The organism is Amycolatopsis cynarae (assembly GCF_026802195.1).
GTDB lineage: Bacteria > Actinomycetota > Actinomycetes > Mycobacteriales > Pseudonocardiaceae > Amycolatopsis_E > Amycolatopsis_E rhizosphaerae.
On the sequence record NZ_CP113836.1, the window covers coordinates 6,555,317 to 6,667,893 of the forward strand.

The following is a 112,577-nucleotide window of genomic DNA, read 5'->3' on the forward strand; positions in this document are numbered from 1 at the left end:
TCCGGCGGCCCCATGCGCTTCGGCGAGTTGCGGCGCCGCCTGGACGGCATCACCCAGAAAATGCTCACGCAGACGCTACGCACCCTGGAGCGGGACGGCCTGGTCACCCGCACGGTGTACCCGACCATTCCGCCAAGGGTCGAATACGCGGCCACTGAGCTCGGCGAAAGCGTCACCACGCTGATGCACGGGATTCGCACCTGGTCCGAGGCGAACATCAATGCCGTCCTGGACGCCCGCGACACCTACGACGTGCGAGCGGCCCAGGAGGTACGGCCGGTCACAGCCTGACGACGGCCTGACCAGCTCAGGCCGTGACGACGATCTTCCCGGCGTGGAGCCCCTTTTCGAAGTGACGGTGTGCCTCGACGACGTCCTCCAGGGCGAACACCTTGTCGATGGCGGGCCGCAGTGCGCCGAGACGGACACCGGCGTTCAGGAAGGCCGCCATGCGCTTCACCACGACGGCGTCGAGGGTGTGCTCGAAGCTTCGGTAGCTGAAAAGCGTGAGCGGCGCACTTCGCGGGAAGGGCGTGGGCCGAGGGTCCAGGAACCCGGCGGCGACCAGTGTTCCACCGGGGCGGGCCGCCTTCACGAGATCCTGCTGACCGGGCCCCATGACAAGGTCGAGGACGATGTCGGCGCCGGTCCCGCCGGTGTGGTCGCGGACGGCTTCGACGACGTCCTCGTGGTCGGTGGCGATGACCGCGGCGGCGCCGGCGGCGATCAGGTCGTGCCTCTTCGCTGTGTGCCGGGTGATGGCGATGGGTACGGCGCCGATCTGGTTGGCGATCTGCACCGCCGCCCGGCCGACACCGCCGGACGCGGCAGTGACGAGGACGTGGTCGCCGGGACGCATCCCCGCCTTCTCGACGAGCGCACCGTAGGCGGTGGAGTAGGCGACCCAGATCGCCGCCGCCTCCGTGGTTTCGAGCCCGGCAGGCCGGGAAACGACCCGGCTCGCGGGGACCGTGGTGTATTCCGCGTAGCTACCCCTGACGCTCGCGTCCGGAACGGCCGTGAGGATGACCGGGGCGCCGATCTCCAGCCCGGTGACCTCGGGGCCCACCGCGTCGATGATGCCGGTTCCTTCGACGCCGAGGCGAGCGTGCGGCAGGGGGACGATCGCGGGCGAGGTGCCGGAACGCATCATCTGGTCGAGCGGGTTGACGGCGAACGCTTCGATCCTGATCCGCACCTCGCCGATTCCGGGCTCGACGACCGGCTCCTCGACGACCTGCATGACCTCCGGCCCGCCGAACTCGTCGAACACGACGACTCGTGACATGGTGTTTCCTCCGCATCTGGACTGGATTCGTTGTTCACGGAAGACGTTACGGAGCCGTGGGTTACCTGGTGGTACCTTCGATTTTCATGCGGAATACGGCTGGACCTGTCTTTCTCGCCGACTGCCCCACCCGACTGGCGGTCGAAATCATCTCTGACAAATGGACCGTGCTCGTACTCTTCGGGCTCAGCCAGCAGCCTCGTCGGCACGGCGAACTCGTCGACCTCATCGGCGGAATCTCGCGCAAGGTCCTCACCCAAACGCTGCGCCGACTCCAGCAGTACGGTCTGGTCGAACGCCATGCCGAAGCGCCTCGGCGGGTCGAGTACAGCCTCACCGACCTCGGCCGGACCCTCGTCGAGCCCATCGAGGTCCTGACGAACTGGGCGCGGGATCACGGCGGGGCCATCGCCGACTTCCAGGAGGCGGCGGAAGCCGCTCCTTGACCTGAGGTGAAGCCACCGTGGCATGCCACCGGAGGTAGGTTCGTTCCCATGGTCCGTTCGACACCGTCCACGCCAGAGGAAGCAAACGCCCAGCCTGGCTCCCAAAAAACGGGCTACCGGCGTTCGACGGGGTCTGCTCGTGGTACGGCCAGGCGCGAGGAACTGCTCGATCGCGTCACCGACGACCTGGCCGCCCACGGGCTGGTGGACTTTTCGCTGCGACGGGCGGCGCGGGCGGCCGGCACCACGCACAAGGTGCTGCTCTACCACTTCACCGGAGCCGACGACCTGCTCGCTCAGGCGATCGTGCGATTGCGGGCCAGACGGATCGATGCCGCCTTCGAGGCCGCCGTACCGCAGCACCCGACGCTGGCGGCGCGCGTGCGAACACTATGGCAGATACTCATCGACCCGGTGACCGGGTTGCGGGTGCTCGATCAGGCCGTCGGACTGGCGATATACGACCCGCAGCGGTATGCCGCATTGGGCCGGGAGGCGTCGGAACAGTATCTGCCGCTTTTGCTTTCGCTCTGCCCCGTGGATTGGCCGGAGCAACGGAAAGGAGAGGTGGCCGAGATGATCCTGGCGGCCCTGCGCGGTTTTCTGATCGAATCGCTCACCCGCGGGGAGACCATCGGCGCCGAGGCCGGACTCGAGGCACTGGTCCGCGCACTGGAGCGGGAAGAAGCGGTCGGCGAATAGCCCTGCGCCGCACGAGATTACCGGGCTGAGCTCGACCGTTGACACGATGTGAACCAAGTGGTTCACTTCATGGAGGGGTACCGAGGGCTCACCGAAAGGCCGGTGCGTGATGTCCGTTGTACGGAGGAAACTGCATTTCACCAGCGGTCGCGATGAATGTGTGGCCTGGCACTATCCAGGAACCAACGGCTGTTGCGTGATCATGGCCGGAGCGATCGCCGTGACCAAAGAGCCCGGCACCGACATATTCGCCAAGCGGTTCCACGCGGCCGGATTCTCCGTGCTCGCCTTCGACTATCGCCATCTTGGTGAAAGCGGCGGCATGCCGCGCCAGGTCGTACGCATCGCAGAGCAGCTCGACGACTGGCGGGCCGCGATCGAATTCGCCCCCGGCCTGCCGGAAGTCGACCCGAGCAAGCTCGCCCTTTGGGGTCACTCGCTGTCGGGAGGTCACGTCCTGCACAGTGCGGCGCATCTCCCCGGCGTGGCGGCCGCGATTGCCCAATCACCGCACGCCGACGGACTTGCGATCTCCCGCAACGCATTTCGTCATCAGAAACCGCTTTCCATGCTGCGTTTCACCGGCCGGGCTCTCCTCGATATCGCCGTCGGCCTGGTCGGCAAGCCGCCACTGCTGGTTCCGCTGGTCGGTGCACCGGGGTCCGTGGCGGCCCTCACGACACCGGACGCCGCAGACATGCCACAGGCGCTGGATCCCGACGGCCGGTATCGGGACTGGCAGCAGACCGTCGCCGCCCGCTCGGCCCTGCGCACCGGGTTCTACTCACCGGGCCGCCACGCCGCACGGGTGCGGTGCCCGCTACTGGTCATCGCCTGCGACGACGACCAGTCCGCCCTGGCCGAGCCCGCTGTCCGCGTGGCCAGGCGAGCCCCACAGGCAGAGTTGGTGCGCCTGCCCGGCGGACATTACGCACCGTACTCGAACGCGCACGCAGAGGCCGTCGAGGCGGAACTGTCCTTTCTCCGCAGGCATCTGCTCGATCTCGGAGCGGCCGAGACCATCACGGCGCACTGAGGAGGACCAAAACGACCGGCAAGCTCGCTGGCCAAGACTGCGGAAGCGGAGGGATTTGAACCCCCGGTGGGTTGCCCCACGCTCGCTTTCAAGGCGAGTGCATTCGGCCGCTCTGCCACGCTTCCCTGGTGTGCAGGGTATCCGGTCACTCGCCGAGTTGGTTCAAGTGCTCGAGCACTCGCGAAAACCCCTGGCCGATCACGGCCTGTTCCTCCGGGGTGAGCAGGTCGATCAGGTGCCGCCGGACGCCCTCGACGTGGGCCGGCGCCGCCCGGGCGAGCAGGTCCAGCCCGGCCGGGGTGAGTTCGGCGATCACGCCGCGTTTGTCCTCCGGGTCGGGCACGCGGCACACGATCCCCGCCTCCTCCATCCGCCCGACCTGGTGCGACAGCCTGCTCTTCGTGGAGCCCAGCATGGTCGCCAGCTCCGACATGCGCAGCCGCTTGTCCGGCTGCGAATCGAGCACCACCAGCACTTCGTAGTCGGTCAGCGACACGGCGTGCGCCTCGGAAAGTTCGCGGTGCAGGCGTTGGCGCAGGCGCATCGTGGCCACGATGTAGGACCGCCACGCGAGCATCTCCGCGTCGGTCAGCCAGCGCACCTCACCCATGCCGCGAACCCTAGCCGTGATGGCGGAATGCCCCCGGACGAGGGATGCCGGCGCGGTTGAGAGACCCGGCCCGAAGGCGCATCCTGGAGGTATCGGAGGACCGGCTCCGTGAAGAAGGCGCACTAGCCGGGGTGTGCCTGCCGGGGCCGCCCGCCGGGAGAGGGAAGGTGGTTCAGTGAAGGATCCCTCGCGGTTGGCTGTCGGCTGTGTGCCCACGACCGGATTGCGGTGAACCCGACCCGGTCGCGAATGTGAGCAGCACGGGTGTCAGACGTCATGCGCTCGATACACCTCTCGCGCATCCAGGCGACGTTCTAGCCTGCATCGGTGCGGCCTCCGTGCACGTACCGGCAGTGCGAGTCGCCGGCCCGAGAGGCAGTCAGCCGCCATTCGCACAATGACAACCTCGGTAAACCCCTGGGTGCGGTTCCCGCGGGAATCTCACCCAGGGCCTTTTTCTGTAGGCTCCTGCAACCATGAGGTTCGACGACGACGCGGGGCTGGACACGTCCGAGGTTTCCGATCTCCGCGGCTCTGGTGGTGGCGGCGGTATCGGTGGCCGGGTGGCACTCGGCGGGGGTGGGCTCGGGGTGGTCGGCCTGATCATCTACTTCGTGCTCAGCCAAGTCGGCGGGGTGAGCCCCAGCCACGTGACCGGGCTCAACCAACTGGGCAGCGGTCAGCAGGTGAACAACGGGGCACTGGCACAGCAGTGCCGTACCGGGGCCGACGCGAACCGCAACCACGACTGCGCGGTCGTCGCGATGATCAACTCGATCCAGGACTACTGGACCGACCAGTTCGCCCGCTCCGGCAAGACCTACCGCAAGGCGGTGACGAACTTCTTCAACGGCGGGGTGCGGACCGGCTGCGGCAGCGCCACCTCCGACACCGGCCCGTTCTACTGCCCCGCCGACTCGCAGGTCTACATCGATCTCTCCTTCTTCAAGGAGCTCCAGCAGCGGTTCGGCGCGGAGGGCGGCCCCTTCGCGGAGGCGTACGTGCTGGCCCACGAGTACGGCCACCACGTGCAGAACCTGCTGGGCACCTCGTCCCGCGTGGGCAACGACACCGGCCCGACCTCCGGTTCCGTGCGCCTGGAACTGCAGGCCGACTGCTACGCCGGGGTATGGGGCAAGCACGCCACCACGACGCCCTCGTCCAGCGGCAAACCGTTGATCAGCGACGTGACACAGGACGACATCAAGCGCGCACTGGACACCGCCTCACGCATCGGTGACGACTACATCCAACGCAACCTGGGCAGCGGGAAGGTGGACACCTCGCAGTTCACCCACGGCACCTCGGCCCAGCGCGAAAAGTGGTTCAACACCGGTTACACCACGGGCGATCCGGCCCGCTGTGACACGTTCGGTGCGCGCTCGCTCGGTTAGGGTCGACGCCATGCATGCGATCACCCTGCGCGAACCCGGCGGTCCGGAAAACCTCGTCTGGACCGAGGTGCCCGATCCCCGCCCCGGCCCCGGTGAAGTGCTCGTCGACGTGGCGGCGAGCGCGGTCAACCGGGCGGACGTGCTCCAGCGGCAGGGGCACTACGCGCCGCCGCCCGGGGCGAGCGAGATCCTCGGCCTCGAATGCTCCGGCACCATCGCCGAACTCGGGGAAGGCGTCGAAGGCTGGCAGGTCGGCGACGAGGTGTGCGCGCTGCTGGCAGGCGGCGGCTACGCGGAGAAGGTCGTTGTTCCCGCCGTCCAGTTGCTGCCGGTTCCCGGCGAGGTCAGCCTGGTCACCGCGGCCGGACTGCCCGAAGTCGCCTGCACCGTGTGGTCGAACGTGGTGCTCGACGCGGGGCTCACCGAGGGCGAGGTGCTGCTGGTGCACGGCGGCGCCGGCGGTATCGGCACGCACGCGATCCAGGTCGGCAAGGCGCTCGGCGCCACGGTCGCGGTCACCGCGGGGTCGGCCGAGCGGCTGGAGCGGTGCCGCCAGCTCGGCGCCGACATCACCATCAACTACCGGGAGCAGGATTTCGTCGCCGAACTGGCGAAGGCCGGCGGCGCGAACGTCATCCTCGACAACATGGGCGCCGCCTATCTCGGCCGCAACATCGACGCGCTCGCCGTCGGCGGCAGGCTGGCGATCATCGGGATGCAGGGCGGCACGAAGGGCGAGCTGAACATCGGGAAACTGATGGGCAAGCGCGGTCGTGTCTCCGCGACCACGTTGCGCGCCCGCCCCACCCAGGACAAGGGACGGATCGTCGCGGACGTCCGGCGGAGGCTGTGGCCGCTGGTCGCGGACGGCCGGGTGCGACCGGTGGTCGGCCAGGTCGTGCCGATGCCGGAGGCGTCGAAGGCGCACCAGGCCATCGAAGAAGGCGCCTTCGGCAAGGTGCTGCTCACGCTCTAGCGGAGCTCCTCCAGCACCCTGATCAACTGGTTGACCTCGAAAACGTTCGAGTAGTGGGCGAGGCCAATGCGGACCGCACCGCCGACCTCGCCCACCCCGAGCGCCGCGAACACGCCGCTGGTGCCGTCATCGGCGAACGCGCACAGCCCCTGGGACGCCAGGTACTCGGCGACCTCGGGCGCCTTCTTCCCCGCCACGGCGAAGCCGAGCGCGGGAATCCGCCGCATCGCGTCCCCGATCACCGTGACGTGCGGCAGCGCCCGCAACTCCGTGGTCAGCTGGGCGAGCAGGCCCGCGTGGTACGACTTCGCCGAGCCCAGCGAAGTGACCAGGCGTTCGCGGCGGGAGCCGCTGGCCGCGTCGTCCAGTCCCGCCAGGTAGTCGATCGACGCCACGAGGCCCGCGAGCAGCGGGTACGCGTGGGGGCCGAGTTCGAGCCGCGCCGGGCCACGCACCCCCGGTTCGAGGGCCGCCGAGGGCAGCCGTTCCAGCATCTCCGGGTCGCGGAACGCCAGCGCGCCCACCGCGGGCCCACCCCACGCCTGCGCGGAGACCACGATCACGTCGGCCCCCAGTTCCGGCTGGTCCAGCGGGACGAACGGCGCCGCGTAGCTGGCGTCCACCACGACGATCGCCCCGACCCGCTTCGCGAATTCGACCACGGTGGGCACGTCGGGACGCGTGCCGACCGAGCCGGAGGCCGCGGTGATCGCGACCGCCTTCGTCCGTGCGGTCACCAGCGACTCGTACTGCCAGGCGGGCAGCTCGCAGGTCTCTATGTCGATCTCGCCCCAGCGCACCACCGCACCGACCCGCTTGGCCGCATGCTGCCAGGGGATCAGGTTCGCCTGCTCGTCCAGCCGGGACACCACGATCTCGTCGCCGAGCTGCCAGCCTTCGGACATCGCGTCGACCAGACGACGCAGCAGCACGGAAGCACTCGGCCCCAGTACCACCCCGGCCGGATCGGTGCCGGTGAGGTCGGCCACCGCCCGCCGGGCAGCGGTCACTATGCTCTCCGCACGCTGGGATGCCGGAAATGCCCCACCTGGTCCGGAGACCGGTGCGCGCATAGCCGTGGACACGGCCGAGGCCACCTGTTCGGGTACCAGCATTCCGGCAGGGCCGTCGAAGTGGATCCAGCCGTCACCGAGTGCGGGAAACAATCCACGAATTCGAGCGACGTCGAACGCCATGCGCACACCGTACGTAGGAGTAATTTGGCAGCGCGTTCGGGGTTGGCCTCTCTCGCCCTGCTCGGCCCGGTGACCTCGGGCGACCGCTAGGCTCGGAAGTGTTGCGTTCAACGTCGCCCAGGCAGGCCAGGATGGAGCAATGACCGAGCCGAACAGGAATTCCGCAGCAGACGAAGCCCAGCACGTGGTCGTCGTCGGCCCCGACGGCTCCCCGGTGGGCACCGCCCGGATCGCCACCGGCGAGGACGACCAGCAGGAATCGGTCGGTGACCTCGTCGAAGAGCCGGCGAAGGTGATGCGCATCGGCACGATGATCAAGCAGTTGCTGGAGGAGGTCCGCGCGGCGCCGCTGGACGACGCGAGCCGCAACCGCCTGCGGGAGATCCACCAAACCTCCGTCAAGGAGCTCGAACAGGCCTTGGCCCCGGAGCTGCAGCACGAGCTGGACCGGCTGGTGCGCCCGTTCACCGAGGACTCCACGCCGTCCGACGCCGAACTGCGGATCGCACAGGCCCAGCTGGTCGGCTGGCTGGAGGGGCTCTTCCACGGCATCCAGACCGCGCTGTTCGCGCAGCAGATGGCGGCCAGGGTGCAGCTCGAGCAGATGCGCCGGGGACTGCCGCCCGGCACGTCGGCGGGCCGCGGCGATCACGCGGCTCCCGGCATCAGCGGCACCGGCCAGTACCTCTGAACAGTGTCGGGAACCGGTTTGCGTGGCGGAAACGCCGGGCCCGCTACCCCACCGCTACGCAAACCGGGCAAAAGTGCTGTTCGGTGGTGGTGACAGCCCTCGACGGGAGCGGATGCCCAGGGTCGCTACCCTGGGCACGTGCATGCCACCAGCACTGTCGAAACGGCCAGTGATGCCGTCGCCCACGGTTCGGCGCCGATTCCGCCGGCCTCCGACAGCCGGTCCTTCGCCCGCGCCATCGCAGACCTGAGGGACGGCTTCCGCCAGCAGGAACTGTGGAGCCACCTCGGCTGGCAGGACATCAAGCAGCGCTACCGGCGGTCGGTGATCGGTCCGTTCTGGATCACCATCAGCCAGGGTGTCATCTCGCTCGGCCTCGGGCTCTTGTACTCGCAGCTGTTCGGGATGCACATCTCGACCTTCCTGCCCTACATCAGCACCGGGTTCATCGTCTGGACCTTCATCAGCGGTTCGCTGACCGAGGGCATGGAGACGTTCATCTCCAACGAGGGCCTGATCAAGCAGATCCGGGCGCCGTTGACGGTGTACGCCCTCCGCACCGTGTGGCGGCAGACGCTGCTGTTCGCCCACAACCTGATCGTCGTGGTGATCATCGATGCGATCTTCTTCACCAGCCTCGACCACCCGTACGGCCTGACCAACGGGGTCTGCGACGCGAGCAGCACGATCTGCCACCCCGGCTTCGGCTGGTACTCGCTGAGCGCGATCCCCGCCTTCGTGCTGCTGGCCTTCAACGCGTGGTGGGTGACGCTGCTGCTGGGCATCATCTCCACCCGCTACCGGGACCTCCCGCAGGTGATCAACTCGCTGATCCAGCTGCTGTTCTACATGACCCCGATCGTGTGGCCGATCGACCAGCTCTACGGCCACGGCGCCCGGGCCGCCATGGCGGACTGGGTGGTACCGATCGTCCACCTCAACCCCTTCTACCACTTCGTCCAGATCCTTCGTGCGCCGTTGATCGGCCAGGCGGTGAACGTCGGCAGCTGGCTCGTCGTAGGCGGCATCACCGTGGCCGGCTGGCTGCTCGCGCTGGTCGCCATGCGCAACTACCGTGCCCGCGTCTCCTACTGGGTGTGAGAGAACAACATGGTCAGCATTGAGGTGCACAACGCCTTCGTCGACTTCCCGATCTTCGACGCGAAGACCCGTTCGCTGAAGAAGAAGGTGCTCGGCAAGGTCGGCGGCAAGATCGGCACCGAGAGCAAGGTGCCGGTGATCGAGGCGTTGCAGGACGTCTCGCTCTCCCTGAAGGACGGTGACCGGGTCGGCCTGGTCGGCCACAACGGGGCAGGCAAGTCCACGCTGCTGCGGCTGCTGTCCGGCATCTACGAACCGACCCGCGGCTCGGCCCGGGTCGAGGGCAAGGTCGCGCCGGTGTTCGACCTTGGCATCGGCATGGACCCGGAGATCTCCGGCTACGAGAACATCATGATCCGGGGCCTGTTCCTGGGGATGACCCGCAAGCAGATGGAGAAACGCGTCGACGACATCGCCGAGTTCACCGAGCTCGGCGACTACCTCGCGATGCCGCTGCGGACCTACTCCACGGGTATGCGGGTCCGCCTCGCACTGGGCGTGGTCACCACGATCGACCCGGAGATCCTGATCCTCGACGAGGGCATCGGGGCGGTGGACGCGGCCTTCCTGAACAAGGCCCGTGACCGCCTGGTCGACCTGGTCCGCCGGTCCGGTCTGCTGGTGTTCGCCTCGCACGCCGACGACCTGCTCCTGGAGCTGTGCACGACGGCCATCTGGATGGACGAGGGCCGGATGAAGATGCAGGGCTCGCTGCGGGACGTGCTGACCGCGTACAAGGGCAGGGACCCGTACGAGGGGATGAGCCCGGAGATGGCCGCGCGCATCGGGGTGGACGCCGCGGTCGCGGCCGGGGGCGGCGAGTGAGCATGGCCGATCCCGAGGCAGCCCCGCTGGGCAAGGGCGCCGTGGTGGCCGTCGTGGTCACCCGGCACCGGCGTGAACTGCTCGCCGACTCGCTCAAGATGATCGCCGCGCAGACCCACCCGGTCGACCACCTCATCGTGGTGGACAACGGCCCCGACCAGCCGGCCCGGGACGTCGTGGCCTCCTTTCCGCTGCCCTACACCTACCTGCCCTCCCACCGGAACCTGGGCGGCGCGGGCGGGTTCGCCCTGGGCATGCTGCACGCGCTCTCGCTGGGCGCGGACTGGGTGTGGCTGGCCGACGACGACGGCCGTCCCGCGGACGAGACGGTGCTCGCGGTGCTGCTTGAGGAGGCCGACAGCCGAGGGCTGGCCGAGATCTCACCCGTGGTGACCAATATCGACGCCCCTGCCAAGCTCGCCTTCCCGCTGCGCCGCGGCCTGACCTGGAAGCGGTCCTCGGCCGAGCTCGGGGTCGACTTCCTCCCCGGTATCGCCTCGCTGTTCAACGGCGCCCTGTTCCGTGCCTCGACGCTGGACGTGGTGGGTGTGCCCGACCTGCGCCTGTTCTTCCGGGGTGACGAGGTCGAGGTGCACCGCAGGCTGGTCCGCTCGGGGCTGCCGTTCGGCACCTCGCTGAAGGTGGCCTACCTGCACCCCGACGGCTCGGACGAGTTCAAACCGATGCTGGGCGGGCGGTTCCACGCGCAGGACCCGGAGAACCAGGTCAAGCGGTACTACACCTACCGCAACCGCGGGTACCTGCTGTCCCAGCCGGGGATGCGCAAGATCGGCGCCTTGGAGGTGCTCCGCTTCGGGCTGTACTTCCTCGGCGTGAAACGCGATCCGAAGGCTTTCGCGCAGTGGCTGAAGCTCGTGCGCCTCGGCCAGCGGGAGCGGTTCTTCCGCTACTGAGGAAGCAGGAGTTCCTGGAAGCGGGGGATCTTTGCTGCGAAACATTCGCAGCAAAGATCCCCCGCTCCATACTCTGGCCAGCCTCTATCCCCGGAGCTGCTCGTGTAGGTGGTGGGCAATGCGGGCGTTGTCCGCGGGGGCGTAGGTGAGCCAGTTCTGGCCGTCTTCGGCCTCGCGTGAGGTGACGAAGTAGCGGCCTTCCTCGGTGTCGAACCAGGCGGTGGGCGAGAGCCGCCGCCCCTTGCCGTCGCCACCGGTGACGAACGCGGTGAACTGGCCGATGCGCAACTTCGGTTTCTGGAAGATCCGCTCCACCATCCGGAGCTGAGCCGGGGCGGTGGAGGTGCGCGGCCTTGCCGCCGCGGCGAACGGGTCGTACGCGTCGTCGGCCCGGCGCTTCGGCTTAGGCGCGGGCTTCGCCACCGTCACCGACTGGCCGGGCGCGGCAGGCGTGGCGGGGAGCAGGTCGACGATGCCCGCCACGATCGCGGTGGGTCGGACCTCGGTGAAGACGACGAGATTGTCCTGCCGCCGCGCCACCATGCCGTAGTTCCCGTCCGCCACGGCCCGCGCGAACAGCTGCTCCCCGTCGTCGAGTTCGGCGACCGCGATGATCGAGACGGGTGCTTGCACGAAGGCCCGCAGGGCCAGCTCGACATCGGGGTCCAGGCGGCCGCGGCCGGCCAGTCGGCGGGATTCCAGGTCCCGGAACACCGCGTCACGGAGCTGGGCGCGCTCCTCGAAGGTGGCGCCGATGTGCGGTGTCTCGAAGGGCGTCGGTGCCCGGCCGAGCCCGGTGTGTTCCAGCACTACGTCCAGTGCCGCCAGTGACAGCGAAAACTGTGACATCGACGTTCCCCCTAGGAATCGATCGGCAAGACGAGGGAACCCTATCGAGCCGGGTGCGCGCCGCTTCCCTCTGCCGTGAGCGAACCGGCTTGCCGGGGCCGATCGGAAGCTGCTGTCCTTGGTTCATGCCTGAAACGAAGCCCGCGCTCGTCCTGCACCTGATCAGCGGCGGTGACCCGCTGGTGTTCACCGTGCCGCCCGAAGATTCCGCCGAGCTGGAGCGGAACCTGCACCTGCTCGTCGAACACGGTTCGGTCGAGACCATCCGGACCAAGGACGGCGAGAAGATGGTGGTCAACTTCGCGCACGTCGCCGTCGCCTACATCGAGGACCTCATGCAGAAGGGACAGCATTTCGGCCTGCGCTGAGCAGCCGTTCGCAGGGCGGGCGGGTGCGTAACGCCGTGAAGGGTCCCTTCACAGCCGATTCGACTGTGAAGGGACCCTTCACGGCTCAACTGCGGGGAAAGGCTCAGAGCTCGTAGAGCCGCTTCCAGTTTTCCCGGCTGGTCAGCTGGGGCAGCGCTCGCTGGTACTGGTCCTGCACAGCGCGACCGTTCTTACGCAGGCTGTTGATGACACGGAAGCCACTCTTGGCGAGCTCGAACATGCGGTCGCGGTCGTACTTGCGCACGCGCACGCCTTCCTGGGAGGCGTCGGTGACGACGGCGGTCTCGAACAGCGCCACGTGCCACCAGTGCGCTTCGTCGGCCGGGATGGCGCCGAGGTCGAAGCGGGTGCGGCCGCGGAGGCGGTCGACGACGCGCTTGATCAGGATCAGCCGCTGCAGAGAGGGGCGCGGCGCGGCGTTGATCAGGCCGATGTCGTTCGACGCGATGCCCGGGACCTCGGTCGGGTCGTACCGTTTGGTCTCCGGATAGCGCGAGCGGATCTCGCGGATCTCCTTCATCGCGGCGACCCCGCCGTCGTGCAGGATCTCCGGCCCCTTCAGGAAGTCTTCCACCGCCTTGATCAGCGTGTGCGCCAGGCCGTACTGCATGCCCAGCAGGTACCGGACGAGCTGCGCGGTGAGCACCCGGCACAGCACGGTCAGGTTGAACTCGCTGTGCAGCGCCGCGGTGATGATCGAGTTACGCAGGTTGAAGTACCGGTGCCACTCGTCCCAGTCCTTCCAGTGGAAGTCGGCGTGCCACACGCCGGCCCCGGGCAGGGTGACGGTCGGGAAACCGTGGGCACGGGCCCGGTAGCTGTACTCGGCGTCGTCCCACTGGAAGAAGAACGGCATCGGGTAGCCGATCTCCTTGACCACCTCGTACGGGATCAGGCACGACCACCAGCCGTTGTACCCGGCGTCGAGCCGCCGGTCCTGCCTGTTCGGCTTGCCGGTCTCCGGGTCCACGCCCAGCAGGTCCGCGGTGGCGAGGCTGTGCTCGACCGGCTGCCCGGGCTCCAGCGTGTTCAGCCGCGCGTACTCCGCCCCAACGTGCAGCTGGTCCGGGTGCAGCAGGTTGAGCATCTGGCCGCCGACGATGATCGGGTTCGCGGCGCGGTTGGAGAACGCCGTCATCCGGATCACCAGGTCCGGCTCGAGCAGCACGTCGTCGTCCATGAACAGGACGTTCGCGTGCGCCGTGTCGGTGTGCCCGGCCACCTCGTACAGCCCGCGGGTGAACCCGCCGGCGCCGCCGAGGTTCGGCTGGGTGATGTAGTGCAGTTTGTCGCCGAGGTCCTTGGCGACCTGCGGGAAACCCTCCCGCGAGTCGACGCGGTCGGTGCCCTGGTCGGCGACGTAGATGGCGTCGAGGGTGTCCAGCGACGAGATGTCGCCCGCCAGCGCCTGCAGGTTCTTCAGGCAGTCGTCGGCGCGATTCATCGTGCAGATGGTCACCGCGGTGGGCCGGATCTTCTCCGGCGGCTCCACCGTCCAGCGGACCTGTTCGACCGCCAGCCGCTGCCCGGCCTGGGTCTCCAGGTCCAGCCACAGCGCGCCGCCGTCGAGGAACTTGTCGAGCTTCACGTCGAAGGTGACGCGGGCGGCTTCGGCGCCCTCGATCTCCTGGACCGCGATCGTGCGGGGTTCGCCCTCGAAGTCCGACGCCCGGACCGCGAGCTGCCCGGCTCCGGTGGCCACCAGTTCGACCCGGACCTCACGCACCGTGGTCCACCGCTGCCAGTAGCTGGCGGGGAAGCGCCCGAAGTAGGTGTTCCCGCTCACCCGTGCGGACGGTTCGAGCGTCACGCCACCCCGCTTGCGGGTGACCACACCCTCCAGCACCTCGCCGTAGAGGTCCTTGGACACGATCGGTGACGGACCGGCGTAAAGACCGCGTTGCGCGGTCAGCCTTCCCTGGGGAACGTGTTCGGAAAACGTGGTCTGCTCCGTCGCCGCGACAGCGTCGTCCGTTTTCGTCTTGGCCGTCGCGGTAGTGGCTTTACCAGCCATGGGTTCGCTGTCCTCCAGGGGAATTGGTCACGCCCAACCAAGCTACACGGTGCGCCCCGTCAAGCCGCCGTGAGTCACCGTTCCGCGGGCTCGCGAAACACGACCCACTTCAGCATGACGAAGTTGATCGCGGTCGCGGTTCCCTGCGAGATCACCCACGCCACGGTGCTCCTCAACGCCATCTCCGGCAGCTCCGCTCGCATGAGCGCGTTCACGCCGAGGGCCACCGCGAAGGTCACGCCGTAGAGCAGCACGAAGCCACCCACCTGCGCGCCACCTTCCCGGCGCCCGGCGGAGAATGTGAATTTCCGGTTAAGGAAATACGCCGTTGTAGTTCCGACGATGAAACTGATCGCCCTGGCCACGACGGACCAGAGGGAAGAATCCATGCCCAATGCGAGCTCGAGGCTGTAGGTGCCCAGATCGAGCAGGGCGCAGAAGCCGCCGATGATCGCGAAACGAAGCAGCTGACCAAAAAGACCTGGCCCGGCCTGAGCCGTCGCCGTTGACTCCTGCGGTTCCGTAGACACCACTGCACTACCTCGCCGGCATCGGATTCGTGGACCGGGAAAGTGTAGAAGCGGTCAATCGCAAGCCATCGATCGGGGATCGTTACCCTGGGCCGGGTGAACGCAGCGACACCGCATATCGAGCGGCGGACACTCACCGGGTGGGGCCGCACGGCCCCGACCACGGCAGACGTACTGACCACGGCGGATGTCGAGGTCATCGCGAAGGCGGTGGCCCAGGCAGGCGAGCGCGGCGTGATCGCGCGCGGCCTGGGCCGCTCCTACGGTGACCCCGCGCAGAACGCCGGTGGCCTGGTGGTCGACATGACCGCGCTCAACCGGATCCACTCCATCGACCCCGACACGGGGTACGTGGTCGCGGACGCCGGCGTGAGCCTGGACCAGCTGATGAAGGCCGCGCTGCCCTACGGCCTGTGGGTGCCGGTGCTGCCGGGCACGCGCCAGGTCACCATCGGTGGCGCGATCGCCAACGACATCCACGGCAAGAACCACCACAGCGCGGGCAGCTTCGGCAACCACGTGGTGTCGATGGACCTGGTCACCGCGGACGGGCAGATCCGGACGATCACCCCGGACGGCCCGGAATCGGAGCTGTTCTGGGCCACCGTGGCGGGCATCGGCCTGACCGGCATCATCGTCAGGGCGACGATCCGGATGACCAAGACCGAGACCGCGTACTTCATCGCCGACCTGGACCGCACCGACAACCTCGACGAGACGTTGGAGCTGGTCAGCAACGGTTCCGAGGACAACTACACATACTCGTCGGGCTGGTTCGACGCCATCTCGCAGGGCAGCAAGCTGGGCCGCGCCGCCTTCAGCCGCGGCTCGCTGGCCAAGCTCGACGAACTGCCGCCGAAACTGCGCGCGAACCCCCTCAAGTTCGACGCGATCCAGCTGGCCACGCTGCCGGACGTGTTCCCGAACGGGCTGGCGAACAAGCTGACCTTCAGCACGCTCGGCGAGCTGTGGTACCGCAAGTCCCCGAAGCAGAAGCGCGGTGTGGTGGAGAACCTGACCGCCTTCTACCACCCGCTGGACCTGTTCGGCGAGTGGAACCGCGCCTACGGCTCGCACGGCTTCCTGCAGTACCAGTTCAGCACGCCGCTCAACGCCCACGAGGAGCTGCGCCGCATCCTGGTCAAGGTCGCCGGTTCCGGGCACTACTCGTTCCTCAACGTGTTCAAGCAGATGGGCGAGGGCAACCGGGCGCCGCTGTCGTTCCCGCACCCGGGCTGGATGGTCTGCCTCGACTTCCCCATCAAGGCGGGGCTGAGCCGGTTCTGCCGGGAGCTCGACGAGGAGGTGCTCTCCATCGGCGGCCGCCTGTACACGGCCAAGGATTCCCGCACCACCCCGGAGAACTTCGCGAAGATGTACCCGCGGCTGGAGGAGTGGCGGAAGGTTCGCCAGTCCGTGGACCCCGAAGGCGTTTTCGCCTCAGACATGAGCCGGAGGCTTGAGCTGTGATCGACGCGGTAGGTAACCCCCAGTCGCTGCTGCTGCTCGGCGGCACCTCGGACATCGCGCTCGCGATCGCCGAGAAGTACCTCGCCGAGCGCCCGCTCCGGGTCGTGCTGGCGGCCCGTCCGTCCGAGCGCCGCAAGGTGGCCGCGGAGCGCCTGCGCGGCCAGGGCGCCGAGGTGTCCGAAGTGGACTTCGACGCGACGGACACCGCCTCGCACCCGGCCGCGATCGACCAGGCGTTCACCGGCGGCGACATCGACGTGACGGTGGTGGCCTTCGGCCTGCTGGGTGACCCCGAGCAGGCCTGGCAGGACCACGCCACCGCGGTGGAACTGGCCACCGTGAACTACGCCGCCGCCGTGTCGGTCGGCGTCCTGCTCGCGGACCGGCTCAAGAAGCAGGCCCACGGCGCGATCATCGCGCTGTCCTCGGTGGCCGGGGAGCGCGTGCGCCGCTCGAACTTCGTCTACGGCTCCACCAAGGCCGGTTTCGACGGGTTCTACCTGGGTCTCGGCGAGGCGCTGCGCCCGCACGGCGTGCAGGTCACCGTGGTCCGCCCCGGCCAGGTCAAGACGAAGATGACCGAGGGGCTGGGCAAGGCTCCGCTGGAGCAGACCGCCGAGCAGGTCGCCGAGATCGCGGTGGACGCGGTGCGCAAGGGCAAGGACCTGGTGTGGGCCCCGGCGCCGTTTCGCGCGGTCATGTCGATCCTGCGGCACGTGCCGCGGCCGATCTTCCGCAAGCTGCCGATCTGACGGCTGCCCGGGCACCTGCCGTGAAGGGCCCCTTCACAGTCGATTCGACCGTGAAGGGGCCCTTCACGGCTTTCTACTGACTGAACCAGTAGCCGAACGAGGTGTAGACCGGGTAGGGGTTGAGCAGCGGCCTGGGCTGGCGGAGTTCGATCCGCGCGCTGCTTCCCGTGACGAGGCCGGCCGGGACGGTGAAGCTCGCGGTCGACCACGGTGCGGCCTCCACCGGCCGCGTCCACACACCGGTGGGCACCCCGTTCACCAGCACGAGCATGTCGGGCACCACCTTGTCCATCGCGGTGCGCGCGGTGATGGTCAGCGGTTGCCCAGGGGTCAGGTTCCGCGCGGTGAACTCCTCGCCACCCAGGATCGTGCGACCGCTGTCGATCACGTCGCCGTTCCTGGCCAGTACGCTGACCGGCTGCATCCCGACCTGCGCCATCCTGGGGGCGTAGTCGTGGCCGCGCTCGGCGGACACGTCCCCCACGTTCAGGTAATCCCGGAGCACGCCCGGTACCGGCTGCCGGTCCCCGCTGCCCGCCAGGGTCCAGTCCGCCCGGTAGACGCCCAGTTCCTCGAACGGCACGATGAGCCTGCCGTTGAGATCCCGCGGGGTCTGCACCTGGAACAGCTGGACCGGCTCGGCGTCGAGGATGCCCACCGACCGCAGTTGCGCCAGGGACGGGCCAGGCCCGGTGTCGTAGGTGGCGAAGTACGCGGGCCGCTGCGCGGCCGGCAGGTGGCGCAACGCCTCGTACAGCGAACCGATGCCGTTGTTGGCGGGCTCGGCGAGCCCGTTGGTGCCCAGGCCGATCAGATCGACCACCCGGTGCTTCCCGAAGTACGCGACCGCGCCGACGTCCTTCACCGCCACGACCGCATCCGGCGGCAGGTTGCCGCTGATCCACCCGCCGACCGACACGTCGGTGTCCCGGATCGCCGAGGCGTCCCGGCCGAAGCGGATCGCCCAGGTCGGCACGGCGGCCAGTGAGAACACCAGTGCCGCCGCGAGCCCGGCGTGCAACGCGAACCGGCGGGCCCGCGGCGGCACCAGTCGTGTCGCGCCGTACCAGGCGGAGACCACGAACAGCAGTAACACCGGCAGGAAGGGCTGTTCGTAGCGCATGTTGTGGACGAGCGCGGTGTTCAGCGTCGCCACGGACACGAGCACCGCCCCGAGCCCGGCCGTCATCGCGAGCACCAGGGGCCGCCAGGATCGGCGTGCGTGGATCAGGTAGGCCACGCCCGCGAAGAACAACAGCAGCGCCCCCGGGAAGGCGAAGTCCTGGTTGCCGAAGCCCAGGAGGCTCATCGCGAAGGCCCTGACGTTGGCCACGGTCCGGTCCGTGAACTCGGTGAAGTAGAACTCCGGACGGTCGTGCAGCAACGACTTCGCCTGGATGCCGTTCGCGGAGGCGGTGCCGGTCGCCAGTTGGTAGAACAGCAACTGCCCGGCGAAGGCGAGCAACGGCAGCAGCGTCCACACCCAACGTGCCACCGAACGCCCCGTCCCGGCGATCCCGCGCCGTGACCACAGGACCCACCAGGCGGCGAGCGTCAGGGCACCGGCGAAGATCAGCCCCTCCGGGCGTACCAGTGCCAGCAGGGTGGCCACCAGCGGCGTGTAGTGGAAGCGGCCCGACGGCATCTCCCTGGCGAACACCACCAGGGTCGACACCACCAGCAGCATCGCGAGGCCGACCTCCATCCCGCTGGTCGTGCCCCACAGCAGCGGGCCGCTGAAAGCGGTGAGCAGCCCGGCCCAGATCCCGGCCGGACGGGCCACCAGCCGCGTCCCCAGCCGGTACACGCCTGCCGCGCTGAACGCGAAGCACAGCACGCCGAAGCCCACGGCGAAGCCGAGGAGCAGGTGGCCCTGGAACCCGATCGCGTAGGCGCCACCCAGCACCAGCAGGTACAGCATGCTGCTGGCCCCGGCGGAGACCGGGTCTCCCGTGTTGTAGCGCAGGAAATGGCCCAGTCCGAACTGGCGGCCGTATTGGAGGTGGATGTAGACGTCGTCCAACGGCGCGATCAGCTTGCCCTGGTTGAAGGCGAGGTCGGCGCCGACGAACACGGCGCCCAGCAGCAGGGCCGTCCCTCCGATCAGCCAGGCGGCCGGGTCACGGCCCGCCCCCGGTTGGCCGGTGCGGCCGGTTTCGAGTGCACTCGTCGTTTCCGCAACTTCGGTCACACGGAACTGTACGACGTGTGGGGGAACCCCGCCGAGTGAGCGGGGGTCGGGCGACTACCGCTCGGTGCTGAACTCGCGGGACTGGCGCCACCGCTCGAACTGCAGGTCGAGGTGGTGCTCGTGGTAGCGGGCGAGGTCGTAGACGTGCACCGTCTTGGCCGGTCTGCCGTCGCGCAGCCGGAAACCGTCCGCCTCCGCGCGCTCCTGGTCGACCCCGACGTAGTACAGCCCGACCGAACCGTCCGGTGAGATTCCCGCTATCTCGCAGGGGAAGCCCCGGTACTCGGCCCGCGTGGTCACCTCGGCGACCCGGCCGTCCTCGATCTCCAGTATCCCCGACCGGGGGCGGCCGCCGACCACCGCGGGCTCGCCGTTGGCCCATCCCCCGCGCAACTGGTGCCCCTCAATCGGGCGAGCGAAATGTGCGGCCCGCCACCGGGTGAAGAGCAGGTCGCTTTGTTTCTCGTAGTAGTCGCGCAGATCGCGCAGATCGATGTGCTTGTAGTACTCGTACCTGTTTTCCTGGACGAAACCGTTGATGGTGGCCCATTCACCGTCCCATTCGGCGTCCATGACCCGGGCGCCACCCAGTTCGTCCACACCGTCCACCAGTACCGAGTGTCCCCGGTAACTGGCGTAGACCTGCACGGAAATCACCCGTTCGCACAGGTCGACCGGCACCGGGCTGTCCCGGGGATACGGCGTGGGCCGGTCGTCACCGTCCCCGAAACGGACGTAGTTGTCACCATTGGCGTACAACACCGGATAGGACACGCCATCGATCACGGCGAAGGTGCCACGCCGGTACCGGGGGTAACTCATGACGCCCCTTGCCTTTCCCCGACATCTGATGAAATTCAGATTTTACGAGGATCTCATGCCTTGGACGGATCTGGACCGTTCCACAGTAGACTGATCGGCTCAGTGGCGCGTGACGATGACCACGAACGGGCCAACGCCCTGCTGGGTGAACCGCGGCGAGGCGAACAGCTTCGGGTCGAACGCGATGTCGTCCACGTGCACCGGCGCGGCCTGCGGGAAGGAGTCCGAGGCCACCGGCATCAGCAGCTTGTCGCCGGACCGGCGGAGCACGAACACGTTCGGCGCCTCGTGCGGATTGGCCGCCAGCCGCGCGATCAGCTCGTTCGGCGTGGTGGACGCGGCCCAGTACCGGATCTCGTCACCACGCTGCCGGTAGTCGGCCAGCGGGTTCGCGTAGTGCGGCGTGGTCTGCTGGAAACCCCAGTAGGGCGCGAACGACAGCAGCCGGTCGTAGGCCGACAGCACGATGTTCTGCGTCGGCGGCTGCCCGGACAGGCGGTCGATCGTGCTGATCAGTTCCGCCGTCCACGCGCCGTCCTTGCTCGTGTCGTGCTCGCCCTTGGCGTTGTAACCCGTGGCGTAGTAGTCCGATTCGGCGATCTTCGCCCCGTCGTCCAGTGTGGACCGCACGCTGGTCTGGGCGAGCGACAGCGAACCGGCGAAACCGAGCACGACCATGGCGACCGCGACCGGGCGGGCGTACGCGGCCGGCTTGGGCAGGTGGCGCACCGCCTCGGCGACCGCGAACACGCCCGCCACCGCGAACACCAGTTCCGCGGTGGGCACGAACCGGAACGCCAGCAGCGTGGTCCGCACCAGCAGCGCGAGCGTCGAAAGCGCGAACCAGAGGTAGATCACCACCGCGATGGTCAGCAGGGTGAACGCGACCGGATCCCGGCGGGACCGCAGCAGCAGCCAGAGCAGGCCGAACAGGCACAGGAAGCCGAACACGCTGGTCGGCTCGAAGGGCATCGGGAAATAGGCACTGGTGTCGGGCAGGAAGTGCGCCGCGACGTTCGGCTTGCCCAGTCCCCCGGCGAGGATGAACGGACCCCAGGTGACCAGCGCGAGCAACCCGGTGACCACGCCGATCACCACCAGCCGCCGCAGCAGGCGGGCCACCGTCTGCCCGGCGGGCGCGCCCCGGCGCACGGCGAGCACCCCGGCCACCGCGGCGAGCAGCACCACGACCAGCACACCCAGCACCAGGTGCAGAGTGTAGGTGATGGCCGCGAAGCCCAGGTAGACCCCGATCAGCAGCAACGGCCAGGCCGGGACCCGGCCGCGGCGCCGCAGCACGGCCCAGGCGAGCACGGCCACCGGCGGGAGCCAGGCGGTGCTGGGCCACGCGTAGGGCTCCTCCACGGCGGCCGAGAGGCAGCCGACGAGCACCGTCGCCAGCGAGAGCAGCACCGCGATCCGGCGGCGGACCACAAGGCTCCACAGCACGAAGGTCACCACGGCGGCGACGGCCGCCCAGGTGATCGAGTACGGCTTGTAGGCGGCCCAGCCGTCCCAGCCGAGCACGTTGGCGAACCGGCCGCCCAGCCAGAACCAGCCGCCCGGGTAGTACGGCGCGAGGCCGTGGTAGTTCATGTCCGCGAGCGAGGAACTCGACGCCATCCGCTCCAGGTACTGGAGGCGGAAGGTGTTGTCGACCGACGAGCCGCCCAGGAAGAACCGGGAGCCCTGCAGCGGGATGGCCAGCAGCAGGGTGGCCAGCGAGGTGAGCGCGACGCTGACGCCGGTCACCTTGACCCAGCCCGGCCACCGGCGCAGCAACCCGAACCCGAGCACCGCGCACAGCACGAGCAGGATCCCCGCGTCGGCCAGGTTGACCAGCGCGTCGGGCACGTTGGTGCCCGGATCGGTGCCGATGCGGCTCGCGGCGAACTGCAGTGCCAGGCCGAGCACCACGGCCACCACCGTGGCGAGCAGCAGCTCGCCCAGGGTGCGGCCGAGAGTCAGCCGGGTGACCGGCGGTTCCTCGGGACCGGGTACGGCGTCCGGGGCGGTCTCACGGACGAGTGTGGACGTCACAGGTAGAAGGTCACCGCGAGCGTGACGACCCACAGCATGCCGAGGATCTGCAGGATACGGTCCTTGAGCACGATCTCCTCGGGCTCACCGGCGGTACCGCCGTCCACGTCCACCGCGTAGCGCAGCACCGCGATCACGAACGGGACCATCGAGATCATCGGCCAGATCGAGTGGTGCGAGTCCTCGCGGAGGGTGAACGCCCAGAGCGAGTAGGACATGATCAGGATCGCCGCGGCGGTCGCCCAGACGAACCGCAGGTAGCTGGCCGAGTACTTCTTCAGCGAGGAACGGATCTTCGCGCCCGTCCGCTCGAAGAGCATGATCTCGGCGTACCGCTTCCCGGCCACCATGAACAGCGATCCGAAGGCCGTGACCAGCAGGAACCACTGCGAAAGCGGGATGTTCGCGGCGACACCACCGGCGATGGCGCGCATCAGGAAGCCCGAACCGACGATGGCCAGGTCGATCACCGGCTGGTGCTTGAGCCCGAAGCAGTAGCCCAGCTGGACCGCCTCGTACACCCCGAGCACGATCGCGAGCTGCGGGTTCGCCAGGAACGACAGGCCGAGGCCCGCCAGGAAGAACACCACGGCCGCGACGTAGGCGGCGGGCACCGGGACGATACCCGCCGCGATCGGCCGGTTCCGCTTGGTCGGGTGTGCCCGGTCGGCCTCCACGTCGATCGCGTCGTTGATCAGGTACACAGAGGACGCAACCAGCGAGAAGGCCGCGAACGCGATCAGCGCGTCCACCAGCACACCACCGTTGGTGATCTGCGCCGCCGTGAACGGCGCGACGAAGACCAGCACGTTCTTCGCCCACTGGCGCGGGCGGGCGGTCTTGAGCACGCCCAGCACCATCCGGACCGGTCCGCGCTTGGCGGCGGGAGCCGGTTGCTGCTCCGGTTCGGCGTCGGCGGCCTCGGCCCTGGCTTCGGCCGCTTCCGCGGAGTCCTGGGCGGGCTCGGCGGCTTCGGTGTCAGCGTTTTCGGCTTCGGCGGCTTCGGCGGTGTCAGCGGTGTCGTGCGCGGCCTCGGCGGCCTCGTTCACTGATTTGGTCACAAGCGGACTTCCCTACCCTTTTTTGCGGATCTTCCAGCGCAACAGACCACCGACCGCGCCACCGAGCGCCGCGCCTGCCAGCACGTCTGTCGGGTAATGCACACCGAGCACGAGCCTGGACGCCAGCATCGGCGGCACCAGGGCGGGCACCAGATTACGCCCGGTCAGCCCGGAATAGAGCACTGCCGCCGCGGTGGTGGACGTGGCGTGCGAAGAAGGGAAGCTCAGGCGGCTCGGCGTACCCACCAGTACCTCCACGCTCGGGTCATCCGGGCGAGGACGGCGGACGACCCGCTTCACCGCGATGGAGGCGCCGTGCGCGGCGACCACGCCCACCGCCGCGGTCAGCCACTCCTTGCGCCGCTTGCGGTCCACCGCGGCGCCCACCAGACCGGCCGCGAACCAGCCGATGCTGTGCTCACCGAAATGGGACAGACCACGCGCGGCCTTCACCGTCGCGGGGCGCTTCAGCGTCGCCTGGACCTTGGAGAGGACCGCGATCTCCGCCGGGCGGGACGGCTTCTTCTCAAGCATCCAGGCTCCCCTCCAGCGGAGCACCCTCGGTCAGGTGCGGAGCGATCTTGTTGTCGAACATGGACAGTGCGGAGCCGATGGCCATGTGCATGTCCAGGTACTTGTAGGTGCCGAGGCGGCCTCCGAAGAGGACATTGCGCTCGGCGGCCTCGGTACGGGCCAGCTCGCGGTAGCGCTCGAGCTTCTCCCGGTCCTCGGCGGTGTTGATCGGGTAGTACGGCTCGTCGTCTTCCTTCGCGAACCGCGAGTACTCCCGGACGATGACGGTCTTGTCCTTCGGGTAGTCCCGTTCCGGGTGGAAGTGCCGGAATTCGTGGATCCGGGTGAAGGGCACGTCTTCGTCGCTGTAGTTCATCACCGACGTGCCCTGGTAGTCGCCCGTCGGGACGACCTCCTGCTCGAAGTCGAGGGTGCGCCAGCCCAGGCGGCCTTCGGAGTACTCGAAGTAGCGGTCCACGGGTCCGGTGTAGACGGTGGGGGTACCCGCCGGGATCGCCTCGCGCACGTCGAAGTAGTCGACGTCGCAGCGAACCTCGATGTTCGGGTGGTCCGCCATCTTCTCCAGCCACGCCGTGTAGCCGTCGACGGGGAGACCTTCGTAGGTGTCGTTGAAGTAGCGGTTGTCGAAGGTGTACCGCACGGGAAGGCGGGTGATGATCGACGCCGCCAGTTCCTTCGGGTCGGTCTGCCACTGCTTGGCGGTGTAGCCGCGGAAGAACGCTTCGTACAGGGGGCGGCCGATCAGGGAGATCGCCTTCTCCTCGAAGTTCTTCGCGTCCTTGGTTTCGATCTCGCTGGCCTGCTCGGCGATCAGCTTCCTGGCCTCGTCCGGGGTGTGCGACCGGCCGAAGAACTGGTTGATCAGCGCCAGGTTCATCGGCAGGGCGTAGACCTGGCCCTGGTACTTCGCGAACACCCGGTGCTGGTAGCCGGTGAACTCGGTGAACTGGTTCACGTACTCCCACACCCGCTTGTTCGAGGTGTGGAACAGGTGCGCGCCGTAGCGGTGCACCTCGATGCCGGTCTCCGGTTCGGGCTCGGAATAGGCGTTGCCCCCGATGTGGGAGCGCCGCTCCAGGACGAGCACCCTCTTGCCGAGCTGCGTGGCCGCTCGCTCGGCCACGGTCAGCCCGAAGAACCCGGAGCCCACCACGATCAGGTCGTACCCGGTGAAACCGGCTTCGGAAAAGTCTGTGCGGTTCGTGTGCTCGCTCACGGGCTCCGAGGGTACCGACGTAACCCAGCGCAACCGCAGCGGCTGCGGCTTAAGCGCCGTCGGCGAGCATTGGTAGGACGTCGGTCACGACTTGTTCAAGCACCGTTTCCCGCCCGGCATACGGGCCACCCGAACGGGGCCAGTGGGTGACGACGTCGGTGAATCCGAGCTCCCGGGCCCGGCCCGCGGCCTCGGCGAACGCGTCCACGCTGGTCAGGGAGAAGACCGGCGCCGAGTCGAGGCTGAGGTAGCGGTGCACGCCTTCGGGTGACCGGCCCGCCTCCGCCAGCGCCTCGTCGAAGCGGGCGGACATCTCGGCCACCGCCGACCACCACTCGTCCTGACTCTCGCTGGGGCGGCCGTTGGTCACCCAGCCGCCGCCGTAGCGGGCCGCGAGGCGCATCGTGCGGGGCCCGTTGGCGGCGATCAGGAACGGCACCCTGGGCCGCTGGACCGAGCCGGGCAGGTTGCGGGCACCGCGCGCGCGGAAGTACTCCCCCTCGAAGTCGAACCCGTCGGTGGCGAGCAGCCCGTCCAGCGCGGCGACGAACTCGGCGAACCGGTCGGTGCGCTGCCTGGTGGTCAGCTCCGGTTGGCCGAGGACCTGCGCGTCGTAGCCGAGACCGCCCGCGCCGAGGCCGAGGATCAGCCGCCCGTCGGCGATGTCCTCGAGGGTGATCAGTTCACGGGTGAACGGCACCGGATGGCGGAAGTTCGGGGAGGCCACGAAGGTGCCGAGGCGGATCTTCGAGGTGACCGTCGCCGCGGCGGTGAGCGTGGGCACGGCGCTGAACCAGGGCCCGTCGACCAGCGACCGCCAGCCGAGGTGGTCGTAGGTCCAGGCGTGGTCGAAGCCGTACTCCTCGGCCGCCCGCCACTTGGGCTCGGCCGCCCACCACCGGTCCTCGGGGAGAATCACAATGCCAACGCGCACCGGGTCACGCTATAGGCATCCGGCACCCCCGGCGTAGGGGACGGTGGTGAACCGCCCACCACAGGGACAATGGACTCGTGGAAGCACCCCTGTTGATCGCCTCGGACGTGGACGGCACCCTCCTCGACGCCTACGAACGGATGTCCGCTCGTACGAAGGCGGTGGTGCGCCGGGCCTCCGAAGCGGGCGTGCCGGTCGTGCTGGCCAGCGGCCGCCCACCGCGCTGGATCCCCGCCGTGGCGCGCGAGGCAGGGCTGACCGGCTTCGCGGTCTGTGCGAACGGTGCCGTGCTGTACGACATCGGCAACGACCTCGTGGTCGAGGTGAACGGGTTGCTGTCCCCGATGCAGCTCGCCGACGTGGTGAACGAACTGGAGCGGGCGCTGCCGGGCGCGGGGTTCGCCGCCGAGCGGATCGGCACCCGCGCGCTGGACCCCGGCGTGCACAACCTGGTGATCGACCGCGGCTATCGCAACCCGTGGGGCGACGGCGAGGGCGTCCAGGTCGCCCGCGCCGAGATCATCGGCCATCCGGCGATGAAACTGCTGGTCAGCCGCCCGGGAATGTCCTCGGACGAGATGTTCGAGGTGGCCGGCGCGGTGCTGGACGACTCGGTCGACATCACCTTCTCCGCGGGTTCGGGGCTGATCGAGATCGCCGCGAACGGGGTCACGAAGGCCACCGGCCTCGCCGCGGTCGCCGCCCGCCTCGACGTGCCCGCCGACCGGATCATCGCCTTCGGCGACATGCCCAACGACGTGGAGATGCTGCGCTGGGCCGGGCACGGGGTGGCGATGGCCAACGCGCACCCCGCGGTCCGCGCGGCCGCCGACGAGATCACCGGGCCGAACACCGAGGACGGCGTCGCCCAGGTGCTCGAACGCTGGTTCTGAGCTACCGGAATCAGGGGGTCGGGGCGGTGCCGCCCAGGTGGGCGGGCAGCCACCAGCGGTCGTCCGGCCCGGACGGACTGTCCGGGTACTCCGCCTGCGCCTTGTCGAGCAGCAGGCTCATGCGGGCGCGCAGGTCCCGGTTGACGGCGTCGAGGTCGTCGCCGGGCGCCGGGTGCATCGGCTCGCCCAGCAGGATCGTGATCGGCACGTGCCGCTTGGTGAGCGTGCGGGGCCTGCCCTTGGTCCACAGCCGCTGGCCGCCCCAGACGGCCATCGGGATGAGCGGCACCTCGGCCTGAGCGGCCATCCGCACGGCGCCGGACTTGAGCTCGGCGACGGTGAAGGACGGGCTGATCGTGGCCTCGGGGAACACACCGACGACCTCCCCCGCGCGCAGGCGGGCGACCGCCTCGTCGTAGGAGGCCTTGCCCGCCTTGCGGTCCACCGGGATGTGGCGCATCCCCCGCATGAGGGGACCGGAGACGGGGTGGTTGAACACCTCCTGCTTGGCCATGAAGCGCACCAGGCGGCCGGCGGGCTGCGCCCCCAGCCCGCAGAAGATGAAGTCCAGGTAGCTGACGTGGTTGCAGGCGATCACGGCACCGCCGGTACAGGGGACCTGCTCACCGCCCTCGACCTGCAGCTTCAGGTCGAGGACCCGGAACATGGTCTTCGCGAACAGGACAACCGGTGGGTAAACGACCTCTGCCATACCCTCAGGCTACGCGACCGTAGGTTACTTCTCCGTAGGGTTGGTGCCGCATCACATCCCGCCTGGACAGGGCACGTACACCAGCGGGGAATCGGTGGCCAGCCGGTGGATCAACTCGGCGGCTTCGTCGCCCCGCGAGTAGACGGTGACCCACTCGTTGCCGCCGGCCCGGCGGAACGTCGCCACGCGGTAGGAGCCGGTGTTCGGCGGGGCGATGTCGCACCTCTGACGGGGCAGGTACCTCGCGTCCGCGACGGCGACGGCGGGACGCCGGTAGTCCGCCACGTTCGCGTAGCCGGCCTGCCGGGCGTTGCGCACGTCGGGGTCCGCACGTTCGTCCAGCACCCGGAACCGGTCGCCGAGGACGTAGGCGAGCGCCTGCGCACCCCCGGTGTCGACGAGCGATTCCGGCGGCACCCGCGCCGCGAGCCACGAGCCGATCTCCGCGGTCTGCCCGAGCCGGGTGCGCGAGTCGTGCACCACCCGCTGGTAGCCCGGGGCGAGAAGCAGGCTCACCCCGCACAGCGCGAGCGCCCCCAACTGCGCCCAGAGCCGCGAGCCGCGGCGCGGGACCGGCGAGGGCACCCGGCGGCGCCGGTGCACCACCGCGTTCACCAGCAGCGCCGCCAGCGTGGCCAGCAGGAATCCGTACGACGGCGCGGACAGCGGGGCGGTCGGCCAGCGGGCGAGGGGCTGCGAGTAGTAGGTGGCACGCCAGGTGAGCCACGGTGCGGCGATCATCACCAGGCCCAGTGCGTAGGCGGTGGGCCGCCACCAGTTCGCCCGGTGCCGGATCACGTCGGCCACGAGCCACAGCCCGGCGGCGAAGGCGACCGCGACACCGTCGGGCCGGGTCATCAAGGCCAGTGCGGCGAACACCCCGGCGGCGATCGGATGGCCGGTGCCGACGGCGCGGATCACGGCCAGCACGAGCAGAACGAACAGCGCGGTCTCGGTGCCCGTCTGCCCCGCGGCCGCCAGGCCGCTCACCCCGGCGGTGAGCACACCGGCGAGCGGCCCGAAGCGGAAGGCGAGCAGAACGCAGCCCAGCACGCACAGGACCGACAGCACGAGCGCGCTCGTGACCACGTTCGCGCCGAAAAGGGCTTTGGGAAAGGTGATCAGGACCAGCCAGGTGAAGTTCGAGTACCCCTCGACGCGCTCCCCCACGTTGAACACGGCACCGTGCCCGTTCGCGATGTTTTCCGCGTAGCGGAAGGTGACGAAGGCGCGGTCGGGGACGGTGCCGAAGAGAAGTTCTTGCAGGAGCGCGAAAGCGAGCGCGAGGAGGAGCAGGCCCCGTCGCCCGCCGTTGGGGCGGGGCCAGGTGGCCAGCACCGTCGCCGCCAGCGCCAGCCAGACGGCGACCCCGATGACGAGCACTGCCTGTGACCCTCCGCGACCCGACGAATTCCGACCGTGCCCGGCGCACGGCCCGTTCCTTCTGTACCAGGCCATCGTTGCGTGTCCACCGCTCCGGCGACGCCGCCGAAGGAGCGGAAATGCCTGCTACCAAAGGATTTCCGGACGCGTCGGGCGGGCGGCCGGGCACCGGGGAGTGCCGCCGTCTCCCGGAGTGGGTGGCCGGATCTCACCGGGACGGGTGGCGGCCCCGCCCGGGAACGGCATTGCCCGGATCGTCCGAAACCAAACGGACGTTTCGCTTTCAGATTCGGTCGGTCAGCGCCTGGTAATCGATCTTTCCACTGCCCAGCAAGGGAATCGCGTCGATCGAGCGCACATCGAAACCGGAGGAGTGCAGGTGCAGACGCTCGCCCAGCGCTTGGGAGGCCGCCTTGCACACCTCCAGCGCGATCCCCTCGGCGAACAGCACCACCTTGTCCTCCGCCGGTACCGCCGCGACGACGTCGATGCCGAGACCGGTCGCACGGGCCGCCTGTTCGAGATCGTCGAGGCTGAGCGGGTTGCCGAACACCCTGCCGATCCGCTGAAGCCTGCCGGTGATGAACAGGAACCCTTCCTCGTCGAGGTAGCCGAGGTCACCGGTGGTCAGCACGCCGCCGAGCCGATCCCCCAGTGCCAGCGTGTCCGCGTCCTCGGCGTAGCCCATCATCACGTTCGGCCCGCGGTAGACGACCTCACCGGTGATCTTCGGGTGGGTGGTCTCGGATCCGTCGTTGTGCCGGATGCTGAACCGGCCGCCCGGCAGCGCCGGGCCGACCGAACCGGGTTTCTCGGCCAGCCGCTGGGCGGGCATGGTCGCCATCCTCGGCGAGGCCTCGGTCTGGCCGTACATGACGAACAGGCCGCCACCCGCGCCGCGCATCTTCGCGTCGAACTCGGTGATCAGTTCGGTGCGCAGCTTTCCCCCCGCCTGTGTCACCGAACGCAACCGGGGGTAACGCACCGGATCGAAGTCCAGGCGCCGCAACATTTCGAAGTGGTACGGCACCGCGGCGAGCGAGGTGCAGCCGTGTTCGCCCACCGCGTCCCAGAAGTCACGCCCGAGGATCCCGGACGGTTCGATGACCACGGTGGCCCCGGCAACCAGATGCGAATTCAGCACCGAAAGGCCGTAGCTGTAGTGCGGGGGAAGGCAGGTCGGCGCGACATCGTCCCCGTCGATGCCGAGCACGTCGGCGATCGCGCGCGCGTTGGCGAGGATGGCGGACCGGGACAACCGCGCCAACCGCGGCTTGCCGGTGGAACCGCTCGTCGCGAGCAGGACCGCGAGATCGGGGTGCGGGGCAACGCCGTCGGGATCCCGGCGCACCCATCGCCCCTCCCTTGCGTGGTAACCCTCCGGCACATCACCGGTGGGAGCCGGAATCACCGCGCTCGGCCGGAAGCGGCGCACCAGCTCGGCCAGCCTCCCGGGAGCCAATGCCGGGTCGAGCAGCGCGACGGCACGGCCCGCCTCGAACGCTCCGAGATACCCCAGCAGGCTGGGCAAATCGACCTCGGCGCGCAGGAACAGCACACCCGGCGGCAGCTCGGCGAGTTCCGCCGCCACGCAGGCCACCTCGGCCCGCAGCGCGGATTCGCCCAGTGAGCGCCCGCTCGGCCGGTCGACGATCCTGACGCCGCTGCCGATCAGCCGCGGGGTCACCGCCGAGGTCCTCTCGCCGCGACGGCGGTGCCCAAGACCGGATCACCCTCGGCGGTCACCTCACGTGCCGCCCTGCCCGTCCCAGCGATCTCAGCGATGTACAAGCCCTCAGCTCCCTTTCGTGCGGCGTCTCACGCCCGCACCAAAGTAGAGAGGGTCCTCGCCGGGCGGTCCATCAGCCCAACGGGTGGGATCTCCCGCGACCCGGCCCGCGCAGCAGCCAAACGCGCACGAGCTGCGTCGCGACGAGGGTGAACAGCAGTGTCGCGAGCAGGATCGGCAACCCGATCGGCCGGGACTCGCGCACAGCCATCGCCTCGGCCCTGCCCGGCGTCAGGGTCGCGTCGACCGCCTGCGGGTCGACCTTGACCGGCCCGGCCTGTGGCACGGCGCCGTAGTCGAAGGCGACCCCGTCCGGCGGCACCCCGGGACCCGGCAGTCCGCCCGGATCGAACAGCGACGGGTAGTCCAGCACGCTCGGTGTCCCGCCGGGCGCCGGCGTGGGCACCGAGATCGTGCCACCGCCGTTCGGCGGCGTCCCCGAGGGACGCGCCGGATCGGCGGGTGTGCCGCCCGGCACCTGGGGCGGGGAGCCCGTCGACGGCGGTGACGACGGTGAGGACGGCGATGGCGATGGCTGCACCAGCACCCCGCAGGTCAGCGACAGCACCGAACGCACCGGCCCGACCAACACGTCGATCACCGGCCCCAGCAGCGGCAGCGCCCGCAACCTGCCGATCACCGCGTCCGCGATCGCCGAGCCGGGGATCGCGGCGGGTGCGGTGCCGATCGGAATCGCGGGCAGCGCCCGCCACAGGGTCTCGAACGGCGGCACCAGCACCCCGAGGGGATCGAGCTGGGCCAGCACCCCGACGACCGGCTGCAGCACCGCATCCGGACTGAGCGCGATCTGCGTGCCCGGCGCGGCCTGCACGGTGGCCGCGCAGCTCCCCAGCACCACGGGGGCCGCCGTGTCCGCGGCCAGCGCGGGTGCGGCACCGGCCGCCGACGCGATCAGGAGCGTGACGGCCACAACCAGGCGGCGCATCTTCCGACCTCCTAGTTGGTGTTCGGGCGGATTACGGAGGAACAGGCGACGGACGCCCACTGGCCCTTGGCGGTGGCCTTGTGCACGACGTTGCCGTCCACGCTGACCGCGCAGGAAATCGTGTCCGCGTCCCCGTTGTTGGTCGCCATCACCTGGACCACGCCGAGCCCCGGCCCCACCTGGAGGTCGAAGTCCTTGTGCCACGGCAGATCCGCGTTGTTCACCGTCTCGGTTCCGTTGATCCCGTCGATCACGTACTTCAGTTCCGGCGACCTGCCCTGGCCGGTCACCTCGTAGGTCACGTGGTGCCTGCTGGTGGGCAGGTGCACGTCGTTCCAGCCGGCCGGCCCGCTCGGACCGCCGGTGAACTGGACGATCATCACCGCGGTCACCGCGATGACCGCGGCCGCGAGCACCCACGGCAGCCACCAGCTGCGGGTGGCCCAGCGCCGGGCGGCCGTCACAGGCGGTCCGGCGGACGGCCGGTCGAGGGTTCTCGGTGCGGGACTGGGTTTGGTGTCTTTCACGGGCCGTCCTTTTCTTGGCGTTCTCTCAGGTACTCGAGACCCGGTTGTGAAAACCTGGACGTCGAGTGAGGTGAAAGGCGCCCTGCGCTGACAGGTACTGCGCCGATAACGACATAGTGGCATGCCGGTGTCCTTTCTGACCAGCGACGGCGCAATATGCCGGGGCGCGTGCACAGCGGCGGGATTTACCTCAAGGAAATGGTTCCCAGGTAATCCCGCCGCTCGCCGCACAGGTGGATAAACGCAGGTCTGACGGACTTTCGGCCGGCCGTCGGCCCGCGTGCCACCGGTCGGCCGCATCGGCCGCGAAAACCGGCCGAGAACCACTTACACGCAAACGGGTGCCACCGGAACTCCCTGGATACTCAGGGATCTTCGCAGCTCAGCCACCCGACGCATGAGCCATGACAGTGACACCTATTTGCGCCCGGAATTGTCCGAAGGTCGCCGGAAATCACTGCCGAAAATTATTCCGAGGAACCATTTGTCACGCGTCATTAACCGGCGTGCGATGCCAGAGAAACCCGCGGAGTCCGTAATTGGCCTCGCGCCGCGACCGTCGCGATACCCACGGTCCACGCTCGCGGGAGGCTTATTCGAAAGGTTCACCTCACTCACCCCTCCACTTCCTCGCACAACCGACGCCCCCTCCGCCCGGAAAACTCGTCCGGCTCGCGGAGCGATGGCGTACGGCCATCGGCCAAGAAAGGAAAGAAATGCGATTACCGCATTCGCGGCGCAGGTCGGGCCCCGGCAGGTCCCCCGCGACGCGGGCGCTGGCGGCCGCGACCGCACTGGTGCTCTCCACCCTGGGTCTCGTCTTCGCCGCGCCGACCGCTTCCGCGGCGACGCTGACCGTGTCCCAGAAGAACCTGTCGTTCAACCCGGCCACGCTGACCATCGCCCAGGGCGACACCGTCACGTGGCACAACGAGGAGACCGACGGCACGACGCACAGCGTGGTGCAGTCGGGCGGGAGCGAGATCAACTCGCCCGACATGCCGCCCGGCGCGAGCTTCTCCTACACCTTCACCAACACCGGCACCTACAACATCACCTGCCGGTTCCACCCCGACATGTTCATGACGGTCGAGGTGGGCGGCAGCGGCGGCAATCCGCCGCCGACCACCAACCCGCCCACCACGACCACGACCGAAGCCCCACCGAGCACCACGACGGAGCCGCCCAGCACCACGACGGAGCCGCCGTCCTCGTCATCCTCGGTGACGACCACCTCGGCACCGACGTCGTCGTCCACTTCGACGCCGACCAGCGGGACCACGGCGCCGTCCACGACGCCCGGTCTCGGTGGCCTGCCGGTCGGGGTCGGCCCGGTCCCGGTCAGCTTCCACCTCACCGACAACAACGGTTCCTGGTACGACACGAACCTGAACCTGTTCGGGACGAGGTCACTGGCCGTGGCCGAACTGCCGCGCGTCAACCTCGGCAAGCTCCTCGGCGGAGCGCTGCCGAACCTGCTCGGCGGGAACCTGCCGCTCCTGGGCAACGGCGCGGTGGGCCAGTCGGGTGCCAGCGGTCTGCTGGGCGGTGCGGTGTCGCAGCTGAGCAAGCTGCTGCCCACCGGCTCGTCCACGCCCGCCGTCGGCAACCTCGGGGTGGACCCCGGCCAGTTGCTCAACGTGCCCGCGCTGCGCGGCGCCGTCAGCCAGATCCTGCCCACCGGCGACCCGAGGATCGCGCAGGCCAACACCCTGCTCGACCAGTTCCAGCAGCAGGTCGCCGCGCAGCCGGCGAACCTGCCGATCTCGCTGGACAAACTGCCGGTCGGGGCGAACCTGATGGGCCTGCTCAAGGACCTGACGACCTTCGCCAGCAACGACATCACCCTGCCGGTGACGGTGAACTTCAACGTGTCGCAGCCCGCCGCGGCTTCGGCGCACACCGCCACCTCGCTGATCTGGCCGGACGGGGCCAAGGGCTTCCCGTTCGACCAGGGCGGCGCCTGGGTGGGCAACCAGTCCGTCCAGCTGACCGAGCCGGGCCTGTACGCCTTCCAGTGCAAGATCCACCCGTACATGCTCGGTGCCGTCGTGGTGGACGACCCGCTCACCCCGGGACTGGACTTCGGCAAGAAGCTGCACGTGAACAGCCGCGCGCTGACCGTTCCGTCCAATGCGGACATCATCACGCAGCTGGTGACGAAGTTCTTCAACATCACCGCGCCCGGCAACTGGCAGCACTACAGCGCCACGCAGGACACGACGTGGAACCCGTCGGACTACCCGCCCGCGCCGATCCTCACCTACGACGAAAACGGCAAGCCGCAACTGATCCCGCTGCTGAGCCTGTACCTCAAGCAGCACCAGGGCGTGCCCAAGACGCTGCCCGCGGCGAACAAGAAGCCCGCCACGCCGGGTGTCGGCGAGGTGTGGATCGACACCGAAATGGAGCAGTACGCGAACAAGACCAAGGTCGGTTCCGCGACCCGGGTCAACGCGCAGACCTGGAACGTCGAGCGCAAGGTCGCGCTGCCCCAGGTCAACATGAACAACCCGCACAACATGTGGACCGACCGCGACGAGAAGGTGATCTACCAGACCGAGTGGTTCAACAACAAGCTGGACGTGTTCGACCGGCAGACCGGGCAGTTCATCCGGCAGATCGAAGTCGGACCCGACCCGTCACACGTGATGTCGCGGACGGACACCGACCAGCTGCACGTGGCGCTCAACGGCGGCGGCGCCGTCATGGAGCTCTCCCCGGGCGCCACGAAGATCGACCGGCGCATTCCGGTGCAGTTGCCGGGCGAGAAGATCGCCCATCCGCACGCGCACTGGATGACCGGTGACGGCACCACGATGATCACGCCGAACGTCAACCTCGACGACGCGACGATCGTGGACATTCCCACCGGCAAGATCCGCCACGACACCACCGGTGAGTTCCCGATCGCCTCGGGGATGACCCCGGACGGGTCGAAGGCGTACGAGGCCGACTTCGGCGACGGCACGGTCGCGTGCATCTCGCTGAAGGCGGACGCCTGCGTCAGCGACACCGGCACCAAGGTGCACGGCAAGATCATCGACGAGTGGGCGAACTACGACCCGGTCAAGGGGCCGCGGGGCGACTGGGGTGGCCTGTCCATCCAGATCCCGGTGGCGCCCGACAACTCGGCCGTCCTGGTGGCGAACACGCTGACCGGCAACATCACCGTGATCGACCCCAAGACGGACCGGATCGTCAAGTTCCTGCCCTGCGACTCCGGATGCCACGGCATCAACTTCGGGGCCAAGAAGGGCGGCGGCTACTACGCCTACGTCTCCAGCAAGTTCTCGAACCGGATGATCATCGTCGACACCGACCCGAACGGTGACGGCAGGCCGGACGACGCCGCCGTCGTCGGCTCGATCGCGCTCGCCGGGGACCAGAACACCGCCACCGACGACAAACTCGTCGACTACGCGGGCTTCGGCGGCATGGGCGTCCTGCCCATCCCGCTGGCCTACGAGGGCTGGGTCGAGAAGGCACCGGGCAACGCGGTCAACGACCAGCTGACCTGCCGTCAGCGCAATCCGGTCAAGTACGCGGCCGTCTGCAAGTAAGCGCACCGGACAACGGGGGTTGGGAAGAGCTGCCCGCTTTTCCCAACCCCTTTCGGGAAAGGAGCATCATGCGATCTCCACAGTGGTCGCGAACATCGAAGATATTCCGCTACCTGACCATCGGGACCGCGCTCGGTGTCATCGCCTCGGGTGTGGCCGGCTCGGTCGGCACGGCCAGTGCCCCGGTGACCGTGGCGCCCGCCGGGGTGATCGGGGACGCAGTGGCCGGGCTGCGCCCGCTCGGCACCGCCTTCGGGCAGCAGTCGCAGGACGAGGCCGACCTCGGCGACGGCACCTTCCTCGCGCCGTGGCAGCTCAAGAACGGCGTCAAGGAGTTCCACCTGACCGCCAGCGCGGTCAACTGGACCACCGAACCCGGCCGGGTCAAGCAGGCGCTGGCGTTCAACGGGCACATTCCGGGTCCGACGATCCGGGTCAACGAGGGCGACCGGATCCGCATCGTCGTCACGAACAAGACCGACCAGCCCACCTCCGTGCACTGGCACGGAATGGAACTGCCGAACTCGATGGACGGGGTGCCGGGACTGACCCAGCCGGACATCAACCCCGGGCAGAGCTTCACCTACGAGTACACCGCGGTGTCCACCGGAACGCACTGGTACCACTCGCACATGGGCGGCGACCAGGAAGGGCGCGGCCTCTACGGCGCGCTCGAAGTGGTGCCGCTGGCCGGGGAAATCCCCGCCGCGCACGACTACACCATCATGACCGGGGACGGCGCGCTCGGCTTCGTGTTCAACGGCAAGAGCTACCCGGCCACCACGAACCTGCGGGCCAAGGTCGGCGAGCGCGTGCACATCCGGCTGATCGGCACCGGGCCGGAGATGTTCCACGCGATCCACCTGCACAGCGGCTACTTCACCGTGGTCGCGCAGGACGGCAGACCGCTGACCGTGCCGCAGCAGATGGACACCATCACCCTCGGCATCGGCCAGACCTACGATCTGATCTGGGTCCCCACCACGCCGGGCAAGTGGATGATCCACTGCCACGTGTTCTCGCATTCGGAGACGATGAGCGGGATGACCGGCATGGTCACCATCGCGAACGTGGATCCGCCGTCGGTGCAGCTGCCTTCGCTGCCGGGCGTCACCGGAAGCGGCGGGTGAGCGGCGTGCACCGGAAACTGGCCGCGGCGGGCGTGCTCGGGGTGGCGGGCGCGCTCCTGTTGCCGGGAATCGCCGCCGCGCACGTCTCCGTCACGCCGAACACCGTCCAGGATGGACAGTCGGCGCGGGTGACGTTCCGGGTGCCCAACGAACGGGACGACGCCTCGACGGTCCGGGTCGAGCTCGTGCTGCCCGCCGACCATCCGATCACCGGGGTTTCGGTCGGGCAGGTACCGGGATGGACCGTGACCGTGCAGAAGCAGAAGCTCGCCACCCCGGTGTCCACAAGCGACGGTTCGGTGACCGAGGCGGTCTCGTCCGTCGTGTGGCAGGGCGGCTCCATCCCACCGGACCAGTTCGCCGAGTTCCCGGTGTCACTGGGCAAACTGCCACCGGGGCAACTGGTGGTCAAGGCACTGCAGACCTATTCGGATGGTCAGGTGGTGCGCTGGATCGACGGGCCCGAAGCCGGTGCGGACGCGGCCCATCCCGCACCGACGGTCACCGTCGCCACCCCGGCGCCTGCCGCGGCGCCGAAAAGCGAGTCCTCCGCGGACTGGCCGGCTCGCGTCCTGGGTGGCGCAGGCATCCTCACCGCACTGGTGACGCTTGCCCTGCGCCGCCGTTCCACCCCCGGGGCCTGAAGGCCGTGAGGGACCTCCTCACGGCCGTTTCGGCCCTGAGGAGGTCCCTCCCGGCACCCACGAATCGAGAGGAGGTGTGGTGGTGCTGAAGAAGATGGTGCTGGGGGCGCTGGTGGCACTGGCGGTGCTCGCCAACCCCGCCCCGGCGTCGGCCCATGTGGTGCTCCTGGGTACGACTCCCGGCGACTACGAGGTGGTCCCCGGCTCCCCGCACGAACTGACCATGCGGTTCAACGAACCGATCGACGCGGGACTGGCCGAGGTGCGGCTGATCGGTCCGCGCGGTGACGACATCGAGGGCATCGGCAAGCCGCGGCATCCCGGCGGGCAGGAGAACGCGCTGGCGGTGGACGTGCCGAACACCCTCGCGAACGGTACCTACACGGTCGCGTACCGCGTCGTGTCGGCGGACTCCCACGCTGTCCCCGGAGCCTTCGGCTTCAGCGTCGGCGAACCGAGCGCGACCAGTGGTGCGGCCGCCGCGGCGGCGAGCGGCGGGACGGGTCCCGCCGCGGTGAGCTACGGGGTGGCCCGCTGGCTGGGCTTCGCCGGGCTGGCGCTGCTGGTCGGCACTGCCTTGTTCGTCGCGGTGTGCTGGCCCGGCGGCGCGACCCGCACCGGCATCCGCAAGCTGCTCCGCATGGGCTGGACGGCGCTGGTGGTGTCCACGGTGGCGACGGTGCTGGTCTACGGCGCCTACGCGACCGGCAGGCCGATGACCGACTTCGGCACCATCGGCGACACCCTGACCAGCCGGATCGGGGTGCTGCTGCTCGTCAGGACCGTCATGCTGGGCCTGATCGCGGCGGGGCTCCCCCGGTTCCTGCGCGGTCTGCCCGCCGAGGGGCGCGGCAGGCATATCGCCCTGGTCTGCGCGGCCGCGGTCGCGCTCGCGGTGACCTGGAGCCTCGCCACGCACAGCGCGGCGGGGAGCGAAGTCGCCCTCGCCCTGCCCGCCGACGTCGTGCACCTGACGGCGATGAGCGCCTGGATCGGCGGCCTGCCGGTGCTACTGGGGGTGTTGCTGCGCTCCGGGGACCTGATCGGGATCCGCCTCGCCGTGCCGCGGTTCTCGCGGATCGCGGTGATCGCCGTCGCGCTACTGGTGGTGACCGGCACCTACCAGGCGTGGCGCCAGGTGGGCGGGCCGTCCGCGTTGTTCGGCACCACCTACGGCGGGGTGCTGCTGGCGAAACTCGGGGTCGTGGTGGTGCTCGTGGCGCTCGGCGCGCTGGCTCGGCAGTGGGTGCGGCGCCACTACTCGTTCGACATACGCACGGTGACGGACAAGCGCCGGGCGCGGCGCGGACCGGGCGACGCCGAGTTGGGCCGGTTCCGCCGTACAGTCGCGGTCGAGGTCGTGCTCGGCGCCGTCGTGCTGGGCCTGACCGCCTCGCTGGTCGGCATCGAACCGGCGCGGGCGGAACAGAGCCGGCTGGCACAGCGGATCACCCCGCCGGAGCGGACCGGACCGGTCAACGTGCTGCTCCCCTTCGACGCGGGCAACGGCGCCGCGGGACGCGGGCAGGTCGCGGTGTCGGTGCTGCCGGGCCGGGTCGGCACCAACCAGATCCACATCTCGGTGCTGGACGCCCAGCGCGCCCCCAAGGAGATCCCCGAGGTGCGGGCCGAACTCCGGTTGCCGGAACGCGGGCTCGGCCCGCTGCCGGTGACGCTGGAGAACGGGGGGCAGGGGCACTACCTGGCGGACCAGGCCGTGCTGACCATGCCGGGCCGCTGGGAGCTCACGCTCTTCCTGCGGACGTCCGAAGTGGACCAGGCCGTGGTGCGGATCCCGGTGGGTGCGCGGTGACCGGGGGTGTCGGCCTGAACCGGGACACCCGGAGCCTGCCGCCGCAGGTGCTGGAGGATCTGCGGCGACGGGCGGTCGCCGCGGTCGAGTCCGGTGTGCCGCAGGTCCAGGTGGCGTTGCTGTACGGGGTTTCCCGCAAGACCGTCGGGGTCTGGGTGCGGGCCTACCGGATGCGGGGCGCGGATTCGTTCCGGGCCCGCAAACGGGGCCGCCGCTCGGGCGAGCAGTTGGCGCTGTCGCCGGTGCAGCAGTCGTGGATCGTCAAACTGATCGACAGCGGGCCGCCGGACGAACTGGGCCTCGACCACCGGCTGTGGACGCGGCAGGCGGTCGCCGAGCTGATCGACCGCGAGTTCCGGGTCGGCCTGAGCTCGACGACGGTGGGTCAGTACTTCGTGCGCTGGGGGATCCTTCCCGAAGCCAATCTGCTGCACACCCTGCGCGGTTCGGGGATGCGGACGGCGGAGGAGGCGCCGTGGCTGCCGTGCGCCGAGGTGCTGTGGGTGGCCTGGCTGTCGCCGCGGCGCCCGGCGGCGGAGCACGGTGTCCGGCACGTGCTGGCCGCGGTGTCCAACCGGGGCGTGCTGTACTTCCTGGCCGCTACCGAACCGTTCGACGCGGCGGCGGTGCACGACTTCCTGCGGCGGCTGGTGACCCAGCTCGACCGGCCGGTGAACGTGGTGATCCGCTGGTGGCCGGTCCAGCATTTCGACGTGCTGCTGTCCTGGCGGGAATTCCGGTCGGACGACCTCTCGGTCCGGTTCTCGCTCCACTCCCCCTGACCTCCCAGCCGCTCACGGCAACGGGATCGGGGCAACGCCCGGCGCCCTTCTCAGCTCGTGGGGGTGCCGAGTTTGATCGATTCGGCCCGCCAGCCGGACTCCGTCCAGCGCAGTGCGAAGACGAAGATGGTCCGGTTGGCGGGCACCGTTTCCACCGTGGTGCCGTGCGCGTCGAGCACCTTGAGCTCGTCCTGGTCGAACATCGCGTCCACGACGGCCTGTTTGCCTTCGTCCACGCTTTCCGGCTCGGCACTGAGGAAATGCACGCGCCCGCCCTGGTAGTGGGTCCCCGCGGCCCGGTCGGTGTCCAATTGCGACAGGAATTGACGACAGGCCTGGCAGCTGGGCAGGCCGAGGTCGCGCAGCGGGGCCGCGTCGAGCGACTGGTAGGCGTAGTCCATCAGATCGATGAAATGGGAAGCGAAACCGGTGGCGCCGAGGCGGTCGCTTTTGGCCACTCCACTCGGCATCGGTGGGATGGTCGGCCACGGCGGCGGAGTGTCTTTCCCGGCCGCACCGGAATCGCATGCGGTCAGCACGAGCAGGGCGATCGAAATCAGTGCCGGGACCCGGAAGGACATACCTCGATCGTCGCACAGGACATGCCATGGAAACAGCGTCCTCGGGGAACGTTTTACCGCTTCGACGAACGCCCAGGTTAACTGTCCCGCAGGCCGATTCGCCACACGAAAGCGTGGTGCGTGAGGCAAACAGGTGACACCCCGCGGCGACCGGACAACCCCGCGGCGAACCCGTTGACCGGTGGTTTCACCGGATGACGACCGGCTGTCACCGGAACCATTATGCGAACCGCCCAGCACCGGCCGAATCCACGAATGCACGCCGGCGAGCGCGGTCCCGAAACCCGGGAAATCTCTTGTAATGACCAGTTAACGAAAAGATCACCGGTCCGAAACGGGTTGCCCCGCTAATGGCGTAACCGGCGTGCTCGAGGGCGATTGAGGCGTGGAAAATGACCACAGGTGACGCGCGCAGCCTCTCCGCGGAAGCGTTGGAAGTGCTGCGCAGGCGGGCGGTCGCGGCCGTCGAATCAGGGGTGTCCCGGTCGGAGGTCGCGCGCCTGTTCGGGGTGTCGCGCAAGGCGGTCGGCGCCTGGGTGCTCGCGTACCGGCGGCAGGGCGAAACCGCACTCACCCCGCGAACCCGGGGACGGCGCCCGGGTGAGCAGCTCGCGCTCTCGCCCATGCAGCAGGCACGCACCGTCAAGACCATCATCGCGGGCACCCCCGACACGTACGGCCTGCCGTACCGGCTGTGGACCCGGCAGGCGATCGCGGATCTGGTCCTGCGCGAGGACGACCTGCTGCTCAGCCACGGCACCATCGCGCATTACCTGGTGCGCTGGGGCCTGATCGACGAACCGCGCCTGGCGGACATGACGCGGCGCCGGGTGGCCGCCGTGGTCCCGCGGCAACGCGACACCCCCGACCTCCCCTTGCGCTGGTTGCCGGACGCGGAAACGCTGTGGCTGGCCTGGACCCGGCCCCATGCCCCCGCCCCCCGCCCCGCCGCACCCCGGCACAACCTGTTGTCCGGCTTCCGCGACTACTACGGCGACGTCAACGTGCTGCTGGCGATGTCGGCGCGCGGCACCGTGTTCTTCCAGGCCGGTCAGGGCCCGTTCGACGGCGATGGGGCGAGTGGGTTCCTGCGGCGGCTGAACGAGCAGCTCGGCCGTCCGCTGAACGTGATCGTCTGCCGCTGGCCCGCCCGCCACCACGACCTGCTGCCCACCCGGTCCGCCTTGGACGCCGATCGGATCGCCCTCCAGCTCACCCTGGACTGAACGGCTTTCCGGCCGTGGTCACCCCGGCAGGGACACCGCCACCTAGGCTGGCCGCGTGGTGCAGCGAGCGATCGTGATCGGCGGCGGGATCATCGGACTGGCCGTGGCGTGGGAACTGACCCGTCGCGGTACCGCGGTGACGGTGCTGGAGAAGGAGAACCGCTGGGCCGCGCACCAGACCGGCCACAACTCCAATGTGGTGCACGCCGGGCTGTACTACAAGCCCGGCTCGGCCAAGGCGCGCCTCTCCGTGGCGGGCAACCGCTCCATTGTGGACTTCGCCAGGGCGAACGGGGTGCGGGTCGAGGTCTGCGGCAAGCTGGTGGTCGCCACCGAGGAGGCCGAGCTTCCGGCGCTGCACGTCCTCGCGGAGCGCGCCGAAGCCAACGGGGTGCCCGCCCGGCTGATCGGCCCGGCCGAGGCGCACGACTACGAGCCCGAGGTCTCCTGCGTCCGTGCCCTGCGGGTGGACTCGACCGGCATCATCGACTTCCCCGGCGTCTGCGACGCGCTGGTGCGCCTGCTCACCGAACGGGGGGCGGATCTCCGGCTCGGCACCCCGGCGCTGGCCATCCGCCCCGGCCGGACCGGCGGTGTCGAGGTCGCGACCGGCGGCGAGGTGGTTCGAGCCGACGCGCTGGTCAACTGCGCCGGGCTGCACTCGGACCGGGTGGCGCGGCTGGCCGGGATCACTCCGCGCGCCCGGATCGTGCCGTTCCGAGGCGAGTACTACGAGTTGCGGCCCGAGCGGCGCGGCCTGGTCCGCGGCCTGATCTACCCGGTGCCGGACCCCTCGCTGCCGTTCCTCGGCGTGCACCTCACCCGCATGCTCGACGGCAGTGTCCACGCGGGCCCCAACGCCGTGCTCGCCCTGCGCCGCGAGGGCTACCGCTGGCGTGACATCTCCCCCGCCGACCTCGCCGACGTGGCACGCTTCCCCGGTTCCTGGCGCCTCGCCCGCCGGTACGCCTACCCGACGGGGGTGGACGAAGTGCTGCGCTCGCTGTCCCGGCGCCGGTTCGCGGCGAGCCTCGCCCGGCTCGTCCCGGCCATCGGCCCCGGCGACATCGTGCGTCACGGCTCAGGGGTTCGGGCCCAGGCGCTGCTGCCTGACGGCTCGCTGGTCGACGACTTCCTCATCGAAACCGCGCCGCACCAGGTCCACGTGCTCAACGCACCCTCCCCGGCCGCGACGAGCGCATTGGAGATCGCCAAGGCCGTCGCGGACCGGATCCCCGTTTAGCCGCCCCGGTCAGAAACCGGTGGGCCGACGGGGGGTGTACGGGCGCTCCAGCCCGTCGATCTCGTCGTCGTCGAGTTCGACGGCCAGTGCGGCCACGGCGTCGTCCAGGTGGGCGGGCTTCGTCGCTCCGATGACGGGCGCGGCGACGGTGGGATTGCCGAGAACCCAGGCGAGCGCTACTTGGGCCATCGGGAGGTCGCGCCGTGCGGCGATCCGCTGCACGGAATCGACGATCGGGCGATCGACGTCGGCGAAGAACCGCTGCCCGGTGGGGTCGCTCGCCGAGCGGTCGGTCACCTGGCCGTAGGGGCGTGCCAGGCGTCCCTTCGCCAGCGGGCACCACGGGAGGCTGGAGACGCCCTGGTCGGCGAGCAGGGGGAACATCTCCCGCTCGTCCTCGCGCTGCACGAGGCTGTACTGGTTCTGCATCGACACGAACCTCGTGTGGCCGTTCAGCGTCGCGGTGTACTGCATTTTCGCGAACACCCACGCCCACATCGACGAGGCGCCGAGGTACCGGACCTTCCCGGCCACCACCACCTTGTGAAGGGCTTCCATCGTTTCCTCGACCGGGGTTTTCGGATCGAACCGGTGGATCTGGTAGAGGTCGATGTAGTCCGTGCCGAGGCGTGTGAGCGAGGCGTCGACCTGATCGAGAATCGCCTTGCGCGACAACCCGGAGCCCCCTGGCCCGTCGTGCATCGGGAGTCCCACCTTGGTGGCGATGACGACGTCCTCCCGCCGGGAGTACTTCCTGACGGCACGACCGACGATCTCCTCCGAGGTGCCGCCGCCGTAGACGTTCGCGGTGTCCCACAAGGTGATGCCCAGTTCGACGGCTCTCCGGAACATCGGCTCCGCGGCCTGCTCGTCCAGTGCCCAGGGGTTGACCCCCAGCGCCGGGTCGGCGAATCCCATGCAGCCGAGCGCTATCCGGCTGACCTGCAACTCGGTGTTCCCGAGCGGAACGTATTCCATCGTCTCCGTCCTCATGCCGGGTAGGGAGCGGCCTCGCGTGCGGAGCGGAGCGCGCCCGCCCACCAGGCCAACTGGTCGAGCAGGGTCTTGGCGTACCCGGGGGCGGCGGGGTCGAGCGGACGGCCGTCCTCCCACGCGGTGAAGTAGTTCGGGAAGGCCAGACCGTCGCGGATGGTCACCGCGTGCAACTCCGTCAGCACGTTTTCCAGGTGCAGCACCGCGTGTCGGCCGCCCGCCGCACCGCCGTAGCTGACGAAGGCGACGGGCTTGGCCGTCCACTGGGTGAAGTGCCAGTCGATGGCCGCCTTCAGCGACGCGGGATAGCTGTGGTTGTACTCGGGGGTGACCACGATGAACGCGTCGGCCTCCTCCAGCGCCGACGTCAGTGCCGCCATCCGGGCGGGCCGGGGGTAGCTGTCGCCGGCGTACTTCGGTGGCGCCGCGGGAAGCACCAGCGGGATGTCGATGTCGGCGAGATCGATGACGTCCACGTCGAAACCACCGTGCTGGCGGGCCTGCTCGGCGACCCACGAACCCACGACCGGACCGAACCGCCCTTCCCGGACGCTTCCCACGATGATCAGCAGCTTGTGCGTGTTTTCCATGTCCACCACGATCGGCCGTAGCCACGGCCGCAACCAGACCGTGCGCAGGCTGGCCCTCGCGGGGCCACGCTGAGCACCTCGCGACCGGCGGGGACCGTCTTATACTTTCCCTATGGGGACGCCGTTGGGGGATTTCCTTCGGACCAAGCGCGACAGCATCCAGCCGGAATCGCTGGGACTGCCGGAACGCGACCGCCGCCGGTCACCGGGTCTGCGCCGCGTGGACCTGGCTTCGCGAGCCGGCATCAGCGTCGAATACCTGACCCGCATCGAGCAGGGCCGCGACCGCAATCCGTCGGTGGCGGTGCTGGTCGCCCTCGCCGATGCGCTCAGCCTCGACCCCGCGGAGCGCAACCACCTGCGCTACCTCGCGAAGATCACCGGCGGTGAATGTTCCGCGCACACCCGGCCCGCACCGCCGCTCCGGCAGGTGCGGCCGTCCGTCCTCCGGACGCTCCGCCTCCTCGAGCCGGGCATCGCCGTGGTGACGAACCGGCTGGGCGACGTCCTCGCCCGCACCAGCGGCTTCGAACTGGTGACCGGCGGGACCGGACTGCTCGACGCCGAAAACCCGAACCTCACCCGCTACGTCTTCACCGACCCCCGCGCCCGGACGTTCTTCGCCGACTGGGACGAGGTCGCGGACGAGCAGGCGTTCGACCTGTGGCTCGGACCATCCATCGAGAACTCCGAGTGGCTCACCGCCGAACTGGCCCCCATCGCAGGCCCCGACTTCACCCGCCGCCTGAGCCGCCACGTGGTTCCACAACGTGGAGTTCTCCGGCTCAACCACCCGGCCGGGCACGAACTCCACCTGCTCCGCGAGACGCTCGAACTCTCCGCGGACGCCCAGCAACTGGTCGTCTTCCTCGCCGCGGACGACCGGACGGAACAAGCCATCGACGAACTCCGCCGACCACACGCCCGGCTCCGGTCCATCTCGTAACGGACGCTAGCGGGCGAGGTGCCCGGCCACGATCGGCGCGACCTTGCGCACCACGTCGCAGGCCTTCGCCGGGTCGGTGTAGTTCTGCCCGGACAGGGCCACGAAGGACTTCGACGACAGGGTGACGGCCAGGTCGCACTCGACGTCCCCGAGCAGGCCCCGGTAGTGGTCCCAGGTGATTCCGCCGAACTGCTCGTGCCCGTCGGGCTGACTCGGGTAGTAGTCGCCGACCGGCAGGTCGGTGCTGTAGAAGACGGTGATCTCGCCGTCCGTCGAGGCGTCCGGCTTGCCGGAGTGCCAGACGCAGCCCGGCGGCACCCTGCTCTCCGGACGGCCCGGCTCCGGCTCGCCCGGCGCGCTCAGCCCGGCGGCAGCGGCCTCGTCGTTCGTGATCATCGAACACGGGTCGGTCGATGCGGCGGGCGCCTTGGTGACCCGGCCGGTCTGCGGGTGCGGGGTCCCCGGCACCGCGGTGGTGCAGGCGGTGGCCAGCAGCAGGCTTCCCACCACGGCGATCCGTCCTCGCATGGCGCTCCCCGGATTCCTCGGAAGATTCCCCGAACCGATTGTTTCGCGGCTCGAACCTAGCGTGTCCGCCAACGAAGACGGGCCGAAACGGTGATGCGGGTTCGCACGAAAGTGGTCACCCCCGGGTGCTGCGGAAACGGGCTGGTCGCGGTGGATACGCTGGAGGTGACCAATCCGGCTCGTACCTGGAGTACCGATGCACGACGCCCGCCTGCTGCTCGATCCCGGGACGGACGCGGCCGCCAAGCTGCGCCGTCGCGGGTATGTGCTCGACACCGACCGCCTCGGCAAGCTGGTGAGCAGGCGATCCGAGGTCATCAGCGAGGGCGACCAGGCACGGGCCCAGTCCAAGAAGGCCGCCGCCGACGTGCAGGCCGCGGCACGGCGCGGCGAGGACATCGCCGAGTTGCGCGAGCAGGCCCGCCAGCTCAAGGTGCGCATCGGCGAACTCGAGGACGAACACCGCCGGATCGAGGCCGAGCTGACGGAGTTCCTGCTCGCCGTTCCGAACCTCCCGCTGGACGAGCTGCCGGACGGCGCCACCGAGGAGTTCGCCGAGCAGATCCGCGCCTGGGGCACGCCGCCCGAATTCGACTTCACCCCGCTCGACCACGTGGACCTCGGCGAGCGGTCCGGCATCCTCGACCTCAACCGCGCCACGAAGCTCTCGGGCCCGCGTTTCGCGGTGTTCAAGGGTGCGGGCGCGCGACTGGAGCGGGCACTGGCCGCCTTCTTCCTCGACATCCACACCCGCGAGCACGGCTACACCGAGTTCTCGCTGCCCGCGCTCGTCACCCGGCAGACCATGACCGGCACCGGTCAGCTGCCGAAGTTCGAGGAGGACCTGTTCCGCACCGGCGTGGCCGAGCGGGAGCTCTTCCTCATCCCGACCGCCGAGGTGCCGCTGGTCAACCTGCACGCGGACGAGATCCTTCCGCTGGAGGAGCTGCCGCTGCGCTACACCGCGCACACCCCGTGCTTCCGCTCGGAAGCCGGCTCCTACGGCCGGGACACCCGCGGCCTGATCCGCCAGCACGAGTTCTCGAAGGTCGAACTGGTGCAGTTGGTGGCCGCCGAGAAGTCCCGCGAGGCACTGGAAGAGATCCTGACCCACGCGGAGGCGCCACTGCAGCGGCTCGGCCTCGCCTACCGGGTGATCAAGCTGCCCGCCGGGGACATCGGGTTCTCCGCGCAGATCACCTACGACATCGAGGTCTGGATCCCGAGCCAGCAGACCTACCGCGAAATCTCCAGCGCCTCGGACACCGGCACCTTCCAGACGCGGCGCGCGAACATCCGCGGCAAGGGCAAGGACGGCAAGCGGGGGGCGGTGGCCGCGCTGAACGCCTCGGGCCTGCCGATCGGCCGCACGCTGGTCGCGCTCGTCGAGCAGAACCAGCGCGCGGACGGGTCCATCGGCATCCCGGAGGCCCTGGTGCCCTACACCGGGTTCACCGAGATCAAGCCGGACGGCAGCGTCACCCTCGCCTGACGAACCGCGCGATGATCTCGCCGAGCCGTTCGCCGGCGTCTTCCTGCAGGAAGTGGCCGGCGTCCGGCACCGTCGGATGGTCGAGGCCCGCGGCGCCCCTGACGGCGCGCCGAAGGACCGGGGCCATCGGCGAGGTGATCGGATCGCCATCGGAGAAGGCGCACAGCAGCGGCATGTCCATAGTGGACAGTGTGCTCCAGGCGCGCCGGTTGGCCTCGGACGCCGGATCGTCCGGCCTCGTCGGCACCAGGCCGGGCATCGCCCGCGGGCCCGCCTTGTAGAGCTCGTTGGGAAACGGCGCGTCGTAGGCGGCGCGCACCTCGTCGGGCAGCCGGGTACGGCAGCCGGACTGGACGAACCGGCCGATGTCGAGCACCGGCGCCTTCGCCACTGCGTTCCGGAACGCCCACCAGGCCTCGGGCATGTCCTGGTCGCCGGTGGGCAGTCCGGTGTTCGCGGCGACCACACCGGCGAACCGGCCGGGATGCTCGGCCACCAGACGCAGTCCGATCAGCCCGCCCCAGTCCTGCCCGACCAGGGTGACCTCGCGAAGATCGAGCGCGTCGAAGGCCAGCGCCCGCATCCATTCCACGTGGCGGGCGTAGGTGTGCGCGGCGGCCTCGACGGGCTTGTCCGAGCGGCCGAACCCGACCAGGTCCGGCGCGATCGCCCGCAGCCCCGCGTCGGCGAGCACCGGCAGCACCTTGCGGTACAGGAACGACCAGCTCGGCTCGCCGTGCAGGAGCAGCACGACCGGCCCGTCCGCGGGCCCCGCCTCGACGTAGCCGATCCGGATGATGCCTTCTCTGGGGTCGTCGATGTCGGCGTAGAGCGCCGGGAAGTCGAAGTCGGGCAGGTCCGCGAACCGGTCTTCCGGTGTCCTCAGCAGCCGCACACAGCTCAGCCTAGGAGATGGCGACGGCCACGACGAGCCCCAGCGCGAGATGCGCCGCGGCCACCACGAAGCTGGCGGGGGCCAGCTTTTCGTGCTCGATCGCCGTTCGCATGTCGATCCGGGTGGCCCATTCGAGCAGCCGGACCGCGAACACCTGCACCACGATCCCGAGCAGGCCGTACACCAGCGAGGTGATCAGGCCCTCGGTGAGATCACTGGCCGAGTTGAAGATGGCCACCACGATGATGAACGCCATCGACAGGATGCCCGAGGCCGTCACGATGACGGCGTTGGGCAGCCCCCGGCGCACCAGCGCGGACAGTTTGCCCGGCGTGGTGAAGTCGATCGCGTAGAAGCCGACCAGCATCAGCAGCAGCCCGACGACGCCGTACAGCAGGATCGCGCCGATCCCCCTGACGAGGTCGGGTCCGAAGTTGTCAGCCAGCGCGAGGGTGGTGGTCACGTGATCTCCCGGTCGATTCGTTGTGTTGCGGGGTGTTTATCACGATTCCGGGATGCGGTGGGGCACGAAGGCCGCCCCGTCGTCGGTGACCAGCCCCGAGGTCTCGCGAATCCCGAGGCCCGCCGCGCTGTCGCCCACGATCCACGCACCCAGCGCCGGCCGGAAGCCGTCGAACTCCGGGAGCGGGTCGAAGGCCTGGTAGACGTATCCCTCCGCCCCGTAGACGCCGGGGGTTTCGGTCTCGTATCCGGTCGCCACGATCTGCACGTTCGCGCCTTCCCGGCCGAGCTTCGGTTTGCGCACGTACTCGGTGAGCAGACCGGGGTCATCGGTGAAGGCGGGCAACAGGTTCGGGTGGCCCGGGTAGTTCTCCCACAGGATCGCCAGCAGGGTCTTGTTGGACAGCAACATCTTCCACAGCGGTTCGATCCACAGCGTGCGCGGCAGCGTCTCCACCGCGTGCCTGCCGAACTCCTCGTCGACCACCCACTCCCACGGGTACAGCTTGACCACGGTGTTCATCGGCGCCTCCGCCAGGTCGACGAACCGCTTCAGCACCGGATCCCAGCCGATCTCCTCGATGGCGAGGCCGATCGTGTCCAGGCCCGCCTCGGCCGCGGTCTCCTGCAGGTAGGAGATGGTGATGTGGTCCTCGCCGGTGGGGTCGGCGGTGGACCAGGTGCAGTACAGCTCGCTGGACGGGAGCAGCCCGCGGATTTCCTGCCAGCGTTCGACCAGTTTCTCGTGTATCGAGTTCCACTGGTCGTCGTCCGGGAACACCTCGGTCTTCCAGTGCCACTGCAGCACCGAGGCTTCGAGCAGCGAGGTCGGGGTGTCCGCGTTGTACTCGAGCAGCTTCGCCGGGCCCCTGCCGTCGTAGCGCAGATCGAAGCGGCCGTAGAGGTGCGGGTCGCGGCGCTTCCACGACTCCGCGATGTGCGGCCACACCCATTCCGGGATGCCGAACTCGGCGTAACGCTCGGTCAGGATCACGTTGTCCACCGCTTCGAGGCACATCGAATGCAGCAGTTCGACGTCCGCCTCGAGGGAGAGCACCTCGTCCATCTCCAGGACGTAGTGCACCGACTCGTCCCAGTAGGGCCGCACCTTCCCGTCGCCGTACCGCGCGGGGCTACCGAAGACCAGGCCCTGTTCCTCGACGATGCGCTGCCAGTCCCCGCGCGGGGCGCTCGTTCCTCTGCGCACTGCTCTTCCACCCTTGTTCGACGCGACTCATACCGGAAGGACGCCTGGTGCCGGAGGAGCCGTGCCGTGAGGGGAGTCCTTCACGGCAACCCGAAGACCCGCACCGCCAGGCGGTTACGAACCGCTGCTGCTCTTACTGCTGATGCCGAAACCGCCGCGCTGCACGGTCTTGCCGGATGAGGTCTTGACCGTGGTGTGGCCCGAAGGCTTGGTGTAGCTGCCGCCGACCACGGTCGAGCCGATCCGGCCCGAGCCGCCGTAGTTGTAGCGGTACTGCCCGTAGCTGTTGCCGAGCGGCAGGATCCAGAAACCGGTCCCGGAGTCGTAGTGGCCGCCGTGACTGGTCAGGTAGGTCTCGTCGCAGTTGTCGTCCGGGACGACGACGCCGTTGGCGTCGGTACAGACAGCGGTGGTCTCGTTCGGCACGCCCACCAGGTACCAGGCGGCGACCATCCCGACCAGGCCGACCGTGACGCCGCTGCCGATCAGCACCTTGCGCTTGCCTGCCGCCTTGCGCTCGGTTTCCGCCTGCGCCGCCTCGCGCTCTTCCTCTGCCGCGATGGCCTTCTGCCGGGCGCGCTGCTCGGCGAGCGTCGGCTCGCGTGGCTTCGTCGACTCGGGGTCCTGGAACCGCATCGAGCCCCGCGCTGCGTGGTCCGCCGGTGGTTGCTGCCCCTCCGGCGCGGTGTCTTCGGTCATCGAGCACACACTAGCCACCCGAGGGATGTCTTTGGGTCTCGACGCGGGCATTATTGAGCGCGATGCTCAAAGACGGCTTGGCAAGTAACACGCTGCGTACCCGGCTGGTGATGGTCGGTGGCTTCTTCGGGGCGATCCTGGCCCTGTCGCTGAGCGTCGCCTTCTCCTCGGGCAGCGGCATCACCGGCGGCGGCAAGGTCGAGGAGTCGCCGGAGGCGAAGGCCGCGTTCCATTCCGCGGCGGGCAACTGCCTCACCTGGAAGCAGCCCGACGCGTCGGACATCCACCTCGTTCCCTGTGCGCAGGAGCATCTGTACGAGGTGACGGGTGTGGTGAACATCGCCGACAAGTACCCGGCGGGAGCGCCGGCGCCGAGCGTGGACCAGTGGCGCGAAATCGCGCTGAACAAGTGCACCGACGGCACCGAAGGCTATCTGCACGAGAAGCTCGACCCGTACGGCAGGTTCACCGTCAGCGCGCTGCGGCCGGGCAACGACGAGTGGGCCGCGGGCGACCGGGACATGCGGTGCGTGCTCCAGTGGGCGGCGCCCGGCGGCGCGCTGCAGCCGATCACCGGTCCGGTGGCGGGCCAGTCGCAGGCCGCCGTGTGGGAGCCGGGCACCTGCCTCGCGCTCGCGGGCAAGACCGTCGGCAACCCGATCGCCTGCACGCAGCCCCACGCCTACGAAATCGTCGGCAAGCTCGACCTGAAAACGCACTTCACCAGCGGCTATCCCGCGCAGAAGGACCAGAAGACCTGGCTGGACACCGAGTGCAACAACGTCGTGCAGCGCTACGCCGGCGGGGTCGATCTCACCGCACAGCAGCTCACGCTGACCTGGGACCTGCGGGAACAGGAGAGCTGGGACGCCGGATCGACCCTGGTCAACTGCAAGGTCGGGGCGAAGCTGCCGGACAACAGCGGCCTGGCCCCGATCACCGGCAGCATCCGGCAGGCCGCGCAGGACGCGCCGCAGGACCCGAACCAGCAGGGCGGGCAACCGGGACAGACCCGGCAGTCCGGCTCGGGCGGCGGTAACTGACGCCATGCCCGTGGAGATGTCGCGGGCCCGCTTCGAAGAGCTGGTTTCCGAAGCCCTCGATGCCGTCCCGCCGGAATTCGCGCGGGCGATGGACAACGTGGTGGTCCTCGTCGAGGAGGAGAACGACGAGAACCCGGGCATCCTCGGTCTGTACCACGGTGTCGCGCTGACCCAGCGGACCTCCGACTACGGCGGGGTGCTTCCGGACCGGATCTCCCTCTACCGCCGCCCGATCCTCGGCCTGTGCGACACCGAGGAGCAGGTGGCCGAGGAAGTGCTGATCACGGTCGTCCACGAGATAGCGCACCATTTCGGCATTGACGACGAGCGCCTGCACGACCTGGGCTGGGGCTAGGACTGCGGGCTCCTCCATTACGGACACCGGAGATAACGGGACGGACGCGATGCTGGCCGAGCGGCGGTCCGAGTGCTGGAATGCGCTATGCGGACCGACCACGACGAAGTGGAGCCGGAGGAGCTGGCCGCGTCACGCCGCCCGCTCGTGCTGGCAGGGGTCACCGGATTCGTCATCGGCATCGCCGTCGTGGGCCTGCTCTGGCGGGTCTCCGGCAGCGGGGACGGCGCGATCGAGGACGCCAGGGCGGCCTGCGGGGCGCTGACCCGGGCAGGCCCGCTGCCCGACGGCTACGCCAACGGCACCGGACAGTCCGCGGTCGACCCCGGCACCGTCCGCCATGTCGTAGCGGCCAGGGAACTCTCCGCGGCGGCGGCCGCGGAGAGCCCGGTCTACGAGTCGCTGGCGGACCACCTGGACGGCGTGAGCCGGATGGTGATCAGCCTGAACTTCGGGGACCCGTCGGGCCGTTTCCACCTGAAGGCCGCAAGGGACCTCTGCGACCACCTGTGAACCAGTGCCCGAAAGCGGTTTCTACTGCGGGCCGGTGCCCTTCTCGAGGGTCTTCACGGTGAGCTGGTTGCCGGGGATGCCCGGGTTCGCGCAGGCGGTGGACGGCAGGTCGATGAACATCGACTGGGTCTCCTGCGGCGGGTAGACACGCAGGCCACGCGCCTGCTCGGGCCGGCAGGTGGCGGCGTCGTAGTTCTGCACGTTGACGAGACCGACGTCGGCGAAGGCGGACTCGCCCTTGTTCAGCGTGACGGCCGCACCCTTGGCCCCGTTGCGGGAGGCAGGCGCACCGATCTGGTGCCCGTCGTCGCCGCCCACGTAGGACACCCCGGGGAAGCCCTGGAGCACGCACTGGTGATCACCGGTGTTGGTGAAGATCAGCGGGCGGTAGACCGTTCCGGCGGCCGCGTCCCCGCGCCCGAGTGACAACTTCAGCTCACTCGATTTGCACAGGTTGTTCCCGATGCTCTGCCCGGACACCGCGCCACTCGAGGCCGGCCCGGTCGCATCCGGCTCCTGGCTCGGGGTCGAGCCGCCCGGGGCCGTCGCCGTGACGGTCTGGGTCTGAGTCTGGGGCTGGGGCTGCGCGCTGTTCGTGCCGTTGCCGCAGCCGGTCACGACCACGGCCAGGGCGGCCGCGGTCGCCACCAAGCCGATCTGGGGGATCCTCACTCGCACCATCATTCGCCTCCCTGGTTGAGCACTACCCGGAGGACGTCCGGTCCACACGGGGGTTGCCTCGGCCCGTGGAAGTTACTCACCAAGAGTGGGGACTCGTGGTGAACCCGCAACGACCCTGGTTCACATCGGCATGCCCACCCAGCTGAGGCAACGCCAGCCGCCGCCGGGTGCCGACTCCAACTCCACGATCCCGGTGTTGGGAATCAGCCCCTGGTCGGCCAGTTCGGGGCGGACGTTGTCGCTCAGCCATTCGGCGGACAGGCGGATGGCACCGCCGTGGCTCACCAGTGCGATGGCCCCCTCCGGCGCCGACGGCTCGTGCTTGGCCCGGAGCTCGGCGACCGCGGTGGTGAACCGCGCGTGCACCTCGTGGCCGCTCTCCCCGCCCGGCATGGAGACACCGAGGTCACCCCTGGTCCACGGGTGCACGGTGGCCGCATAGGAACGCAGCGCCTCCGGATCCCCCCGGCCTTCCAGTTCGCCGACGCTGACCTCGTGCACGCCCTCGACCAGTTGCACGTCCATCGCCAGCGTGGCCGCGAGCGGCGCCGCCGTCTGCTGCGCCCGGATGGCGTACGACGCGTACACGGCGACGATCGGCTCGGCGGCCAGCTTCTCCGCAAGCGATTGCGCCTGCTGATGCCCCAGTTCGGTGAGGGGCGGGCCGGGCAGTGCCGTGTCGAGGATCTTGCGGACGTTCGCCGTGCTCTGAGCGTGCCGGATCAGGTACAGCTTCACGCGAGATCTCCGTTCCGGACCGCCTCGACCCACGCGGCGGCGTCGACGAAGTCCTCGTTGGCTGCCGAGGGGGCGACGGTGGCCCGGACCCCATCGGCCCGGGGGTGGGAACCGAGGAAGCGCACCTCATGGCAGCGGCGGCGGAGCGCTGCCAGCGCGTCGCCGATCCGGGGTTCCGCGATGTGTCCCTCGAAGTCGAAGAAGAACCGGTACTCGCCGAAGTTGCCGCGTGCGGGGCGGGCGTCGAGGCGGGTCAGGTTGATCCCCCGGCCGGCGAGTTCGGTGAGCAGTTCCGCGAGCGCACCGGTGCGGTTGGCCGCCGCGGCCACCACCGAGGTGCGGTCGGCGCCGGTGGGTTCCGGCAGGGGCCGTCCTGGCCTCCGCACCAGCAGGAACCGCGTCTGGGCGTCGTCCACGTCGTTCACCCCCGTGGCCAGTACCTCCAGGGGGTAGTGCTGCACCGCGACCGGGGCGGTGACGGCGGCGTCGAGCTCTCCGGCCTGGACGGACACCGCGGCGGCGGCGGTGGAAGAGGAGGCGAGGGTGCGGGCACCGGGCAGATTGGCCTCGATCCACTCCCGCACCTGCGCCAGCGCATGCGGGTGGCTGCCCACGGTCTCGATCCTGGTGGTGCCGGGCCGCACGAGCACGGAAAAGTGCACCGGGAGCAGCGACTCGGCCACCGCGATGAGCGGCTCCCGTTCGGCGAGACCGTCCAGGGTCGCAGGCACCGGGCCCTCGACCGAGTTCTCCACCGGCACGCACGCGCTGTCGGCCTCGCCGCGGCGAACCGCCGCGAGCGCGAGCCGGATGGTCTCGACCGGGAACAGTTCGTCACCGGGACCGGCGAGGGTGCGCGCGGCCTGTTCGGTGAAGGTCCCCTCGGGTCCGAAATATGCGATCCTTGCCACCTCGACAGGTTACGCACCCGGTCGGCGCCGATCCGCCGCAGGCGCTGCGCCACATCACGGTTACGCCCGATCGGTTTTTTTGGCATGGTGTACCCCGTGACCGCCGAATCCGGCCTGCACGCCACCCGCGAGGGGATCGAGGATCTGGTCTCACCCCCCACTCCTTCCCTGGTGTTGTGCGCCCTCGACGAACACCTCGGCCGCGCCTGGCAGACGGTGGCGGACACCGTCCGCGGCGACGTTCGCGCGTACCGGGGCTCGGTGCTCGACGTGGCCGCCGACGCTGTCGTGAGCCCCGGCAACGCCTACGGCTGGTTGCGAGGCGGTGTGGACGCGCGCTACGCGCGTGCGTTCCCCGACGCCGAACAGCACGTGCGCAGTGCCGTTCTCGCCTATCACGGCGGCGAACTGCCGATCGGGGAGGCCGTGGTCGTGCCGACCGGAGAACCGGTCCCGGCCTGGCTGATCAGCGCGCCGATCCGGCGGGAGCCCGGCGAGGTGTTGCCGGAGGACACCGTGCACCCCTATCTCGCCGCGCGCGCGGTGTTCCTCACCTGGCGCGACGGCCGGTTCGAGCACGGCGTGGAAATCCGTCGCGCGGTGCGCACGATCGCCATGCCGGGGCTCGGCACCGGTGTCGGCGGCGTCACTCCCCAGACCTGCGCCCGGCAGGTCGCCGCGGCCTGGACCGAGGTGTTCGGGGCCCGCTGACCTGCACCTCCGCTTTCGTGCCGATGCGCCTGGCGGCGGGGTGTAGTAAGTCACAGAGCGTTTCCCGCCCGTAAGACCTACCGTAAGAACAGCGTTACGCAGACATCGGCGCCGGCCCAGCGACGGGCAAGGAGTGTGGGAATGGCACGGGTTCTCCAGGTCAGCCCCTACGTCGAGCTACACCGGGAACAGTGGCGGGAACTGCGTCGCAGTACCCCCCTTCCGCTCACCGCCGAAGAACTGCTGCGGCTGCGGGGTCTGGGTGAACAGGTCGACCTCACCGAGGTGGCCGAGGTCTACCTGCCGTTGTCCCGCCTGATCAACCTTCAGGTGGCGGCCCGGCAGCGGCTCTACGAGGCGACCACGACGTTCCTCGGCGAGGACACCCGCGGTACCAAGGTGCCGTTCATCATCGGTATCGCCGGCAGCGTCGCGGTCGGGAAGTCGACCACCGCCCGCCTGCTGCGGACGCTGCTCGCCCGCTGGCCCGATCATCCGCGCGTGGATCTGGTGACCACGGACGGATTCCTGTACCCGGCCGCCGAACTGAGGCGCCGCGGCATCATGCACCGCAAGGGTTTCCCGGAAAGCTACGACCGGCGAGCGCTGCTGCGTTTCGTGACGGAGGTCAAGTCCGGAGCCGAAGAGGCCAGGGCGCCGGTGTACTCGCACCTCGCCTACGACATCGTGCCCGGCGAGGAACTGGTCGTCCGCCGTCCGGACATCCTGATCATCGAGGGCCTCAACGTGCTGCAGCCGGGGCCGAGGCTGACGGTGGCGGACCTGTTCGACTTCTCGATCTACGTGGACGCGCACACCGACGACATCGAGCGCTGGTACGTCGAACGGTTCCTCGAACTGCGCAAGACCGCGTTCTCCGACCCGGCCTCGCATTTCCACCACTTCGCCGGGCTGCCCGACGACGAGGCACGCGCCGAGGCGACCCATCTGTGGCGCACGATCAACGAACCGAACCTGATCGAGAACATCCGGCCGACGCGCCCGCGAGCCACCCTCGTGCTGCGCAAGGACGCCGATCACTCCATCAACCGGGTCCGGTTGCGGAAGCTGTAGGCAAGATCAGCCGTTCGGCCGATCCTGATCGGCGGCCACCAACCGGTTGGCCGATACCGTGATCCACCGGCGAACCGCACCCTGGTCAGTAGGAAATACACCCTGACCAGGGAGGAGCAACACCGATGATCACGATCATCCTCACGTGGATCGGGGCGCTGCTGGGTATCGCGGTGCTGCTGGCCATGGCGGTCGGCGCGTTCGCGTTGGACTTCAACGACGTGCTGGCGAGTCGGCGCCAGAAGGCGCCGGAAGGCACCGCCGGCCCGTAAGACGGCTCAGCCGAGCTCGTCGAGGGCCTGGCAGTACTCGTCGATGTCGAACTCCAGTTCGTCTTCCTCGCCGGGCGCGAGGCGTTCTTCGAGTACCTTCGCCAGTTCCTCGAGCACCTGGTCGCGGTCGAGTCCCTTGTCCCGCAACCGCCGCGCGGCCCGCCACACCTCGGCGGGCTCCCCGTCCCACAGCTGGTCCACGAGCGTGGAGTAGGCGGCGAGCCGGAGGAAACCGTCCTCGTCGAGGTCGTCCTCGGCCAGCGAGTCCTGGAATTCGGGGTGTTCGGCGAGGGCGAGCAGGCGCCGCTGCTCGGGGTCGGAGGGGTCGAGTTCGACCTCTTCGCCGCCGAGTTCGGTGACCACTTCGGGAACCGCGAACCGCCGCCGCTCGAGCAGTTCGGCCACGCTCTGCTCGTCGAGGTCCTCGAGGCCGTCCAGGTAGGCGTCCATTGTGGACTCGCCCTCCAGGTCCCGCTCGTAGAGCCGGTCGTCCACCGCCTCCAGCAGGGACTCGGTCGCCTCTTCGGACAGGCCGTCGCGGCTCGCGCCCCAGCGGGCCCAGGCCGCCAGCACCTCGGGCAGGACCTCGTCCTGCTCCTCGGTCAGCGCCACGTCCCCGTCGTCGACGTAGTCCACAAAGGACGCCAGCTTGTCCGGGCCGACCCGCAGCGGCCGCCGCGGATCGTGCTCGACGCCGAACTCGATCAGGCGCAGCACGCACACGCGGGCGGCCTCGGTGTCCGCGACGTCCGCGGTCGAGCGGAAGAACTCGTCGATGATCTCGGCCTGGTCCTCGGTGGAAAGCACCTGCGGCGGATCGACCGGCTCGGGCTCCGGCAGCACCCGGAGCCGGGCCTGCGCCAGCGCGCGGAAGCGCACGTAGTCGTCGGTGATCTCGGGCTCGTCCTGCAACTCGGTGCCCACGAAGGCATCGGCGAGCAGCTGGTGGGCCCGGCCGGGGCTGATCCGCTCGCAGGTGATCAGGCCCCCGCTCTCCGCGGCCTGGGTGTGCATCTCGGCCACGACCTCGTCCGGCGCCTCGACGATGACGGCCTCGTCGGCCCAGCCGCCGTGGATCGCGTAGCCGATCGAGACGAGCAGCCCGTGCGCACCCTCGCCCTCGCCGAACACGCACAGCACGGAACTCGCGTCGCCGTAGACGTCGGCGGTGCGCCAGCAGTCGCCGACCGTCACCTGGTTGAGCCGCCCGGCCCAGGCGGGTTCGTCCCGCCCCAGCTTCTCGAGGGCGAGCCCGGCGGCCGCCCGCTGCTCCTCGGTGCCCGCCAGGCTGCGCAGCACGGCCAGCGGCGCGACCAGGCGCTCCGGCTCGGGGGCGGCCGCCGCGAAGTCGATCAGTTCGGCGGCGAGGTCGTCCCCGGCCTCCCACCATTCGCCGAGGATCTCGGAGGCGAGCAGCTCGACCTGCAGGGGCTCGGTGTCCGGGCCCAGCTCGTCGAACTCACGCAGGACCTCTTCGAGGAGTCCCCGCACGTTCTCGGTCTCGGCGGACTCCTGCGACGGCAGCTCGGTCATGGGCACATCGTCGCACCGGGAGGACTCGGGGGTGCGGCCGGGATCACGATCGGGTCCTGGGCAGGGCGATCCGCGCGCGGCGGATCTCGTCGAGCAGCCTGACCTTGCGTTTGTGGGCGGTGACGAGCCCGGCCAGGTACTCGGCGAACTCCTCTGGCGTACCCGCCTTCCGGTGCAGGGTGCGCACCTTCCGCAGCATCTGGGCCGCCTGCTCGTACTGGCCCGCCCCCTTCTGCCCGATCAGCGAGTCGATGTGGGTCCGGTAGACGGCGATCGCGTCGGCCGGATGCTCCGCCTCGCGGAGTCCGGCCAGTTCGAGCCGCACCGCCGGGGAGCAGGCGTAGCGCTGGGCGGCCTCCCATGCCTCGTCCGGCCGCTCGTCCGCGAGCAGGGCGCGGACCAGCTCGTCGGCGGCCGTGGCGTCCTCGGGGGCACGCCGTGTGAGCAGGGCGATGGGGGATTCCGGTTCCGGCTCGGCGCTCACCCGGGCGGGTGCTTCCGGCCGGGTCTTCGCGGGCGCCGGGACCGGCCGGGAGTCCCCGTTGAGCGCCCGGGCGGCGTAGGCCACGGCCTCGGTGGTCCGCCCCGCTGCCCGCAGCACCCGCACGATCTTGAGGCTCACCTCTTGCCGTGGCAGGCGCCGGGAGAGGATCTCCAGCAGCGCGTCCACGTCGCCGGAGATCTCGGCGAGCTGTTCGGCGAGACGTTCGGCGGTTCGCCGCCTGGCCTCATCCGGCCCGGCCTCCGCGAGTACCTCGTCCACAGTGGACTTGATCTTCTCGAGCCCGTCCTCTCCGAGCGCGGAGGCGAACTCGGCGAGGTCGGTTTCGGGCCCGCCAGGTCCGTCGAACTCCCTGTCGATGATCCACCGTGCGAGCTCCTCCGGCCGGGGCGGATGCGCCGCGCAGGCCCGCGCGTAGAGACGCACCGCCCGCCGCAGCTCCGCGCCCATGGCCCCGGAGGGGTTCTCGCGCCTTCTCACCGCGCCGGTGATCCGATCCACCGCGCGACGGGCGAGCGGGGCCAGATCGGCGCGCGTCCCGGAATCGAGCAGGCGCTGCAGGGTGTCCAGCACCGCGCCGATCTTGGCCGCCTCGTCGAAACCCTCCTGCGCGGCCCCGGCGCGGGCCGTCGCGGGCCCGTCCAGCAGGTCCCGCACCTCGGCCAGCTCGCCGCCGGGCTCCCCGGCGCGCCGCAGCAGCCGCTCACGCAGTTCGGGATCGCGCTCCGCCTGCTCGGTCAGCAGCTCGGCGAGCGTTTTCACGTCGAGCGAGCGAAGGTAGGCGCGAAGATCCGTCACCCCGCATATCTTGTCGTACCGCCGTTCGGCCTAGAAGAAGTAGCCGCCGTACTCGCCGTTCTCGATCTGACCGAGCAGCGGCACGGGCGAGGTTTCCGGCTCACCGACGGGATACCGGCGCCAGTGCCCCAGCTCGCGAGACCAGTAGTACAGCGTCCACAGCCCGTCCGTGCCGTACCGCAGCTGCGCGAAGGCGCGCTCGGCGCCACCGAACGGACCGCTGCCCTCGGCGTCCGCGCGCTTCTCCACCAGCGTCACCATGCGCCCGCGCCAACGGGACATAACCCGCGTTTCGCCACGTTTCACCACTGGCGCCTGCCGTTCACACCAACGATCGATCTGCCGTTGCTGGAGTTCCGGGATCGCGGACATACCCTCAGTGATACCGCATCCCGATCACGACCCGCGGATGGAGTAAAGCCGTCCCCCTTCCCCCAGAACGTGATTCTGGTATTTCATGAGCGCGTGGATCCGATCGTGAAGACCACGCGGGGCGCCGTGCGTGGCATTCCTGGCACCGGTTGCGTCGCGTTCAAGGGCATTCCCTACGCCGCCCCACTCGACGGCCTCCGCCGGTTCCAGGCGCCGGTGGCCGCCCCGTCGTGGGACGGCACGCGGGACGGGAGCCGGTTCAGCGCGGACCCGCCCCAGGGCACCTTCCTCCCCGGACTGCCCTCGGCCTGGCAGCCCACGCAGTCCACCGACTGCCTGAGCGTCAACGTGTGGACCCCGGATCCGGGCGCCCGCGGCCTGCCGGTGATGGTCTGGCTCTACGGCGGCGCCTTCCTGATCGGCACCAGCCGCCAGCCCGACTACGACGGCGCCACCCTCGCCGCGGGCGGTGTGGTCGTGGTGACGGTGAACTATCGCGTCGGTTTCGAGGGCTTCGGCTGGCTGCCCGGCGTTCCGCAGAACCGCGGCTTCCTCGACCAACTGGCCGCGCTGCGCTGGGTGCAGGACAACATCGCCCGGTTCGGTGGCGACCCGGACAACGTCACGCTGTTCGGCGAGTCCGCGGGAGCCACCGCGGTCGCCGTCCTCACCGCGGCAGGCGCCGCACGCGGCCTTTTCCACCGCGCCATCGGCCAGAGCATCGCCAACGGCTGCCTGCGGGAGACGCGCGCGAGGAGGACTACCGAACGCATCGCCGCCGCGCTGGGCGTGCCCGCGACGGAGGTGACCGCGGAGGCGTTCGCCCGGATCCCGGCCGAAGACATCCACCGCGTGCAGAGCGTTCCGGGCGAGATCACCCCGTACGGTCCGGTGATCGACGGGGATCTGATCGTCGACCACCCGTGGCTCGGACTGCGCCCCGAAGTGGACCTGATCGCCGGGTACAACCGCGACGAGTACCGCCTGTTCGTCCTGAACGAGCCCTCGTCGGTCCAGGATCCGGCGGCGAGCGCCGAAGCCTTCGGAGTGTCGCTGGAAGACTACCGGGCCGCCTACCCAGCGATGTCCGACCAGGAACTGCACGTCCTCATCCGCTCCGACGCGATCTTCCGCATCCCCGCCATCCGGTGTGCCGAAAACCATCCCGGCCGCAGCTACAGCTACGAGCTCACCTGGTCCGGGCCCGTGCTCGGCGCGTGCCACGGGCTCGACGTCCCGCTCACCTTCGGTTCCTTCTCCGGGCCGCTCGGCACCATGCTGCTGGGCAACCCGGTGCCGCCCGAGGCCGAGATGCTGAGCGCGCAGATCCGCAAGGCATGGCTGTCGTTCGCCGCGACCGGCGACCCGGGCTGGCCGGAATACGAACCAGGGACGGCGCTGACCCGGATCTGGGACGTGCCGGTTTCGGTCGTTTCCGACCCGGAAGCCACGTCACGCCGGATCTGGGCGCGAAGCACGTAACCTCGAGGTATGGCGATCGAGGTGCTGCTGGTCGACGACCACGAAGTGGTCCGGCGCGGGCTGCGGGAACTGCTCGGCGACGAACCGGACATCGAGGTCGTCGCCGAGGCGGGCAGCGCCGACGAGGCACTGGCCGTGGCGATGCACGTCGAACCGGACGTGGCGGTGGTGGACGTGCGGCTCGGCAACGGCGAAGACGGCGTGACGCTGTGCCGGGAGCTGAGGTCCAAGCCCAACCCGCCGTACTGCCTCGTCCTCACCGCCTTCGACGACGAGGAGGCGATGGTCGGCGCGATCATGGCCGGGGCCTCGGGCTACCTGCTCAAGCAGGTGCGCGGGCAGGACGTGGTCAACGCGGTGCGCGAGGTCGCCGCGGGCCGGTCGCTGCTCGACCCGGTGAGCACGGCTCGCGTGCTGGACAAGCTTCGCCACCCGTACGAGGACGAGCTGTCGCGGCTGACCGAGCGGGAACGCAGCGTGCTCGAACTGATCGGCGAAGGCCTGTCCAACCGGGAAATCGCCGAACGCCTCTTCCTCGCCGAGAAGACGGTGAAGAACTACGTCACCTCGGTGCTGGCGAAGCTGGGCATGCAGCGCCGGACGCAGGCCGTGGCCTGGGTCGCGCGCCACGGCAAGTGAGCCTCACGCCGCCGCGGTGTGGTACCCGCGACCGGGCCTGACCAGGGCCGCGACGAGCCCGATCACCGCGCCCAGCGCGGTGTCGAGCACCCGGTCGGATGCGGTGCCGAACGCGCTCCCCTGGGCGAGCAGAGAACCGAGCAGCAGCGTCAACGGGGTGACGAACAGCATCGCCAGCGCGTAATTGCGGATGACGGTCAGTTCCGCGCCCAGCAGCGCGATCACGACACACGCCAGTTTGACCGGCAGCGGAAGGGCGGCCGCGAGCAGGAGTGCCGCGATCACCGCGCCGGCGAGCGTGCCGAGCACGCGCTGGACGGTGCGGTGCACCGTATGCCGCAGGTGGGTGGACTGGAGCACCGCCGCGGCGGCGATCATCGTCCAGTACGGGTGGCCGAGGTCCAGGAGATGGGCCGCCAGCCCGGCCGCGAACACCCCGAGGCCGACCTTCGCCGCCCGTCCGAACTCGTGGGACGAACGCCGCAGCGCGGCCCGCACCCCCGCCCGCCACGCGGCCGGTTTCTGGTGCCCCGACCGGGAGAACCACCAGCCCGCCAGGCCCGTCGCCCAGGCGACGACGGCCCCGAGCGCCGCGACTCCGGTCTGCGCCGCGACCCCCGTCCAGGTGCCGGGGAGTACGGACATCGTCGCCACGGCGAACACGAACATCAGCCCGCCGGGCGGCCCGGCGTCCACCGCGTCGGTGAGCAGTTTCGCCACCGCGGCGACCAGCGCGACCAGGATCACCACGGGCAGCGGCCCCCACCGCGCCGCGCCCGCCGCCGACCCGAGCGCGACGCAGAGCGTGAGCCCGGCGCCGACCCAGGCGAGCAGCCGGGCACGGATCGCATGGGGTTCGAAGCGGGCGTGCACCGCGGTCATCCCGCCGAAGGCGGCGGCGGGCGCCCACTCGGCATGCCCGGCGAGCACCACCACGGCCAGGACTATGTTCGCCCCCACCATGGCACGGAGCGCGGTCGGCGCGGCGGGAACGGCGAGCGGTCGCAGCCGCCACCACCCGGCAGGGGTGAGCGCGTCACCGAGACGGTGCCGATGCCAAAAGTTCACGAGTAAAATACTATCGAAACTTACGTCGCGAAGGAGCGAACCGGTGAGCGATCTCATCGACCGGGCCCGGGGCCAGTGGCGAGAGGTGCGGCCCGAACTGGACACCTCCGGGATGGCGGTGATCGGCCGGGTGCTGCGGCTGGCGTCACTGATCCGGCGCGGAACCGACGACCTGCTGGCCGGGCACGAACTCACCCGCGGTGAATTCGACGTGCTGTGCGCGCTCCGCCGCAACGGCGTGCTCAACCCGGGGCAGATCAGCCGCGAAATGCTCTCCTCGGGAGCCGCGATCACGAAGCGGCTGGACCGGCTCGCGCGACTCGGCCTGATCTCCCGCACGGCGAGCGAGCGGGACCGGCGCGTGGTCCAGGTCCGCCTCACCCCCGAGGCGGAAACCCTCATCGACGACCTGCTGCCCCGGCAACTGGAAACCGAGCGCGCCGCACTCGAAGACCTCTCGGAAACCGAGCGCACGGAGCTGGCCGCCCTGCTCGGGAAGGTCCTCCACACCGTGGAGGGCATGGGCTGAGCCACGATAGTTCTTCACTACGAGGCGATGGGGAGTGCTTGACTGACCGGATGGATGGGATCGTGGACCGGCGGGTCCGGCGAACACGACAGGCGCTGCGCCGAGCGGCGCTCGATGTCGTTCGGGAGAGAGGATTCCAGGCCGCTCGGGTCAGCGATATCGCCGAGCGCGCGGACGTCAACCGCGGCACCTTCTACGCCCACTATGCCGACAAGTTCGCCCTCGCCGACGACCTGGTTCGAGTGGAGTTCCACCGCCGGATCACCGGCCGGATGCGGTGGACGGCCGACCCGGCCGGCGATGTCGTGCGCCAGTTGACGCTGCTGTTGTGGGAGGCTTCGCGGACCGGCCACAGTTGCTGGCGGGACGTGAACGTGCTGCGGCCGCGTATCCACCAAGTCGTACGAGGGGAGATGGGGCGGTCGCTGCGGCAACGCTACGAACCGGTGTCGGCGCACCTCGTGGGCTCGACGATCGTCGGAACGGTTTGCTGGTGGCGGGAGAGCGGACTGGCGGACGTGACGGGAGCGCAAGCGGCCGACCATGTGACCGAACTGGTGTTACATGGCGTGAAGCCGCTATGACCTGGTCTGCCGCCGTCGTGACGACCGGCTCATGAGGCGAGAGGCTCACCGGAAGGTGGCCGCCCGGCCTCCGGGCCGTCGAGAAGCAGGGCGGCTTCCTGACTGCGCAACTGGAAGCCGAAGTCGTTCACGACTCGCCGCTTCCAGGGACGGCTGGTGATCGCGTGCGTCATCTGGCGAGCCGCCCGCGGGCGCCGCATGATCATCTCGGCGAGCTCCCATGCGCGATCCAGCAGCCGTTCGCGCGGAACGACCTCGGAAACCATGCCGTATTCGAGCGCGCGCCGCGCGTCGACCGGGCGTCCGGTGTACATGTGGTACGCGGCCCGCTTGGTGCCCATCAACTCCTGGAACGTCAGGCCCTGCCCATCCCCTGGCACCGTCGACACCAGGAAGTGCGGGTCGACGAAGCTCGCGTCCTCGGTACAGATCGTGATGTCACAAGCCAAGGCCACCTCCGTGTGGGGGCCAGGGCCGTTGACGGCGGCGATGGTCGGCATGTCCACGCCGAAGACGAAGTTCTCCAGCAACTTCTCGGCGTCTTCATAAAGTTTCGCGATGTCTCGCACCGTCCGTTCAAAGTGCACCTCGCCACTGCGCTGATGGTCGAACCACAGATCGCCGGTGCCGGTGAGGATGAGCACCTGGTTCTCCGGGTCGTTGCCGACTTCATGCCAGGCCTGGCCCCAGGCGTTGTGGCTGGCAAACGTCTGGGCGTACGGACCACCCTCGTGGTGCAAGCGAAGCTCGATGATGCCGTCACGTCGGCGCATCGCGAAGAAGTCGCGGAACTTCGTCGAATATTCGGCGAAGTCCGGCCTGCGGACCAGGCCGGCCCATTTCTCCGGGGTGAGTTCGTCGTGCTGAGTCATACCGACCAGCCTGGTCGACTCGTCCATGACCGGGCAATCGGCAACGACGCACACGCGTTGGTTACCCGACACCACCCGTCGATTGTCGGATTACGTACTCCTCATGCGCGTCGAGATCGTCTCGCTCGAGACTTCGCAGTCGGGCGGGAACTCGTCGGTTTCGTAGATGACGGGGTGCCCCGGGCCTTGGCCCTGGGTGTAGAGGTGGACTGGTTCGGCGCTGTGACCGTCATTGCCCCGATGTTCGGGAGTGACCAGGTGAGCGACCTTCTCGGACGGCGCGCGACCGGGCTCGTGGATCCAGTACTGCGCTTGGATCGTCACGATGTGCGTTTCCCTTCGTAGCGGTATGGCCTCCCCGTGGGCCCGTAGACGATCGCCTGCGGAGTCCAAGGGGGCCACCCGGGGCTCAAGCGTTGTATGCCGCCAGCGACGCGTCACTTCTCCGGGTGGAGCGGCAGGTCGAACGCGACCAGGGTGCCCAGGCTGGGCGAGGAGTTGAGGTGGAAGTGGCCCTCGGCGCTCTTCGCCCGTTCGGCGAGGTGGCGCAGCCCTCGGGTTTCCACTCCCTGCGGCACTCCGGCCCCGTTGTCCCGCACCCGCAGCCGCACTTCCTTCGCGTCGCGGTGCAGGGTGACCCTGGTCTCGCTGGCCCCGGAATGGCGGACCACATTGGACAGTGCTTCCCGTAGGGCGGCGCGGATGTGGTCGGCCCGCTCCGCCGGGATGTCGCTGAAATCGCCGGAAAGCTCAAGTGTCGGCGGGTAGCCGAGCAGTTCCTCCGCGATCCGCACCTCGTCCCGTGCGGACTGCGCGAGGTCGGTGGCGGGCTTCGCCTCGGGCTCGGGAGCGGGGTTGCGCAGGCTGCGCACGGTGCCCCGGATCTCCTCGATCGTCTGGTCGAGCTGGTCGATCGCCTCGCCCAGGCGGGAGGCGTCGGCCCCGGCGAAACGCTTGCGCATCCGTCGCCGCACGCGGTCGAGTTGCATCCCCGCCGCGTACAGCCGCTGCACGATCACGTCGTGGAGTTCGCGGGCGATCCGCTCCCGCTCCTCGTACAGGGTGACGCGGTGGCGGGCGTTCGCCCCTTCGGCCAGCGCGAGCACCACCCCCACCTGTGCGGCGAAGGCGGTCAGCACCTCGACCGTGGCCTGCGAGAACCCTTCGGCACCTCGGCGCCGGTAGACCGCCAGCGCGCCCAGTACCCGGCCGCCGGTGCCGAACGGCGCGGCCGCGAACGGGCCGTATTCCCGCAGCTCTTCCGGCAGGTACGGGGCGGTGCGGGGATCGGTGGTGACGTCGTCGGTCGCCACCGTCTCGCCCCCGCGCGCGACCTGACCGGCGGCCGACTCGGCGGGCAGCGCCACTCCGCGCAGCTCGTCGGTGGCCGAGCCGTAGGCCGCCTCCACCGACAGGGTTCCGTCGTCGGACCGCACCATGACCAGGCCGAGGTCGGCCTTCGCGAGTTCGGCGGCCTTGCGCACCACCGAGGCGAGCACCGCGTCCGGCTCGTCACCGGACAGCGCGGCGGTGGTGATTTCGGTGGCCGCGGACAGCGCGTGCGCGGCAAGCATGGGTTCCATGAGCGCTATCAAGAGTAGACGCCCTCCCGCGCCACGACCCGGCTGCCGACCCGCCCGTCACACACCTCGAGCACGAGGTCGGCATCGGCCGCCTCCTCGGGGTGATGCGTGACGTGGACGACGGTGTGCCCGGCCAGTGCCGTCCGCAGGTTGTCCAGTACCTGCCGGGCGGTCTCCTGGTCGAGATGGGCGGTCGGCTCGTCGAGCAGCACCACCGGGGCACCGGGCGCCCCGATCAGGGCGCGGGCCAGCGCGAGCCGCTGCGCCTGACCGCCGGAGAGGCCGCTGCCCGCGCTGCCCAGGACCGTGTCGAGGCCGAGTCCGGGCAGGCAGGCCAGGCGCAGGGCCTCGGCCAGCCGGTCCTCACCCGCCCGCGGGTCGGCCAGGCGCAGGTTCTCCGCGACCGTGGTCGACACCAGTTGCGGGTCCTGCGGGGCCCACGCGACCGCCCGCGGGATCCGCGCGATCCCCCGCGCGGGTTCCAGGAAACCCAGCAGCGCGGCCAGCAGCGTGGACTTCCCGGCACCCGACGGCCCGACCACCGCGACGCGCGTACCCGCCGGGATCTTCAGGTCCACGCCGCGCAGCACCGGTTCGTGCCCCGGCCAGGCGAGGTCCACCCCGGCGAGTTCGATGTCGCCGTCGGTGTCTTCTCTGGCGGTCACCGGCGTCCCGGCCGCCTCGGAGGCCTCGGAGGCCTCGGAGGCCTCCAGCCGCGCGTGCGCCTGGTGCAGCGTGTCCCAGTGCTGCGCCACGGGCGGCAGCAACGACAGCACCTCGGCCAGCGCGAGCGGAACGAGCGCGAGCACGGGGACCACGGTCGGGTCGAGCTGACCACGGGCCGCCGCCGGAATGGCCAGCCAGGTGCTCGCCACCGCCGCCACCCCGGTGACCAGCGCGATCACCGCGTCGGCGGCACCGGCGCCGAGGGCCTGCCGCCGCGCCTGCGTGACGAGCTCCGCGTCCGCGGCGGCCAGCGCCGCCCGGCGCGGGCGGTAGGCGTCGAAGGCGAGCAGTTCCGCCGCGCCTTCGAACAACTCCAGCACCTTGGCACCGACCGTGCGGCGGCCCGCCGCCAGCGCCGAGGTCGAGCGGCGCCCGAGGTGCAGCGCCAGCAGCGGGGCCACGATCGCGCCGGTCAGCACGGCCACGCCGAGGGCGAGACCGGCGGCGGGCAGCAGCACCGCCTGCACGGCGACCGCGCAGGCCAGCACGGTTCCGGCGATCAACGGCGGGGTGAGGACCCTGGGCAGCAGGTCGCGCACGGTGTCCACGTCAGCCACCAGCCGTTGCTGGCTTTCACCGTGGCGAAGGGCGTGAGCGGGCCCCTGGCGCACCAGCGCGCCCCACAGGTTCACCCGCAGCTTCCCGGCGATGCGGAACGCCGCGTCGTGCGTGACCAGCCGTTCCGCGTAGCGCAGTCCGGCCCGGCCGAGGCCGAAGGTGCGTACCCCGACGATCGCGACGCTCAGCGTCAGGATCGGCGGCTGCTGCGAAGCCTTCGCGATCAGCCAGCCGGAGGTGGCGGTCAGCGCCAGCCCGGCGACCAGCGCGAGCGCACCCAGCGCGGCGCCGGTGAAGAACCTCTTCTCCAGGACCCGGCCGAGGGCCCGGGCCGCGCCCCGGCGCTTGGCCACTTCCTGGACGGCGGGCACGGGCACGGAGCTCAGCGGCGGCACGGCGGTGGCCCGCCGGTCGTGGGCCGCGATCACCACGGCCGCGCCGGCGTGGCGCGCCCGGTCCACGGCGGACAGCACGAGCGCCGCGTTCGCCGCGTCGAGGTGCGCGGTGGGTTCGTCGAGCAGGAGGAGCCAGGCCCCGGCGCGCAGCCGCGCGAGTGCGCGGGCCACCGCGACCCGCTGCCGCTGGCCGAGGGAGAGCCGGTGAACCGGCTGCTCGGCCAGCCCGGCGAGGTTCAGCTCGGCGAGCAGGCCGTCCAGGTCACCGGGATTCGCCCCGGCGAGTTCGAGTTCCGCGCGAACGGTTCCAGCGGCGAACGCGGGAGACTGCGGCACCCAGGCGATTCGACGTCGAAAAAGCGACATGTCGACATCGGCGAGGTCGGTGCCGTCGACGGTGATTTCACCGGAGGCCGGCCGGACGAAACCCAGCAGGGTCGCCAGGGTGGTGGACTTGCCCGCCCCGCTGGGCGAGTGCAGCCACACCAGCTCTCCGGGCCGGACGGTGAACGACTCGCCGTCCGGGGCGAACCCTCCGCGGCGCGCGACGCGCAACTCCCGCACGCGCACCTCGCCGCGTCCGGGCATCTTCGTGCCTTCGGGGGCGACCGGCTCGGCGAGGAGCTCGGCCACCCGGCGCACGGCCTCCACGCCGTCCTCACTCGCGTGGAAGGCGGCGCCCACGGCGCGCAGCGGCTGGTAGCACTCGGGCGCCAGGATCAGCACGCCCAGCCCGATCGCCAGTGGCAGGTTCCCCGCCACCAGGCGTACGCCGATCACCACGGCGACCAGCGCCACGGACAGCGTCGCCGCCAGTTCGAGCACGAAGGCCGAGGAGAAGGCCACGCGGAGGGTCTTCATGGTGGCCCGCCGGTGCCGGTCGGAGACCCGCCGGACCGTCTCCGCCTGCGCCTCCGCCCGGCGGAACGCGGCCAGCACCGGCAGCGCACGGACCAGTTCCAGCAGCTGACCGGAAAGCCGGTGCACGGCCTCGGTCGCGGCCGCGGACCGCTCGGCGGTGTAACGCCCGACGAGGATCGCGAACACCGGCAGCAGCGGCACGGTCAGCGCGATGATCACCGCCGAGGGCCAGTCGGCGAACAGCACCGCGGCGCCGGCCCCGAGCGGCACCACCGCCGCGGTCACCAGTGCCGGGAGGTATTCGGTGAAGTACGCGTCGAGCGCGTCGAGTCCCTTGGTGGTCAACGAGGTCAGCTCGGCGGGCCCGCGCCGCGCGATCCACTCCGGCCCCAGCCGCATCGCGTGCTCGACGGCCTTCGCCCGCAGCTCCTCCTTCGCTCCGGCCGCGGCACGGGCGCTGACCACGCGCAGGCCCCAGGCGAGCAGTGCCCGCGCGAGCACCACGCCGAGCAGGACGCCCACCGAGACCACCGGCACGGCCTTCCCGGCGACGACCGCCGCGCAGACCGAGGCCAGCAGGAACGCCTGCGCCACCAGGGCGACGGCGTTGCCGAGTGAGAGGAGACCGGCCAGGGCAAGCGCCCGGCGCGCCGCCCTGGACAGGTGCGGCAGCGCGCCGAGCGGTCCCTTCCCCGGGCGCACCGTGTCCACTGCGGACAACTGAGCGGGAAGGATGGAGCGGCCGGGGAAGCTCATGGCGTGTGCACCGGCGGGATCTGCCGCGCGCTGATCCGCTTGCGGAACACCCAGTAGGTCCAGCCCTGGTACACCAGCACCGCCGGGGTGCCGAAGGCCGCGACCCAGGTCATCACCTTCAGCGTGTACGGGCTGGAAGCGGCCCCGCTGACGGTCAGCGAGTACGCCGGGTCCAAAGTAGACGGAAGAACGTCGGGGTACAACGCCCCGAACATCGTGATCACGGTGCCCGCCAGCGCCACGCCGAGTGCGACGAACGCCGCCCCGTCCCTGTCGAGGACGAGCATGCGCCAGGCCAGCAGCCCGGCCACCCCGGCGATCGCCAGCGGCACCAGGGTCCACCACTCGCCCTGCCGGATCTGCACGAGCAGGAGCAGGCCCACGATCGGCACCAGCGCCACCGGGGCGAACCGGGCGGCGAACAGCCGGGCGCGTTCCCGGATGTCACCCGCCGTCTTCAGCGCGAGGAACGCCGCTCCGTGCAGCAGCGAGAAGGCCGCGACCGCGAGGGCACCGACCAGCGTCTCCCAGGAAACCGACACGAAGGCCGAACCGACCCGGTTGCCGTGCGCGTCCAGGGGCAGACCGAGCACCGAGGTGGTGAGCAGCAGGCCCACGCCCAGTGGTGCCACCCACGAGCCGATCATGATGACCAGGTCCCAGGTCCGGCGCCAGCGCGGCGAGTCCACCTTGCCCCGGTACTCGAAGGCCACCCCGCGCCCGATCAGCGCGAGCAGGACCAGCACCAGCGGCAGGTACATCCCCGAGAACAGGGAGGCGTACCAGCCGGGGAAGGCGGCGAACGTCGCGCCGCCCGCGACCAGCAGCCACACCTCGTTGCCGTCCCACACCGGACCGATCGTGTTGATCAGGACGCGCCGGTCGGTCTCGTTGCGGCCGAGGATCGGCAGCAACATGCCGACACCGAAGTCGAAGCCCTCGAGGAACAGGTAGCCCAGCCACAGGATGGCGATCAGGCAGAACCACAGGATTTCCAGGCTCATCGCTCGTCCTCGCGATCAGTTGTCCACCGGGTTGTCCACAACACCCGGGGTTGTCCACAGCTGCACATGTCGGTTCCTAGTAGGCGAAGGCGAGGGTCTCGCCCGAGTCGGTCTTGCCGGTCTTGTCCCCGTCCTGTGCGGGCGGGATGACGCCTTCGATCCCGCCGCGCACGTACTTGCGCATCAGGAAGACCTCGACCCCGGCGAGCACCGCGTAGATCAGGGTCAGCGCGATCAGCGAGGTCCACACCTCGCCGGTGGACAGGTTCGACACGGCCCGCGCGGTGAACATCCACACACCGTCCACTCCGGACGGATTCGGGGCCACCACGAAGGGCTGCCGCCCCATTTCGGTGAAGATCCAGCCCGTGCTGTTGCCGAGGAAGGGTGTGGCCACGGCGAGCAGCATCAGGCGCGGGAACCACTTCGTGTCGGGGATGCGGCCGCGGCGGGTCACCCACAGCGCGAGCAGGCCCATCCCGGCCGAGATCGCGCCGAAACCGATCATCATCCGGAAGCCCCAGTAGGTCACCGGGAGGTTCGGGACGTAGTCGATGGGCTTGCCGGACAGCTCGCCCAGCGCGGGATCGACGGGGTAGTTCGTGCCGTACTTGGCCTGGTACTCACCCACCAGGTCCTGCACACCCTTGACCTCGGTCTTGAAGTCGTTGTGCGCGAGGAAGGAAAGCAGGGCCGGGACACTGAAGGTCTTGACGTCCTCGCAGTTCTCCTTGCCCACGTCGCCAATGGCGATGATGGAGAAGCTGGCGGGCTTTTCGGTGTGGCAGAGCGCTTCGGCCGAGGCCATCTTCATGGGCTGTTGCTGGAACATCAGCTTGCCCTGCACGTCACCGGTGATGGCGAGCACGACGAAGGCGACCACACCGACCCAGCCGCCGAGGCGCAGCGAGGAGCGCCAGACGGCGCGATGCTCGTCGTCCTCCTTGCGCTTGCGCCACAGGTGCCAGGCCGCCATGCCGACCAGGAAGGCGGCGGCGACCGAGAACGCGCCCGCGAGGGTGTGCGGGATCGCGGCCAGCGCCGTGCTGTTGGTCAGCACCGCCCAGATCGACTTCATGGTCGGCTTGCCGTTGACGAGATCGACGCCGACCGGATGCTGCATCCAGGAGTTGGCGGCGAGGATGAAGTAGGCCGAAACCGCGGTGGCGAGCGAAAACGCCCAGGCACAGGCAAGGTGCGCCTTCTTCGGCAGGCGGTCCCAGCCGAAGATCCACAGTCCGAGGAAGGTCGATTCGATGAAGAAGGCCACCAGGCCCTCCATCGCCAGCGGGGCGCCGAAGACGTCCCCGACGAATCGCGAATAGGCGTTCCAGGCCATGCCGAACTGGAACTCCTGGACGATTCCGGTCACCACTCCCATGGCGAAGTTGACCAGGAGCAGCTTGCCCCAGAACTTGGTCATCTTGTAGTACCGCTGGTCCCCGGTCCGGACCCAGGCGGTCTGCATGCCCGCGACGAGGACGGACAGGCCGATCGTCAACGGAACCATGAGGAAGTGGTAGACGGTCGTGATACCGAACTGCCACCGAGCCAACTCAAGCACGTCCACACGTTCATCCTGCTGGGGTGAGACGGTCGGCGTCAGGTCCCGTGGTCCTGATCTTGCCGGGACCTAAGTCCCTGATCTTTGACAACCGGGGCGATCGTTCCGTATCTTGAAACCGGAACGATCGCCCCGATTAAAGGGAGAATCACGTGGACAGAACGGCCCTGGTCACCGGCGCCACCGGACAACAAGGCGGCGCGGTGGCCGCACGGCTTCTCGCCGACGGCTGGCAGGTGCGGACCCTCACCCGGGATCCCACCTCCCCGAAGGCACGAGCACTGGCGGAGGCCGGCGCGGAGGTGGTCGCCGGAGACCTCGCGGATCCGGCGTCGGTCGAACGGCACATGCGCGGTGTGCACGGCGTCTTTTCCGTCCATCCCGGCCCCAAGACTCCGGATCAGGACGAGTTCCTGGCCGGAAAGAACGTCGCCGACGCGGCCCGGCGAGCAGAGGTCGAGCACCTGGTCTACAGCTCGGGCCTCGGCGCCGACATGCTCGCGGAAAAGGGCTTGCAGAAGGACAAGTGGGCGATCGAGCGCTACCTGCGCGAACTCGGCATCTCGGCCACCGTCCTGCGCCCGAGCTCGTTCATGGAGAACTACTTCATGCCGATCTTCGGCCTGCGTGACGGCGCCCTCCGCACCGCACTGAACCCCGGGACGCGCCAGCAGTTGATCGCGCTGGAGGACATCGCCGCCTTCACCGCGCTCGCGCTGTCCCATCCGGACGACTACCGGGGGCAGACGCTGGAACTGGCCGGAGACGGCCTGACCCCGGGCGAGATTGCGGCGGCCGTGAGCGCCGCGACCGGAATGGACGTCCCCTACGTCCACCTGTCGCTCGACGACCTCCGGAAGATCGACGAACGGTACGCCCGCGGCTACGAGCTGATGAACTCGATCAAGGAGCCGATCGCCGACATCGATGACCTGCGTCGCAGGCACCCCGGCCTGCTGACGTTTTCCGCCTGGCTGGAGCGAACCGGCGCGGCGAAGCTGAAGGAAATCCTCGCCTGACGAGGCAGTCGAAAGAATTGATTTCGGCTCGCCGAAAACAGATATAACACCGCACCAAAACCGGCGATTCGCGATTCCGGCCCACTGGCATTTTCCGGCATTCCCCTTTATCGTTGCAGTGAAAGGGGGCGGAAATGGGGTTGTCCACCGCGCTGCTCACGCTGGCCAGTACGTTCCTGCTGGTCCTCGCGGTCGAACTGCCGGACAAGACGCTGGTCGCCACGCTCGTGCTGACCACTCGTTTCCGTGCCTGGCCGGTCTTCGCCGGCGTGGCCGTCGCGTTCGCCGTGCAATCCGCGATCGCGGTCGCGTTCGGCCACGCACTGACCTTCCTGCCGGACGCTCTGGTGGCCACCGTGATCGCCGCACTGTTCGGACTCGGTGCCTTCCTGCTGCTGCGGGAGGGTTTTTCCGCCGACAGCGACGGCGAGGAGGACGCCGCCCGCTCCGGGCCCGGGCCGGTGAGCTTCGTCCGCGCGGCGCTCACCTCGTTCGGCGTGCTGTTCGCCGCCGAATGGGGTGACGCCTCGCAACTGGCCACCGCCGCGCTCGCCGCGCGCTACGGCGCGCCGTTCGCGGTCGGCCTCGGCGCCTTCCTCGCCCTGATCGCCGTCGCCGGGATCGCGGTGCTCCTCGGCCGGAAGGTCCGCAACCGCATCCACCCGAAGAAGTTGCAGCGCTTCGCCGGTTTCGTCTTCGCCGGACTCGCCGTGATAGCCACCTGGCAGGCCGTAACCGCCTAAGGGCCTGTTTTTGGAGATTTCGCGTGGCCGCGGGAAGTGCTCATCCCGGCGGGTGATCATGAACTCTAGGATGGCGCGATGGACGTTTCCCCCGACGCCTCAGCCAGGGCGGTCCGCCTCGCCGGCCGCCTGTTCCAGGAGCGCGGCTACGCGGCCGCCGGCCTCGCCGAACTCGTCGAGGAGGGAGGATTCCCCGGCAAGGAAGAACTCGCCGTCGAGGCGCTGACCACGGCGGGCGAGTACGTGGCCGAAGCGCTGCGCGAACTCGCCGTGCACGCCGAGACCCCGGCCTATCTCGTGGAGAACTACATCGCCCTGCACGAGCAGATGCTCGTCGGCTCCGAGTACCGCCAGGGATGCCCCATCGCGACGGTGACGCTGGAGATGGCTTCGGAATCCGAGCCGATCCGGGCCGCCGCCGAAGCGGTGTTCGAACGGTGGACCCGGACCCTGGCCGAATACCTGGAAAAGCACGGTCGCGAGGCCGAGGAGGCCGCACGACTGGCCGAACACATCGTCGTCACCGTGGAAGGTGCGCTGCTGCTGGCTCGCGCCCGGCAGTCGGCCGGGCCCCTGCAGAACGCCACCCGGACCCTCATCGCCCTCGTCAACTGACCCGACACGCCGTGAGGAAGGCCCTCACGGCGTTCACTTCAGTGCCCCGGTGAGCGCGATCGCCGCCGCCACCACCTGCGGGCCGGTCACCTCCGCCCGCACCGGCCCCAGCGACAGCACGCCCACGCTCGCCTTCAGCGCCGGCACACCCCGCACCGGCGCGGCGAGCGAGACGACCCCTCGCGCCACGTCACCGGACGAAGTGACCCAGCCGCGGCCCTCCTGCTTCAGCGACAGCGCCTTGCCCGCGGCTCCCGCCCCGATCGGCTGCCGGGTGCCGACCCGGTAGGCCACGTGGACATCGGTCGAGGACGGTTCGACCACCACCACCGCCTCCACGTGGTCGCCCTCGGCGAGGGACAGGTGGGCGGTGGCCTCCGCCTTCTCCGCCAGTGCCCGCAGCACCGGGCGCGCCGCCTCCCGCAACTGCGGCAGCACCTGACCCGCCAGCCGCAGCACCCCCACCGACAGCCGTACCTTGTTGCCGTCGCGCCGCACCAGTCCACGCGCCGACAACGGCACCAGCAGCCGGTACACCGCCGCGCGGCTCGCGCCGATGGTCGCGGCCAGCTCCGAAATGGTCGCGGCGTCACCGCCCGCGTCCGCCACCGCCTGCAGCAGGGCCAGGCCGCGGTCCAGGGTCAGCGCGCCCTCGGCGGTCACAACAGGTCGAGGGCCTCGAGATCGGCGACAGGCTCGGCGAAGGTGGCCGAAGCGTACGAGGCGAACAGGGCACGCACCGCCTTCGCGGCCGGCTCGGACAGCCCGCGCGCCTCCTCGGCCAGCCCTTCACCGTCGGTGGAGGACAGCGCGTCACGCACGTCGCCGCCGGAGAGGCAGCGCCCGACGGCGACGAGCAGGTTGAGGAAACCGTGGTGCACGATGCCGGTGTCCGGCGCCTCGTGCCGTACCGCGCGGTGCAGGCTGTTCGTCGCCTTGAAGGAGGCGCCGGTGAACGAGCTGACCACGGACAGGAAGTCGGCCACCTCGTCCACGCTGGGGAAGTTCTCGCTGGACAGCCCGCCGCAGCGGATCTTGGGCCAGCTGCCGTGCTCGATCACCTTGCGCACGCCGTCGAGCCAGCCGACCCCGCGCCGCGGTTCGACCACCCTGATCACGTCCTCGGGCACGAACTCCGACACCCGCTCGAGCCACACCTCGTCCACATCGGAGGGTGCGGGCATCTCCACCATGCGCAGGGAGAGCAGTTCGCTGCGGGACTCCACGATCGAGATCGCCTTGGGTACCCCGCCGAGGCCGGTGTCGATGATGAGCGACAGCGGCAGCGGCTGCTTGGGCTTCACCTTGATGAGCTCGGTGATGAGCTCGGGCAGCCGGGACGCCTGGCAGAGGAAAACCCCCAGCAGTCCCGAGCGCTCACCGGCCCTCGTCTCGAAGTGTTCTCGCAGCGCTTCCGGCATGGTCGCGGTCCTCGGAGGGAACAGCGCCGAGTCGTCGACGAGCCGCGCGAACAGGGGAGGAATTCCACGGGGCCCCGGGGGCGTGAGTTCCACAGCGCTTGACACAAGGGACACGCTAGTAGCGTACGGCAGCCGGACAAACGGGTCCGCAGGGCGGACATCCCGAGATGAGACCGAACGGCCCACGGGCCGCGTCAAACCGGTTCGCGGGGACACGTCAGTGTGACCGCTTTCCCTTTTCGGGGCGGCAAGTTAGGCTTGCCTTAGTAGGAGGTGGTCCGTGTCCGCGACCTTCACCCGCCGTCCCCCCGCGCCGAGCCCCGCCGCACGGGCCAGGACGATCGCCGCCCGGCACTACCCGGCCGTGGTACTGCCGACCGGGCTGCCCGGCGAGCGGGTCCGGCCGGAACTGCACCACGTGCACGCGAACGGAAGCGTGAGCATCCTGCTCCCCGAGGACCACCCGCTCCCGTCCGGCGCGACCGTCGTCGAACTGACCGACCTGGCCCCGGTCGAACTCCGCGAACCGGTGCGCGGACTGCTGTGGATCACCGGCTGGCTGGACCTCCTCGACGAAACCGAAGCCAGGGCGGAGGCACTGGTCATCGCCGAACAGCGGCCGGACCCCCGCCTGCTGGACCTCGGCCACGGGATGGCGATGCTGCGGCTCACCCCGGCCTCGCTCGTCCTGGCCGATGCCGAGGGAACCCACTCCCTGCTGCCCCATGCCTTCAGTGCCGCCGAACCCGACCCGTTCCACCGGCAGGAGAGCGACTGGCTGCGCCACCTGGAACACCGGCACCCGGACGTGGTCGGGCAACTCGCCCGCCACCTCCCGGCAGAACTGCGCGGCGGCCTGATCCGGCCGCTGGGGCTGGACCAGTTCGGCCTGCGGCTGCGGGTCGAGACCGACTCGGGCGACCACGACGTGCGCCTCGCGTTCTCGCGCCCCGTGTCGGACCCGCCTCAGCTCGCCGTGGAACTGCGGCGCCTGGTCGGCTGCCCGTTCCTCGCCGCCCAGCGCCAGGGGTAGCGATCAGGCCACACCCGGCGGGAAACCACCGGTGGCGATCGGGCCCCAGGATTCGATGGTCACCCGGATCAGGGACTTGCCCTGACGTCGCATCGCCGCGCGGTACTCGTCCCAGTCCGGGTGCTCACCGGAGATGCACCGGTAGTACTCGACCAGCGGCTCCAGTGCCTCCGGCAGGTCGAGCACCTCGGCCCGGCCGTCGATCTGCACCCACGCGCCGTTCCATTCGTCGGACAGCACGCAGGCCGACACGCGCGGTTCGCGGCGGACGTTGGCCACCTTCGCCCGGCTCGGATACGTGGACAGCACGAACCGGCCCTCGGGGTCGATCCCGGCGGTCACCGGGGACAACTGCGGGCGCCCGTCGGCCCGGGTGGTCATCAGGATCGCGCGGTGCCGGGGACGCAGGAACTCCAGCAGTTCTTCACGCCCCACTCGGTCCGCGGTCGCTATTTTCGGTGCCATGAATCAAGAAGGTAGCGTGCGCGCGTGACCTCCGTTGCCCGCGACTGGCTGCGCCCCGACCGGCCGGAGACACCCGAGGCGATCGGTGACGAGTCCGAACGACGGCTGATCAGGATCGAACTGCTGATCGTCTTCGGTATCACGCTGGGCATGTCCGGCGCCCGCAGCCTGCTTTCGCTGCTCGACTCGCTGCTCAAACCGGCTCCGTTGAGCAAACAGCAGGTCGCGCTGAACGTGCCGAGGGCCGCGGCCGATCTGCTCGACCTGCTCGCGCAGCTACTCGGCGCCCTGCAGCTGGTGGGCTGGGGCGCACTCGGCGCATACCTGCTGGTCCGCGCCGGGATCCGGCTCCGCTCGGTAGGCCTGTCCTGGCGCAGGCGCGACGTGCTCGGCGGCGCCGGGCTGGCCGCGTTGATCGGCATCCCCGGTCTGGCGCTGTACTACGCCGGCTGGAAACTCGGCTTCAACCTCGCGGTCGTGCCCTCGACGCTGGGCGACACCTGGTGGCGGCCCATCGCGCTGACCTGTTCGGCCTTCGGCAACGCCTTCGCCGAGGAAATGCTCGTCATCGGCTACCTGCTGACCCGGCTGCGGCAGCTCGCGGTCCGTGAGAACCGCTCGCTGCTGGCGGCCGCCGTGCTCCGCGGGAGCTACCACCTCTACCAGGGCTTCGGCGGTTTCGTGGGGAATCTGGTGATGGGCCTGGTGTTCGGCCGGGTATGGCAGCGGACCAACCGGCTGTGGCCCCTGATCCTCGCGCACACCCTGCTCGACGTGGTGTCCTTCGTGGGCTATTCGCTGTTGAAGGGCCACCTGTCCTGGCTGCCGTAGGCTGCGGCCATGACCAGCCGACCGAGGGTGGACAGCGAAGTCGGACCACTGCGTACCGTGCTGCTCCACCGGCCGGGTGAAGAGCTCAAAAGGCTCACGCCCCGCAACAACGACCAACTACTGTTCGATTCGATTCCCTGGGTGGACCGGGCGCAGCAGGAGCACGACTCCTTCGCCGAGGTCCTGCGGAGCCGTGGCGTCGAGGTGCTGCTGCTGGCCGAAGTGCTGACCACCGCGCTGGCGGATTCCCGGGCGCATGCCGCCGGGATCCGGGCGGCGGTGGACGGGCGGCGGCTGGGCGACAATCTCGCCGACTCGCTGAGCTCGCACCTTTCCGGGGTCGACGCGGCCACCCTCGCACACGTGCTGATCTCCGGGGTCACCTTCGAGGAACTGCCCGCCGCCGAAGGCGCCTCACTGGTCCGGAAGATGCACCACCCGCACGACTTCGCGGTCGACCCGCTGCCGAACCTGCTGTTCACCCGCGACTCGTCGGTCTGGATCGGGGACCGGGTCGCCATCTCGTCGCTGGCGATGCCCGCCCGGCGCCGGGAAACGGCGCTGCTGGACCTCATCTACGCCTACCACCCCCGCTTCCGGCACGCGGCCCGCGCGTACGGCGCCCATTCGGCGCCCGTCGAGGGCGGCGACGTGATGCTGCTGGCGCCCGGAGTACTCGCGGTCGGCATCGGCGAGCGGACGAGCCCCGCCGGGGCGGAGTCGCTGGCACGCTCGGTGTTCGCCGACCACCTCGTGCACACCGTGCTCGCGGTGCCCATCGCACAGGCCCGCGCGACGATGCACCTGGACACCGTGTGCACCATGGTGGACCGCGACGCCTTCGTGATGTACCCGCTGGCCCGGGATTCGCTGGTGGCGTACACGCTGCGGCCCGGCCACGACGGCTCCCTGCGGGTGGACGGTCCCGAGCCCTTCCTGCACGCGGCGGCCGAAGCGATGGGCGTCGAAAAGCTGCGGGTGATCGACACCGGCCTGGACCCGGTGACCGCCGAGCGGGAGCAGTGGGACGACGGGAACAACACCCTCGCGCTGGCGCCGGGTGTCGTGGTCGGCTACGAACGCAACGTGGAGACCAACGCGCGGCTCGAGGACGCCGGGATCGAGGTCCTGGCGATCGCGGGCTCCGAACTCGGCTCCGGCCGGGGCGGCCCGAGGTGCATGTCCTGCCCCATCTTCCGCGATTCCCTGGACCTCCCCTAGGAACCGTATCGATGTGGAGTCTCAACCAGGGCACAGGCGCCGAAGCTGGTGCCGTCGTGCCGTGAGGGGACCCCTCACAGCCCTATCGGCTTGGCGGGCAGCCCGTCAGCGGGGGCCAAACGATCAAAACCAGCAACAGTGGGGCATGATGCAACGGCAGGCACGGCTCTCTCACATGATCACGCGGTCTTCGACAAACCACATGATCAACTAGAGACCGTGCCTGCCCTGCAACCAGGGCCAACACGACTTTGCCGGGACCCTGGCCCTATCGGCCGTGAGGGGACCCCTCACGGGACTCAACAGCCGGTTGAGGCCGCGAGCCGTAGCGCGGAGACCTGGTCGTGGTCGTCGATGGTGAACTGGTAGGTCGCGCCCCGGCCGGCGGGTGCGGCGAACCCGTCGGGGGTCCTGACCAGATCCGGATAGGCGGCGGCGAGCTGTTCCACGGTCGAGCCGACGTGCACCGACTCGGGCGTGCGGGCACCGGTGGCGTCGAAGCCCACGATGCCCGCCTTCGGGGAGATGAGCACCGAGCCGACCGCGGCGGCACCCTCCCGCAGCGTGTAGCGGGTGCAGGTGGCGGACGGGGCGTCGGCGGCGGTGAGTTGTCCGGTGGCCTTCGCCTGGTCGAAGGACATGCCGAGCCGCAGCGCGCCGTAGCCGTCCGGGCCGAGCACGGTGATCGCGCTCAGCGGCACCCCCGACATGCGTGGTGCCGTGGTGGTCATGTCGGGCGCGGAGGTCGCGGGCCGCGTCACCGGAGATGCGGGCGGGACCTGCTCCGGGCCACCGGTGGTGTCCTCGTCCAGCGGACCGCGGGCGGGGGCGCCGATCGGGACCGGCGGTGGCGGGTAGGTGTAGGCCGGTTCGCCCGCGCTCTGTTCCGGCGGGGGCGCGGCGACCTGCTGCTGCCCGCCGCCGCTTGGCGCCCCGAAATACAGCACCGCCCCGACCAGCAGGATGGCCGCGAGGACCCCGCTGGTCGCCGTCGTCAGTGCGCGGCGGCGCCGCACCCGGCGGGCGCCGGCGACCACGGCGGCCGCGGCGTTCCCGCGGGGGCGGAGGTCCAGCCGCTCGTCCGAGAACAAGCGGCGAAGCTCGCCTTCCAGGTCGTCCCCGTGGGTCACCGCACTTCCCTCCCTCCGGCGATCTTCATGCGCAACGACGTCATCGCCTTGCTGGCCTGGCTCTTCACGGTCCCCGGGCTGATCCCGAGGCTCCGCGCGATCTCCGTTTCGGACAATCCTTCGTAGTAACGCAGCACGATGACGGCACGTTGCCTCGGCGGCAACTCGCGTAGTGCCTGCCACAGTGGTTCGTGTTCGAACGGATCGTCCGGGGTGACCACCGGCGGCTCGGGCACGTCGGCAACCAGGTTCTCCCGGCGGGTGCGGCGCCAGCGGCTGATGTGCGCGTTGGCCATCGACCGGCGGATGTAGGCGAGCGGATCACCGGTCTTGCGCTGCACGTGGGTCCACCGGGCGCCGATCTTCTCCAGCACCGACTGGACGAGATCGGCCGCGTCGTGGGGATTGCCGGTGAGCGCGTGCCCGTACCGGAGCAGACCGGGAAGGCTCGCCTGCACGAACTCCTCGAAGTCCGCGAGCTCACCCGCCATCGGTGATCCCCTCCCCACCGGCCAGCTCGCTATGGCCGGAACGGTCGAAGTCACCGTAACGTCTCCCGCCGCCTCACGTCTTTCCCCCACATCGCCAGTGCTGAGCATGCTCGTTGCGAAGCACGCGCACGGTCGGTGGAAGGTTGCCCCCGTGACCGGTCCGGGTTACACCCCTTCGGGTGACGTCAGCGGTGGGCGAGGGTCGCGGGCAGCCGGAAGGTGCCGTCCGGCCCAGGTGGGAAGGGATGCACGGCGATCACGGCTTCGGGCCGGATCGGCCCGTAGACGTGCGGGAACCAGACGCCCGCGGGATGCGGCGGGCTGCCCGCTTCCCAGCGCACCGGGACACCGAGACGGGCCGGGTCGATCTCCACCAGCACCAGGTCGGTGCGGCCGGCGAACAGGGCGTTCGCGGGCAGGTGCGCGGTACCCGGGTCCGAGCAGTGGATGAAGCCCTCGCTGTCCAGGGAGGGAGCACGGTACTCGCCGCCGGTCCAGTCCCCGGCGGCGCAGATGTGGAGGATCACCGCAGGGTCAGCTGGCGCCCGATCAGACCGTCACGAGCGCGACGTTCGCTCGCGTTCAGCGGCTCGCTCTCCAGCGACGCCAGCGCCTCGTCGAGGCGTGCCCCGAGCTGCTTCGCCGGCTCGTCCCATTCGCGCGCGTGGGCCTCGGGGTCGAGGTCCCACACCGGCACGAGCAGTCCGTGCGCGCGGAACGAACCCGCGTACCGCGAGCCCTCCCCGAGGCCCAGTTCCCCGGCCGCGGACAGCCGCGCAAGCGCTTGCAGCAGCTGGTTCTCCGGCTCGGGCCGCACCCAGCGCAGATGCGCCTTCTCCCCGGCGAGCACCCAGTAGGAACCGGTGCCGAGGCGCTCGGTCGGCATGATCGCCTCGTTGGCGCGATCCAGCGAGAGCTTCACCTCGCCGCTCGGCTCGGTGTCCTCCGGCAGCCACCATTCGAAGTTCGTGTGCAGCGTGACCTCGAGTTCGGCGTCCGCGACCAGCAGATCCTGCAGGCGCTCGCCCTCCGCCGCCGGGGAGGTCGTGTCGGGAACGGAAAGCACGTCACCCGGCTCGGCCGACAGCGCCCAGCGGATCGAACGGCCGAGGTCGCGGCTGATGTCGGAAGACCTCGTCTGCACCTGCAGACCGACGAACACCTCACCATCGGCGCGCACGAACGCGGCCGCGGCCATCGGCAGCACGGTGCCCAGGGTGATGGTCCGGTCGCCGGCGTCGGCCAGGGGCAGTTTCGCGGTCGCCGACGGGACGAACTCGCGCAGCGCGATCAGTTCCGTCTCGGCGGCGAGCCCTTCGAACGGCTGCGCGACGAACACCTCGCGCACCTTCGGCGCCTTGCTCTTCTTCCGCGCGGCCTTGCCCATGTCGGCTCCTCCTCCAGTGTTGCGCCCGGCCGGAGACGCTACCGAATACCCGTGACCGGGCCGGTTCGCCCCTACCGCCACCCCTCATCCGTTATTAGGATCATCCGATGTTTGATCCCGCGGATCCCGCCTTCCTGAGCAACCCGTATCCCGAGTACGCCCGACTGCGGGCCGAGGGAGAGGTCCACCAGCACGACGGCCTCGGTCTGAAGATCGCCGTCTCCCACGCGGCGGCGTCCGCGGTACTGCGGCACCGCGGACTCGGCCGGATCTGGGCCGACGCGCGGCCCGCCGAGCAGTTCGTCTCGTTCAACCTCCTGCATCGCAACTCCCTGCTGGAGAACGAGCCTCCCGCGCACACCCGGCTGCGGCGGTCGATCTCGTCCGCGTTCGGGCGCGGGCACGTCGAACGGCTCCGGCCCACCGTGACCGCCCTGGCCGAACGCCTGGTGGACGACCTCGCGGCCGGGATCGACGCCGACGGCAGTGCCGACGTGCTCGAACACCTGGCCCAGCCGCTGCCGGTCGCGGTGATCGCGGAACTGCTGGACATCCCCGAACGGGAGCGGACGCTGCTGGTGCCGTGGTCGAACGCGATCGTCAAGATGTACGAGCCGAACCTGCCCGAGGAGGGGCGCCAGGCCGCCGAGAAGGCGGCCGGTGAGTTCGCCGGCTACCTGCGCGAGGTCGCCGAAGCGCGGCGCGAAAAGCCCGGTGACGACCTGCTCAGCGACCTGGTGCGGGCGGACCTGACCGGCGACGAGGTCGTGGCGACCGGTGTGCTGCTGCTGATGGCCGGGCACGAGGCGACGGTGAACGTGATCGGCAACGGTGTCCGGGCCCTGCTGGGCCACCCGGACCAGTGGCGGCGGCTCGTGGACGACCCGTCGCTGACGGAATCGGCGGTGGAGGAGCTGATCCGGTTCGACGCGCCGCTGCAGCTGTTCGAACGCACCGCCACCGAGGACGTGGAAATCGCCGGGGTCCGCGTGGCGCGGGGAGAGAAGATCGCCGCCCTGCTCGGCGCCGCGGCCCACGACCCGGCCGTTTTCGACACACCGGAAAACCTCGACCTCGGCCGCTCCCCCAACCCGCACATCGGCTTCGGCGCGGGAATCCACTACTGCGTTGGCGCCCCGCTGGCCCGCATCGAGATCGCCGCCGCGCTGCGCGCGCTGACCGCCCGTCTGCCGGGGCTGCGGCTCGCGGCCGAGCCGCAGCGGCGCCCCGAGTTCGTCATCCGGGGCCTGCGCACACTGCCCGTTTCAGCGTGATGCACCGGCCGGCCGGGCGGGACGCCCGGCCGGTGGCGGGGCACCCGCGACCGCGACCACCCGCCGCACCGACAACCGGTGCGGCGGGATCGGCGCCAGCAGGCCGGTCATCCGCGACACCACGAACGCGGTCACCCCGGCCAGCGCGGCGGCGGACAGGTCGCCCAGCCCGTTGAGGAAGACGGCGTCGGCCTGGGCCTGCAGACCGCCCCAAAACCGCCAGATCACCACCAGAATCAGGCACAGCTCGTTCAGCACCCAGGCCGCCCACCAGACCAGCACCGGCCGCGACGGCCGGGGCCGTTCGTCCGGCGCGCGGCGCAGCACCATGTGTTCCAGCTCGGCGAGGATCGAACCGGCCATCACCAGGTTCAGGCCCGGCACGAGGGCGCCGAGCAGCACCTCACGCGTCGAGCGGGGCTGTTCCTGCCCGGCCCCGTCGGCCGCGGCCTGCCGCGCGACCAGCAGCCACCACAGCGTGAAACCGATCGACATCGCACCGAAGACGACCGCCAGCAGGGACGTGGCGATCACCAGCGCGTCGGAGGCACCCACGACCCCGCTGCCCAGTGCCGCGTCCCGGCTGATCACCAGCAGTGCGTACCGCCAGAACTCGCCCACCGCACCGGCCGCGGCCAATCCCACCAGGCACCACAGCATGGTCACGGTGTAGCGGCCCAGCGCCCCGATCCGCTCGATGGGCGGCGGGTAGCCGGCGGGCAGCCCGGGCACCAGGGTCGGCTCGCGCCAGGTCAGGTTGGGGAAACCCCAGCGCGGCATCAGCGGGTAGCTGGGCGGGCCGCTGTAGTGCTCGGCCTGCCGGACCCGGCGCGGTGGGATCGCCCCGGGCGGCGGTGACGCGATCCAGCGCACGCGGGGGCGGAAGTGGTACCGATCCGGTTGCATGTGGCCTAGAGGACTTCCGGCGGCACCTCGCCGCGTTCGCCTACCACCGGGCGCCCCTCGGTGAGCCAGGACTTCATGCCACCGGCGACGTTCACCGCGTCCCAGCCGTTCGCCAGGAGCCAGGCGGTGGCGCGGGCGGAGCGCCCTCCGGTGCGGCAGACCACGTGGATCGGCCGGTCGTCGGGCAGTTTCGCGAGATCCTCGAGATGGGCGGGCAGTTCGCCGAGCGGGATGTGCACCGCCTCGGGCGCGTGGCCTGCGACCCACTCGTCGTGCTCGCGCACGTCGAGCAGCGTGAGACCGCCGGCCGGCAGATCGGCGACCGACACGGTGGGGATGTCCTCGGGAATCACGCCGCCATGGTCGCACGGCACACCGTTCCCTGCACGTAAGAAAAGCGAAGGCCACCGTCCCGCCGGGACGGTGGCCTTCGCCACGAACGGTGCGTCAGTGGGCGCTCGCCTTTTCGGCGTGCGCACCGGTGAGGGCACGAACCTCCATCTCCGCGTACTTGGCCTCGTTGTGCTCCTTCGACAGCATCGTGCCGAGCCAGCCGAGAAAGAACGAAACCGGGATCGAGACCAGGCCCGGGTTCTCCAGCGGGAACCAGTGGAAGTCCACACCCTTGATCATCGGCTTCGCCCCGCCCGAGACCGCGGGCGAGAACACGATCAGCACGATCGTGACGATCAGGCCGCCGTAGATGCTGAACAGCGCGCCCCGGGTGTTGAACCGCTTCCAGAACAGCGAGTACAGCAGGGTCGGCAGGTTCGCCGACGCGGCGACCGCGAAGGCCAGCGCCACCAGGAAGGCGACGTTCTGGTCCTTGGCGAGGATGCCGCCGACGATGGCCACCGCCCCGATCACCAGCGCGGTGATGCGAGCGACCCTGACCTCCGCGGAGCGGCTGTCCACCTTGCCCTTCTTGATCACGTTGGCGTACACGTCGTGCGCGAACGAAGCCGACGCCGTGATGGTGAGCCCGGCGACCACCGCCAGGATCGTCGCGAAAGCGACGGCGGCGATGAAGCCGAGCAGCACCGGACCGCCGAGGTGCAGCGCCAGCAGCGGGGCGGCCGCGTTCGAACTGCCGGGCGCCTTGCTGATCGCCGCCGGGCCGACCAGCGCCCCGGCGCCGTAGCCGAGCACCAGCGTGAACAGGTAGAACACGCCGATCAGCACGATCGCCCACACCACGGACTTACGGGCTTCCCGGGCGCTCGGCACCGTGTAGAAGCGCATCAGCACGTGCGGCAGGCCCGCGGTGCCCAGCACCAGCGCGATGCCCAGCGACAGGAAGTCCAGCTTGGTGGTGCCGTTCTTGCCGTACGCCTTGCCCGGGTCGAGCAGGGCGGCGCCGTTCTTACCGCCGTTGTCCACCGCGTGCTGCATCAGTGAAGACAGGTTGAACCCGTACTTGCCGAGCACCCACAGCGTCATCGCGAGCGCGCCCGCGATCAGCAGGGCGGCCTTGATGATCTGCACCCAGGTGGTGCCCTTCATGCCGCCGATCAGCACGTAGAGGATCATCACCACGCCGACGCCCGCGATCACCGCGGCCTGCCCCCCGCCACCCTGGATGCCGAGGAGCAGGTTGACCAGGCCACCGGCCCCGGCCATCTGTGCGAGCAGGTAGAAGAAGGACACGGCCAGCGTCGAGACGGCGGCCGCCGCGCGCACCGGGCGCTGCCGCATCCGGAACGCCAGCACGTCGCCCATGGTGAACTTGCCGGTGTTGCGCAGCAGTTCGGCGACCAGCAGGAGCGCGACCAGCCACGCCACCAGGAAGCCGATCGAGTAGAGGAAACCGTCGTAGCCGTTGACCGCGATGCTGCCCGCGATGCCCAGGAAGGACGCCGCCGACAGGTAGTCACCGGAGATGGCGATGCCGTTCTGCGGACCGGTGAACGCGCGGCCCGCGGCGTAGTAGTCGGAAGCCGTCTTGGTGTTGCGGCTGGCCCGGAACACGATCAGCAGCGTGATCGCCACGAAGATCGCGAAAATGGTGATGTTGAGCGCCGGGTTGCTGCCCTCGACGCCCGAGGCGAGGATCCTCACGCGGCCGCTCCCTCGTTCCGTCCCTCGATTTCCTCACGGATCTTGTCCGCGATCGGGTCCAGCTTCCGGTTCGCGTACCGCACGTACAACCCGGTGATGGCGAACGTGGAGACGAACTGCAGCAGCCCGATGACGAGGCCGACGTTGATGTTGCCGACGAGCTTGGTGGACATGAAGTCGTGCGCGTAGTCGGCGAGCAGCACGTACAGCAGGTACCACGCGAGGAAGAGGACCGTCATCGGGAAGACGAAGGTCCGCAGCCGGTGGCGCAGTTGCGCGAATTCGGCGCTGTGCTGCACCGTCTTCCAGTCGGTACCCGGGGTCGCGCCTTCGACCCCCTGGTCGGTGGTGCTCACGGGAGAACCTCGCTGTCCATGATCGATTACCTCTCCGTCGATGGCTGCGGTAGATCTTGCCCTTAAGAAGCCTTTCTGTTGCTAGTCCATTCGAGTGAATGAGACTACTTTCCGTAGCCCATTACGCCCGCAATGTCCCGATGCTCGATAACTCGAAGTAACGAATTCCCCAAAGACGACTACGAATGGTCAAAGGCGGGGAAGGCCTATCTGCGGTGCCGGCCCTTGCCCCCGCGCGCGCGGCCGTCCACCACGCCGAAGCGCGCCACCGTGCGCTCCCGCATCAACCCGAGCGGATCCGGCGCGTGCAGCCGCAGCATCACGCCGTTCACGTCGGCGGGCCTGCCCGCCGGGGTCGCCAGGCTGACCAGAAAGGTGATCACGAACGCGAGCGGCACCGTCACCAGTGCCGGCTGTTCGAGCAGCCACGGGGCATCGCTGCCCGAGTAGCCGTCGACGGTGCGCCACACCAGCGCGGCCACCACCAGCCCGCCACCGAAGAGCATCCCCGCCATCGCGCCCGGCCAGGTCAGGCGACGCCACCAGATGCCGAGGAGCAGCGTCGGGGCGAAGGTCGACGCGGCGAGTGCGAACGCGATCCCCACCGACTGCGTCAGGTCCATCGGGCGCAGCACCACGGCCAGCACCGCGGGGATCAGCGCGACCAGCGAGATCGACCAGCGGTTTTCCCGCAGCCGCCCCTTGAACACGTCCGTCGACACGACACCGGCGACGCTGACCACCAGCCCCGACGCCGCGGACAGGAAGGCGGCGAAGGCGCCCGCCATCAGCACCGCGGTCAGCACGTCGCCCGCGAGGCCGGGAAGGATCGCGTGCGGCAGGTGCAGCACGGCCGCATCCGTCTGCCCGGTCACGAGCAGTTCCGGCACGTACAGGCGGGACATCGCCCCCAGCAGGGTGGGGAACAGGTAGAACACGCCGAGCAGCAACAACACGTGTACCGCGGTGCGCCGGGCGGCCTTGCCGTCGGGATTGGTGTAGAAGCGGACCAGCACGTGCGGCAGCCCCATCGTGCCCAGCGCGGTCGCGAGCAGCAGGGAATACGTTTTCAGCAGGTCCCCGGCCCCACCGGACGCGGGGGCCAGCCAGTCGTCTTCGGCCGCGACCGCGTCGGACACCACCGGAACCGGCGTGCCCGCCGCGAATCGCAGCTGCGTTCCCCTCGCCACGTCCTCGGTGGCGCCCTTCGGCCACACCACGAGCGTCTCGGTGCCGGAACCCGGTTCCTTCAGCCACACGGGAGTCACCGAACCGACCCGCAGGCGCACCTCGACGTCGATGCGCACGGTGGTTTCCGCGGTGAACACCGGCGAGGCCGGCTTGCCGAACTCCCCGGCGGGGCCCGCGCGGTGGTCCGCCACGAACACCGCGCACAGCACGAAGGCGGGCACGGCGATGGCGAACAGCTTCAGCCAGTACTGGAAGGCCTGCACCACGGTGATCGCGCGCATGCCGCCGGCCAGTACGTTGCCCGCGACCAGCACGGTCACCGCGATCGCCCCGACCCAGGCCGGGGTGCCGGGCAGCACCGCGTTCAGCGCGAGCCCCGCCCCCTGCAGCTGGGGAACCAGGTACAGCACACCGATGATCACCACGAACAACGTGGCGCAGCGGCGCAAGGCCAGCGAACCGAGGCGCGCCTCCAGGAAGTCCGGCAGCGTGTAAGCGCCGGAACGGCGCAGCGGTGCGGCCACGAACAGCATCAGCGCCAGATAACCGCCGGTGAAGCCGATCGGGTACCACAGGCCGTTCGCGCCCTCCTTGAGCACGACCCCCGCCACGCCGAGGAACGACGCGGCCGACAGGTACTCACCGGAGATCGCGGCGGCGTTGCGGCGCGAACGCACGGTGCGGCGCGCCACCAGGAAATCGTCGGTCGTGTTGGCAAACCGCGACGAGCGATGACCCAGGTAGTAGGTCAGCGCGGCGACGACCAGGATGCCGGTCAGCGCCCACGGATTGCTTCGCACCCGGAGATTGTCGCAGGGCCGTAAAGCCCCCCACGGCGAATCCCTAATTCTCGATCATGTCAACGAACTCGCGCTCGTGCCGCTCCGCGGCGCGGTTGTACGAGAGGCCCGCCAGCAACAGGAGCGGGAACGGCAACACCGCCAGCAGCAGCCAGGCCAGCGGCAGGCCGATCACCTCGACCCTGGCGAAGTCGGGCGACAGGTAGAAGGCGAGCGGCAGCCCGCCGAGCACCACCACCACGACCGCGGCGAGCGCCACCGCCGAGCGCAACTGGCGTCTGACCAGGTCCGTGATCAGCACGGTGCCCCAGCTGTTCTGCTCCTCCAGTTCCACCAGGGCACGCAGCGTCGGCGTGGACTTCGAACGCGGGTCGGCGAGCACCACCCGCTGGCGCTTCGGAGGCTTCGACGGCGGTTCCGGTGGCGCGTCCACGGGCTCCGCCGCGGGCGGTACGCGTTCGACCTTCGCCGGACCGGGCGCGGGCGGAACCCGCTCGATCTTCGCCGGCTCGTACGGGGCCTGCCCCGGAGCGCGCGCGGGCTCGGGCCCGCGGATCCCGTCCGCGCTCCGGTACACGTCCTCGTTCATCGCCCGGTCAGCCGGTCCTTGAGCTCACGGGTGTGCCGCCGCGACACCGGGAGCAGCTTCTCCTCGTTGCCGATCACCACCTGGTAGCCGCCCTGGCCCATGCGCAGTTCGGTGATCAGGTGCAGCGCGACCAGGAAGGACCGGTGGATACGCACGAAACCCGCCTTCTCCCAGCGCTCTTCCAGCTGGGTGAGCGGGATCCGGACGAGATGGCTGTTGCCGTCGCTGGTGAACAGCCGGGCGTAGTCGCCCTGCGCCTCCACCCACCGCACCGTCGAGCGCGGCACCAGCTTGGTGGTGCCCGCCAGCTCGACGGGGATCACCTCGTCGTCGTCGGCCTTGGCGGGGGCGGCCGCCCGGACGCCACCCGCCGACGGTGTCGTGCGCAACTTCTCCAGCACGCGCTCGACCGCCCGGTCGAGCCGGTTCTGGTTGCACGGTTTGAGCAGGTAGTCGACCGCGCCCAGGTCGAAGGCGTTGACGGCCTCGTCCGCGTGGCCGGTGACGAACACCAGCACCGGACACGGGTTCAGCGCGGAGAACACCCGCGCCATCTCCATGCCCGACAGCCCGGGCATCTGGAGGTCGGCGAAGACCGCGTCGATGACCGGCAGCCCGCGCTCCTTGCGCTCCCGCAGTTCGGCGTCGTCGGAAGCGAGCAGGCGCAGCGCTTCGGACGCGTCGACCGCGGTGAAGACCCGGCCGATGTGGGGGTTGTTCTGCAGGCTCCCGGCCAGTAGGTCGAGCCCGTGCGGCTCGTCGTCCACGGCGAGGACGACGAGCCGGCGGTTGTCATTGTGCGCACTCACAGTGGTTCGCATCCTGCCCAGTGGCCGCCGCGTTGTCCATACCGCTCCTGGGCGACCACTCTGCGCAATCCTCTGCTCCCTTCGCGCGAACCCGGCGGATCAGAGCCCGAAGCGTGCCCAGGCCGCCTTCTGCGAGACGGCGTCGATGAGCGCGCTCGCCGCGGCGGGCGCGCCGATGCCCAGCCGGGCCAGCAGCGGCTTCTTCGGCTCGGCCACGGTGATCTCGGCCTCGGGGAAGCGCTCGGCGATCACCTCGCGGAGATTGCCGAGGCCGTCCACCAAGCCGAGTTCGAGTGCCTTGGCGCCCAGCCACACGTCGCCGGTGAACAGCTCCTCGGTGCCGGCCAGCCGGTCACCCCGCCGCTGCTTGACCCAGTCCACGAACAACTCGTGCAACTGGGTGTGCATCTTCTTGAGCCACTCGACGTCTTCGGGCTTCTCCGGGCTGAACGGGTCCAGTCGCGACTTGTTCTCGCCCGCGGTGTGCAGGCGCCGCTCGACACCGAACCGTTCGAGCAGGCCGGTGAAGCCGAAACCCCCGCTGATCACCCCGATGGACCCGACCACCGAGGTCCGGTGGGCGTAGATCTCGTCGGCCGCGCACGCCAGCCAGTAACCCCCGGACGCCGTCACGTCCTCGCAGAACGCGAGCACCGGGACACCCGGTTTCTTCGCGGCGAGCTGCCTGATCCGCTCGGCCACCAGGCCCGACTGGGTGGGCGCACCGCCCGGCGAGTTGATCAGCAGGGCCACCGCCTTGAGCCGATCATGCCCGAAGGCCCTGGTCAGCGCCGATTCGACGGAGGCGACGTTGATCGTGCCACGGGACAGCGGGGACGGGGTCGGCGTGATCACGCCGTGCAGTTTGACCACCGCTACGACGTCCTTGCGATCGCCCCGGTCGCCGATGCGGGGGAGTTTGCTGGTCAATCTGTCCGTCACGCTGGTCATGGCCGCCAGATTACGGACTGCGCCGCGCGTGTGCAGGTGAGGAATCCCTGACTTCCTGCGGTGGCACCGCGGCCGAGTAGTCCGGTAGTTCCGTGCGGACCCCGGGGGCGAATTTCGGCACCCGGAGGGTCACCTTCATCCCCGCGCCCGGAGCGGTCTCCACCATCAGCGCGTACTCGTCGCCGAAGAGCTGGCGCATGCGCGCGTTGATGTTCCCGAGGCCGACGTGCGCACCGGTGCGGTGGGAATTGCGGAGGTCGGCCAGCCGGGCCGGGTCCATCCCGATGCCGTCGTCCTCGACGCTGATCAGCGCCTCGGTGCCGTGGTCCTGCGCGGTCACGGTGACCATGCCGCCGCTCGGCTTGTTCGCCAGCCCGTGCTGGACGGCGTTCTCCACCAGCGGCTGGATGATCAGGAACGGCACCACGACCGACAGCACCTCGGGCGCGATCTTCAGCCGCACCTCCAGCCGTCCGCCGAACCGGGCCCGTTCGATGGTCAGGTACCGGTCGATGTTGCGCAGTTCGTCGGCCAGGGAGGTGAACATGCCCGACGTGCGGAACGAGTAGCGGGTGAAGTCCGCGAACTCCTGGAGCAGATCGCGGGCCTCCTCCGGATCGGTCCTGATCAGCGAGGAGATCGTGTTGAGCGCGTTGTAGATGAAATGCGGCGAAATCTGCGCGCGCAGGGCCTTGATCTCGGCCTGCTGCAGCTGCAGCTTCGACTCGTCGAGCCGGGCCAGCTCGAACTGGGTGCAGACGAACTGGGCCACCGCGCCCGCCATCTGGATCAGGCGCTTGCCGTGCGAGCGCCCGACCACGATGAGCACGGCCTCGATCTCGCCGTCGACGAGGAGCGGCACGATCACCGCGGTCTTCATCTTGCAGGTGCTGCGGTGGTCGCAGGGCAGGTCGTCGTGGGAGACCACCTCGCGGCGATGCTTGCGGACGGCCAGGCTGATGGCCGCGGTGAGGTCCACGTAGTGGTCGTTGGCCTCACCGTCCCACGAGGCCAGCGCGCCATCGGGGTCGGTAATGCCCACGGCGACGCATTTGAGCAGTTCGAGCAGTTGCGAGGTGATGCGGTCGGCGGACTCCTGGTCGAATCCCTTGCGGAGGTCCGGGGTCGCCTTCGACATGTGGTAGACCGCTTCGAGCACCGCATCGTCGATGAAACTGCTCGGCTTGCGTGAGCGGGCCAGCACGACGATGAGCGCGATCAACAGCAGGCCCGCGACACTCCACGGAATGATCTGCGCGATCGGCAAGTCGGACACGGCGTCCATGCTCTGCGCTCGATCGGCCGGGTGCAAGGTTTCGAGCCCACTTTCTGTGTAGATATCGCCACCCTCCGACACGGAGAGCCCTACCGAAAGCGAGGGGTTCGCCGCATTGTCGTGGGTACTGTCGCAATTAGACTCTAAATGGGTGAAACCGAGCAAGCGCCGCCGTTACCGAATGTGGGCGGCGAGGAGCCGGCACTACTTGAGCAGGCGGGACAGCCTGCGGTCGGCAAGCGGTTTCCCGCCGGTCTGGCAGGTCGGGCAGTACTGGAAAGCCTTGTCGGCGAAGGAGATCTCCCGCACCGTGTCCCCGCACACGGGACAGGGCAGGCCGGCGCGGCCGTGGACGCGCAGCCCCGAGCGTTTCTCGCCCTTCAGCCGGGCGGCGTCCTGCCCGACGGACCGTTCGACGGCACCGGTGAGCACCTCGCGGATCGCCGCGGCCAACCGGTCCAGCGCCTCGTCGGAGAGCCTGCCGGGCGTGGCGTACGGGGACAGCTTCGCGGTGTGCAGGATCTCGTCGGAATAGGCGTTGCCGATACCGGCGATCAGGGACTGGTCGGTGAGGGCGGTCTTGAGCCGCTCGGTCCGGCCGGCGAGCAGTTCGCCGAGCCGCGTGCGGTCCAGTTCGAGCGCGTCGGGACCGAGCCGGGCGATACCCGGCACCTCCCGCGGGTCGGCCACGATCCAGACCGCAAGGCCCTTCTTCGTGCCCGCCTCGGTGAGGTCGAACCCCGCTTCGCCGGACAGGTGCACGCGTAGCGCGAGCGGCCCTCGCCCCGGCCTGGGCGGTTTGACCGGCAGGGAGTCGGACCAGCGCAACCAGCCCGCCCTGGCCAGGTGAACCACGAGGTGGAGGCCATCGCAGTCGAGGTCGAGGTGCTTGCCGTGGCGCCGGGCACCGGTGACCGGGCGGCCGTGCAGCTCCGTCCACTGTGGAGTCACCGTCTTGAGCACGCTCAGCGAGACCACGTCGATGCGCGTCACGGTACGGCCCACCGCGTTCTCGCGGAGGTGGTGGGCCAGCGCCTCGACCTCGGGGAGTTCCGGCATGCGCTATTCCATCGGATGCAGCGGACCGTCGAAATCGGGCAGGGATTCGCGCTGGATCGTCTTGGCCACCTTGGCCACCTCGCCCCGCACCCGGAACATGCCGGACACGATACCCACCCAGCGCTCCGGCGGGTGCTCCCCGAGCACGTCGCCCTCGGTCTCCGCGACCACCGTCCACGGACGGTTCAGCACCCAGCGCAGCGGGAAGAACAGGGCGATCAGCAGCAGGCCCCAGATCACCCAGGCCGGTACGACCACGCCCTCCGGCAGCCAGGCCACCAGGATGACCGCCAGCAGCAGCGTGACCGACAGCATCGCGATGCCCGGGGTGGGACTGCCCGCGACGTCGTGTTCGAAGTCCTCCACGGTGGCCGGACGCCGCCACTCCATCTGCGAGCGGACCACCCATTCCCGGCCGTCCTCGCCCCGCACCAGCCGGTTCATCTTTCGTAGCCTCCCGCGCACGCTCGGTCGTTCGTGAGCGTGGTCAACGGTAGCGCGACCGGGGCGGGCGGCGCGAGATCCAGATCGGGGACCGGCCACCCGAACGGGGCACCGCCGTCCCGGATCCCGGTTCCGGCCCTACTTCCGGCCGTACCCCGGCCGGTCATGTCCGTCGTGCCGGTCGTGGTCGCGGCCGTGGTCCTGGGGCGGGCCGGACCACCAGTCCAGCGCCCCGTTGTCCGGCGTGTGGCGCCAGGCATTGCCGTCCGGATCGGGCCCGAGGTCGTCCCGCGGCCGGTCCGGCCTGCCGCTCGGCGGGGTCGGGCTCGGATCGCTCAGGGTGGTGGTGGGCTTCCCGCTCGACTTCGTCGGCGTGCCCGGTGTGCTCGTGTCGTCCCGCTGGCCGACGCTGGTCGTGGCGGTTGCCTGGGAAGACGACGAACCTGAGCTCGAGATGCCGGCCGTGGAACTCGACACGTTCCGGCTGCCGAAGGAGCCGGAGCGGGAGGCGGCGGTGCCGGACTCGTTCCCCCGCGCGCTGCCCTGCCGGTTCTGCTGCTCGGCCTTGGTGCCTGCCCGGCCGGGCAGGCGCAGCGTGGTCTGGTCGGACGCGACCGGCGACAGCGGCGGCAGGTCGGGCGGCGAAGACTGCGGAAACGCGATCTGCAGTTCGATCCCGCCCTGCGGCAGGTCCATCGCCTGGGTGTGCGAGCCGATCATGGCGGGCACGGCGATGCCGAAGGCACCGGCCGCGGCCGTCGACGCCACCGCGATCCCGATCTTGAGCTTCGACAGCAGGAGGCTCTTGAGCGTGGTCAGCGCCCCCGAAGACGACACAGTCGAAGCCGCGCCCGCCGCGGTGGCCGTCGCGGGCACCAGCAGCGCCAGTACCCCGGCGTGCGCCCGCAGCGAGGAGCAGACGTCCCGCAGTTCGGCGTGCATCGAGCGGCAGGAGGCGCAGCCCATCAGGTGATTGCGGATCCGGCTCGCCTCGGAGCCGGTGACGCTGCCCGCGGTGTAACCGCCGAGCTTCTCCACGACCCCACGGCAGCCGACGTCGGAAGTGCGGTTCATCGCCAGATGCGCCTGCAGATACGCGGCCCGCAGCCCCTGCCGGGCGCGGCGGGCCAGCGCCGCGGTCGCGTTGGCGCTGAGACCGAAGTGGGGCGCGACCACGGCGGGCTGCTCGCCCTCGACCTCGGTCTGCCACAGCACGGAGCGCCAGCGCTCGGGCAGGCTGGTGAAGGCGGTCGCGATCAGGGTGTGTTCGGCGGTGCGCGCGTGCGCGTCCGTCCCCGCACCCACGCGGACCGTGAGTTCGTCGTCGGTCACCGGCACGTCGCGGCGCGCGCCGTGCCACTCCCACGACACCCGCCTGGCGACGGTCAGCAGGTACGCGCGGACGTGGTCCTTGGGGCCCGCACCGCGGCGCAGGGCCTGCAGAACCCGGAAGAAGGTTTCGGCGGTGATGTCCTCCGCCTCGGAACTGTCGCTCGCTATCCCGCGGGCCAACCGGCGCACGGCACCCGCGTGCAGTTCGAAAAGCTCACTGAACGCCTTGTCCTCCCCCGACCGCAAACGGCGCAGAAGGGCCTGCTCATCAGCTGACACCGTCCGTTGCGCCGGCACCGTCGCTTCTTCCGTCATCCGGCCAGGCACCTCCTCCCCCGGGAGCGGGGACTAACCCGTTCGGTTGAATGGACACACCATACGGAGCGAAGCGTCGGCCGTCACCCCTTGTACTCCGTGAGTGACAGACTTACCTCCGACCGGGTGGGTGCGAGGCGCCCGGATGGCAGGGTATAGAGTATGTGTCGTCGCACCGGCCAGGGCCGGGCGCGCGGACGTAGCGCAGCTGGTAGCGCATCACCTTGCCAAGGTGAGGGTCGCGGGTTCGAATCCCGTCGTCCGCTCCGGCGAAAACATCCCCCGCGGTCTCCCGCGGGGGATGTTTCGTGTTCGGGCATTTTTCGGGGTCAGCCGTCGCGGCGGATCATGCGGCCGGCACCGGCCGCGACGGTGGTGGCGAGAATCCAGCCCATCGCGATGAAACCGTCGCTGACCCACTTGTCCCAGCCGTGCATGTACCAGCGGCCCTTGTTGCCGAAGTCCACGATGGGGACCAGCAGGTCGGCCGTGTACCAGATGGGGTTCCACTCCATGCCGCTGTCCTGCGAGTTGACCACGCACCGGGCACCGATCTTCAGCAGGGCGTTCGCCCCCGCCTGCGTGTCCTCCAGGCAGGAGTCGTGGCCCAGCCAGAAGTACAGGCTGCCCGTGACCAGCAGCCCGATCAGCCAGCCGAGCGCCCGCACCGGCCGGTAGCCGTAGCCGACCATCCAGCGCTGCAGCCGGCTCCAAACCCGGATCCCCATCGCGCGGAACAGGCCATAGCCGGCGGCCAGTGCCTCGTAGCGGTACTGCTGCTTGCGAAACAGGACCGTGTCCGCGTGCTCCTCGTTGCCGCTGGTGCGCAGCATCGCCGCGAGCTGATCGTACGGCCCCGGCCGGTACCCGGGCATCGCCCCGCGCAGCTGGCTGATCCGCTTGTCCACGGCGCGGTCGTTCTTCATGCCGATCGGGTGCCGCAGCGCGTCGTACCGGAAGCCCTCCAGGTCGATTCCGCGCTCGGTTTCCCAGAACGCGTCGTTGTCCTCCAGCGAACGGCAGTGCGCGTGCCGCAACAGAATGCGGCCCTGGGGCGGGACGCTCGGATTGAGCACGAGTTCGTCCGCTTTGAGGTCGCTGGCGTTGAGCGCGATGTCGTGTCCCGCGCCGGAGCCCAGCACCGCCCCGGACAGGTCGATGCGGCGTGCCGCGCTCGCCCCGTCCATGTTCACCCCGCCTTCGGCACGGAAATTCCGGTCGTTGGAGGAGGTGAGGCTGATGTTGCGACCGGCCTTGACCGTCCGCAGGTCGACCGAGAAGCTCGTCTGCGGCCGCTTCATGGGCTGGACGACCTCGGTGCCGAACAACTCGACACTGCCGCCCACGTCGGTGCCCTGCAACCGCAGCGTGCCCTCGATGCTGCAGTTGGTCAGGTGGAGGTTGCCCGCCACCTTCATGCGGCGGGCGGACAGCACGTCCCGTTCGGCGTGCTGCAGATGCGCCCGGGCAGCGAGCAGGTTCCCGCCGATGCTCACGTCGGCCATCCGCACCTGCCCGGAGGGCACCCGCAGACCGGTGGCCTCGAAGTCCCCGCTGATCTCGCTGCCGTCGAGGTGCAGTGCGCGGTCGTAGTACGGCTCGATCGGGCCCCGCGGCACCGTGATGCGGGCGCGGGCCAGGCGCAGCGTGCCACCGATCCTGGCGTTGAGCATCCTGAGCGTGCCTACGGCGGCGAGCCCGTCGGACAACTCGACGTTGCCGTCCACCCGCAACCGGTCGGCGACGAGGGCGGGCCACGGATCGACGTACGGGTCACTGGAGTCCCACGCGTTCACCGCGATCGGGCCGCGCTGCGGGCTGGTGAGCTCCGCGCCGCGGAAGACGATGTCCCCGTTCACTCTCGCACTGGGCAGGTGAAGCACTCCGCGTGCGTTGAACGGCTGGCGCTTGTCGCCGAAATTGTCCACATCGCACAGCAGGCTGCCGCCCACGTACAAGCCGTTGCCGTCGAGCGCGAATCCCTTGGGGTTGCGCAGAACGGCGCCCGAGAGGTTGACGTTACCGCCGGTCCACATGCCCGGAACGCGAACCTCGCCGTCGGCCCTGAGCCGGTAGGCCAGGAAGGCACCGCTGATCTTCAGCCGGTCGGCCTGGACCGCCCTGCCGTGCACCGAGGCGATCACGGTCCTGGTGAGCACCACGGAACCCTCGATCACCGCGTCGGTCAGGTTCAGCGCCGCGTCGGCGACACCCCGCTCGCGCGAATCCCCGCGCTGCACGGCGGTTTCCCCGTCGTCGGTACCACCGGGCATCGGCTGCACGACGCTGCGGATCAACCGGACGTCATTGCGGCTTCGCAGGTTCCGTGCCTTGAGTCCCGGTAACCAGCACCGGCGGAACACCAGTCCCAGCAGTTTCGCCTCTCGCACATCCGGGGGGAATTCGAAACGACAGTTCTCGAACCGGAACAGGAAGTCGAGGTCGGCACCGCGCAGATCGAGCTTTCCGGTGATATACGCGTTCTCGACGGGGACGATCGGGGCGTTCGTGCTCTGACGGCGCCAGCGCCGGAGGCCGCCGGAACCGGGCTCCAGCAGCGGTCTGACCAGGTCCGCGGCGGGCAGGTGATAGCGGACGTCGGGGATTCCGGCGAATGGGTCGAGCGGGCCGAGCTCACGTTCGGCGGGTCCGGCCTGGCCGTTTGCCATCGCGCTTGTCCTCCTCGAATCCTCGCCGACTCCGATTTCACCGGCTACCGCCATTGTGGATCATCGCGGACCGTCTTGCGATCATCATCGCCGCACTCCGCACCGGTGGGACGGGTAGCCCGGATGTGCCGTTCCGCTGAACGCGCGATTGATCGCGGTTATCGTCGAAATATGGCGGCCCTCACCGAACTGCGGTCGGTCACGGATACGGTGACCTACGGTGAGCTGGCCGCGTTGCGCCGCCGTCTGTGGGCCGACGAGGAGGACGCCTACCGCTGGTTCGGGCAATACCTGCCCGGCCCGGAGCGGCGGCACGAGATCGAAACGACGTTCGAAGCAAAGGTGCGGGCCGCCGTCGAACGCGAGGGAGCGTTGCGGGAATGGTGCCGGAAACTGCGTGAGGAAATCGCCCCCGCCCTCCCGCTCCAGCGCCTGCTGACCCGGCATCCGGAGCTGGACTATCCGGTTATTTCACCGAATGTGACCGCCTGGCGGGTGCTGTCCCGGTTCGGCGGGGTCTTCGAGGTGGCGCACGGCTGGGCCGCCGTCCCCGACCTCGCCTCCGCGGTCGCGGCCACCAAGGAAGCCGTCGCCGAACTCAACTCCGCGCTCAAGGCCGCTTCACCGGCGGAGGTGCTGGCGCGTCACGGTTTCCGGCTCACCGACGAGGAACTGGTCGCGTGGCTGTGGCACTGCGGGTTCCGCGCCTCGCCGCGCGAACTGCACCAGCCCCGCCGCGGCCTGCACCGGGCGTTCGAACGCGTGCCGGCGGGCACCCGCACCACCCGGGGCCCGACCGCCACCGACTCGGTGGCCGAATTGCTGACCGAGACCGGGAATCCGCTCCACCTCGACGAGATCCGCCGCAGACTTCCCCGGCGCTACAGCCGCGGTCCCCTGTACAACCGGCTCAACGCGGACGAGCGGTTCGTCCGCGTCGCCCCCAGCACCTTCGCACTGGCGAGCTGGAACCTGCCCTCCTACGCCGGGGCGGCCGGTTCCAGCGCGGACGCCGCCGCCCAGCTGATCGAGACCGAGGGGCGACCACTGCACCTCGACGAGATCCGGGCCCGGCTCGGCAGGCCAATCACCCGTGAAGGCCTTCGCAACGCGCTCAACGCGAGCGAGCGGCTGGTGCGGGTCGCGCCCTCGACCTACGGCCTCAGGCGTTCGGAGTGAGCACCCGCGACAGGAACGCACGGGTGCGCTCGTGTCGCGGCTCGGAGATGACCTGTTCGGGCGGCCCCTGCTCGACGACGACCCCGCCGTCCATGAACACGACGGTGTCGGCGACCTCCCTCGCGAACTGCATCTCGTGCGTCACCACGATCATGGTCATCCCGTCCTGGGCGAGCTGGCGCATCACGCCGAGCACGTCGCCGACGAGTTCCGGGTCGAGCGCGGAGGTCGGCTCGTCGAACAGCATCAGCTTCGGGCGCATCGCCAGCGCCCTGGCGATGGCCACCCGCTGCTGCTGCCCACCGGACAACTGGGCCGGGTAGGCGGCTTCCTTGTCCGCCAGGCCGACCCGGTCGAGCAGTGCCCTGGCCCGCTCCCGTGCACTCGCCCTGCTCTCCCGGCGCACCTGGACCGGCGCCTCCATCACGTTTTCCAGCGCGGTCATGTGCGGGAACAGGTTGAAGCGCTGGAACACCATGCCGATGTCCTTGCGCTGCTCGGCGATCTCGCGTTCGCGCAGCTCGTAGAGCCGGTCGCCCCGCTGCCGGTAGCCGACCAGGTGCCCGTCCACGTAGAGCCGCCCGGCGTCGATCTTCTCCAGGTGGTTGACGCAGCGCAGCAGCGTCGACTTGCCCGAACCCGACGGCCCGATCAGGCAGGCCACCTCCCGCTCGTGCACCTCGAGATCGATGCCCTTGAGCACCTCGAGCCTGCCGAACCGCTTGTGGACGCCCTGGGCCTGCACCACGGGTGTCATCGTGCGAGCCCTCCCGTCGTGTCGGCGCCCCGGAACCCGAACATCCGGCTCGCCCAGTTCCCGCGCTGGGGCACCGCGCGGCTGGTGCCGCGGGCGAACCGCTTTTCGATCTGCCTCTGGATCACCGTCAGCACCGAGGTCATGAACAGGTACCACAACGCGGCCACGATGAGCAGCGGTGCGATCTTGTAGTTCTGCGCGTAGATCTGCTGCACCGAGGTCATCAACTCGAAGTAGCCGATGACCACCACCAGCGAGGTGGTCTTGAGCATCGCGATGGTCTCGTTGCCGGTCGGCGGGATGATCACCCGCATCGCCTGCGGCAGGATGATCCGGCGCAGCGTCTTCGCCCTGGACATGCCCAGCGCGCTGGACGCCTCGATCTGGCCCTCGTCCACGGACTGGATCCCGCCCCGCACGATTTCCGCCATGTAGGCGGCCTCGTTGAGCCCCAGACCGAGCAGCGCCGCGATGAACTGCGTGATGAGCTGGTTGGTGTTCGCGCTGACGAACTCGGGCCCGAACGGGATGCCGAGCCCGAGCCGGGGGTAGAAGAGCGCGAAGTAGTACCAGATCACCAGCTGCGTGATCAGCGGTGTGCCCCGGAACAGCCAGATGTAGAGCCCGGCCGCGCCCGAGGTGAGCGGGTTCGGCGACAGCCGCATCACCGCCAGCACCACGCCCCCGACCACGCCGATGAGCATCGAGACGACGGTGAGGATCAGGGTGTTCTGCAGCCCGCGCAGCACGCGGTCGTTGAACAGGTAGTCACCGACCACGTCCCACTGCATGTTGGCGTTGGTGACCACGCTGCGGCCCACGATCACGGCCAGCAGCAGGATGACCGCCCCGGCGACCCAGCGCCCGTAGTGCCGCACCGGCACCGCGCGGATCTCCTCCGGGGCGGCCTTCTCGCTTGTCTCCGTCATCGCTCAGCCAGCCGGGTTGAGCTCTGCCTTGGTGATCGCCCCGGCGCTGTTCAGGCCCCATTTCGCCACGATCTTGGCGTAGGTCCCGTCGTCGATGATCGCCTGGATCGCGCCCTGGACGGCCTGGGCGTAGCTGCCCTGCCCCTTCTTCAGCGCGATGCCGTACGGCGCGGTGTCGTAGGGCTGCCCGACGACCTCGACGGCGCCGTCGGTCTGCTTGACGGCGTAGTCGACGACCGGGGAGTCGGCCAGCATCGCGTCGCTGCGCTTCGTCTGCACCTGCAGGTTCACGTCGGTCTGGGCCTGGAACTGCTGGATGTTGATGGCCGGCTTGCCCGCCGCGGTGCAGTCCTGCGACCGCTTCGTGGCGTCGTCGACCTGCACGGTGCCCTTCTGGACGGCGAGGTTCTTGCCGCACAGGGTGTTCGGGGTCAGGTGGTCCGGGTTGCCCTTCAGCACGCCGAGGGAGGTACCGGCCTTGTAGTACGACACCATGTCGACGGTGGCGGTGCGCTCCGCGTTGACCGTGAACGAGGAGATGGCCAGCTCGTACTTGCCCGCGGCGAGACCGGCGAGGATGCCGCTGAAGTCGGCGTTCTGGTACTCCATGGTCAGGCCGAGCTTCTGCGCGACCGCGTTGCCGAGATCGACGTCGAAGCCGGTCACCTTGCCGTTCGCGTCCACGAACTCGTTCGGCGGGTAGGTCTGGTCCTGCCCGACCACGATCTTGCCGTCGGCGCTGATCGTGGTCGGGACCATCGCGGCGAGCTTCTCGTCCTTGGTCTCGGTCGGTATCTGCTGCGCGGCGGCGGCACTGCTGCTGGGCGGGGTGGTGGTACCGCCGGAACCGTTGCCACCGGCACCGCAGGCCATGGTCGCCCCGGCCAGTGCGAAGGCCGGCAGCAGGGCAAGCGCCTTCAGGTGTGTTGCACGCGCCACGTTCGTCACTCCTAGTAGGTCAGACCGTCCGAGTCCACGCATCCTGCCATCCATTCGGGTCCCTTGAACAGCAGGCAAGGTCACGTCGTGATGTCAGTAGCACCGCCGGGACCAGGCTTAACGTGCCGGAAACACGAATCGAAACCAGGCTGAAGATCAGCTCTGGGCGTGTGCGTGCAGGGCGTGGGCGACGGCTTCGGTGATCCGGCCGGCCTGCGCGAGATGCAGCCACTCGTCCGGGACGTGGGCGTTGGAATCGGGCCCGAGCGCGCCGGTGACCAGGAACTGGGCGTCCGGGTACTTCTCGCCGAGCAGGCCCATGAACGGGATCGAACCGCCGAGGCCGATCGTGCGCGACGGGGCGCCGAAGACCTCGTCGCTGATCCGTTCCAGCGCGGCGGCCAGCCACGGCGCCGCCTCGGGCGCGTTCCACCCGTCCGCGTGCTCGACGCCGGAGAGCTCGACCTTCGCGCCGTAGGGCACGTCCGTGGTCAGTGTCTTCTCGATGACGTTGAGCGCCGCGGCCGAATCGGCCGTGGGCGGCAGGCGGAAGCTGAGCGCGAGGGTCGTGGCGTCGCGCAGCACGTTGCCCGCGTGGGCCGGTTCGGGCAGACCCGCCGCGCCGATCACCGAAAGGGTCGGCCGCCAGCTGTTGTTCAGGGTCAGTTCCAGCTCGTCCTCCGACACCGGGTGCATGCCCTCGACCAGCGGGAACGCCGTCTTCACCGCCCCGGGCGCCACCTCGACGGTGGCCTTCGCCTCGGCGATCCGGTTGTCCGGGATGGCCACGTTCAGCTCGGCGAGCTTGATCGCGCCGGTCTCGGTGTCCTCGATGCGGTCCAGCAGCTGTCGCAGAATCCGGAAGGAGCTGGGCACCACGCCGCTGGCCATGCCCGAGTGCTGTGCGGAGTCGAGCACCCGGACCGTCACGTGCACCTGCACCATGCCCCGCAGGCTGGTGGTCAGCCACAGGCGCCGGTAGTCGTTGCCGCCGGAGTCCAGGCAGATCACCAGCGAGACCGCGCCGAGGCGGTCGGAAAGGTGTTCGAGGTAGCGCGGCAGGTCGGGGCTGCCCGACTCCTCGCCGGTCTCCAGCAGGATGACCGAGCGCGCGTGCCGCCCGCCTGCCGCGTGAAGGGCCTCCAGCGCGGTGGTCGCCGCGTATCCGGCGTACCCGTCGTCGGCCGAACCGCGGCCGAACAGCTTGCCGTCGCGCACCACCGGCTTCCACGGGCCGAGGCCCTCGGACCAGCCGCCGACCGGGGGCTGCTTGTCCAGGTGACCGTAGAGCAGCACGGTGCCGCGGTCCTCGGCGCCGGGCGTGGCGGGCACGTCGACCAGCAGCACGGGGCTGCGGTCCTCGACCTGGACGACCTCCAGGGTGGCGCCGGGAAGGTTCCTCGAGGCGATCCAGCCCCGCACGTGTTCCACCGCGGCGGCCAGATGGCCGTGGGCGGCCCAGTCGGCGTCGAAGGACTGGGACAGGGCGGGGATCTCGACCAGCCCGGAAAGGCTCGGCAGGACTTCATTTTCCCAGAGCCGGGTTACGGTCTCGTGCACGGTTGTCTGCTCCACCCGCGCCATTCTGCCAGCGCGCCCGATCCTCCGATCGTGTGTGACGCAGTTCACTTATCTGGTCCGCTCGACCCCGCCATCCGGCATCCGGTCTTGTGCCACCGAGGTCAATCACCTGCTCACAGCCCGTACGCAAGACCGACTTTCGGCGGACCCATCGTCGGTAGTCCTAGGGTTTTCCCAGCTCAACGGGGGTTTCACGGCAACGAATAGGTGTCTCGCACTCACCCGATCGCGCCGGTTCGTGTCAGGATGTGCGCGTAAGCCGTCACGGCCGACGGTGACCCGAGCGCTTCGAACCCGATGCGCAGGTGGCCGCCGGTTTGGATGTCCCCGCCGACGAGGCCGCCACAAGTGGCTTCCCGGCACTGACACCGAGGAGAACACGCGCATGTCGTCCCCCGAACAGTGGACGCACCCGGAGCCCGGGGAAGGACCGGCCGCACTGGCGGCACAACCGTCCCGGGAGCAGGTGATCGCCGGTTTGCGAGCAACATCCGAAGGGGGCGCTGAGCTCACTCAGCTGCTCACCCCCGAAGGCGAGCGGGTCGCCTCGCCGCAGTTCGACCGCTATGTCGAGGACGTCGACGCCGAAGCCCTGCGCGGCCTCTACCGCGACATGGTGATCGTGCGGCGCGCCGACCGCGAGTCCAACGCCATGCAGCGCCAGGGCCAGCTCGGCATCTGGGTCCCCCTGCTCGGCCAGGAGGCGGCGCAGATCGGTTCCGGCAGGGCGCTCAAACCCCAGGACATGGCCTTCCCCAGCTACCGGGAACACGGCGTGGCCTACGCGCGCGGCGTGGACTTCCGCGAACTGCTGGGCATCTTCCGCTGCACCGACCACGGCGGCTGGGACTTCCGCGCCCACGGGTTCCACCCCTACACCATCGTCATCGGCAACCAGGTGCTCAACGCGGCCGGCTACGCCATGGGCCAGCGTTTCGAGGGCAAGGTGGGTGACGACGACGGGGAAGCCAGCATCGTCTACTTCGGCGACGGCGCCACCAGCCAGGGCGACGTGCACGAAGGGTTCGTCTGGGCCGCGGTCTACGACGCGCCGCTGGTGTTCTTCTGCCAGAACAACCAGTGGGCCATCTCGGAGCCGACCGAACGCCAGTCGCGGCTGCCGCTCTACCAGCGCGCCCGAGGTTACGGCTTCCCCGGCATCCGGGTGGACGGCAACGACGTGCTGGCCTGCCTCGCGGTGACCCGCTGGGCGCTCGACGAGTGCCGCCACGGCAACGGCCCGGTGCTGATCGAGGCGTTCACCTACCGCATGGACGCGCACACCACCACCGACGACCCGACGCGGTACCGGCTCTCCGACGAGTTGGAAGCGTGGAAGCTCAAGGATCCGATCGAGCGGGTGCGCGCCTACCTGGCCCGCAACGGCCTGGCCGACCAGTCCTTCTTCGAGGGCATCCAGGCCGAGGCGGACGCCTTCGCCGCGGAGCTGCGCGAGTTCACGTTCAACATGCCCGAACCACCGCCGGACCGGGTGTTCAGCAACGTCTACGCCGAGCCCTCCCCCGTCCTGGAGGCGCAGCGCGAGGAATATCTGTCCTACTTGGACGGTTTCGCCGCGGCGGGTGAGCGCTGATGGCCGCGCCCGTGAAGTCCACAGTAGACGGCCCCGCGCAGGACGTGCAGACGCTGACCATCGGCAAGGCGCTCAACCTCGGCCTGCGCCGGGCGATGGAGGCCGACAGCAAGGTCATCATCCTCGGTGAGGACGTCGGCAAGCTCGGCGGCGTCTTCCGGATCACCGACGGACTGCAGAAGGACTTCGGCGAGCAGCGCGTGCTCGACACGCCGCTGGCCGAGTCCGGCATCATCGGCACCGCGGTCGGCCTCGCCGTGCGCGGCTTCCGCCCCGTGTGCGAGATCCAGTTCGAGGGGTTCATCTTCCCCGCCTTCGACCAGATCTCCAGCCAGCTGGCCAAACTGCACTACCGCACCCAGGGCAAGGTCAAGGTGCCGGTCGTGGTGCGGGTGCCCTTCGGCGGCGGGATCGGCGCGGTCGAGCACCACTCGGAGTCGCCGGAGTCGCTGTTCGCGCACATCCCCGGCCTGAAGGTGGTGTCCTGCTCGAACCCGGCGGACGCCTACTGGATGATCCAGCAGGCCATCGCGTGCGACGACCCGGTGCTGTTCTTCGAACCGAAGCGGCTCTACCACTCCGGTCACGTGAAGTCCGAAGTGGACACCAGCGCGCCGTCGGGGCCGTTGTTCGCCTCCCGCGTGGTCCGGCAGGGCACCGACGCGACCCTGGTCGCGTACGGACCTTCGGTGAAGGTGTGCCTCGACGCGGCCACCGCCGCGGCGGAGGAAGGCCGGTCACTGGAGGTCATCGACCTGCGCACGCTGTCGCCGCTGGACCTCGCCCCCGTGTTCGAGTCGGTCCGGCGCACCGGACGGCTCGTCGTGGTGAGCGAGGCGCCGTCGGAATCGTCGATCGCCTCGGAGATCGCGGCCCGGGTCCAGCAGGAGTGCTTCTACTCGCTGGAATCGCCGGTGCTGCGCGTCACCGGTTTCGACACCCCGTACCCGCCGTCCAAACTGGAAGAGCACTACCTGCCCGACCTGGACCGGGTGCTGCACGCCGTCGACCGCGCGATGGGGTGGTGAGCATGCCGGACTACAGGCAGTTCCTGCTCGCCGACACCGCGGAAGGGCTCACCGAGGCCGAGATCCTCAACTGCCACGTGAAACCGGGCGACGAGGTCACGGTCAACCAGATCGTGGTCGAGGTGGAGACCGCCAAGGCCGCCGTCGAACTACCCATTCCCTGGGCGGGCCGGGTCACCGAGGTGCTGGTGGAGCCGGGCCAGACGGTGGAGGTCGGCGCCCCGATCCTCACCGTGGACGTCGATCCCACCGGAGCCGCTCCGGGTACCGGGGGTTCCTCCGCCAACGGATCCGCCAACGGATCCGAACCGGAAGAGGAGATGAAGCCGCTCGTCGGGTACGGCGCCAAGGCCGCGATCGCCCGGCGCCGACCCCGCAGGGCGGCCGGCGAGCCGCGGCCGGTGTCCATCCCGGAGCAGGCGCCGCCGCCGGAGCCCGCGCCGGTGAAGGGCGGCTACGTCCCGCTGGCCAAGCCGCCGGTGCGCAAGCTGGCCAAGGAGCTCGGGGTCGATCTCGCGGCGCTCGCCGCGGACGGCCGTGTGATCACGCGCGAGGACGTGGAGCGGGCCGCCGCGCCATCAACGGCACCGTCGGTACCGTCGGCACGGCCCGAACCGGCGCCCGCCGGCGCACGTGAGCGGCGCGTGCCGATCAGGGGCGTGCGCAAGGCGACCGCGCAGGCGATGGTGCAGAGCGCGTTCACCGCACCGCACGTCACCGAATTCCTGACCGTCGACGTGACCCCGATGATGGAGCTTCGCGAGCGACTGAAGAAGCACCCGGACTTCGCCGGGGTGAAGCTGACGCCGCTGGCGTTCGCGGCGAAGGCGGTGTGCCTCGCGGCCAAGCGGACTCCGGACGTGAACGCGTCCTGGGACGAGGAAGCGGGCGAAATCGTCTACAAGGACTACGTCCACCTCGGGATCGCCGCGGCGACCCCGCGGGGGCTCGTGGTCCCGAAGATCCGCGACGCCGACGCGATGTCGCTGCCCGAGCTGGCGGCCGCTCTCGAACGGCTGACCACCACGGCCCGCGAGGGCAGGACACCGCCCGCCGACATGCTCGGCGGCACGATCACGATCACCAACGTGGGCGTGTTCGGTGTGGACACCGGGACACCGATCATCAACCCCGGTGAGGCGGCGATCCTGGCCTTCGGCGCGATCCGGGACATGCCCTGGGTCGTCGATGGCCAACTGGCGGTGCGGAAGGTACTGCAGCTCGCGCTGAGCTTCGACCACCGGTTGGTGGACGGGCAGCAGGGCTCGCGGTTCCTCGCCGATGTCGGTGCGCTGCTCGCCGACCCGGCGCTCGCCATCACCTACTGATCACCACCCGTGGTGGGCAGTCCTCGCCGGAGGGCGCCCACCACGGGTTTCGCCGAACCCGCTTGACGGAGTGAGCGCTCACTCCGCACACTGTGGGACATGAGCAGCACAGCAGGGACCAAGCGGCGCGCCCCGGGCATGAGCCAGGAGGAGCGCCGGAAGATGATCGTGAACGCGGTGCTCCCGCTGATCGTCGAACACGGCACCGCGGTGACCACCGCCCAGATCGCCCGTGCCGCGGGCATTGGGGAAGGCACCATCTTCCGCGCCTTCAAGGACAAGGACGAACTGCTCCAAGCCTGCGTGACCCAGGCGCTGCGGCCGGACGGGGTGCGCGAGCTGATCGCCGAGATCCCACTCGACCTGCCGCTGCCCGACCGGCTGCGGGAGGCCGCCGGCGCGCTGGAGGCCCACCTCGCCCGCATGGGCGCGCTGGTCGCGGCACTGGCCGCGTCCGGCACCCCGCGCCGTCAAGAACGTCCTCGGTCCGTCGATCGCCGGGAATCCTTCCGAGCGATACGAGAGGCGGTGGCCGCGCTGTTCGAACCCGAAAGCGACAAGCTCCGCCTGCCCGCCGACCAACTCGGCGGGATCTTCGTTTCGCTGCTGCTCAACCGCGCCCGCGACGAGGACAAGCCCGAGCTCACCGCGCTCGTGGACGTGTTCCTGCACGGGGCGGTGGCGGCCTGATGGTGCACGGCGGTGGTCGTCCCATCGGCCTGCACAAACAACTGCGGAAGGCCAGCAGCACGGTGCCGGACAGCGGGCTCACCGGCCCCATCGACATCCCCGATCCGGCCCCGGCCGACGAACCGAAGGGCCTGCGCGCACGGTGGCAGCGGCTGCGCACCTCGGCGGGCGGGACGGTGCGCGGCCTGCCCAAGGTGGCGAGGCTGACCTGGCAGGCCAGCCCCATCCTGACCGTCCTCATCGTACTGTCCACAGTGGTCAGCGGTCTGCTGCCGACGCTGACCGCCTACATCGCCAAGCTGCTGCTCGACGCGGTGGTCGCGGCCATCCAGCACCGCGGCACCACGACCCGGATCATCGAGGTCGCGGGGCTCGAACTCGGCGTCCTCACCTTCACCGCGATCAGCACCGCGCTGACCAACATGGCGCAGCAACTGCTGCAGGAACGGATGACGCTGACCATCCGGCACCGGGTGATGGAGCACGCGGCGAAACTCGACCTCGCCTTCTTCGAGGGGTCGGAGTCCTACGACCTGCTGCGCCAGGCCTCCCAGGAAGCGCCGATGCGGCCGGTGTCCATGCTCAACTCCGCACTCGGCCTCGGCCGGACGGCCGTCACCTTCGCCAGCATGGTGGCGCTTCTGGTGTCGGTGAGCCCGCTGCTGGCCCTGGTGGCGCTGCTCGCCCCGCTCCCGGCGTTCATCTCCCAGTCGAAGTACGGCTCGCGGGCCTTCATGCTGGCACTGTTCGTCTCCCCGATCCGGCGCCGGATGGACTACCTGTCCACGCTCGTCACCACCGACACCTACGCCAAGGAAACGAAACTCTTCGGCCTGGGCCCGTACCTGGTCGACCGGTTCCGTCGGCTCGGCCAGGCCTACTACGCACGGGAACGCAAGCTCACCACCAGGCGCAACCTCGTCGGCACCGCCTGGAGCCTGCTGTCCACCGCCGCCGGGTCGGGCATAGCGCTGTACATCGCGCTGGAGGCCGTCGCGGGCAGACTCAGCATCGGGGACCTCGCGCTCTACACCAGCGCGGCGACCGCCGTGCAGACCGCGGTGCAGAGCCTGTTCACCGGGTTCTCGGGAATGTACGAGAACAACCTCTACCTCGACCGGCTGTACGAGTTCCTCGCGACCGAGCCCCGGATCACCGCCCCGGCCCGGCCCGAACCACTCCCCGCCCGCGTCCACGGGCACGTCGAGTTCCAGGACGTGTCGTTCCGCTACCCCGGGGCCGAGGAACCCGCGCTGGAAAACGTCAGTTTCGAGATCCGGCCCGGGGAAACGGTCGCCGTGGTGGGCCGCAACGGCGCGGGCAAGTCGACACTGTTCAAACTGCTGTGCCGGCTGTACGACCCGACCGGCGGACGCATCCTGCTCGACGGGACCGACATCCGCGAGTTCGACCCGGACGCGCTGCGCGGGCAGATCAGCGCGATGTTCCAGGACTACGTGACCTACCAGGGCACCGCGGCGGAGAACATCGGACTCGGGCAGCTGGCCGACCTGGAGCACCGGGACCGGATCGTGGAATCCGCCCGCCGCGCCGGGGTGGCCGAACGGATCGAACGGCTGCCCAAGGGTTACGACAGTCCGCTCGGACGCTGGTTCGACCAGGGCGTGAGCCTGTCCGGCGGGGAATGGCAGAAGATCGCCCTGGCCCGGGCCTTCCTGCGCGACACCCCGATCCTGATCCTCGACGAACCGACGTCCGCCCTCGACGCGCGGGCCGAACACGACCTGTTCTCCCGGCTGCGCGCGCTCGCCGAGGGGCGCACGACCCTGTACATCTCGCACCGGTTCTCCACCGTGCGACAGGCGGAGAAGATCCTCTTCCTCGACCACGGCAAGCTCGTCGAGCAGGGCACCCACGACGAGTTGATGACGCTCGGCGGCAACTACGCGGAGCTGTTCACCCTCCAGGCCGCGGCCTACCTCGACGACGACGAGGACGAGGAGGTGGCCTGAGCGACACTGGCGAAGCCCCCGCTCAGGCAAGCCGACCGGGTGCGGGTGCCCCGCAAAAACACAGCGGCCTGAGTCTCAAGCGGCCGAGGTGCGGGGATTCAGGCGGACCACCAGTTCGGCCTGCAAGGCGCGGGCGAGCCGCTCCAGCACGGGATAGTCGGGACGGTGCCACCGGCTTCGAACCGGGCCACGGCGGGCTGGGTCATAAAGCAGCCGAATCAGCTTGTCCATTCCCGCAACACATCGGCGATCTTCTCGAGATCATCCTCGTCGCCCCCGGCAACAGTGACTACGAATTCGGTCGCTTCGTCCACGTCGGGCACGAAGTCGGCACCGTTGAGGGCCAGGAACGTTCGGCAAGCGGCCCATCCCATCCGCTTGTTGCCGTCGACGAGTGGATGGTTACGCAGGATCGAGTGCAGCAGCGCGGCCGCCTTCGTGTGGAGATCCCGGTATGCCTCATCGCCGAAAGCAGTCGCCATCGGCCGGTGCGCCGCCGAGTCGATCAGACCGACATCCCGTATCAGCGCCTTCTCCCCGGCCGCGAGATGCGCGATAGCGACGAGGTCGCCGGTCGTCAGGTACTTGGTCACGCCTTCGCCAAGCGGTCGAGGATCTCGGCGTCCCTGCTGACCACGTCCCGAGCGATGGCCATCACCGACTCGTGGTGGAGCGCGGCCAGTCGCTCCTTGATGGCGTCGACCACGAAGCTGTTGATCGACATTTGGGCGGCTTCCGCCGCCGCCCGAAGTTCGGGGTCCAACTCGTCAGGAACGCGGAGCGTCATCGTGGCCACCGTCCCATGCTACCGCAGTATGGTTGCATCACACGGTGGCGTTCAATCCCCGGCAACGCCGAGGCCCACCGGGCAAGAGACCCCGGTCCCAGCGAGGCAACCCCTAGGTGCCCCGTCGGGCATGAAGATCAAAGCCTGCGGTACACCTCGCGACGGTGGGCGACGCGCACAACGGTGACGAGCACCCGGTCATCCTTGATCTCGTATACGACCCGATAGTCGCCCGCTCGAATCCGCATCACGCCCGCT

General features: G+C 69.8%; 112 protein-coding genes and 2 tRNA genes (2 of these 114 running past the window's edge). 47 read left to right on the forward strand and 67 right to left on the reverse strand.

Annotated elements, in window-relative coordinates:
- Positions 1-291: the 3' portion of a winged helix-turn-helix transcriptional regulator gene (locus ORV05_RS31670; RefSeq protein WP_268755562.1), read on the forward strand. Its footprint begins 123 nt before the window's first position; the window shows 291 of its 414 coding nt (coding positions 124-414); its start codon lies beyond the left edge, outside the window; it ends in the stop codon at positions 289-291.
- 16 nt (positions 292-307) lie between these two features.
- Here the strand turns inward: ORV05_RS31670 and ORV05_RS31675 are convergent, their stop codons facing one another.
- On the reverse strand, positions 308-1,288 hold the full coding sequence (locus ORV05_RS31675; RefSeq protein WP_268755563.1) for a zinc-dependent alcohol dehydrogenase family protein: 981 nt from the start codon (positions 1,286-1,288) through the stop codon (positions 308-310).
- Positions 1,289-1,455: 167 nt separating this feature from the next.
- Between ORV05_RS31675 and ORV05_RS31680 the strand changes: the two genes are divergently transcribed.
- From ORV05_RS31680 to ORV05_RS31690, 3 genes are all read left to right on the forward strand, one after another.
- Positions 1,456-1,734 (forward strand): winged helix-turn-helix transcriptional regulator, encoded by a 279-nt coding sequence (locus tag ORV05_RS31680; RefSeq protein WP_456062013.1) that lies wholly within the window; start codon positions 1,456-1,458, stop codon positions 1,732-1,734.
- A 48-nt stretch (positions 1,735-1,782) separates the two neighbouring features.
- Positions 1,783-2,436 (forward strand): TetR/AcrR family transcriptional regulator, encoded by a 654-nt coding sequence (locus ORV05_RS31685; RefSeq protein WP_268755564.1) that lies wholly within the window; start codon positions 1,783-1,785, stop codon positions 2,434-2,436.
- A gap of 109 nt (positions 2,437-2,545) precedes the next feature.
- Complete coding sequence (locus ORV05_RS31690; RefSeq protein ID WP_268759989.1) at positions 2,546-3,472, forward strand: alpha/beta hydrolase; 927 nt, start codon at positions 2,546-2,548, stop codon at positions 3,470-3,472.
- Positions 3,473-3,512: 40 nt separating this feature from the next.
- On the opposite strand, the gene ORV05_RS31695 is transcribed toward ORV05_RS31690, so the two are convergent.
- Both ORV05_RS31695 and ORV05_RS31700 read right to left on the reverse strand, forming a co-directional pair.
- Positions 3,513-3,597, reverse strand: a tRNA-Ser gene (locus ORV05_RS31695).
- A 20-nt stretch (positions 3,598-3,617) separates the two neighbouring features.
- Positions 3,618-4,082, reverse strand: coding sequence for a MarR family winged helix-turn-helix transcriptional regulator (locus ORV05_RS31700; protein WP_268755565.1), 465 nt, complete (start codon positions 4,080-4,082; stop codon positions 3,618-3,620).
- A 476-nt stretch (positions 4,083-4,558) separates the two neighbouring features.
- Here ORV05_RS31700 and ypfJ point away from each other — a divergent pair, with 476 nt between their 5' ends.
- Both ypfJ and ORV05_RS31710 read left to right on the forward strand, forming a co-directional pair.
- Positions 4,559-5,476 (forward strand): KPN_02809 family neutral zinc metallopeptidase, encoded by a 918-nt coding sequence (gene ypfJ, locus ORV05_RS31705; RefSeq protein WP_268755566.1) that lies wholly within the window; start codon positions 4,559-4,561, stop codon positions 5,474-5,476.
- Positions 5,477-5,486: 10 nt separating this feature from the next.
- Entirely contained in the window at positions 5,487-6,452 is a 966-nt protein-coding gene (locus ORV05_RS31710) for an NAD(P)H-quinone oxidoreductase (RefSeq protein WP_268755567.1), read from the forward strand.
- On the opposite strand, the gene ORV05_RS31715 is transcribed toward ORV05_RS31710, so the two are convergent.
- Complete coding sequence (locus ORV05_RS31715) at positions 6,449-7,648, reverse strand: cysteine desulfurase-like protein (protein WP_268755568.1); 1,200 nt, start codon at positions 7,646-7,648, stop codon at positions 6,449-6,451. The two genes, ORV05_RS31710 and ORV05_RS31715, sit on opposite strands and share 4 nt — an antisense overlap.
- Before the next feature lie 139 nt (positions 7,649-7,787).
- Here ORV05_RS31715 and ORV05_RS31720 point away from each other — a divergent pair, with 139 nt between their 5' ends.
- The 4 genes from ORV05_RS31720 to glfT1 all read left to right on the forward strand — a co-directional run bounded on the left by ORV05_RS31720 (position 7,788) and on the right by glfT1 (position 11,179).
- A complete protein-coding gene (locus ORV05_RS31720; RefSeq protein WP_268755569.1) occupies positions 7,788-8,339 on the forward strand; it encodes a bacterial proteasome activator family protein in 552 nt (183 codons plus the stop codon).
- 138 nt (positions 8,340-8,477) lie between these two features.
- Complete coding sequence (gene wzm / locus ORV05_RS31725; protein WP_268755570.1) at positions 8,478-9,440, forward strand: galactan export ABC transporter permease subunit Wzm/RfbD; 963 nt, start codon at positions 8,478-8,480, stop codon at positions 9,438-9,440.
- Positions 9,441-9,449: 9 nt separating this feature from the next.
- Positions 9,450-10,265, forward strand: coding sequence for a galactan export ABC transporter ATP-binding subunit Wzt/RfbE (wzt, locus tag ORV05_RS31730; protein WP_144592637.1), 816 nt, complete (start codon positions 9,450-9,452; stop codon positions 10,263-10,265).
- A 2-nt stretch (positions 10,266-10,267) separates the two neighbouring features.
- Positions 10,268-11,179: a galactofuranosyltransferase GlfT1 gene (gene glfT1 / locus ORV05_RS31735; protein WP_268755571.1), complete on the forward strand. Its 912-nt coding sequence runs from the start codon at positions 10,268-10,270 to the stop codon at positions 11,177-11,179.
- 84 nt (positions 11,180-11,263) lie between these two features.
- Here glfT1 and ORV05_RS31740 read toward each other — a convergent pair whose 3' ends face one another.
- Positions 11,264-12,028 carry an ESX secretion-associated protein EspG gene (locus ORV05_RS31740; RefSeq protein WP_268755572.1) on the reverse strand — a complete coding sequence of 255 codons (765 nt, stop codon included), beginning with the start codon at positions 12,026-12,028 and terminating at the stop codon, positions 11,264-11,266.
- Between the two features lie 125 nt (positions 12,029-12,153).
- On the opposite strand from ORV05_RS31740, the gene ORV05_RS31745 reads away from it, so the two are divergent.
- Positions 12,154-12,396, forward strand: coding sequence for a hypothetical protein (locus tag ORV05_RS31745; protein WP_144591346.1), 243 nt, complete (start codon positions 12,154-12,156; stop codon positions 12,394-12,396).
- A gap of 103 nt (positions 12,397-12,499) precedes the next feature.
- Here the strand turns inward: ORV05_RS31745 and ORV05_RS31750 are convergent, their stop codons facing one another.
- Positions 12,500-14,431, reverse strand: a complete 1,932-nt coding sequence (locus tag ORV05_RS31750; protein ID WP_268755573.1) for a glycosyltransferase — start codon at positions 14,429-14,431, stop codon at positions 12,500-12,502.
- 74 nt (positions 14,432-14,505) lie between these two features.
- Entirely contained in the window at positions 14,506-14,964 is a 459-nt protein-coding gene (locus ORV05_RS31755; protein ID WP_268755574.1) for a GtrA family protein, read from the reverse strand.
- A gap of 93 nt (positions 14,965-15,057) precedes the next feature.
- Between ORV05_RS31755 and ORV05_RS31760 the strand changes: the two genes are divergently transcribed.
- Both ORV05_RS31760 and ORV05_RS31765 read left to right on the forward strand, forming a co-directional pair.
- A complete protein-coding gene (locus ORV05_RS31760) occupies positions 15,058-16,431 on the forward strand; it encodes an FAD-binding oxidoreductase (RefSeq protein ID WP_268755575.1) in 1,374 nt (457 codons plus the stop codon).
- Positions 16,428-17,183, forward strand: coding sequence for a decaprenylphospho-beta-D-erythro-pentofuranosid-2-ulose 2-reductase (locus tag ORV05_RS31765; RefSeq protein ID WP_268755576.1), 756 nt, complete (start codon positions 16,428-16,430; stop codon positions 17,181-17,183). Before ORV05_RS31760 ends, ORV05_RS31765 begins: the two co-directional genes overlap by 4 nt.
- Before the next feature lie 73 nt (positions 17,184-17,256).
- On the opposite strand, the gene ORV05_RS31770 is transcribed toward ORV05_RS31765, so the two are convergent.
- The 7 genes from ORV05_RS31770 to ORV05_RS31800 form a co-directional block, all read right to left on the reverse strand.
- Positions 17,257-19,374 carry an ArnT family glycosyltransferase gene (locus tag ORV05_RS31770; RefSeq protein WP_268755577.1) on the reverse strand — a complete coding sequence of 706 codons (2,118 nt, stop codon included), beginning with the start codon at positions 19,372-19,374 and terminating at the stop codon, positions 17,257-17,259.
- A 54-nt stretch (positions 19,375-19,428) separates the two neighbouring features.
- The gene (locus tag ORV05_RS31775) at positions 19,429-20,196 is read right to left on the reverse strand and encodes a hypothetical protein (protein WP_268755578.1); all 768 of its coding nucleotides are present in this window, start codon (positions 20,194-20,196) and stop codon (positions 19,429-19,431) included.
- 99 nt (positions 20,197-20,295) lie between these two features.
- Positions 20,296-22,236, reverse strand: a complete 1,941-nt coding sequence (locus tag ORV05_RS31780; RefSeq protein ID WP_268755579.1) for an arabinofuranosyltransferase — start codon at positions 22,234-22,236, stop codon at positions 20,296-20,298.
- Positions 22,233-23,297, reverse strand: coding sequence for a decaprenyl-phosphate phosphoribosyltransferase (locus ORV05_RS31785; protein ID WP_268755580.1), 1,065 nt, complete (start codon positions 23,295-23,297; stop codon positions 22,233-22,235). Before ORV05_RS31785 ends, ORV05_RS31780 begins: the two co-directional genes overlap by 4 nt.
- Before the next feature lie 12 nt (positions 23,298-23,309).
- Complete coding sequence (locus tag ORV05_RS31790; RefSeq protein ID WP_144591584.1) at positions 23,310-23,831, reverse strand: phosphatase PAP2 family protein; 522 nt, start codon at positions 23,829-23,831, stop codon at positions 23,310-23,312.
- Positions 23,824-25,047, reverse strand: coding sequence for a UDP-galactopyranose mutase (gene glf, locus ORV05_RS31795; RefSeq protein ID WP_268755581.1), 1,224 nt, complete (start codon positions 25,045-25,047; stop codon positions 23,824-23,826). The genes ORV05_RS31790 and glf overlap by 8 nt, the downstream gene beginning before the upstream one ends.
- A gap of 49 nt (positions 25,048-25,096) precedes the next feature.
- Positions 25,097-25,981, reverse strand: coding sequence for an LLM class flavin-dependent oxidoreductase (locus tag ORV05_RS31800; protein ID WP_268755582.1), 885 nt, complete (start codon positions 25,979-25,981; stop codon positions 25,097-25,099).
- Positions 25,982-26,058: 77 nt separating this feature from the next.
- On the opposite strand from ORV05_RS31800, the gene ORV05_RS31805 reads away from it, so the two are divergent.
- Positions 26,059-26,874 carry a Cof-type HAD-IIB family hydrolase gene (locus tag ORV05_RS31805; RefSeq protein ID WP_268755583.1) on the forward strand — a complete coding sequence of 272 codons (816 nt, stop codon included), beginning with the start codon at positions 26,059-26,061 and terminating at the stop codon, positions 26,872-26,874.
- A gap of 10 nt (positions 26,875-26,884) precedes the next feature.
- Here the strand turns inward: ORV05_RS31805 and ORV05_RS31810 are convergent, their stop codons facing one another.
- The 5 genes from ORV05_RS31810 to ORV05_RS31830 form a co-directional block, all read right to left on the reverse strand.
- Positions 26,885-27,586 (reverse strand): lysophospholipid acyltransferase family protein, encoded by a 702-nt coding sequence (locus ORV05_RS31810; protein ID WP_268755584.1) that lies wholly within the window; start codon positions 27,584-27,586, stop codon positions 26,885-26,887.
- 51 nt (positions 27,587-27,637) lie between these two features.
- Positions 27,638-28,969, reverse strand: a complete 1,332-nt coding sequence (locus tag ORV05_RS31815) for a glycosyltransferase family protein (RefSeq protein ID WP_268755585.1) — start codon at positions 28,967-28,969, stop codon at positions 27,638-27,640.
- A 283-nt stretch (positions 28,970-29,252) separates the two neighbouring features.
- Positions 29,253-30,656 carry an AMP-binding protein gene (locus tag ORV05_RS31820; protein ID WP_268755586.1) on the reverse strand — a complete coding sequence of 468 codons (1,404 nt, stop codon included), beginning with the start codon at positions 30,654-30,656 and terminating at the stop codon, positions 29,253-29,255.
- A gap of 175 nt (positions 30,657-30,831) precedes the next feature.
- Entirely contained in the window at positions 30,832-31,704 is an 873-nt protein-coding gene (locus tag ORV05_RS31825) for a hypothetical protein (protein WP_268755587.1), read from the reverse strand.
- 11 nt (positions 31,705-31,715) lie between these two features.
- Positions 31,716-32,231 carry an MmpS family transport accessory protein gene (locus ORV05_RS31830; RefSeq protein ID WP_268755588.1) on the reverse strand — a complete coding sequence of 172 codons (516 nt, stop codon included), beginning with the start codon at positions 32,229-32,231 and terminating at the stop codon, positions 31,716-31,718.
- A 716-nt stretch (positions 32,232-32,947) separates the two neighbouring features.
- On the opposite strand from ORV05_RS31830, the gene ORV05_RS31835 reads away from it, so the two are divergent.
- The 5 genes from ORV05_RS31835 to ORV05_RS31855 all read left to right on the forward strand — a co-directional run bounded on the left by ORV05_RS31835 (position 32,948) and on the right by ORV05_RS31855 (position 40,163).
- Positions 32,948-35,794 carry a plastocyanin/azurin family copper-binding protein gene (locus tag ORV05_RS31835; RefSeq protein WP_268755589.1) on the forward strand — a complete coding sequence of 949 codons (2,847 nt, stop codon included), beginning with the start codon at positions 32,948-32,950 and terminating at the stop codon, positions 35,792-35,794.
- A 68-nt stretch (positions 35,795-35,862) separates the two neighbouring features.
- Positions 35,863-36,924, forward strand: coding sequence for a multicopper oxidase domain-containing protein (locus ORV05_RS31840; RefSeq protein WP_268755590.1), 1,062 nt, complete (start codon positions 35,863-35,865; stop codon positions 36,922-36,924).
- Positions 36,921-37,568, forward strand: a complete 648-nt coding sequence (locus ORV05_RS31845; protein WP_268755591.1) for a YcnI family copper-binding membrane protein — start codon at positions 36,921-36,923, stop codon at positions 37,566-37,568. Before ORV05_RS31840 ends, ORV05_RS31845 begins: the two co-directional genes overlap by 4 nt.
- 79 nt (positions 37,569-37,647) lie before the next feature.
- Positions 37,648-39,381 (forward strand): CopD family protein, encoded by a 1,734-nt coding sequence (locus ORV05_RS31850; protein ID WP_268755592.1) that lies wholly within the window; start codon positions 37,648-37,650, stop codon positions 39,379-39,381.
- A complete protein-coding gene (locus ORV05_RS31855; protein WP_268755593.1) occupies positions 39,378-40,163 on the forward strand; it encodes a helix-turn-helix domain-containing protein in 786 nt (261 codons plus the stop codon). Before ORV05_RS31850 ends, ORV05_RS31855 begins: the two co-directional genes overlap by 4 nt.
- Before the next feature lie 50 nt (positions 40,164-40,213).
- Here ORV05_RS31855 and ORV05_RS31860 read toward each other — a convergent pair whose 3' ends face one another.
- Complete coding sequence (locus ORV05_RS31860) at positions 40,214-40,744, reverse strand: DUF6318 family protein (protein ID WP_268755594.1); 531 nt, start codon at positions 40,742-40,744, stop codon at positions 40,214-40,216.
- Between the two features lie 392 nt (positions 40,745-41,136).
- On the opposite strand from ORV05_RS31860, the gene ORV05_RS31865 reads away from it, so the two are divergent.
- Both ORV05_RS31865 and lhgO read left to right on the forward strand, forming a co-directional pair.
- Complete coding sequence (locus ORV05_RS31865; protein WP_268755595.1) at positions 41,137-41,970, forward strand: helix-turn-helix domain-containing protein; 834 nt, start codon at positions 41,137-41,139, stop codon at positions 41,968-41,970.
- Positions 41,971-42,025: 55 nt separating this feature from the next.
- Positions 42,026-43,213, forward strand: coding sequence for an L-2-hydroxyglutarate oxidase (gene lhgO, locus ORV05_RS31870; RefSeq protein ID WP_407652623.1), 1,188 nt, complete (start codon positions 42,026-42,028; stop codon positions 43,211-43,213).
- Between the two features lie 9 nt (positions 43,214-43,222).
- Here the strand turns inward: lhgO and ORV05_RS31875 are convergent, their stop codons facing one another.
- Both ORV05_RS31875 and ORV05_RS31880 read right to left on the reverse strand, forming a co-directional pair.
- The gene (locus tag ORV05_RS31875; protein WP_268755596.1) at positions 43,223-44,191 is read right to left on the reverse strand and encodes an aldo/keto reductase; all 969 of its coding nucleotides are present in this window, start codon (positions 44,189-44,191) and stop codon (positions 43,223-43,225) included.
- Positions 44,192-44,202: 11 nt separating this feature from the next.
- Complete coding sequence (locus ORV05_RS31880) at positions 44,203-44,796, reverse strand: NADPH-dependent FMN reductase (RefSeq protein ID WP_268755597.1); 594 nt, start codon at positions 44,794-44,796, stop codon at positions 44,203-44,205.
- A 112-nt stretch (positions 44,797-44,908) separates the two neighbouring features.
- Between ORV05_RS31880 and ORV05_RS31885 the strand changes: the two genes are divergently transcribed.
- Positions 44,909-45,742, forward strand: coding sequence for a helix-turn-helix domain-containing protein (locus ORV05_RS31885; protein WP_268755598.1), 834 nt, complete (start codon positions 44,909-44,911; stop codon positions 45,740-45,742).
- Between the two features lie 6 nt (positions 45,743-45,748).
- Here ORV05_RS31885 and ORV05_RS31890 read toward each other — a convergent pair whose 3' ends face one another.
- Entirely contained in the window at positions 45,749-46,270 is a 522-nt protein-coding gene (locus ORV05_RS31890) for a DUF3558 family protein (RefSeq protein WP_268755599.1), read from the reverse strand.
- Positions 46,271-46,466: 196 nt separating this feature from the next.
- Between ORV05_RS31890 and serS the strand changes: the two genes are divergently transcribed.
- Positions 46,467-47,762, forward strand: coding sequence for a serine--tRNA ligase (gene serS, locus ORV05_RS31895; RefSeq protein ID WP_268755600.1), 1,296 nt, complete (start codon positions 46,467-46,469; stop codon positions 47,760-47,762).
- Here the strand turns inward: serS and ORV05_RS31900 are convergent.
- The 4 genes from ORV05_RS31900 to ORV05_RS31915 all read right to left on the reverse strand — a co-directional run bounded on the left by ORV05_RS31900 (position 47,749) and on the right by ORV05_RS31915 (position 51,025).
- A complete protein-coding gene (locus ORV05_RS31900) occupies positions 47,749-48,657 on the reverse strand; it encodes a haloalkane dehalogenase (protein WP_268755601.1) in 909 nt (302 codons plus the stop codon). The genes serS and ORV05_RS31900 overlap by 14 nt on opposite strands.
- Before the next feature lie 10 nt (positions 48,658-48,667).
- Positions 48,668-49,120 carry a DUF350 domain-containing protein gene (locus ORV05_RS31905; RefSeq protein ID WP_268755602.1) on the reverse strand — a complete coding sequence of 151 codons (453 nt, stop codon included), beginning with the start codon at positions 49,118-49,120 and terminating at the stop codon, positions 48,668-48,670.
- Positions 49,121-49,159: 39 nt separating this feature from the next.
- A complete protein-coding gene (locus ORV05_RS31910) occupies positions 49,160-50,326 on the reverse strand; it encodes a glutathionylspermidine synthase family protein (protein WP_268755603.1) in 1,167 nt (388 codons plus the stop codon).
- A 114-nt stretch (positions 50,327-50,440) separates the two neighbouring features.
- On the reverse strand, positions 50,441-51,025 hold the full coding sequence (locus tag ORV05_RS31915; protein WP_268755604.1) for a hypothetical protein: 585 nt from the start codon (positions 51,023-51,025) through the stop codon (positions 50,441-50,443).
- A 62-nt stretch (positions 51,026-51,087) separates the two neighbouring features.
- Between ORV05_RS31915 and ORV05_RS31920 the strand changes: the two genes are divergently transcribed.
- From ORV05_RS31920 to ORV05_RS31930, 3 genes are all read left to right on the forward strand, one after another.
- On the forward strand, positions 51,088-52,068 hold the full coding sequence (locus tag ORV05_RS31920) for a septum formation family protein (protein WP_268755605.1): 981 nt from the start codon (positions 51,088-51,090) through the stop codon (positions 52,066-52,068).
- Between the two features lie 4 nt (positions 52,069-52,072).
- Positions 52,073-52,423: a metallopeptidase family protein gene (locus ORV05_RS31925; RefSeq protein ID WP_268755606.1), complete on the forward strand. Its 351-nt coding sequence runs from the start codon at positions 52,073-52,075 to the stop codon at positions 52,421-52,423.
- 87 nt (positions 52,424-52,510) lie between these two features.
- Positions 52,511-52,936 carry a hypothetical protein gene (locus ORV05_RS31930; protein WP_268755607.1) on the forward strand — a complete coding sequence of 142 codons (426 nt, stop codon included), beginning with the start codon at positions 52,511-52,513 and terminating at the stop codon, positions 52,934-52,936.
- A 21-nt stretch (positions 52,937-52,957) separates the two neighbouring features.
- Here ORV05_RS31930 and ORV05_RS31935 read toward each other — a convergent pair whose 3' ends face one another.
- The 3 genes from ORV05_RS31935 to pheA form a co-directional block, all read right to left on the reverse strand.
- Complete coding sequence (locus ORV05_RS31935) at positions 52,958-53,620, reverse strand: DUF4232 domain-containing protein (protein WP_326938103.1); 663 nt, start codon at positions 53,618-53,620, stop codon at positions 52,958-52,960.
- Positions 53,621-53,737: 117 nt separating this feature from the next.
- Positions 53,738-54,355 carry a histidine phosphatase family protein gene (locus ORV05_RS31940; protein ID WP_268755608.1) on the reverse strand — a complete coding sequence of 206 codons (618 nt, stop codon included), beginning with the start codon at positions 54,353-54,355 and terminating at the stop codon, positions 53,738-53,740.
- Positions 54,352-55,266, reverse strand: coding sequence for a prephenate dehydratase (gene pheA, locus ORV05_RS31945; protein ID WP_268755609.1), 915 nt, complete (start codon positions 55,264-55,266; stop codon positions 54,352-54,354). The genes ORV05_RS31940 and pheA overlap by 4 nt, the downstream gene beginning before the upstream one ends.
- A gap of 96 nt (positions 55,267-55,362) precedes the next feature.
- Here pheA and ORV05_RS31950 point away from each other — a divergent pair, with 96 nt between their 5' ends.
- The 3 genes from ORV05_RS31950 (at position 55,363) to ORV05_RS31960 (ending at position 57,323) form a co-directional block, all read left to right on the forward strand.
- Positions 55,363-55,977 carry a macro domain-containing protein gene (locus ORV05_RS31950; protein ID WP_268755610.1) on the forward strand — a complete coding sequence of 205 codons (615 nt, stop codon included), beginning with the start codon at positions 55,363-55,365 and terminating at the stop codon, positions 55,975-55,977.
- Between the two features lie 141 nt (positions 55,978-56,118).
- Complete coding sequence (coaA, locus tag ORV05_RS31955; protein WP_268755611.1) at positions 56,119-57,051, forward strand: type I pantothenate kinase; 933 nt, start codon at positions 56,119-56,121, stop codon at positions 57,049-57,051.
- Between the two features lie 125 nt (positions 57,052-57,176).
- The gene (locus tag ORV05_RS31960; RefSeq protein ID WP_186382286.1) at positions 57,177-57,323 is read left to right on the forward strand and encodes a hypothetical protein; all 147 of its coding nucleotides are present in this window, start codon (positions 57,177-57,179) and stop codon (positions 57,321-57,323) included.
- A gap of 6 nt (positions 57,324-57,329) precedes the next feature.
- On the opposite strand, the gene ORV05_RS31965 is transcribed toward ORV05_RS31960, so the two are convergent.
- Genes ORV05_RS31965 through ORV05_RS36600 form a run of 3 tightly spaced genes read right to left on the reverse strand, consistent with a single transcriptional unit; the run spans position 57,330 to position 60,528 of the window.
- Positions 57,330-58,856 carry a hypothetical protein gene (locus tag ORV05_RS31965; RefSeq protein ID WP_268755612.1) on the reverse strand — a complete coding sequence of 509 codons (1,527 nt, stop codon included), beginning with the start codon at positions 58,854-58,856 and terminating at the stop codon, positions 57,330-57,332.
- A 43-nt stretch (positions 58,857-58,899) separates the two neighbouring features.
- Positions 58,900-60,156 carry a DUF6880 family protein gene (locus tag ORV05_RS31970; protein ID WP_326938104.1) on the reverse strand — a complete coding sequence of 419 codons (1,257 nt, stop codon included), beginning with the start codon at positions 60,154-60,156 and terminating at the stop codon, positions 58,900-58,902.
- A 30-nt stretch (positions 60,157-60,186) separates the two neighbouring features.
- Positions 60,187-60,528 (reverse strand): DUF3024 domain-containing protein, encoded by a 342-nt coding sequence (locus ORV05_RS36600; protein WP_144584668.1) that lies wholly within the window; start codon positions 60,526-60,528, stop codon positions 60,187-60,189.
- Between the two features lie 93 nt (positions 60,529-60,621).
- Here ORV05_RS36600 and ORV05_RS31980 point away from each other — a divergent pair, with 93 nt between their 5' ends.
- Positions 60,622-62,010 (forward strand): carboxylesterase/lipase family protein, encoded by a 1,389-nt coding sequence (locus tag ORV05_RS31980; RefSeq protein WP_268755613.1) that lies wholly within the window; start codon positions 60,622-60,624, stop codon positions 62,008-62,010.
- A 9-nt stretch (positions 62,011-62,019) separates the two neighbouring features.
- On the forward strand, positions 62,020-62,649 hold the full coding sequence (locus ORV05_RS31985) for a response regulator (RefSeq protein WP_144584666.1): 630 nt from the start codon (positions 62,020-62,022) through the stop codon (positions 62,647-62,649).
- A 3-nt stretch (positions 62,650-62,652) separates the two neighbouring features.
- Here the strand turns inward: ORV05_RS31985 and ORV05_RS31990 are convergent, their stop codons facing one another.
- On the reverse strand, positions 62,653-63,717 hold the full coding sequence (locus tag ORV05_RS31990) for an FUSC family protein (RefSeq protein ID WP_268755614.1): 1,065 nt from the start codon (positions 63,715-63,717) through the stop codon (positions 62,653-62,655).
- A gap of 43 nt (positions 63,718-63,760) precedes the next feature.
- Between ORV05_RS31990 and ORV05_RS31995 the strand changes: the two genes are divergently transcribed.
- Positions 63,761-64,246: a MarR family winged helix-turn-helix transcriptional regulator gene (locus tag ORV05_RS31995; RefSeq protein WP_268755615.1), complete on the forward strand. Its 486-nt coding sequence runs from the start codon at positions 63,761-63,763 to the stop codon at positions 64,244-64,246.
- A 50-nt stretch (positions 64,247-64,296) separates the two neighbouring features.
- Positions 64,297-64,830: a TetR/AcrR family transcriptional regulator gene (locus tag ORV05_RS32000; RefSeq protein WP_268755616.1), complete on the forward strand. Its 534-nt coding sequence runs from the start codon at positions 64,297-64,299 to the stop codon at positions 64,828-64,830.
- A 29-nt stretch (positions 64,831-64,859) separates the two neighbouring features.
- Here ORV05_RS32000 and ORV05_RS32005 read toward each other — a convergent pair whose 3' ends face one another.
- The 5 genes from ORV05_RS32005 to ORV05_RS32025 all read right to left on the reverse strand — a co-directional run bounded on the left by ORV05_RS32005 (position 64,860) and on the right by ORV05_RS32025 (position 73,155).
- On the reverse strand, positions 64,860-65,777 hold the full coding sequence (locus ORV05_RS32005) for an enoyl-CoA hydratase/isomerase family protein (RefSeq protein ID WP_268755617.1): 918 nt from the start codon (positions 65,775-65,777) through the stop codon (positions 64,860-64,862).
- A gap of 362 nt (positions 65,778-66,139) precedes the next feature.
- Positions 66,140-67,285, reverse strand: a complete 1,146-nt coding sequence (locus ORV05_RS32010; RefSeq protein WP_268755618.1) for a GAF domain-containing sensor histidine kinase — start codon at positions 67,283-67,285, stop codon at positions 66,140-66,142.
- A gap of 8 nt (positions 67,286-67,293) precedes the next feature.
- Positions 67,294-70,581 (reverse strand): thiol reductant ABC exporter subunit CydD, encoded by a 3,288-nt coding sequence (cydD, locus tag ORV05_RS32015; protein ID WP_268755619.1) that lies wholly within the window; start codon positions 70,579-70,581, stop codon positions 67,294-67,296.
- Positions 70,578-71,585 (reverse strand): cytochrome d ubiquinol oxidase subunit II, encoded by a 1,008-nt coding sequence (cydB, locus tag ORV05_RS32020; protein WP_268755620.1) that lies wholly within the window; start codon positions 71,583-71,585, stop codon positions 70,578-70,580. The genes cydD and cydB overlap by 4 nt, the downstream gene beginning before the upstream one ends.
- 76 nt (positions 71,586-71,661) lie before the next feature.
- Positions 71,662-73,155 carry a cytochrome ubiquinol oxidase subunit I gene (locus ORV05_RS32025; RefSeq protein ID WP_268755621.1) on the reverse strand — a complete coding sequence of 498 codons (1,494 nt, stop codon included), beginning with the start codon at positions 73,153-73,155 and terminating at the stop codon, positions 71,662-71,664.
- A 146-nt stretch (positions 73,156-73,301) separates the two neighbouring features.
- Between ORV05_RS32025 and ORV05_RS32030 the strand changes: the two genes are divergently transcribed.
- The 3 genes from ORV05_RS32030 to ORV05_RS32040 all read left to right on the forward strand — a co-directional run bounded on the left by ORV05_RS32030 (position 73,302) and on the right by ORV05_RS32040 (position 75,526).
- Positions 73,302-74,168, forward strand: a complete 867-nt coding sequence (locus ORV05_RS32030; protein ID WP_268755622.1) for an NmrA/HSCARG family protein — start codon at positions 73,302-73,304, stop codon at positions 74,166-74,168.
- A gap of 134 nt (positions 74,169-74,302) precedes the next feature.
- Positions 74,303-74,911: a TMEM165/GDT1 family protein gene (locus tag ORV05_RS32035; protein ID WP_268755623.1), complete on the forward strand. Its 609-nt coding sequence runs from the start codon at positions 74,303-74,305 to the stop codon at positions 74,909-74,911.
- 78 nt (positions 74,912-74,989) lie between these two features.
- Entirely contained in the window at positions 74,990-75,526 is a 537-nt protein-coding gene (locus ORV05_RS32040) for a TetR/AcrR family transcriptional regulator (protein WP_268755624.1), read from the forward strand.
- Between the two features lie 33 nt (positions 75,527-75,559).
- Here ORV05_RS32040 and ORV05_RS32045 read toward each other — a convergent pair whose 3' ends face one another.
- Together ORV05_RS32045 and ORV05_RS32050 are read right to left on the reverse strand one after the other, a co-directional pair.
- Positions 75,560-76,189 carry a helix-turn-helix domain-containing protein gene (locus ORV05_RS32045; RefSeq protein ID WP_268755625.1) on the reverse strand — a complete coding sequence of 210 codons (630 nt, stop codon included), beginning with the start codon at positions 76,187-76,189 and terminating at the stop codon, positions 75,560-75,562.
- Positions 76,186-77,040 (reverse strand): hypothetical protein, encoded by an 855-nt coding sequence (locus tag ORV05_RS32050; protein WP_268759993.1) that lies wholly within the window; start codon positions 77,038-77,040, stop codon positions 76,186-76,188. Before ORV05_RS32050 ends, ORV05_RS32045 begins: the two co-directional genes overlap by 4 nt.
- Positions 77,041-77,227: 187 nt before the next feature.
- Here ORV05_RS32050 and ORV05_RS32055 point away from each other — a divergent pair, with 187 nt between their 5' ends.
- Positions 77,228-77,980, forward strand: coding sequence for a DUF2470 domain-containing protein (locus tag ORV05_RS32055; protein ID WP_268755626.1), 753 nt, complete (start codon positions 77,228-77,230; stop codon positions 77,978-77,980).
- Positions 77,981-77,983: 3 nt separating this feature from the next.
- Here the strand turns inward: ORV05_RS32055 and ORV05_RS32060 are convergent, their stop codons facing one another.
- The gene (locus tag ORV05_RS32060) at positions 77,984-78,445 is read right to left on the reverse strand and encodes a PPOX class F420-dependent oxidoreductase (protein ID WP_268755627.1); all 462 of its coding nucleotides are present in this window, start codon (positions 78,443-78,445) and stop codon (positions 77,984-77,986) included.
- A gap of 24 nt (positions 78,446-78,469) precedes the next feature.
- Between ORV05_RS32060 and ORV05_RS32065 the strand changes: the two genes are divergently transcribed.
- A complete protein-coding gene (locus ORV05_RS32065) occupies positions 78,470-79,276 on the forward strand; it encodes a CPBP family intramembrane glutamic endopeptidase (RefSeq protein WP_268755628.1) in 807 nt (268 codons plus the stop codon).
- Between the two features lie 9 nt (positions 79,277-79,285).
- The gene (arcA, locus tag ORV05_RS32070) at positions 79,286-80,497 is read left to right on the forward strand and encodes an arginine deiminase (RefSeq protein ID WP_268755629.1); all 1,212 of its coding nucleotides are present in this window, start codon (positions 79,286-79,288) and stop codon (positions 80,495-80,497) included.
- A 299-nt stretch (positions 80,498-80,796) separates the two neighbouring features.
- Here arcA and ORV05_RS32075 read toward each other — a convergent pair whose 3' ends face one another.
- The 4 genes from ORV05_RS32075 to ORV05_RS32090 form a co-directional block, all read right to left on the reverse strand.
- On the reverse strand, positions 80,797-81,627 hold the full coding sequence (locus tag ORV05_RS32075) for a hypothetical protein (protein WP_268755630.1): 831 nt from the start codon (positions 81,625-81,627) through the stop codon (positions 80,797-80,799).
- Positions 81,624-82,118, reverse strand: coding sequence for a SigE family RNA polymerase sigma factor (locus ORV05_RS32080; protein ID WP_268755631.1), 495 nt, complete (start codon positions 82,116-82,118; stop codon positions 81,624-81,626). Before ORV05_RS32080 ends, ORV05_RS32075 begins: the two co-directional genes overlap by 4 nt.
- A gap of 185 nt (positions 82,119-82,303) precedes the next feature.
- Positions 82,304-82,645: a DUF952 domain-containing protein gene (locus ORV05_RS32085; protein ID WP_268755632.1), complete on the reverse strand. Its 342-nt coding sequence runs from the start codon at positions 82,643-82,645 to the stop codon at positions 82,304-82,306.
- Entirely contained in the window at positions 82,642-83,505 is an 864-nt protein-coding gene (locus tag ORV05_RS32090) for a DUF5926 family protein (protein WP_268755633.1), read from the reverse strand. The genes ORV05_RS32085 and ORV05_RS32090 overlap by 4 nt, the downstream gene beginning before the upstream one ends.
- A 107-nt stretch (positions 83,506-83,612) precedes the next feature.
- On the opposite strand from ORV05_RS32090, the gene ORV05_RS32095 reads away from it, so the two are divergent.
- Entirely contained in the window at positions 83,613-84,779 is a 1,167-nt protein-coding gene (locus ORV05_RS32095; RefSeq protein ID WP_268755634.1) for a cytochrome P450, read from the forward strand.
- On the opposite strand, the gene ORV05_RS32100 is transcribed toward ORV05_RS32095, so the two are convergent.
- The 12 genes from ORV05_RS32100 to ORV05_RS32155 all read right to left on the reverse strand — a co-directional run bounded on the left by ORV05_RS32100 (position 84,771) and on the right by ORV05_RS32155 (position 96,865).
- Positions 84,771-85,685 carry a DUF4328 domain-containing protein gene (locus ORV05_RS32100; protein ID WP_268755635.1) on the reverse strand — a complete coding sequence of 305 codons (915 nt, stop codon included), beginning with the start codon at positions 85,683-85,685 and terminating at the stop codon, positions 84,771-84,773. The genes ORV05_RS32095 and ORV05_RS32100 overlap by 9 nt on opposite strands.
- A gap of 5 nt (positions 85,686-85,690) precedes the next feature.
- The gene (locus ORV05_RS32105; RefSeq protein WP_268755636.1) at positions 85,691-86,038 is read right to left on the reverse strand and encodes a rhodanese-like domain-containing protein; all 348 of its coding nucleotides are present in this window, start codon (positions 86,036-86,038) and stop codon (positions 85,691-85,693) included.
- A gap of 94 nt (positions 86,039-86,132) precedes the next feature.
- Complete coding sequence (locus ORV05_RS32110) at positions 86,133-87,743, reverse strand: solute symporter family protein (RefSeq protein ID WP_268755637.1); 1,611 nt, start codon at positions 87,741-87,743, stop codon at positions 86,133-86,135.
- Entirely contained in the window at positions 87,740-88,099 is a 360-nt protein-coding gene (locus ORV05_RS32115) for a DUF485 domain-containing protein (RefSeq protein ID WP_268755638.1), read from the reverse strand. The genes ORV05_RS32110 and ORV05_RS32115 overlap by 4 nt, the downstream gene beginning before the upstream one ends.
- Before the next feature lie 206 nt (positions 88,100-88,305).
- Positions 88,306-90,090, reverse strand: coding sequence for a sodium/solute symporter (locus ORV05_RS32120; RefSeq protein ID WP_268755639.1), 1,785 nt, complete (start codon positions 90,088-90,090; stop codon positions 88,306-88,308).
- A gap of 43 nt (positions 90,091-90,133) precedes the next feature.
- Positions 90,134-90,679, reverse strand: a complete 546-nt coding sequence (locus ORV05_RS32125) for a hypothetical protein (protein WP_268755640.1) — start codon at positions 90,677-90,679, stop codon at positions 90,134-90,136.
- Entirely contained in the window at positions 90,676-91,500 is an 825-nt protein-coding gene (locus ORV05_RS32130) for a LytR/AlgR family response regulator transcription factor (protein WP_268755641.1), read from the reverse strand. The genes ORV05_RS32125 and ORV05_RS32130 overlap by 4 nt, the downstream gene beginning before the upstream one ends.
- A gap of 87 nt (positions 91,501-91,587) precedes the next feature.
- Positions 91,588-92,439: a S49 family peptidase gene (locus tag ORV05_RS32135; protein WP_268755642.1), complete on the reverse strand. Its 852-nt coding sequence runs from the start codon at positions 92,437-92,439 to the stop codon at positions 91,588-91,590.
- A gap of 10 nt (positions 92,440-92,449) precedes the next feature.
- Positions 92,450-93,724: a sensor histidine kinase gene (locus tag ORV05_RS32140; protein WP_268755643.1), complete on the reverse strand. Its 1,275-nt coding sequence runs from the start codon at positions 93,722-93,724 to the stop codon at positions 92,450-92,452.
- A gap of 195 nt (positions 93,725-93,919) precedes the next feature.
- Positions 93,920-94,774 (reverse strand): Fpg/Nei family DNA glycosylase, encoded by an 855-nt coding sequence (locus ORV05_RS32145; RefSeq protein WP_268755644.1) that lies wholly within the window; start codon positions 94,772-94,774, stop codon positions 93,920-93,922.
- Between the two features lie 3 nt (positions 94,775-94,777).
- Positions 94,778-95,218 (reverse strand): DUF983 domain-containing protein, encoded by a 441-nt coding sequence (locus tag ORV05_RS32150; protein WP_268755645.1) that lies wholly within the window; start codon positions 95,216-95,218, stop codon positions 94,778-94,780.
- Positions 95,219-95,356: 138 nt separating this feature from the next.
- Positions 95,357-96,865 carry a sigma-70 family RNA polymerase sigma factor gene (locus tag ORV05_RS32155; protein ID WP_268755646.1) on the reverse strand — a complete coding sequence of 503 codons (1,509 nt, stop codon included), beginning with the start codon at positions 96,863-96,865 and terminating at the stop codon, positions 95,357-95,359.
- A gap of 193 nt (positions 96,866-97,058) precedes the next feature.
- Between ORV05_RS32155 and ORV05_RS32160 the strand changes: the two genes are divergently transcribed.
- A tRNA-Gly gene (locus ORV05_RS32160) sits at positions 97,059-97,131 on the forward strand.
- Positions 97,132-97,194: 63 nt separating this feature from the next.
- Here ORV05_RS32160 and ORV05_RS32165 read toward each other — a convergent pair.
- Positions 97,195-99,534, reverse strand: a complete 2,340-nt coding sequence (locus tag ORV05_RS32165; RefSeq protein ID WP_268755647.1) for an oxidoreductase — start codon at positions 99,532-99,534, stop codon at positions 97,195-97,197.
- Between the two features lie 171 nt (positions 99,535-99,705).
- Here ORV05_RS32165 and ORV05_RS32170 point away from each other — a divergent pair, with 171 nt between their 5' ends.
- Positions 99,706-100,713, forward strand: a complete 1,008-nt coding sequence (locus tag ORV05_RS32170) for a hypothetical protein (protein WP_268755648.1) — start codon at positions 99,706-99,708, stop codon at positions 100,711-100,713.
- Here the strand turns inward: ORV05_RS32170 and ORV05_RS32175 are convergent.
- From ORV05_RS32175 to ORV05_RS32190, 4 genes are all read right to left on the reverse strand, one after another.
- Entirely contained in the window at positions 100,697-101,470 is a 774-nt protein-coding gene (locus tag ORV05_RS32175; protein WP_268755649.1) for an amino acid ABC transporter ATP-binding protein, read from the reverse strand. The two genes, ORV05_RS32170 and ORV05_RS32175, sit on opposite strands and share 17 nt — an antisense overlap.
- Positions 101,467-102,399: an amino acid ABC transporter permease gene (locus ORV05_RS32180; RefSeq protein ID WP_268755650.1), complete on the reverse strand. Its 933-nt coding sequence runs from the start codon at positions 102,397-102,399 to the stop codon at positions 101,467-101,469. The genes ORV05_RS32175 and ORV05_RS32180 overlap by 4 nt, the downstream gene beginning before the upstream one ends.
- Before the next feature lie 3 nt (positions 102,400-102,402).
- Positions 102,403-103,338 (reverse strand): ABC transporter substrate-binding protein, encoded by a 936-nt coding sequence (locus ORV05_RS32185; protein WP_268755651.1) that lies wholly within the window; start codon positions 103,336-103,338, stop codon positions 102,403-102,405.
- A gap of 156 nt (positions 103,339-103,494) precedes the next feature.
- A complete protein-coding gene (locus ORV05_RS32190) occupies positions 103,495-104,922 on the reverse strand; it encodes a M20/M25/M40 family metallo-hydrolase (protein ID WP_268755652.1) in 1,428 nt (475 codons plus the stop codon).
- A 382-nt stretch (positions 104,923-105,304) separates the two neighbouring features.
- On the opposite strand from ORV05_RS32190, the gene pdhA reads away from it, so the two are divergent.
- The 5 genes from pdhA (at position 105,305) to ORV05_RS32215 (ending at position 111,532) form a co-directional block, all read left to right on the forward strand.
- Positions 105,305-106,513, forward strand: a complete 1,209-nt coding sequence (gene pdhA / locus ORV05_RS32195; protein WP_268755653.1) for a pyruvate dehydrogenase (acetyl-transferring) E1 component subunit alpha — start codon at positions 105,305-105,307, stop codon at positions 106,511-106,513.
- Positions 106,513-107,541, forward strand: coding sequence for an alpha-ketoacid dehydrogenase subunit beta (locus tag ORV05_RS32200; protein ID WP_268755654.1), 1,029 nt, complete (start codon positions 106,513-106,515; stop codon positions 107,539-107,541). The genes pdhA and ORV05_RS32200 overlap by 1 nt, the downstream gene beginning before the upstream one ends.
- A gap of 2 nt (positions 107,542-107,543) precedes the next feature.
- Positions 107,544-108,869, forward strand: coding sequence for a dihydrolipoamide acetyltransferase family protein (locus tag ORV05_RS32205; RefSeq protein ID WP_268755655.1), 1,326 nt, complete (start codon positions 107,544-107,546; stop codon positions 108,867-108,869).
- A gap of 138 nt (positions 108,870-109,007) precedes the next feature.
- A complete protein-coding gene (locus ORV05_RS32210; protein ID WP_268759994.1) occupies positions 109,008-109,559 on the forward strand; it encodes a TetR/AcrR family transcriptional regulator in 552 nt (183 codons plus the stop codon).
- On the forward strand, positions 109,559-111,532 hold the full coding sequence (locus ORV05_RS32215) for an ABC transporter ATP-binding protein (protein ID WP_268755656.1): 1,974 nt from the start codon (positions 109,559-109,561) through the stop codon (positions 111,530-111,532). Before ORV05_RS32210 ends, ORV05_RS32215 begins: the two co-directional genes overlap by 1 nt.
- 75 nt (positions 111,533-111,607) lie before the next feature.
- Here the strand turns inward: ORV05_RS32215 and ORV05_RS32220 are convergent, their stop codons facing one another.
- The 4 genes from ORV05_RS32220 to ORV05_RS32235 all read right to left on the reverse strand — a co-directional run.
- The gene (locus tag ORV05_RS32220; protein WP_268755657.1) at positions 111,608-111,763 is read right to left on the reverse strand and encodes a hypothetical protein; all 156 of its coding nucleotides are present in this window, start codon (positions 111,761-111,763) and stop codon (positions 111,608-111,610) included.
- Entirely contained in the window at positions 111,751-112,125 is a 375-nt protein-coding gene (locus ORV05_RS32225; protein ID WP_268755658.1) for a type II toxin-antitoxin system death-on-curing family toxin, read from the reverse strand. The genes ORV05_RS32220 and ORV05_RS32225 overlap by 13 nt, the downstream gene beginning before the upstream one ends.
- Positions 112,122-112,319: a toxin-antitoxin system HicB family antitoxin gene (locus ORV05_RS32230; protein WP_407652808.1), complete on the reverse strand. Its 198-nt coding sequence runs from the start codon at positions 112,317-112,319 to the stop codon at positions 112,122-112,124. The genes ORV05_RS32225 and ORV05_RS32230 overlap by 4 nt, the downstream gene beginning before the upstream one ends.
- Before the next feature lie 137 nt (positions 112,320-112,456).
- Positions 112,457-112,577, reverse strand: partial view of a type II toxin-antitoxin system RelE family toxin gene (locus ORV05_RS32235; RefSeq protein WP_268755660.1) — the 3' portion only. The gene runs 146 nt beyond the window's last position; 121 of the gene's 267 nt are visible here — the last part of the coding sequence; its start codon lies beyond the right edge, outside the window — the gene reads right to left on this strand; it ends in the stop codon at positions 112,457-112,459.

What these genes read in the sequence shown, in the direction of transcription:
- ORV05_RS32205 (WP_268755655.1), top strand. Translation starts at nt 107,544, where the DNA reads ATGCCGGACTACAGGCAGTTCCTGCTCGCCGACACCGCGGAAGGGCTC.
- ORV05_RS31965 (WP_268755612.1), bottom strand. Translation starts at nt 58,856, where the DNA reads ATGACCGAGCTGCCGTCGCAGGAGTCCGCCGAGACCGAGAACGTGCGG.
- glfT1 (WP_268755571.1), top strand. Translation starts at nt 10,268, where the DNA reads ATGGCCGATCCCGAGGCAGCCCCGCTGGGCAAGGGCGCCGTGGTGGCC.
- ORV05_RS32090 (WP_268755633.1), bottom strand. Translation starts at nt 83,505, where the DNA reads ATGGGCAAGGCCGCGCGGAAGAAGAGCAAGGCGCCGAAGGTGCGCGAG.
- ORV05_RS31885 (WP_268755598.1), top strand. Translation starts at nt 44,909, where the DNA reads ATGGGGACGCCGTTGGGGGATTTCCTTCGGACCAAGCGCGACAGCATC.
- coaA (WP_268755611.1), top strand. Translation starts at nt 56,119, where the DNA reads ATGGCACGGGTTCTCCAGGTCAGCCCCTACGTCGAGCTACACCGGGAA.
- ORV05_RS31890 (WP_268755599.1), bottom strand. Translation starts at nt 46,270, where the DNA reads ATGCGAGGACGGATCGCCGTGGTGGGAAGCCTGCTGCTGGCCACCGCC.
- ORV05_RS31710 (WP_268755567.1), top strand. Translation starts at nt 5,487, where the DNA reads ATGCATGCGATCACCCTGCGCGAACCCGGCGGTCCGGAAAACCTCGTC.
- ORV05_RS32040 (WP_268755624.1), top strand. Translation starts at nt 74,990, where the DNA reads ATGGACGTTTCCCCCGACGCCTCAGCCAGGGCGGTCCGCCTCGCCGGC.
- ORV05_RS31700 (WP_268755565.1), bottom strand. Translation starts at nt 4,082, where the DNA reads ATGGGTGAGGTGCGCTGGCTGACCGACGCGGAGATGCTCGCGTGGCGG.
- ORV05_RS32180 (WP_268755650.1), bottom strand. Translation starts at nt 102,399, where the DNA reads ATGACGGAGACAAGCGAGAAGGCCGCCCCGGAGGAGATCCGCGCGGTG.
- ORV05_RS32060 (WP_268755627.1), bottom strand. Translation starts at nt 78,445, where the DNA reads ATGGCACCGAAAATAGCGACCGCGGACCGAGTGGGGCGTGAAGAACTG.
- ORV05_RS32155 (WP_268755646.1), bottom strand. Translation starts at nt 96,865, where the DNA reads ATGACGGAAGAAGCGACGGTGCCGGCGCAACGGACGGTGTCAGCTGAT.
- ORV05_RS32210 (WP_268759994.1), top strand. Translation starts at nt 109,008, where the DNA reads ATGAGCCAGGAGGAGCGCCGGAAGATGATCGTGAACGCGGTGCTCCCG.
- ORV05_RS32190 (WP_268755652.1), bottom strand. Translation starts at nt 104,922, where the DNA reads ATGGCGCGGGTGGAGCAGACAACCGTGCACGAGACCGTAACCCGGCTC.
- ORV05_RS32140 (WP_268755643.1), bottom strand. Translation starts at nt 93,724, where the DNA reads ATGGACGCCGTGTCCGACTTGCCGATCGCGCAGATCATTCCGTGGAGT.
- wzt (WP_144592637.1), top strand. Translation starts at nt 9,450, where the DNA reads ATGGTCAGCATTGAGGTGCACAACGCCTTCGTCGACTTCCCGATCTTC.
- ORV05_RS32170 (WP_268755648.1), top strand. Translation starts at nt 99,706, where the DNA reads ATGGCGGCCCTCACCGAACTGCGGTCGGTCACGGATACGGTGACCTAC.
- ORV05_RS32095 (WP_268755634.1), top strand. Translation starts at nt 83,613, where the DNA reads ATGTTTGATCCCGCGGATCCCGCCTTCCTGAGCAACCCGTATCCCGAG.
- ORV05_RS32125 (WP_268755640.1), bottom strand. Translation starts at nt 90,679, where the DNA reads ATGAACGAGGACGTGTACCGGAGCGCGGACGGGATCCGCGGGCCCGAG.
- ORV05_RS31865 (WP_268755595.1), top strand. Translation starts at nt 41,137, where the DNA reads ATGACCACAGGTGACGCGCGCAGCCTCTCCGCGGAAGCGTTGGAAGTG.
- ORV05_RS31715 (WP_268755568.1), bottom strand. Translation starts at nt 7,648, where the DNA reads ATGGCGTTCGACGTCGCTCGAATTCGTGGATTGTTTCCCGCACTCGGT.
- ORV05_RS31915 (WP_268755604.1), bottom strand. Translation starts at nt 51,025, where the DNA reads ATGACCGAAGACACCGCGCCGGAGGGGCAGCAACCACCGGCGGACCAC.
- ORV05_RS32080 (WP_268755631.1), bottom strand. Translation starts at nt 82,118, where the DNA reads ATGGCGGGTGAGCTCGCGGACTTCGAGGAGTTCGTGCAGGCGAGCCTT.
- ORV05_RS31745 (WP_144591346.1), top strand. Translation starts at nt 12,154, where the DNA reads ATGCCTGAAACGAAGCCCGCGCTCGTCCTGCACCTGATCAGCGGCGGT.
- ORV05_RS32215 (WP_268755656.1), top strand. Translation starts at nt 109,559, where the DNA reads ATGGTGCACGGCGGTGGTCGTCCCATCGGCCTGCACAAACAACTGCGG.
- ORV05_RS32165 (WP_268755647.1), bottom strand. Translation starts at nt 99,534, where the DNA reads ATGGCAAACGGCCAGGCCGGACCCGCCGAACGTGAGCTCGGCCCGCTC.
- ORV05_RS31775 (WP_268755578.1), bottom strand. Translation starts at nt 20,196, where the DNA reads ATGAGTTACCCCCGGTACCGGCGTGGCACCTTCGCCGTGATCGATGGC.
- ORV05_RS31925 (WP_268755606.1), top strand. Translation starts at nt 52,073, where the DNA reads ATGCCCGTGGAGATGTCGCGGGCCCGCTTCGAAGAGCTGGTTTCCGAA.
- ORV05_RS31825 (WP_268755587.1), bottom strand. Translation starts at nt 31,704, where the DNA reads ATGCGCCGCCTGGTTGTGGCCGTCACGCTCCTGATCGCGTCGGCGGCC.
- ORV05_RS32130 (WP_268755641.1), bottom strand. Translation starts at nt 91,500, where the DNA reads ATGCGAACCACTGTGAGTGCGCACAATGACAACCGCCGGCTCGTCGTC.
- ORV05_RS31690 (WP_268759989.1), top strand. Translation starts at nt 2,546, where the DNA reads ATGTCCGTTGTACGGAGGAAACTGCATTTCACCAGCGGTCGCGATGAA.
- ORV05_RS31920 (WP_268755605.1), top strand. Translation starts at nt 51,088, where the DNA reads ATGCTCAAAGACGGCTTGGCAAGTAACACGCTGCGTACCCGGCTGGTG.
- ORV05_RS36600 (WP_144584668.1), bottom strand. Translation starts at nt 60,528, where the DNA reads ATGTCCGCGATCCCGGAACTCCAGCAACGGCAGATCGATCGTTGGTGT.
- ORV05_RS31740 (WP_268755572.1), bottom strand. Translation starts at nt 12,028, where the DNA reads ATGTCACAGTTTTCGCTGTCACTGGCGGCACTGGACGTAGTGCTGGAA.
- ORV05_RS31790 (WP_144591584.1), bottom strand. Translation starts at nt 23,831, where the DNA reads ATGCTTGAGAAGAAGCCGTCCCGCCCGGCGGAGATCGCGGTCCTCTCC.
- ORV05_RS31810 (WP_268755584.1), bottom strand. Translation starts at nt 27,586, where the DNA reads ATGGCAGAGGTCGTTTACCCACCGGTTGTCCTGTTCGCGAAGACCATG.
- ORV05_RS32035 (WP_268755623.1), top strand. Translation starts at nt 74,303, where the DNA reads ATGGGGTTGTCCACCGCGCTGCTCACGCTGGCCAGTACGTTCCTGCTG.
- ORV05_RS32000 (WP_268755616.1), top strand. Translation starts at nt 64,297, where the DNA reads ATGGATGGGATCGTGGACCGGCGGGTCCGGCGAACACGACAGGCGCTG.
- ypfJ (WP_268755566.1), top strand. Translation starts at nt 4,559, where the DNA reads ATGAGGTTCGACGACGACGCGGGGCTGGACACGTCCGAGGTTTCCGAT.
- ORV05_RS31685 (WP_268755564.1), top strand. Translation starts at nt 1,783, where the DNA reads ATGGTCCGTTCGACACCGTCCACGCCAGAGGAAGCAAACGCCCAGCCT.
- ORV05_RS31840 (WP_268755590.1), top strand. Translation starts at nt 35,863, where the DNA reads ATGCGATCTCCACAGTGGTCGCGAACATCGAAGATATTCCGCTACCTG.
- ORV05_RS32230 (WP_407652808.1), bottom strand. Translation starts at nt 112,319, where the DNA reads ATGACGCTCCGCGTTCCTGACGAGTTGGACCCCGAACTTCGGGCGGCG.
- cydB (WP_268755620.1), bottom strand. Translation starts at nt 71,585, where the DNA reads ATGAGCCTGGAAATCCTGTGGTTCTGCCTGATCGCCATCCTGTGGCTG.
- pdhA (WP_268755653.1), top strand. Translation starts at nt 105,305, where the DNA reads ATGTCGTCCCCCGAACAGTGGACGCACCCGGAGCCCGGGGAAGGACCG.
- ORV05_RS32220 (WP_268755657.1), bottom strand. Translation starts at nt 111,763, where the DNA reads ATGGACAAGCTGATTCGGCTGCTTTATGACCCAGCCCGCCGTGGCCCG.
- serS (WP_268755600.1), top strand. Translation starts at nt 46,467, where the DNA reads ATGCACGACGCCCGCCTGCTGCTCGATCCCGGGACGGACGCGGCCGCC.
- ORV05_RS32100 (WP_268755635.1), bottom strand. Translation starts at nt 85,685, where the DNA reads ATGCAACCGGATCGGTACCACTTCCGCCCCCGCGTGCGCTGGATCGCG.
- ORV05_RS31875 (WP_268755596.1), bottom strand. Translation starts at nt 44,191, where the DNA reads ATGGAATACGTTCCGCTCGGGAACACCGAGTTGCAGGTCAGCCGGATA.
- ORV05_RS31675 (WP_268755563.1), bottom strand. Translation starts at nt 1,288, where the DNA reads ATGTCACGAGTCGTCGTGTTCGACGAGTTCGGCGGGCCGGAGGTCATG.
- ORV05_RS31880 (WP_268755597.1), bottom strand. Translation starts at nt 44,796, where the DNA reads ATGGAAAACACGCACAAGCTGCTGATCATCGTGGGAAGCGTCCGGGAA.
- ORV05_RS31960 (WP_186382286.1), top strand. Translation starts at nt 57,177, where the DNA reads ATGATCACGATCATCCTCACGTGGATCGGGGCGCTGCTGGGTATCGCG.
- ORV05_RS31935 (WP_326938103.1), bottom strand. Translation starts at nt 53,620, where the DNA reads ATGATGGTGCGAGTGAGGATCCCCCAGATCGGCTTGGTGGCGACCGCG.
- ORV05_RS32010 (WP_268755618.1), bottom strand. Translation starts at nt 67,285, where the DNA reads ATGGAACCCATGCTTGCCGCGCACGCGCTGTCCGCGGCCACCGAAATC.
- cydD (WP_268755619.1), bottom strand. Translation starts at nt 70,581, where the DNA reads ATGAGCTTCCCCGGCCGCTCCATCCTTCCCGCTCAGTTGTCCGCAGTG.
- ORV05_RS32135 (WP_268755642.1), bottom strand. Translation starts at nt 92,439, where the DNA reads ATGACCAGCGTGACGGACAGATTGACCAGCAAACTCCCCCGCATCGGC.
- ORV05_RS32175 (WP_268755649.1), bottom strand. Translation starts at nt 101,470, where the DNA reads ATGACACCCGTGGTGCAGGCCCAGGGCGTCCACAAGCGGTTCGGCAGG.
- ORV05_RS31720 (WP_268755569.1), top strand. Translation starts at nt 7,788, where the DNA reads ATGACCGAGCCGAACAGGAATTCCGCAGCAGACGAAGCCCAGCACGTG.
- ORV05_RS31930 (WP_268755607.1), top strand. Translation starts at nt 52,511, where the DNA reads ATGCGGACCGACCACGACGAAGTGGAGCCGGAGGAGCTGGCCGCGTCA.
- ORV05_RS32150 (WP_268755645.1), bottom strand. Translation starts at nt 95,218, where the DNA reads ATGAACCGGCTGGTGCGGGGCGAGGACGGCCGGGAATGGGTGGTCCGC.
- ORV05_RS32200 (WP_268755654.1), top strand. Translation starts at nt 106,513, where the DNA reads ATGGCCGCGCCCGTGAAGTCCACAGTAGACGGCCCCGCGCAGGACGTG.
- ORV05_RS31860 (WP_268755594.1), bottom strand. Translation starts at nt 40,744, where the DNA reads ATGTCCTTCCGGGTCCCGGCACTGATTTCGATCGCCCTGCTCGTGCTG.
- arcA (WP_268755629.1), top strand. Translation starts at nt 79,286, where the DNA reads ATGACCAGCCGACCGAGGGTGGACAGCGAAGTCGGACCACTGCGTACC.
- ORV05_RS31985 (WP_144584666.1), top strand. Translation starts at nt 62,020, where the DNA reads ATGGCGATCGAGGTGCTGCTGGTCGACGACCACGAAGTGGTCCGGCGC.
- ORV05_RS32145 (WP_268755644.1), bottom strand. Translation starts at nt 94,774, where the DNA reads ATGCCGGAACTCCCCGAGGTCGAGGCGCTGGCCCACCACCTCCGCGAG.
- ORV05_RS31835 (WP_268755589.1), top strand. Translation starts at nt 32,948, where the DNA reads ATGCGATTACCGCATTCGCGGCGCAGGTCGGGCCCCGGCAGGTCCCCC.
- ORV05_RS31750 (WP_268755573.1), bottom strand. Translation starts at nt 14,431, where the DNA reads ATGGCTGGTAAAGCCACTACCGCGACGGCCAAGACGAAAACGGACGAC.